Consider the following 115,343-nt stretch of genomic DNA (forward strand, 5'->3'; position numbering starts at 1 on the left):
AATTTATTTTCAACCCTTTCGTTCCCTCAACCTCTCTTTCCTTACTCTCTCAATCAATCGGGGTGCAAAATTCTGACTTTATTTTTACAATTCCAAATGAATGACAAACTTTATTTTCAACCTTTCCCCAATCTTCTGATTACCACCTTTTTACTATGCTCCTGCTATGTAACGCTCAGTCTGTTCATCATTTTTGGGACTGCAAAGGTACGGCGCTTTTTTACATTTGTCAACCCCCCAATCAAAAGTTTTTTAGAGCATAAACCTTATTTAACTTNATATCATATTCTGTATCTGGTATATACACTATCAGTATCTATTATATATTCATTGGGTGAAATTAAAAATATACTATCCCTATGGGATACTGCTCTCTTAACAGCTTATTTTTTCTACCGATATAACATCCCTACGGGATATACTTTAGTCCCAGAGTGACGATGTATTAAAATCTTCGAACTATTTCAGCCAGCGAGTTACCTAATTATATATGTAAGTATCACAATTTTACTAAGTGGTCTTAGTGGTTATAACACTTTTTTCAGCGTCAGTTAAATGTGCTTTTGTTTTCTCCAGCTATATTTTATACCATTTATATATAGTTACTCTCTCTTCTACCTCTTTCAAATAGTTCTAAAACCTCTGTACCGTAACATCAATGTGCTATTTACAGGCTTTTTTCTATGCCGTTACTTTGTCGGCATATTGCTTCAAAGGAGCAAATCCAATTAACTAAAATTATTCCTATTATTCTTAACACAATCTCGCCATGAAAAAAACACTACTGTCTCTTGTGGTCTGTCTCTTTTCTTTTAGCGCATTCCCGCAAAGTACTACTGTTGACCCTAACCAGGGAGTTTCGGTGCCGCAGTTTACAACTACCTTTATTAATGGGTTGACTAATCAGCCTAAAGGAACTATCGTTTTCGACAAAGACCTGAACGTAATAAAATACTGGAATGGTACAGCCTGGGTAAATCTCACGGCAGGTGGTGGCTCGGGTATTGGCTGGGCAGTTAATGGTAATCATATCAATACTACTAATACAGGTAATGTAGGTATTGGAGTAAACTCTCCAACTGCTAAATTGACTATTGCAGGTACTGCGCCTAATGGTTCATTAGCTATCTCCGGTACTTCACACGTTTCTCATTTTAATTATCCTGCCAGTGGTTTAGAAAATACTTTCATCAGAGGCGGTAATGCAGGCTCACATGTTTTGATTAATGATTCGCAAGGTTTGGGGAATGTCGGTATTGGCACGAATCTGCCTACTTCTAAATTAGATGTAACCGGACAAGGTCGTTTCACGAATCTTCCTGTTAGTTATAATAATACGACTCAAGAGTATACGAATGGTGCCCTTGTATTAAGTAATACGGCTTATCCTTTTGGATTTATGAGATTAGATGGCAACGTTGTGCAGGCATTTAGCATCAATAACCTTACTTATAAAAGTACTCCGGATAAATTGGTATTGAATCCATACGGCGGAAACGTTGGTATAGGCACCAGTTTACCTCTCTATAAGTTTCACCTGGTTTCTTCGGGTGAACAATTGATGAAAACAGAAGCTACTAACGGCCTAGTTCTTTTTAATGACCGTACTACCGATGGACAATATGGTTTTCTGAGAGCCTGGACAAATAATCCGTTTAATCCGGCAGGCTATTATGGTTTAGAAATAGGTGTACCTCCAGCCTTGAATAGTGAACCGCAAAAGAGATTGTTGTTTACTACCAACTACACTATCCGAATGGCCATTATGGAAAATGGCAATATAGGTATTGGCGTGCATGACCCAAGTGCTTATAAACTGGCAGTGAATGGAAGCATAAGAGCCAAGGAGGTAGTGGTAGAAACAAACTGGGCTGATTATGTATTTGATAAGCAATTCAGATTAAAGCCATTAAGTGAGGTTGAACGCTTTATTGAAGAAAATAAACATCTACCTGATATACCGAGCGCGGCAGAAATACAAAAAAACGGTGCGAAGCTGTCTGAGTTAAGTACCAAAATGATGCAGAAAATTGAGGAGCTTACCTTATATAGTATAGAGCAGAATAAACGAATAGAAAAACTTCAAGCAGAACTAACACAACTCAAAGCCATAAACCGATGAAAAATCTATTAACATTTGCCTTAATACTGATAACATTGGCATTGCAGGCACAAAAGAAACATTCAGATTGCGGCACGAAGACTCCTGCTACTCCCCGGCCTATTGCCGAAAAAGATATGCAACGGTTTTTACGTTCAATTAATGCCGTTTCTGTTCCTTACTGCGTAAAAGTTCAGTTTACAGTTTTTGCCGATAACGATGGCTCTAACCGGGCAACGACCGATGCACATATCTACAGGCAGTTTCAGAATATGGTTAATCAGTTTAACCCACATGGTATTTGTTTTACATTTATGGGAATCAGACAAATTAATAACTCTGATTGGAATGTTCAGGATGCAGATGATGAAGAAGCAGAAATGTATGACATTAGAGTATTAGGGAATCTGAATGTATTTATTCATCAAACGCTGACCTTGGGAGATAAAAACCTAGACGGAATTGCTTATGATATACCTAACAACGATGCTTTTATTAGTTTGAAAGGGGTGGCGGTGGCAGATACCATTAACCTTTACACAATGGCTCACGAATTAGGTCATGTGTTTGGGTTATATCATACTTTTACAACTACTTATGGAGCTGAAAGTGTAGACCGAACAGGGAGTTGTAAGGATTGTGAAGATGATGGCGATTATTTATGTGACACGCCTGCTGACCCAGATGACGGGGAAGGGTATCTTCAATCGAATACGAATGCTTCTTGTATGTATATAGGTGATAAGTTAGATGAATGTTCAACGCCATATACGCCTGCTATGAATAATATTATGAGTTATGGAAGAGGAGATTGTGTCAATGCATTTACAGCCGGACAGGGAAATAGAATGAGATACTTTATTGCCAATGAGACGGGCTTGTTGAATGTACTGGCGCAAAACGACGTTCTTATGAGTATCCAGACAACCATTTCGAGTGGCACGGCTGTAAATGCCGCAAGAGACACCTACACGGTTAATTCTATCACTTTTAATGGTACAAGCAATTATACCTTTCAATCGAAGAAAGTAATTATTGGCAATGGTGCCCGGTTATCACCGGGAAATGGAGGTAGGGTTGTACTCAAAACTAATCCTTATTGTAATTAGCTTGTTAGTCTCTATATTTCAGCATTTGGTCTAAACTTTAAAAATTAAATTGTTGTTATGACCCTACTACATCTTTTACAGAGGTTGTTTAGGGTCATTTCTTTTACACCTGAACCAAATGACTTTCAATCTGTCTATGCGGAGAATGACACAATAGTCTGATTTTACGAAAATCCCACCAAACACTTTGAAAACAGCGTGTTAAGTCGGAAATTTAGAGGGACGCTCAGTCGGGGACGCCTAGTCGGGACACCCAATCTGGGAAGGCTTGTCGGAATACACAGTCTTGAATAATTATTCATATACTAGCCGTCCGTGAACAATTATTGACATGAAGGAAGGAAAAAGAGTTGCAAGTGCAATTAAAGTGGAATCGAAAAAGGTTACCAATATGGGGGAACCTTTTTGAAAGGGAACAGTGATGGTACCAGGTATCAGCTAATAAATTGGAACCGAAAAAGGTTACCAATACGGTAGGAACCTTTTTGAAAGGGAGATTAGCTATACATATTAGTAGGTAGTTTTGGAGTGTGTCAGGGTTCCACCTATCAAGCCGGAAAAGGTGACCGATACGGTGGAAACCTTTTATATATAGCGCAGTATTAGTTTTTATTTAAACACCATTGCATGAAAATTCCTGTAAATCTGATTACCGGTTTTTTAGGAGTGGGCAAAACCACTGCTATCAAGCATTTGCTGGCAAACAAACCCGAGGCCGAGCGTTGGGCTATTATTATCAACGAGTTTGGCGCTGTTTCTATCGACCACACAGCCATTGAAGAAAAAGATGGATTGACGATTCGTGAAGTAGCCGGGGGGTGTATCTGTTGTACGGCCAATGTTCCCATGCAATATACCCTCACTACCGTTTTACGCCAACAGAAACCCGATCGTATTCTGATTGAACCTACAGGTATGGGGCACCCTGAAAATATTCTGGATTTGCTTCGTGGCAAATTTATGAAAGATATATTAGATGTAAGAGCCACGATTTGTCTGGTTGACCCTCGTCGTTGGGCGAATGCTGATTTCAGAGCCAATGAGACTTTTCAGGACCAGATTAATCTGGCTGATGTATTGATAGCTAATAAAACAGACCTGGCAGGCGAAGAATTAACGGAGGAATTTAAGGATTGGGCAGATTCTTTGTATCCACCTAAGTTGTTGATAGAATCTGTTAGCAATGGCGAGATTGATTTCAACTGGTTGAGTATTGAACCATTCGGAGAGAGAAAGGCACAATTTTCGCATGAAACTCATCATCACCATCATGGACATGAAGAAGAATTACCCACACCGACTGTTGGGAATCCGGTTAAAAAAGAAAGTCACGGTTTAGGTTTACATGGTTGTGGCTGGATTTTTTCGCCTGATGAAATTTTCAATCTGCCTAAACTCCGTCAGTTTTTCAGTTCCTTGAAAGATGTTTATCGGGCTAAAGGAGTTTTCAGAACGGGTAAAGACTGGATCTTGATTAATGCAGTTGGTGGAGAATTTACGGTTCAATATATTGCTTATCGCCGTGATAGCCGGGTTGAACTGATTGCACCGACCAAATTGGACTGGGCTTCTTATGAAGAGAAACTGAATGCATGTTTGTTGGAAATTCCAGTAGCTTAGACTCCTCTAATTCATTTGAATTTTTGCCACTATGTACACAAAAAGCACAAAGTTTTACAATTGTGTAACATCGTGTTTTTTTAATAGTGTACTTTGTGGCTATTCTATTAGCTTATCTATTTATATATAATACAGAAATTAGCTTTAAATTTGCATTGAGCTTAAAGAAGACTTATACTATAACCAACGTTATACGATAGAATTAAACATACGATATTGAACGACCTATATGCAGAACCTGAAAATTTATAATACACTTACACGCCAAAAAGAAGAATTTAAACCCCTTAGTCCACCATATGTAGGTATGTATGTATGCGGACCAACCGTTTACAACTATGTACACTTAGGGAATGTCCGTACTTTCCTGACTTTCGATGTGCTTTTCCGTTATTTAACGCATATTGGGTATAAAGTTCGTTATGTGAGAAATATTACGGATGTAGGTCACCTGGTAGGTGATGGTGACGAAGGAGAAGACAAAATCGGAAAGATGGCGAAACTGGAGAAACTGGAGCCAATGGAGATTGTACAACGCTATACCAACGATTTTCATAAGGTATTAGAGCAGTTCAATTTCCTGCCACCAAGTATTGAGCCTACTGCTACAGGGCATTTGGTTGAACAGATTGAAGCAGTAAAAACTTTGATTGATAAAGGCTTAGCCTACGAAGCAAACGGCTCGGTTTATTTTGATATTAATCAGTATAATAAAGAAGGTAATGATTACGGCAAACTATCAGGAAGAATTCTGGAAGATTTGCTGAATGAAACCCGTGAGTTGGACGGACAATCTGAGAAACGAAATCCACTTGATTTTGCTATCTGGAAAAATGCAAGTCCTGAACATATTATGCAATGGAAATCTCCGTGGGGCATGGGCTTTCCGGGATGGCATTTAGAATGTACTTGTATGAGTACTAAATATCTGGGCAAGCAGTTTGATATTCACGGCGGAGGTATGGATTTGAAATTCCCACACCATGAATGTGAGATTGCCCAAGGCGTTGGTATTACAGGAACAGAGCCAGTTCGTTATTGGATGCACTCAAATATGTTGACGGTAAACGGACAAAAGATGTCGAAATCATTGGGTAATTCATTTTTACCTTCTGAATTGTTTGCCGGGAGTCACCCATTACTTGATCAGGCTTATAGCCCGATGACAGTTCGTTTCTTCATGTTGCAATCGCAATACCGCAGTACACTTGATTTCTCGAACGATGCTTTAAGAGCTGCACAAAAAGGATACAGACGTTTGATTAATGGCTTGCGTATTGTGAAGACTTTGACATTAGATATTAATGACAAAGTAGCTGATAAAATACCAAGCGAACTCATTGACGATACCCAAGCAGGTAATGTAGCCACACAAACTGTAACGGCTCCGGTTGTTAAAATAGCCATCGACGAAAAGAAAAAACTTGATATTGAAAAAACAGTACAGGCTTTTTATGAGGCAATGAATGATGATTTGAATACCGCTGTGGCGATAGCTCAATTATTCAACTTGTTGAAGTATGTGAACATGATTTATATGAATCAGCTAGACCCAAGGGCTTTAGGTGAAAACACTTTCAACTTATTGCAAGAGAAGTTTGTGGTATTTATGGAGCAGATTCTGGGTATCAAAGAAGAACCATTGACACAAGGCGATGGTATTCTGAGCGGAATGCTGTCTTTATACAAAGAATATAAGTCAAGCCAGAGATATGATAAAGTAGATGAAATCAGAACTTATTTCAAATCAAATGGCATGACTATCAAAGACATGAAACACCGTATTGATTGGGCCTGGGAAGAATAGATTCTTTATTCGATTATATAGAAAAAGGCGGCGCTTCTGGGTGCCGCCTTTTATTGATGTCAGTTTACATTTCTTACTCCTCTCCCAAAAACGGATATTTGTAATCAGTCGGAGAAACGAAAGTTTCTTTAATTGTCCGAGGTTGTACCCAACGGAATAAGTTTAGGATTGAACCTGCCTTATCGTTTGTTCCTGACGCACGAGCCCCACCAAACGGTTGTTGGCCTACTACTGCACCTGTTGGCTTATCATTGATATAGAAGTTTCCGGCTGCATCAACCAGTTTTTTGGTTGCTAAATCGATGGCATAGCGATCTTTGGCGAAAATGGCCCCTGTTAAGGCATAAGGCGAGGTGGAATTCACTATTTCTAATGTTTTCTCGAAATCTGATGGTTCATAAACATAGATTGTCAATACCGGACCGAAGATTTCCTCACACATCGTTACATAAGTAGGGTCTGATGTGAGTAAGATAGTTGGCTCAATAAAGTAACCTTTTGATTTATCGTAATTACCTCCGGCTATGATGCTGACTTTATCGCTTTTCTTCGCATTATCTATATAGGTAGCGATTTTATCGAATGATTTTTCGTCAATCACCGCATTGATAAAGTTTGAAAAATCTTCTGTGCCACCCATTTTTATCTCTTTTAAGTCGGCAACTAAATAGCCTTTCACTTCGTCCCAGATATTAGATGGAATATACGCACGGGAAGCAGCTGAACATTTTTGTCCCTGATATTCAAAAGCACCACGAACTAAGCCTGTTGCCAAAGCTTTTGCATCAGCCGTTTCATGTGCCATTACGAAGTCTTTCCCACCAGTTTCACCCACAATGCGTGGATAAGATTTATATAGATGAATATTCTCGCCAATGGTTTTCCAGATAGTCTGGAATACTTTGGTACTACCTGTAAAGTGGATGCCTGCAAAATCAGGATGTTTAAAGATAATATCTCCTGCTACCGGACCATCTACATAAATCAGATTAATAACCCCATCCGGCAAACCTGCTTCACGGAACACTTCCATAATTACATTTGCCGAATAGATTTGCGTATAGGCCGGTTTCCAAACAGTTACGTTACCCATCATCGCTACGCATGACGGTAGATTGCCGGCAATAGCAGTGAAATTGAAAGGGGTTAAAGCAAATACAAAGCCCTCCAAAGGTCGATACTCCAGTCTGTTCCACATACCTTTAGAAGACTCCGGTTGTTGGGTATATATCTGCTCCATAAAAGCGACATTGAAGCGCAAAAAGTCTATCAATTCGCAAGCCGAATCTATCTCTGCCTGATAGGCATTTTTTGACTGCCCCAACATGGTAGCCGCATTTATTTTTGCCCGATAAGGGCCAGCCAATAAGTCGGCCGCTTTCAGGAAAATACTGGCTCTTTGCTCCCACGAAAGCGCTGCCCAGGCTGGCCGGGCCGCCAATGCTGCTTCAATAGCTTTTTCTACATGAGAAGCATCTCCTTCACTGGCATAGCCTAATACATGCTGATGGTCGTGCGGAGGAGAGAGTTTAATTTTATTGTTGGTATGTATTTGTTCACTGCCAATGTACATCGGTACCTCTATTTGTTTCGAGCGAGCCTCTGCAATGGCTTTTTTTAATGCGAGTTTTTCGGGAGAACCTTTGCCGTAATTCAGAACCGGTTCGTTAACCGGCGTGGGTACTTTAAAGATAGTATTATTCATGATTTGATGAAGGGGATTTTTTGCCAAAATTAGCCGAAATTTTAGATTTGTTAGAATAAATCTTTTTTCTGTTTCTATCTATTATAATTCTATAACATTTAAAAAGTAAATTCCGTTTAGTCAAGTCTCCTATTTTAGTTTTTACCTAAATCTTCAAATCTTGAATTTTTTAAGCTATAATCATAATGGAATATCCATTCGTCAATTTCCTTTTTCTTTATCAAGAACTCTTTCAAATCTATTTCTTTGTTTTCTTTTAATTTATTTAACTGCTCTTTTTCAATACGCTTCAATTGTCGTTTTTTAACAAGTTCATAAAGCTCTAAGTCGCTTTTTCTTTGTTGCAGAATATCTTCGCGATTTCTATTTGGATTTCACTGAGTTGTTGTTCTATCAAGATTAAATCCATATCTCTCTATATAAGGTATAGTTTGTCCTAATTGATAGAATGGCTCTTGTCTTACATATTGAGTAAAACCTTCACTTATAAACTCAATCTCACCTTGTTGTGTTAGAATTGTCCAAAGTATATGATCTTCATTTTCTGTTCGCTCAATGCCTTCAATTTCTACAGCATCATCAAAAGCAGTTTTTAATTCAAAAGTCAAATGCTTAATCTGTCTGAAAACCAATGTACAAGGTGCTACGCAAAAAGTAAAGGGCAGACCTTCTACTTCTGGTTTAATCCATTGAAAAATATAGTCAATATCTAATTCCAGGTCTTCTGCCACACGAATTTTATAGATATAGCAGTCATGCCATCCCATTCGTTCAAAATCAGCCTCTGTCCAGATAGCTTTCTCTAATTTGTAGGTCATTTTTAACTGTTTGAGGAAAGTGAATTCATCAGCAAAATACTAAGTTTTCATAATTCTTACAGACTTATTCTTATTTAATTCTGCATATGCTAAACATAAAAAAGCCTTGAGAGATAGCTATCTCTCAAGGCTTTTTTATGTTTTTCTTAATTCTACAGTTACACTTTTACAACTTCACGCCCGATAATCTGCTAATCTCCAGTTTTGACAATATTATCTGATAATCATATTGAAGCAAACTGAATTTGGCATCCTCTACGGCTGTTTCTGAAGTCTGGATTTCTAAAGGAGTACTTACCCCATTTGTCAGACGGATTTTAGCTAGTTTCAAACCGTATTCTGCCTGAAAGATATTGCGTTCAGCTAATGCTCTCTTTTGTGAAGCTACTTTTATATCATTGAATGCATTTTCAATGTCACGGTTAATCTGTGTTTTCTGTGCTGCCGTATTTTCTCTGGCAGCATCCAGATTAATTCTGGCAATCTGGGTATTGTACGCACTTCTCTTTCCGGTATAAATCGGAATGCTTAATTTTACACCTAACAAAGTATTAAAACGCCAGGCATCAATATTCGGCTGATAACCATTTTTGATACCAGCTGCTGCGTTGGCAGATAATTGCGGCAAATTACCCATAGATGAAATCTTAATTTCCTGCGCTAAAGCATTTTCACGAGCAGCGGCAGTTCTTAAATCCAGGTTATTAACGTTTGCCTCACTAATAGCTCCCCGTGAATCTGCATAAGGATAATTGTATTGCAATTCAGCATTAGCCGGAATCTGATTATGTGCATCAGTACCAATTAAAGCACTCAGGAAAATGTATTGCTTCTCCAGTTGCCCCTGTAAATCTACCACTCTTATTTCGGCATTTTTATAGCGTACCTGCGCTTGGACTACGTCATAATCAAGAGCATCACCGCTCTTTAATCTATCGCTGATAATCTTACTGTTTTCATCCACTAATTTTACCTGCTCCTGTTGTACAGCAATCGCTTTTTGTAAGTAGATAATACCATAGTACAACTGCGCTACCTGATAGGCCAAAGTCTGTTTCAGGCTTTCAATACCTTCGCGTTGTTGCTGCATTTCAAGCAAGGTTTTCTGTACTCCTGCTTTGAATCTGCCCCAATCGTAAATCACGTAGGAAGCTGCTACATTAGTATTATAATTATTATGCGGCTGAAACTGCAATTTCCCCTCAAACCCAGGAATCGGAATAACGGCTTCGGCAATAGGATCAAGTCTTGTATAACTTAGCTCACCATTTATCTGCGGCTTAGTTCCACTTTGCTGAACTTTTATGCGATAGTCGCCTACGTTTAATAGTTGTATTTGTTCTTTTATGCGCGCCGAACCTTCTAAAGTCATTTTAACTAACGAATTCAATGTTTCGTTGGTGTTTTGCGCAATGGCTACCTGACCAAAAAGTAGCAGGATAGCTATAGATATTTTTTGAAATTTCATTTTCGGAAACGTAAATATTTTTTGATAAAATCTATCATTAATGAGATTCTGCAGCGGCTTTGGCTGCGGCAGCCGATTCAGCGGCACTTTTCTTTTTGGTTCTGAGTAATACCACCAAAGGCAGCACACAGATAAAGAAAATCGAGATAATACGGAATGTATCAAGGTATGCCAGGTAATATGATTGCCTGTCGAGCAATAATTCTAATTGCCTGTAAGCCTGTGCAGTTGCCTGTACTGCATCACCTGTTCGCGAAAGGAACGACATCTTAATAGCATTGAATCGCTCAGTAAATAGTGGATTGTTCGGTACATAATTGGCTACTAAGTCTGAACGGTGTTGTGCATATTGCAAGGCTACATAGTTATTAGCTAAGGCAATACCAAAGGCACCACCCAACTGACGAATCATATTAGTCAGGGATATACCTGCGCCAAATTCATTGGGTTTTAAACCTGCTACCGAAGCATTAATCAAGGGTAATTGCAAGAGTACTGTTCCTAAACCACGCAATAACTGCATTGGATAAAAATCCCAGCGCCCCATGTCAGTACTAGCCGTTCCGCTATAAAAACCGAATGCCGCAAAAATGATAATCCCTGCTACCACAAACGGAATGGGAGAGGCCCCAGCCGACATACGACGCCCCAGAATCGGGAACATCGGTAAAATAGTAAGCGTAGGGAATAGCAAGGATAGTCCGGTTTCGTATGGTGTAAAGCCATTAATCCGCTGTACTAAAACCGGATAAACGAATACCGAAGTAAACAAACCAAAACCGGATACCATTACGAAAATGCTAGAAAAGGCAAAGTTTCTGTTACCAAATATCTTCAGGTTTACTACCGGATGATCAGTATTTAATTCTCTGCTGATAAATCCAACAATTCCTAACAGTGCTACTAATGATATAATCGAAATCTCTCTTGATTGGAACCAGTCTTTTGATTCACCCTTTTCTAAAACATATTGCAATGCTCCGATTCCTATCATTAATAGGGCAATACCCAGATAATCAATCTTAATTTTATCCTTGTGTTTCCCTTCATCGGCTTTTTTAGGAATGTAAAGAATGGTCAGGATAGTGGCTACGATACAGATAGGTACATTGATAAAGAAAATATCACCCCATGTATAATTATCTACTATGTATCCTCCTACTGTTGGACCTAGTGTTGGACCTAGTACAATGCCCATCCCGAAAAGCCCGGATGCCGTTCCTCTGTCTTTAGGCGGAAAAGCATCAAATAAAATTGCCTGAGAGGTTGATAACAAAGCTCCACCACCAATCCCTTGTATAAAGCGCCAGAATACTAATTCCCATAGACTATCCGAATTACCACATAGGTAAGAGGCAATTCCGAAGAGTATCATGGAACCGAGATAATAATTCTTTCTTCCAAAATACTCTCCTAAAAAACCTGTCATCGGGATGATAATCACATTAGCAATGGCATAAGAGGTAATAACCCAGGCTATATCTTCGATGGTCGCCCCAAGCGAGCCGGCCATCTGGTTGAGTGCTACGTTTACAATCGTAGTATCCAGTAACTCCATGATAGCGGCAGTTACAGTGGTAAGAACGATGATAAACCTTGAAGCACCCGACACGTTGTTTTCTATCTGATTTTCCATGAAAACGTGTTTATAGAGGTATCTTCATTACCTGTGTGGATTTATTTAATTTTTACCTCTACTTCAAGGCTCATGCCTGCACGAAGCTTATCACGGTATTTTTCTACACCCTCAATCGCAATTTTTACAGGAATCTTCTGTGTTACTTTCACAAAGTTTCCACTGGCATTGTCAGGAGGAAGAAGGGCATATTTTGAACCTGTGGCATCTGAGAAATCAGCTATTTTACCTTTCAATTCCAGATCCGGAAAAGCATCTAATTTAATTGTAGCTTCCTGTCCGATAGCCAGACGACCGATTTGTGTTTCTTTAAAATTGGCAATCACCCAATACAAAGAATCCTGCACGATGGTGGCTAAAGTTTGTCCAGGTTGGATGTATTGTCCGGGCTCAACACTCTTCCTTCCTATTTTCCCATTTTCGTTGGCATATACTTTCGAGTAAGTCAAACGAAGTTTTTGTTGCTCAATTTTTGCTTTTTGTACAGCCAAAGCTGCTTGTGCTTTATGCAAATTGCTATACAAAATATCCAAACGGGATTTAGAAGCTACAATGTCTTGCTTCTGCCCTTCGTATTGAGCATTCAATACATCCAGATTAGATTTGCTATCATCAGCCTGGCGTTTTGTAACGGCATTATCTGCGTACAAGCGAGCATCTCTTTCTGCATCTTTTTGTGCTTTTTCTTTACGCAAAACGGTTGCTGTAATATTGGTTTCAGCAGCGTTGATAGTCATACCCGTGTTTTTAATGTTGGCTTTGGCATTTTCTACATCTGTCAGCAATTGTTGATAGGTTGCTTCCATTTCAGTTAGAGCCAATTGTTGTTCACGGTCATCAATATCTACCAATAGCTGACCTTTCTTTACTTGCTCAAAGTCTTTCATACTTACGCTGCTTACGTAACCCCCTACACGTGGCACAACCGGAACCGTATAAGTTTCTATCTGTGCATTGTCTGTTGTTTCATACGCTTGATTATACTTGTAGCGTTGGTAAGCATAAATACCTGCCCCTACCAGGATTAGTATTAAAATGATTCGGGGAATGTAATTTTTAAAGGATTTTTTTTGTGGAGTTTCCATTCTTTTCTTTTAAGTAATATTAATGTTTGCGTTTCGTTTCTTAATTAGTCAACCATATTGACGATGCAAAGGTAAACCAAGTTTACTAAATTAGTCAAGTACATTGACTAATTTATTTTTTCTATTTAGTTTTGTATCGGAAAAGGAAATAGGCAGAATTTACTATTTTTGCAATGCATTGACTATCAATGTATTGAATCTTAACAACACAATGAACGAGGATATATTAAAAGAAGTGACCCTTTTTAAGGCCACTAAAGGAAGGCTTTTCGGCAAACTACTAAGTAAAAGTTATCGCTTCATGAACGAGATAGCAAGTGAATATTTAGAAGGCATTGGGTACAAAAACTTTAGGGTCGGCCATGCTGTCGCCCTGCTACATATAGATTTAGAAGGCACAAATATTAATAATCTTTCCAACAGGGCTTGTGTAACAAAACAGGCCATGAGTAAACTTATAAAGGAATTGCAGACAGAAGGTTATGTAACAGTAGAAAAAGACCATACTGATGCTCGTGCCTTAATTGTGCGCCACTCTGCTAAAGGAGTACAAGCAATGGTAGACTGGAAAAGATGTATGGAGTATGTAAATGAAAAATTCAAAGAAATATTGGGTACTACTAAACTTGAAATGCTGAGAGAGATTTTATATGAACTGATAGATCATTATGAAGCCTCTACACAATATAATAAAGCAAATGATCTGGGGCATGCCATTATGAGAAAAGATTCACTGGTACTTCCGCCAGAAGAAAGATTCAATAAAAAATAGCTGATTCTTAAATACTGAATTTCTGATAATTCACAAAAACTATGTATGTTAGTAGCTGAAAAACAATGCCTTATCTGGCATGGTTGTTTTGATGAAAATCAACTCTGACGTTGGACTCATGACAGTTACACAAATCATTATACTAGTTGTTGTTATTTATGTGGCAATCTGTATCGTTGCCTATAAGGTACAGGAGTATTTCATATTTAAACCCGAAAAACTCGCGCCTGATTTCAAATTCAGATACGATGACCATTTCGAAGAGCTATTCTTTGATATGCCTGATGGCGCACATATCAATGGTTTGCTGTTTTATGATGTAGGTGAAACTACTCGTGGTCTGGTCATTTATTTTCATGGAAATACCCGAAGTATAAAGGGTTGGGCGAAATATGCCAAAGATTTTTTTGCCCATGATTACGATGTTTTGATGATTGATTATCGGGGTTTTGGCAAGAGTACAGGCAAACGCCATGAAGATACGATGTATGAAGATTCGCAGGTGGTATATAACCAGATGTTGAAGAAAGGTTATTCCGAAAAGCATATTGTTATTTATGGGCGGTCTCTGGGTTCAGGCTTTGCCTGTAAGTTAGCTTCTCGAAATCATCCAAAAATGTTGATTCTGGATGCTCCTTATTATAGCTTTTCACAATTGACCAGTCGTTTTTTGCCATTTCTTCCCGTTTCTATGATTCTCCGGTTTTCTATACGTACTGACGAGTATATCAAATTTGTGAAATGCCCGATTTATATCATTCATGGCACAAAAGATTTTCTGATTCCTTTTCGCTCAAGTGTAGCACTGGCAAAACTGGCGCCTCAACATACTCGCCTGGTGCCTATCTATGGTGGTGGGCATAACAATCTGCCTTCGTTTCCTGAATACCATAAGCACCTGGAAGATATTTTATTAGATAGATTTGATTTAATTTTTGATAAACAATTCCGAATCGAATAGCTTTGTGCTCTTAAATACTTTTAAACCTGCCCTGGAGTAATTTCCGCAAATAACAAAAGATACAGTGGTTAAGAAAATTATTACAATTGCCCTTATTATTTACGCATCCGTTTTCGGGTTGGCCGTCCTCTTTCAACGTTTTATTTTACTTCACCCTGATACCTTAGAGAGAGGCTATGCATTTAATTTCCCAGATGCGCAAGAGTTTTATGTAGAGCCTGAACCGAAAATTAATCTTAATGCCCTGATGTTTTTAACGAAAGATACCATCAAGAAAGGCGTTGTAATGTATCTGCATGGCAATTCACGTAATATAAAAACCTGGGGCAAATATGCCAAAGAATTTACTTCCCGTGGGTATGATGTAATCATGTATGATTACCGGGGCTTTGGTAAAAGTAATGGCAGATTAGATGAAAAAAATCTTTTAAGCGATGCCCAAACAGTGCTTAAAGATATTCAGAGACGCTATCCGCCTAGAAATATGATTATTTATGGTCGCTCACTAGGCACAGGTGTAGCAACTAAATTAGCTATGGACAATGAGGCAAAGGCCTTAATATTAGAAGCTCCATACACCTGTATCCCTGACGTAGCCTGGAGCCACGCACCGCTTTTTCCTTATAGAAAGGTCTGTGAATTTCAGATACCTACATCTGAATGGATAACCAAAGTAAAATGCCCTATTTATCTGTTCCATGGTACCGACGACCAGATTATTCCTTACGAACATAGTTTGAAACTGGCACAGTTATTAAAGAAAAACCCCAAAGACATTCTCACTACACTAGAGGGAGGTCGTCATCGGGGTTTGGACAAATATAAAGAATATCAGGCCAAAATGGATGAGATTCTGAAGTAATCTATTATCTCAATTTCAAGGTTACTAGACAAGCTACGGCTAAAACAATACCGATAACCCAGAAACGTGTAACAATTTTTGCTTCGTGGTAGCCTTTTTTCTGAAAATGGTGATGCAACGGCGACATTAGAAATAGGCGGTTTTTCTGGGCAAATTCCAGCCCGTTCTTCCTTTTCTGATATTTAAAATAGCTTACCTGCATAATTACAGACAGATTTTCAACTAAAAATATACCACACATCACGGGTATTAATAACTCTTTACGTAGTGCCAAAGCCAATACAGCGATGATGCTCCCTAACATTAAACTGCCTGTATCACCCATAAATACCTGAGCAGGATAGGCATTATACCATAAAAACCCAATACAGGCTCCTACAAAGGCTGTACAGAAAATTACGACTTCACCAGAGTTAGGAATCATCATGATATTCAGGTATTGAGAGAATACCTTATTGCCCGACAGATAAGCAAAAATCGCCAGAGTAAGACCTATAATAGCCGAGGTGCCTGCAGCCAGTCCATCAATTCCATCGGTGATGTTTGCCCCGTTTGATACGGCTGTAATGATGAAAATAACGATGAGCACATACGGAATCCAGGCAAGGCTCTCAGGAAGGAAACTGCCTAACAACTGATAATCTATTTCGTTGTTTTTGAAGAATGGAAGCGTTGTAGTTAATGAGTGCGTATCCACATATTTTTGTACTTCTCCAACAGCCGTGCTAATTCTGGCTTTTTCGTAAACCCTGATTTTCACGTAGTCATTAAAATACAATGTTAAGCCCACTATTAAGCCCAAACCTACCTGACCTACTATCTTAAAGCGACCCTTTAAACCCTCTTTATCTTTCTTGAAAACCTTGATATAATCGTCAGCAAAACCGATGCCGCAAGTCCAGACAGTAGCAATAATCAGCAAAACTATATAGACATTATCTAATTTGGCAAATAACAAAACAGGAATCAGCAATGAAGCCAAAATAATAAAGCCTCCCATGGTTGGTGTACCCTTTTTTTGCATCTGACCTTGTAAGCCCAGGTCACGTATAGTCTCACCAATTTGTAATTTTCTCAGATAGTTGATAAGCTTACTACCGTAAATGGCTGCGATGAGAAGTGAGAGAACAATCGCCCCCATAGCGCGAAAAGTAATGTATTGAAAAACCCCGGCACCCGGGAAATTAAAGTTTTTATCAAGGTACGTAAAAAGATAATAAAGCATAGGACATTGAGTTTTAGGAAAGTGTAGCAAAGATAGTTTTTTTTGAAGTTTTCAGAAAAAAAACCATATTTTTTTGAGTATTTCCATGCCATTAAATCGAAACTCTTAAAAACCAGAATTTAATAATTCCTGCTCTTTTATTCAGATTATAAGAAATATGATACCGAATATAAAATTTTTAACATTTCTAATACTTTTTTGACCAATACTTAAAGCAATATTATCTATCTCAAAAAAAACCGCATAAATATTTGCCTATACAACGTTTTTTCTCTTTTTTTGTATGGTATTCTTTGGTAAGACTATAATTATATATAAATATATTTATTAAGCTTCGTTAAGAAGCATAAAGATTTTGAGTTCCCCGCCAGTCGGGGTATTCATCATAGGTTAAAGTATTTTCGTCTTGGAAAGGCATTCGGGAATCCTGAGTGCCTTTTTTGATAAATAGAAGAGCAGAATAGTGTGTATATCCAAAAGCCTGTTATTTTTGCATCTTTTACTCTCTCTAGCTCAAGGGTAATATTATGAAGATACCGCTTTATCGGCAAATCCAGGCTCATTTAAAGGAGAAAATTACCTCAGGGCAATATATAGAGGGTGGTTTGCTCCCCTCAGAAAACGACCTTTGCGCAGAATTCAGTGCCACACGCATGACTGTTCGTCAGGCATTGAATGAATTGGTAAAAGAGGGATACATTACTCGTCAACATGGTAAAGGGAGTATAGTAGCATCCATCCGTAAGTCTTTAGGCTTACTTTCATTAAAAGGGTGGACAGAGGTTGTTGGTGCCAGCGACCGACATGGTACAACTTCTATTTTGGAAGGGCCGGTATCGCAGACCATCACTGAGCCAATTTTTAAACATTTACTTCATCAGGAGTTTCATACAGAATTTGTATTTTTGAAGCGTCTCCGGTCGGTAGAAGAATTTCCGGTGATACTTGAGGAAACTTACATTCCAAACGAAAGCCTTTCAGCATTAACAGATGAACCTTTGATTGATGGCTCACTATTCCGTACGCTTTTTATGCGATACCAGATAGATGTCAATAGTATGCAACAGGAGGTCCGGGCTATTGCCGCCACCAAAGAAATTGCTACTTTGCTGAAAACCAAAGTAAAGTCGCCGATTTTGCAGATTCTGAGGCGTTACGGCACATCGAAAGAAGGTTTTTATTTATATAGTCTGATTTATTGCAATACTGAAAAATACGCTATAAGTAGTTTTAACTAACAACTCCCCCTACCCCTAAAGGGGGGTGATTATTTAACAAAAAAATTCCCCTTCAGGGGTTAGGGGTTTTTTATTCAACTATGAAAAAAATTAAAGTTGCCGTTGTCGGAACGGGTTTTATCGGGCCAGCTCATATCGAAGCCCTACGCCGCTTACCAAATGTAGAAGTAGCTGCTCTTTGCGAAGCTAATATTGATTTGGCGACCGAAAAGGCTGCCGGTTTGGGTATCGAACGAGCTTATATTTTTGACGATTTGTTAAAACAGGAAGACATTGAGTGTATCCACGTTTGTACACCTAACTTCTTGCACTATTCGCAATCAAAAGCAGCTTTATTAGCAGGTAAACACGTAGTTTGTGAAAAACCTTTAGCTACTAAAATTGAAGAAGCAGAAGAACTGGTTAAAATAGCAGCTGAAACAGGTTTAGTAAATGCCGTACATTTTAACCTGAGATATTATCCTTTAGTACGCCAGATGAAAACTATGCGTGAAAAAGGCGATTTAGGTGAAATCTATTCAATTTTGGGTTCATACTTACAAGACTGGTTATTTTACCAAACTGATTATAACTGGCGTTTAGAGCCGGATAAATCTGGTGATTCAAGAGCGATTGCTGATATCGGGTCGCACTTATTAGATGTAACTGAATATATCACAGGCTTGAAAATAACTGAGGTAATGGCTGATTTCTCGACAGTTCATAAAACCCGTTTGAAACCATTGAAAGCCATTGAAACGTATTCAGGCAAAATGTTGCAGGCTTCTGATTATCAGGAAGTTCCTATCAATACCGAAGACCACGCCAATGTATTATTGAGATTTGATAATGGTAATAAAGGTAGCGTAACGGTTAGTCAGGTTTCTGCCGGTCGTAAAAACCGTTTGAATATCGAAATCTCAGGCTCTAAAGCTAATTTCGAGTGGTGTTCTGAAAAACCAAACGAAATGTGGATTGGAAAACGTGATGGTGCGAATCAGGTATTAATGAAAGACCCATCATTGGTTTATCGCGAAGCAACCAGCTTAATCAGCTTCCCTGGTGGGCACAACGAAGGTTTCCCAGATACTTCGAAACAATTGTTTAAAGAAGTATACGCAGCTGTAGCAGAAGGCAAACAACCGGAAAATCCGACTTACCCAACATTTGCCGATGGTTTACGCGAATTATTAATTTGTGAAAGAATCATCGAAAGCCACCGCAAACAAGCTTGGGTGACTGTATAATTATTTAGTAATAAATACATCAAGCGGCAGTCATCCTCAAATTGAGTGACTGCCGTTTTTTATTTCCTTGTATATTTGTGCTTTTAAGAAAACAGGACGTGCAATGAAGATTGGTCTATTTTTTGGCTCGTTTAACCCTATTCATGTTGGGCATTTGATTATTGCCAACACGATGGCATATACTACCGATTTGGAACAGGTATGGTTTATTGTTTCACCGCAGAATCCTTTCAAAAAGAATAAAGGGCTTTTGCATGAGTTTGACCGCCTGACAATGGTGGAAAAAGCCATTTCAGATAATTATCGGTTGAAAGCCAATGATATAGAATTCTCTATGCCTAAACCGAGCTATACCATTGATACACTTGCCAAACTTACTGAACGCCACCCTACACACGAATTCAAACTGATAATGGGAGAAGACAATCTGGTGCAGTTTGAGAACTGGAAGAACTATGACAAGATTCTGGAGTATTATGAACTATATGTCTATCCAAGGCCAAATACACCTGACCATAACTTCAAGAATCATCCTAAAGTCAAATTTATAGAAGCGCCTCTATTAGACATATCGGCTACCTTTATCCGCAATAGTATCAAAGCAGGCAAGCCCATCCGCTATATGGTAAGCGATGTAGTAGAAGAATATATCCGTTGGAAAAAGTTCTATTTATAATCAGGCATTTACACTTATTTGCTCTGCCAGAATTCCTATGCCCTCAGTAAAACTAACCGGTTCATACCCTAATACTTCACGGGATTTCGTTAAATCAAAACCTGTTCTTGCCGGACGCTTGGCGGGTTGAGTAAACGTAGTAGAATCGGCTTGAGCGATAAGTGATTTATCTAAGCCAAAATAATCAGCTGTCATAATAGCCATTTCATAAGGAGTCAGGAAGTCTTTGCCTGAAATATTGAAGATGCCCTCTGCTTCCTGGTCTGCAATTAAGGCACAGCCTTTAGCTAAATCTTCGGCTAATGTAGGCGTGCGCCATTGGTCGGTAACTACTTTTATATTCTTACCATCTTCCAACGATTTCTTTACCCATAGGATAATATTTGTGCGGCTCATGTCATGCGCAATGCCATACACCAGAACCGTGCGGGCGATAGCCCAACGGATATTGCTATTGATTACTATCTTTTCTGCGGCATATTTACTCCAGCCGTAAAAACTCAATGGATTGGCCTCAGCCTCTTCTTTATAGGGGCCGCTTTTCCCATCAAAGATAAAATCAGTAGAAACGTGTAGTAGAAAGCTATGAGTTCTTTCGGCGGCTTCAACCAGATATTCTACGGCATTCACATTTTGTTTCCAGCAATCATCTTTGGCACTTTCGCATTGATCTACGTTTGTCATAGCTGCCGTATGAATAATTACAGTTGGTTGTATGCGGTCAACTACCTCCAGCACCTGTGCTTTATCGGTAATATCCATAGTCGTATAGGTGTACCCATCTTTGAATGGCAACCGGTTTTCACCGCGTGCAGTAGCTATTACTTCGTGGCCACTGGTCTTAATAAGTAACTCCATCAGTTTTTGCCCTAGCAAACCATTTGAGCCTGTAATTAATATCTTTTTCATACACAAAGTATTTATCGCTTAAAGTTGTTTACACTGAATTATTATAGAAAGCTGAATATCTATTATGGAATCCTTATTACTGATATTTATAACCGTATCGTTTAGTTATCTTCTTCTTCTTCATCTTCTTCACAGTCATAGCCATTTTTACATCTTTTAATGGACGGTCAGCCTCGTCTCTTGGTTGTTTGGCTATGGTGTCTATCACATCTAAATTATCAATAACCTCGCCAAAAACGGTATAATTATTATCTAATCTTGGCGCACCTCCTATCCCGATATAATCTGCCCGTTGTTCAGTGGTATAATTCATCTGATTACGATTGGCTATCATGCTTATTTCCTCGTCGCTCATTTTTTTCCCCTGCACAATATAAAACTGGCAGGCACTCGATTTTTTCTCAGGATTACCATCACGGGCTGCAGCCAAGGCGCCTTTTTTATGTACATGATTAGACTTAAACTCAAAAGGAATACGTTCTAAATCTCCACCGCCACTACCCAGCCTATCGCCTGGTTTAGCATTTTTTGAGGTCGGGTCTCCACCCTGAATCATAAACCCTTCAATGACACGATGGAACAACAAGCTATCGAAAAATTTCTTATCGACTAATTTTATAAAGTTAGCTTTATGTAAGGGAGTATCGTCAAACAAAACCATATGCATGGTTCCGTAGGTAGTTTTTAAGGTAATGAGGTAATCTTTCTTAGATTTTTTCTGAGCAAATGCTACTGACGTAATCAGCAAAAAACAAATAACTAATAGACTTTTTTTCATGCTTTTATTGATAATAGAAGCACAAAAATACAATAATTATCGAAAGGACAAGAATCCCCCTGAATTAATCTTAATTCTCTTTAAACCATCATTTTGAATAGGATCAACTGCCTTTTGGCGGCTCCCACAATTCTATTTTATTGCCTTCCGGATCAAGTATCCAGGCAAACTTGCCGAATTCTGACTCTTCAATATCACCTACAATGGTAACCCCCTCTTCTTTAAGTACTGGCATTAATTCAGCAAGGTTTTCAACCTGATAATTGACCATGAAGTCTTTCTTGCTGGGTTCAAGATAAGTCGTTTCTTTCTTAAACACACTCCAGGCCGTTGAAGTTAAATCATCCGGATTATCTTTTCTTCTCCATTCAAATACGGCACCCCATGATTCAGATTCAATCCCTAAATGTTTATTATACCAGTCTTTTAAGGCGGCGTTATCTTCCGGTTTAAAGAAGATACCTCCAATGCCGATTACTCGCTTTTCCATAGAGGATAATTTTTATATAGGTTATTATGATAAAACAGGCTTAGCCGCTACAAACTCCTGAAACTCTTCGCTTTTCAGAATTTTTTTAAACCAGAAAGTATAATCCTGCGGGTTGTTGGCTACCTCTTCCATAATATCTGCTACCGTAATCCATTTATAATCTAAAACCTCTGCCGGATTCACATCAAATGTATCGTTATAGACACCCGTAAATACATGGTCTATCTCGTTTTCGGTCAACTGGTTTTCAAAAGTAGTTTTATAATGAAATTTGTATAGAAAATCTAAATCACAGGTAAAACCCATTTCTTCTCCCAATCGACGTTCAGCCGCTGCTTTTATATCTTCACCTACATTAGGGTGTCCGCAACAGGTGTTAGTCCAAAGTCCTCCTGAATGGTATTTATCAAAAACCCTTTGATGTATCAATAACTCGTTATTATCGTTGAAAATCAACACCGAAAAAGCCCTGTGCAATAAGCCTTGCTGATGTACCGAAAGTTTCTCCCCGCTACCTACTTCCTCGTCCGCTTCATTCACTAATATTATTTTTGTTGTGTCAACACTCATATGCTATTTGCTTTTTATATCCAAAACACCCGCTCTTTATAAAATGTTTATTATGGATTCAATTTAAGATTTTTCTGCCAATAGCTTATCTATCAGGCGATTAAAATCGTTTACAAATTCATCGTAATAATGCCCCGTTCCCGGCCCGGAGAAACCTGTGTGAATTTCTCTTACCTGTCCTTTCTTATCAATAAAAATCGTAGTCGGGAAACCAATTACTCTATTTAACATTGGTAAGGTTTTAGAGGCCTCGTCTTTATTATTGGTTCCGGCCAATAGGACTTGATAATCTATTCCGAAGCGTTCTTTCATCTTTTTGATTTTCGGGAAAGCAAAAGAGGTATCCGCGCTTTTTTCATAAGATAACCCTATGATTTCAACCCCTCTATCTTTGTTTTTCTTGTACCAGGGAGCTAAAAACCTACTTTCGTCCATACAATTCGGGCACCATGAGCCCATAATCTGAATCACCACTACTTTGCCTTTATAAGCATCATCATTCAATGATATTTTCTTATTTTCAGTATTCACAAATGAAAAATCAACAGTTTTGTAACCCTCTTTCAGATACGTCAATTTCGTTGCGTCTGGTAATTTAGCACTATCATTCTTCATACCAGTCCATGATTCAAAACCTGATGGAGCCGACCAGAATCCACCCCCTGCGAGTTTATCGCCCTCAATTTTTGCCTTGAACAAGTATACGTGTGTACCATCAAAACAAGAGAGTTTCAGACTATCGCCGATAATATCTCCTGCCAGATATCGGTAATCACCCGTAGTAGTCAGGAAACTGCCTTTCACTTGTGACCCATTGGTTTCAAAAAGTCCAACAGATTCGGTTGAGTCTTGCTTATCGGGAGAAAGGAATAAAACCTCATAGGTAGAAGCTAACGATACTTTCGGTGTTTCACTTGTTTCAGTAAAGCGATAGGATTTGCCAAATTCTGCCTTAAAAGCACTTTGCACAAAAGTGAAGTTTGAGCGCATTTTTTTCCAGTAGCCAGTCATTTGCTCACTTTCTACCTTAGCCACTATTTCAGCATCGAAAATTTCCATCGGGATATGCAATGAATCGTCTTTTACGAATGCCCTATCCATTTTCAGTTTTTCATCACCATTCAATGCTTGCACTGCGTATCCATCACCCTCTTTCTGAATATCCAAACCAAAAGGTAATTCCCCTCCAGTGGTTTCAATAGTGGCACGCCAGGTACCGGTTTTCAATTCAGTGGAATTTTTACAAGAAGCTAAAGCAATCAGGGATAATAAGAGTATTTTTTTCATGTTTTCTTCAGATATTCAGAGCAAAGATAAAGATTCACTTCTATTAGTCAACCAACCAGATAGGGTTCAGATTGATATTTAATACTATTTACAAAATATATTTTCTTTTATTTGTTTATAATCAGTCAAAAAGGTTCCCACCATAATGGTCACCTTTTTCGATGCCACTTTCGTGGCTTATACTTGCAAACCATCTATATCCAGTTCAAAAGGTTCCCACCATATCGGTAACCTTTTTTCGAGTCAGTGGCTGGGACTCTAACACAAACCCAATCTATCTGCTCATAATATGCAGATATATAGTCCATTATTCCTATGCCACTTATCCTGATTTTCTTTTTTTCTCCCTCCATTGTAAAAATTGTTATATGAACGGCTAGTTGTGAATGGTTATCCAAGGTTGAGCGTCTCAACTAGGCGTCCCCCTTAATTTCCGATTTAAGATTGTATTTTCAAAGAGTTTGAGGGGGTTTTTGATAAAATCAGACTGTTAAATACTTTATCAGATTTTGACAGGCAATTGATATTAATGAAGAATTTTACAGTTTAGTATTTCCCATTGCTTTATTTAACCTCAAAATCAATTGAACATATCAATTCGTCAACTCAAATCGCTTTTTTGTACATTGGTAGAAAAAGAGTATTATGATAGAATATTAGCCGCTAATTTTGAATTGTTTCAGTAGGTTTTACGTTATCAATTACTGACAGTTATTTACTAAATCTACTTTTGTATTTTTCTTAGTTGAAAAATCCCGAAACAAATTTTGAAGTTTAGAACCTTTCTAAATTACAAAAACTGACGAAAATCATAACATTTCATAACAATCATATTGTTTTCTGACTGTAAATTTGCAGTGAATTACTGACGGACATGTACGGACACTTTAAAGCAATAACTATTTCTCATAAAAATGCCTCTCTGAATATCAGAGAGCAAATTGCACTTAATGAAGAGGAATGTAAGAATCTGATGCTCAAAATACGTGAAACATTTGAGGTTTCAGAGACACTTGTTCTTTCTACTTGCAATCGTACTGAGATTTATTATTATTCGGAAAATAACATCAGCGAAGAAATCATTCGCTTAGTAGCTAGTTTAAAAGTTCTCAATTCAAATGAGATTCTACCCTATTTTGATTTCATCAACGACCATAACGAAGCTGTAAATTACCTTTTTGAAGTAGCCATCGGTCTGCAATCACAAGTAGTTGGCGATTTGCAAATCCCGAATCAGGTGAAACATGCCTATCAATGGTCGGCAGATATGCAAATGGCAGGGCCATTCTTACACCGCTTATTGCACACTATTTTCTTTACCAATAAAAAAGTAGTTCAAGAAACAGGTTTCAGAGATGGAGCAGCGTCTACATCTTACGCTACAGTTGAAGTATTAGAGAGTTTCTTGCCATTGTTGACTAATCCTAAAATTTTAGTGATTGGTTCAGGTGAAATCGGTGAAGATGTATGCAGAACTTTAGCAGATAAAAATTATCAGAATATTACAGTTACCAACCGCACAGCAGCAAAAGCTGAGGCTTTGGCGCAGGAATTAGGTTTCAAAGTTTCTGATTTCCAGACTGTTCATGAGCAGATATTAGCTGCAGATATTGTGATTTCGTCGGTACGTGTAGAAGAACCTTTGATTACCAAAAACACACTAAAAAAGAAATCTTTAGCTGTTAAATACCTGATTGACCTTTCTGTGCCTCGTAGCATTAGCCCGGATGTAGAAGAACTGGCAGGTATTGTGGCATATGATTTAGATGAGATTCAACGCCGTGCGAACGAGGCTTTACAACGCCGTATGGATTCAGTACCACAAGTACGCAGCCTTATTGCTGATGCTTTGGTAGAGTTTAACAACTGGTCGCAGGAAATGATTGTGTCACCAACCATTCAGAAATTGAAAGGAGCTTTGGAGCAAATCAGAAAAGAAGAAATGGCTCGTTTTGTAAAAGAATTATCGGCAGAAGAAGCAGAGAAAATGGAGAGAATCACGGCAAGTATGATGCAAAAGGTAATTAAATTACCTGTATTACAGTTAAAAGCAGCTTGTAAGCGTGGTGAAGCCGAAACCCTGATTGATGTCTTAAATGACTTATTCAATCTTGAAAAACAAACGGTTTAATAATCCTGGTATATAAATTTGAGTTTAAGGAAGCCGACAGTTAAGTCGGCTTCCTTTTTTGTTCCTATTGTGGACAACCCTCTATCTCTGCTCTGAATACAGAACCCCCACTCACTAAAAACCCTGCTCCATTCTGAGGCATCAATATAATAGATTTAGCAGATTTGTAAATCACATTCGAATTATTCGAAATAATATTGGTGGCCGTAATAGGCTGATTACTTTGTTTCAGCAAATATTGTCCGTTGTAATCATCAGTCGAGCTAGCCAAAGTAAGGGTTTGATTACAGTCTGTCGTACAGGCATTTATCAGCAGGTAATCTGATTCAATCCCCTCAACCCCATTCGATGATTCAATTCTTACTTTGTAATACTCACCTTTGGCAATATAAGATGGAATCACTCCATTGATAGTAGCGGTTGTAGTACTACTTGTAAGATTTCCTAAAGCAATTTTCTCCGAAAACGAACCGCTCGCATTCGAAATAAAGGCAGTATACATAAACGAGCCTGTATTATTAGTTGTGAAATTGATAGCTATAGGAGCACCCAGACAAACCGGATTTGGTTTAGCATCAGCCATGATGTGTGGTGTAGCCTTGATAATTCTTTTGGTAGCCACCACACTCCACCTTCCTCGCTCATCTTTCGCTCGTATCCAAAGCGAATGATCTCCATTAGATAAGGTGCCATAATTCAGGTTGAAATTAACCCCGGCTAATGTGGTTTGACCTGCTATGATCGGAATATTAATACCAGAACCAAATCCCGGGTCAGTATCCACAAAATACTCAGCTTTCACAATAGCCGGAGTTAAGCTTGATATATTATCTAATTGCTTCATCAACGGCTCACTCCATTTACCTTGCTCATCTTTCGTACGGATATACAGATAATCTGTTGCACCTGTCAGACTCGCTGTCGGGATATTGAAACTTATATTTGATAAAGTCGTCTGTCCTGCCGGAATTATTATGTTAGTACCCAATCCAAATCCAGGGTCAGTATTGATAAAATATTCAGCTTTCACAATGGCAGAGGCGGGAGGAGTCACAATATTATCTAATTGCTTCATCAATGGCTCACTCCATTTTCCTTTCTCATCTTTAGTTCTGATATACAGATAATCTGTCCCACCTGTCAGGCTGCCTGAGGGAATCGTGAAGTTGACATTAGTGAGAGTTGTTTGTCCAACTGTGATAGGAATATTTACACCTAATCCAAAGCCCGGATCAGTATTGATAAAATATTCCGCCTTGACAATCGCCGATGCAGGAGGATTGACGATATTATCTAATTGCTTCACTACTGGCTCACTCCATCTACCACTTTCATCTTTCGTCCGCACATACAGATAATCTGTCGCACCCGTGAGGCTGCCTGAAGGGATCGCAAAATTCACATTCGTTAACGTCGTTTGTCCGGCTGTTACAGGAATGTTTATACCTAGTCCAAAGCCAGGATCGGTATTAATAAAGTATTCCGCTTTAACTATGGCAGGCGCAGGAGGAATCACAAGATTATCCAGTTGCTTTATGAAGACTTCGCTCCATTTACCACTTTCATCTTTAGACCTCACATACAAATAATCTGTCCCACCTGTCAGACTTCCTGAGGGAATCGTAAAATTTACATTCGTTAATGTCGTTTGTCCGGCTGTTACAGGAATATTCACTCCTAATCCAAAGCCGGGGTCAGTATTGATGAAATATTCTGCTTTGACAATGGCCGATTGAGGGGGATTGACGAGATTATCCAATTGCTTCATTACTGGTTCACTCCATTTTCCTTTCTCATCCTTAGTTCGCACATACAGATAATCTGTTCCACCAGTCAGGCTGCTTGAAGGAATCGTGAAGTTGATATTCGTGAGAGTGGTTTGTCCGGTTGTTACAGGAATATTTATACCCAGTCCAAAGCCAGGATCCGTATTAATAAAGTATTCCGCTTTAACTATGGCAGGTGTGGGAGGATTGACGATGTTATCCAATTGCTTTATTAATGGTTCACTCCATTTACCTTTCTCATCCTTTGTTCTGATATACAGATAATCAGTTCCACCTGCCAGGCTCCCTGATGGAATCGTGAAATTTACATTCGTCAGCGTCGTTTGTCCGGTTGTAATCGGAATGTTTACACCCAAGCCAAACCCAGGGTCAGTATTAATAAAGTATTCCGCTCTAACTATCGCAGGAGTCGAAGCAGTTACAATATTATCTAATTGTTTCATCAAAACCCCACTCCATTTGCCACTTTCATCCTTAGTTCTCACATATAGATAATCAGTACCTCCAGTTAGGCTCCCTGATGGAATCGTAAAGTTGACATTCGTCAAAGTTGTTTGTCCGGTTGTTACAGGAATATTTATACCCAGTCCAAAGCCGGGATCCGTATTAATAAAGTATTCCGCTTTAACTATGGCAGGAGTTGGAGGGGTTAAAATATTATCCAGTTGCTTCATCACCGGCTCACTCCATTTACCACTTTCATCTTTGGTTCTGATATACAAATAATCAGTACTGCCAGTCAGACTACCTGATGGAATTATGAAATTAACATTTGGTAAGCTTGTTTGTCCGGCTGTAATAGGAATATTTACACCCAAGCCAAAACCCGGGTCAGTATTGATAAAATACTCTGCTTTGACAATAGCCGGAATCGGAAGCGTTGTAGCACCTGAAATTGTTTTCTCAAAAACCGTACTCCATTTCCCATCATCAGCGCGAGCCCTTATATAAAGTTTATGTACCCCAGGTGATAAACTGCCAACAGGCACATTAAATTTAAGATTGCTTATCTGTTTTTGCAAAATTGGGCTAATCGGCACATTTGTCGCTAAACCTATGCCTGGGTCAGTATCCACAAAAAACTCTATTTTGTTAATATTCTGACCATAAGAATGGATTGTGATTAAAATGCCCATCATTAGCCACCAAAGGCTAATTTTCTGATTCATTTTATGAAAGTTTAGTTACGCTTGATACTGATAGTAATAGGTATATTGCCCCCGGATGGCGCTCCTTGAGTAAATGCAGTAATCATTGGAAATGGTGGGATACCTGATAAGACATAAGGTTTAGTTCCGGCAAAAACGCCGCAGTCTATGCCGCCCACCCCTTTACCTTTTGCCGGAGAGCTGGCGTTTAGCACAAAATTATCATCTTCTAAATCATCAAATGTACGAGGTTCTGCTACCACAAAAATTGTATTGGGTGTAGTGGTAAAGAAATTGTTATTAGCAGGAGTGCCATTACATCCTACACATACATTATTATAAACATTAACATTCAAATTAAACGATAATTCAGGCGTACCATTCTGATAGATAATATTATTAAAGTAAATCGATGCATAATCGGCTCCGCCGAAAATAATATTATTCTTGATTATATTGTCATTGCCTACTGTTTGAACCGACCCTAAAATAATATTATTATTAATTAATGAATTGTTAATTGATAATCCACTTTTTGAAATATTACCTACAAGAAAACAATTCGATACAACAGAATTATTAAAGATACTATTACCTATCAATTCATTAAACATACAGAATTCTATATTTATCTCAGTAACAGCTGCTGATGTAGAGATATTAAAAAAATTCCCATTATTGGTTCTAACCTCTATTCCAATTAATTTTGAGCCGCTTGAATTTGTGCCAAATGATACATTACTAACTCTGGCAGTCCGCTTATCGAAAGGAGTATTAGGATTTTTATTCAGTAGATAACCGGGCCCTACAACCACTAATCTTCTACTAAAAAACATACTTCCATAATTAATATCAGATGGTTCAATATAAATAGTATCCCCGTCAACCGCGGCTGTCTGAGCAGCAGTGAAATTAGAAAAAACCAAATTAGTAACCAGCGTTACTCCAGGGTTATTATTTACCCGGCGAATAGTAGCGAATAGCTGTGAAACTGTTAACAGTAAGAACAGAAGTAAAAGGTTTTTTTTCATAGCATTAAATGATTAAATAAGATTTAGAAATGAGTTTTAGCTTCTAAAGAGCAGTCTTAATTACCGGATTTGAATATGGATGAATTCGGTTGCCATTTAGAAGACTTTAAGTCTAATCTAATTGAACATTCAAAAGTAGAGAGAGAATAGATTTGAAAAAACTACTAAATGTAGTAGGGTGAAGGGTATAGATTTATGTTAAAAATCCCTTGTAAATTAGCTTTTATTGCTGCTTTACAAGGGATTTCTAATTTATGAGTATAGATTGGGAGTTATAATCTTCTTCTCAATCGGGGCCTTCGACTCCGCTCAGGGACCGATTTGCTAGTTCAATTGGTTACTAATTATATACAAGTATCATTTTAATTAGTTACTTCCTAATTATGCGCCAAGTCCGGCGGCTGAGCGGAGTCGAAGCCCGTGCGCCAGGAAATTCTTCTTACTTCAACTTCTCCAACTCCCCTTCAACAAATGCCATCAACTCAGCAATGTATTCTTTTGAAAAGTCGAATTTGATATTAGCGGCTTCGTAAATTTTGCCTATTGGCGCAGTATAACCCAATTTCAATGCATTCAGGTATCCTGCCAGGCCTTCTTTAGTATCTTGTTTATAGTTTCTCCAGACACTGATAGCTCCTAACTGTGCCATACCGTATTCGATATAATAGAATGGTAATTCAAAAACGTGTAGCTGGCGTTGCCATACATATTTTTTGAAACGCTCAAAACCTTTCCAGCTTGTCACTGAATCAGAGAATAGCTCAAAAATTTTCAACCATGCTTCCTGACGCTCTTCAATACTATGTGTAGGGTTCTCATAAATCCAGTGTTGGAATTTATCAATGGTGGCGATCCACGGAAGCACTTCTAAAATATCTTCCAGATGGTCTACTTTAGCACGTTTCAGGTCTTCTTCATTATCAAAATAAGCATTCCAGTGTTCCATAGATATCAATTCCATCGACATAGAGGCCAATTCTGCCACCTCTGATGGCGTATTACGGAAAGCATTGATTGGTAAGTCTCTTGTTTCAAAAGAATGGATAGCGTGCCCGCCCTCATGTACCATTGTAACAACGTCTCTTAGATTTGAGGTCGCATTCATAAAAATAAATGGCACTCCAATTTCTTCTAAAGGATAATTATATCCCCCCGGCGCTTTACCCACGCGTGATTCTACATCAAAGTGTCCCATTGTGCGCATAATCCGCATATAATTAGCTAATCGGGCATCTATGCTTGTAAAGCATTGAACTGTTTTATCCAATAGGTCTTCTCCACTGGCAAAAGGTTTTAAAGCAGGTTTACCATCTGTATCAACTTTTAAATCCCAGGGGCGTAACTCGTCTACTTTCAGTTTCTCTTTTCTTTCTTTAGCCATTTTATTGACCAATGGCACTACGGTTTCAGCAACAGCCTCATGGAAATTGAAGCAATCCTGAGGTGTATAATCAAAGCGGCCCATGGCGGCAAACATATAGTCACGGTAATTGGCAAAGCCTGCATTGATCCCCATCTGATGTCGCATGTCTCTCAATTCATTGAACAGATTATCCAGTTTTTCATGCTCCTGATAACGGCGTTCTGAAATCTTTGTCCAGGCTTCTTCTCTGACTGCTCTATCCGGCGATAGCAAATAATCACCTGCTTTTTGCAAGGTTATTTCTTCTCCATTAATATTGACAGTCATGCCCCCTGTTATCACCTGATACTCGGTTTGTTTAGTTTGTACCTGAGTAGCCAACGGAATATTCTCTTCGCGAAAAATCTCCACTGCCTTTTTCATGCCACGAACCGAAATATCAAAGCCTTTATCCTGCAACTCACTTAAATAAGGGCTTTCTAAGGCCTTTTTATTCAATTGGTCATCAAAAGCTGATGAGTTGGGTAAAATCTGTTCTACAAAAAAATGATAGTTTTTCTGTTTTTCTTCGCTGGCAGTATCGCAAGTCATTTTGATATAACGCCAGGCCATATTTTCTGAGAGATAGGACTCCAATTCGCTACGGTCGATAAACCATTGGCGCAAATCCTGCACATTATTGATGGGGCGATTTACCAGGTTTTCATATAAGGGTTGTACTTCTTCCCATGAAGTCAACAAAAACTCTTCTCCTATAAATTGACGGGGCTTTCTCTGAGGGATTACTATTTCTTCCATAATTCTGTTTTTCTAAGCTTAAAAATGTAGCACAAAGATATATTTTTCTACAAACGTATAGCGAGTAAACTATTATAAATAACAATCGCCTGCTAATAAAGATTCGATTGTCTATGCTATTAAGCATTTTGCCTAATTTTTTATTTTTTTCTGCATAGTTTTTCCATTTTTCAATACTTTCGTAAAAATATCTATTAAACTATGAACAAAAAACCCTTACTACTTATTGTCAGCCTTATTGCGCTGATTATTGCCTGTCATAAAACTTTAACCCACACACCCATTGCCGAAAAATACACCCTCAATTATGAGGTAAATCGTTCTGAAAAAGAAATAGAAGCCTATGAAAAAGCTGATGCTGCCATTGGTTTAGATAACCTACAAGGGCAAACAATTTTCTACGGTAGTTCAAGCATTCGCCTCTGGAAAAGCCTGAAAGAAGATTTTGCGCCAATGTCTGTGATTAATCATGGTTTTGGAGGTTCTACATTTCCGGAAATGACTCATTATGCTGAACGCATGCTTGTACCTTATAAGCCTGAAAAGATTGTACTTTATTGTGAAAATGACCTTTTTGTAGGGAATAATAAAACGCCTGAACAAGTATTTGACGCCTTTGCAGAATTGGCAACCCTAATTCAGAATCGCCTGCCTAAAACTAAAGTTTATTATATTTCGATGAAACCATCTATTTCAAGAAAAGATAAATGGCAGCAGGTCGCTAAAGCAGATGCTTTAATTAAAGCCTATATAGATAAGCATAAAAACTTCACCTATATAGACATTGTACCTGTAATGTATCGCCCTAATGGTACTGTGAACGGAGAGTACTTTATTAAAGACAGCTTACACATGACTCCAAAAGGTTACGCGCAATGGACTTCGGTTGTAAGACCTATTCTTCTTAAAAATCATAAATAACCTATATTCAACCTCTATTTAACATGAAAAAAAGTTTGCTCATTTTGTGTTTGAGCCTACTGGTGACCTGCACCTTTGCTCAACCGGCCGAAAGACTTATTAAAGTAATTGTTGCCCCTGAACATGACGACTGGACGTATAAAATAGGAGAACCCGTAAAGTTTTCAGTGATGGTATTGAAATATGGCAATCCGGTTAAAAATGCCAAAATCGTCTATCAGATTGGGCCTGAGAAATTTGAAACCAAAAAAGACAGCATAGTTTTAAAAGATGGCACTGTTAAATTAGATGGAGGTACCATGAACACCGCCGGATTTTTAAGATGCACCATAATAGCTAAAGTAGATGGCAAAGAATATAGAAACCTGGCAACAGCTGCCTTTGAACCTGAGAAAATCCAACCTGCGGTAGAATTACCAACCGATTTTACCCAATTCTGGGATAAAGCCAAAGCAGATTTAGCCAAAGTACCGATGGATGCCCAAATGACTTTGCTGCCGGAGCGTTGTACAGAAACAGTGAATGTGTATCATGTAAGCCTGCAAAACTACCGCGAATATGGTACTGTACGTCTTTATGGTATTTTATGCGTGCCTAAAAAAGAAGGAAAATATCCTGCATTATTAAGAGTACCTGGAGCAGGTGTAAGACCTTATGGCGGAGACATCAGAACTGCCGAAAAAGGCATTATCACTCTTGAAATAGGTATTCATGGCATTCCGGTTACAATGGATCCTTACGTATATACCAATTTAGGGGCAGGGCCTTTAAATGCTTACTGGACTTATAACCTTGATAACAGAGACCTATATTATTTCAAGCGTGTGTATTTAGGCTGCGTGAGAGCAAATGATTTTTTGGTAAGCCTGCCCCAATATGATGGAAAGAACTTAGCCGTTACAGGCGGTAGCCAGGGTGGCGCATTATCAATCGTTACAGCCGGACTTGACCCACGCGTGAAATGGACAGCACCAATTTATCCAGCGCTTTCTGATATGGTGGGCTATCTGAAAGGTCGTGCAGGTGGCTGGCCACATATTTTCGACAAAAACAATCCGCATAATAATACTGAAGCTAAAATCAAAACAGCTTCTTATTACGATGTAGTGAATTTTGCCAAGCAGGTAAAAATACCATGTTTCTACTCAATGGGCTTTAATGACGAAACCTGTCCACCAACATCAATGTGGGCTGTGTATAATGTGATTAATTCAAATAAGACTTTGAAACTATATCAGGAAACCGGACACTGGACCTTCCCTGAAGAAAACGAGATGGTAATGAACTGGTTATATGATAAATTATTAACAAATAAATGAAATTCAACGCCTTTCCTATTGTCAGACATCTACTATGCATGATTGCAGGAATATTGGCGTATTTGCAGACTCACTATTTCCATACAACTTTCTATTATTTAGGTGCTGGTTTGCTGTTAATTCTGCTAATCAGCATTTTTTTTCATAATGCCGTTCTTAGAGGCATTTCTGCTTGTTTACTCTTATTTGTATCTGGTTGGGTGTTAACTTATCATAAAACCATTATTAACCATTCGGCGCATTTTACTAATCAAGCGACTTTCACCCATTATCAGGCAATCATTATATCTAATGCCGAAATAAAATCTAAAACCTACAAGGTTGAAGCCGAAATACAACAGGTGAGAGCTGTGGAAAAATGGCAGGAGACAAGCGGAAAAATATTGCTGTATTTCAATAAAACAGAAGCACAAAGACCACAATACGGCGATGTTTTTCTGATACAGCACATGCCATCAGAAATTGACCCGCCTAAGAATCCTGGGGAATTTGATTACAGACAGTTTTTGCATAATAAAGGCATTTATGCCCAGCATTTTTTAAGGCAAAAAGAATATTTGCAGATAGGCCACAAAGCGCCCTCACAAATATTTGATTTATCTTACAAAGCCAATATTTACGCTGATAGTGTTTTTAAAGCGTATTTAGCTGATAAAAATGAATATGGGGTAGCAAAGGCAATGATTGTGGGCATGAGAGATGATATCGACAGTGAATTACTCGAATCTTATTCAGCTTCGGGTGCTATTCATGTCTTATCAGTTTCGGGTATGCATGTCGGGATTTTGTTCATCGTCCTGTCTGTCCTGCTCAAATGGATAAAGACAAGAATTAAATATGGTAATTGGATTTTTACCATTATTGTTTTGATTCTTTTGTGGACTTATGCCGTTTTCACAGGTTTGTCTTCAACCGTACTTCGGGCTACCGTAATGTTTTCTTTTATTCAGATGGGTACTACCCTCAACCGCCGACATAATATTTATAATATTCTGGCAGTATCAGCTTTAGCATTACTTTGTTATAATCCATATTGGCTGGTTGATGTGGGTTTTCAGTTATCCTATCTGGCTATTATTGGAATCGTTTATTTGCATCCCTATCTGAATCAACTGATTAATCCTACCAATTCCATTATCCGGACACTTTGGGAGGGAACCATTGTTTGCTTTGCTGCGCAATTATTTACGGCACCTTTGAGCATTTATTATTTTCATCAGTTCCCGTCCTATTTTCTGATTGCCAATCCTTTTGTGGCTTTCTTTTCGTTTTTTATTTTGCCAGCAGGCTTATTACTACTTATTTTTTCATGGGTGCCTTTGGTCTCCACTTTCCTGGCAATTATCTTAAAGTGGTCGTGTTTTTTGCTAAATCAAACTACCTTTATCATCGAAAAAATGCCCTTATCAACCCTGAAAGGATTCTCCATTTCTATACCTGAATTACTGGCATGGTATGCGATTATCTTTTTAGGTATTGCTTTTTTTCGTCACTCAGAATTAAAATATTTGAGGCTTTCGGTATTGCTCCTTATTTGCCTGGCTTTGTTTAATATGTATGAAGATTATCAACAAAGTCGGCAAAAACAACTGACATTTCATTTTATACCAAGACAAACGGGTATCAGCCTAATTGATGGAAAATCGGTCGCCTTTATTGCTGATTCGGGTGTAATTGCTAATCAAAAGATTTATAATTTTCATCTCAAAAACTATTATGACAAGCATGGTGTTTCGAATCATAATCTATTGAATATCGCTGCCTACGCGAATAAACAAGGCATAACATTTCTGGATTTTGAGGGAAAGAAAATCATATGGCTTCAAAAGCCTTTTAAAGGCAATTTACAAGGCAAAGCAAATTATGTTTTGCTTTCAAACAATGCTATCAGGAATCTGGCACATTCTTTTGCGGATTTTCAAACTGAATTGATTATTGTAGACGATTCGAACAAAAGCTATCTGATAGAAAAACTTAAACATGAGGCCGATAGTTTGCGTTTAAATATTATAGCGTTGCGTGATATGGGTGCTTATTCTGTTACAGGTAATTAAGCGTCTTTATAAGTTAAAACAAAATCCAGTAGCTTCTAACTCTAACATATAATGAAATTTAAATTTTTTACTATTCCTTTATTTACTCTTACCATTTCATCCGCTGCTTTAGCCCAGGAAACAGATACTACCACGGCTACTAAACAGCTAAGCGAAGTAATTGTAAGAGGATTTGAAACCGAAAGAAAACTGACCGAAACTGCGGCTTCAGTAGGTGTGCTGACTATTAAAGACATTGAGCGCTTTCAGAATACCACCTTAGTTCCTGTTTTTAATACTTTACCGGGTGTTCGTATGGAAGAACGTTCTCCGGGAAGCTACCGCCTCTCTATCAGAGGTAGTTCTATTCGCTCACCATTTGGTGTACGGAATGTAAAGATTTACTGGAACGATATTCCGCTTACTGATGGCAACGGTAATACTTTTTTGAATGCCATTGACATGAATACCGTAGGTAATATTGAAATAATAAAAGGGCCAGCAGGGAGTATCTATGGCGCAGGAACAGGAGGTGTATTACTTTTAGGGGGTAATAAAGCTGATGCCTCACAGAACACCAAAGAAAAATCCAGAGGCTATATCAATACCTCATTAGGTTGGGGCAGTTTTGGTTTACAGAACCGGGCTATCTCATGGAATCTGGCTACCGAGAAAATTAATTCTGTAGTAAGCTATGCGCATGTGCAATCTGATGGGTATCGTGAAAATAGTGCTTTAGTAAGAGATGTATTAAGCTGGCGTTCTAATTTCTTTGCTTCATCGCAACGAACATTCAACGTGTCAGCCTTGTATTCTGATATGAAATATCAGACACCTGGGGGACTTACACAGGCACAAATGGACGCAAATCCCCGTTCAGCCCGACCGTCTACACCTGTTATTCCCGGACCAGTTGCACAAAAAGCAGGAATCTATCAGAAAATATTCAATTTAGGGCTTTCGCAGGAATACCGATTTAATGAACATTGGACGAATGTAACAGCCATTTATGGAATGGTTTCAGAGTTACAAAACCCATTCATCACCAATTACGAAATCCGTAACGAACAGACTTTTGGTGGACGTACCCGTACTACCTATGCTTTTCGTGCAGGTAATTTACCCACACGCCTGACGGTTGGAGGCGAGTTTCAGAAATCTGATTGGGTAATCCGTAACTTTGGCAACAGAGGGGGTAAAATAGACACTCTACAAACCAATGATAATGTAGGTGCCTTTAATTACTTCTTATTCACCCAATTAGAAACAGACCTGCCACAAGATTTTATTTTGACTATTGGTGCAAGCTATAACCGTGTGAAATATGATTTCTTAAGGGTTTCTGATGCCCCTAATATCAAGCCTATTGATAATTTCTTACCATCGGCCTTTTTGCCAAGAGTGGCTTTACTGAAGAAGATAAAAGATAAGGTAGCCATTTTTGCAAGTGTAAGCAGTGGTTTCTCACCCCCATTGGTGAGCGAGTTTATAGCAGGTTACCAAAGTACCAGCTTTTTACCTTCGCTTGCTTCGGAAAAGGGTATCAATTATGAAGTCGGTACCCGTGGGTATTTATTTAATCGTCGATTATCTTTTGATGCTACTGCCTATGCCTTCCGCTTACAAAACACTATTGTGCGACGCGTAGACGAGGCAGGCAGAGAAATCTTTACCAATGCCGGAGGCACTACACAAAATGGTCTGGAAATCCTTTTAAATGGCTGGTTGGTCAGAAATATAGAAGCGAGTCCGATTCAGGAGGTGCGCCTTTTCACGAGCTATACTTTGGCTGATTATCAGTTTAAAAATTATAAACAACTACAAACTGATTTATCAGGCAAAAGTCTGACGGGTGTCCCTCGTAATGTTTGGGTATCAGGATTCGATATGACTACCAAGCCCGGTTTTTATCTGAATTCAACCATTAATTTCACTGACCGGTTACCTGTAAATGATGCCAATACCGTTTATGCCAATAGTTACTGGTTACTCAATGCAAGAGTAGGCTACCAGAAAACATTCAAGCCTCTGGCAATTAATCTCTATGTAGGGGGCGATAATCTATTAAATCAATTATATAGTCTGGGCAATGACTTAAATCCTGTGGGAAACAGATTCTTTAACCCTGCCCCTACCCGAAACTGGTTGTTTGGGGGGAATGTGAGGGTATATTTATAAAATGATAATGGTTAATGAACCTAATGGGAAAAATCCCGTAGGGATGATATATCGGTAGAAAGTATTTATCTAATACAAGCGAAGTCCCGTAGGGACGATATATTATTTTAATATACCGTCCCTACGGGACTTCTTTTACTTTTACGTTTTTCCCTACCGATATATCATCCCTACGAGATTTAACTTAATGGTTGAACTATGATTATTCTTTTATTTACTTGCCTTTATCATCTTCAAACAAACCGGCATCGATACCTTTATCTCTTTCCCAGTAGGCGTTAAAGTCCCTTTTTCTTTATCTCTTTTAAAGAGTACAATATTATCGCTATCCTGATTGGCTACTAATACCCATTCGCCGCTTGGGTCTATCATGAAATTACGAGGCGTTTTGCCCAAAACCGATTCATTGGTAATATAAGTCAATTTACCTGTTTTCTGATCGATGCTGTAAATCACAACATGGTCATAAAAACGATTAGAGCCATATAAGAACTTACCGTCGGCAGAAATATGAATATCTGCACACGAATTGTTGCCCTTATAATCAGCCGGTAATGTAGAAATGGTTTGCTTTTCTTTTAATGCTCCATTAGCATAATCATAAGCTGTTACGGTATAGTTTAATTCTTGAATCACATAAGCCCATTTGCCATTCGGGTGAATCGTAAAGTGGCGAGGGCCTGCACCATCGGCAGTTTTAGTAGCTGCAGGTGTTCCAGCAGTTAGATGCCCAGTTTTGGCATCCAGTTTATAGCTTACTATTTTATCAATTCCCAAGTCAGGTACAAATACATCCACATTATTAGGAGCAATATTTACTGAGTGCACATGTGGTTTCTCCTGACGGCTCGCATTTACGCTTTGCCCCTCATGCTTGATTGTTTGGGTTGGTGCCCCTATTGACCCATCCTTTACAATAGGCAGTACGCTTAGACTCCCTCCTCCATAATTACCTACTAAAACCCATTTACCAGTTTTATCAACTGATACATGACAAGGACCATCCCCACCTGCCGACTGTGTATTCATTTTTATTAGTTTGCCCGTTTTATTATCAAAACTAAAAGCATGTACGGAACCTCCTTGCGTTTCACCTACGGAATAAACAAATTTCTGGTTAGGGGCAACCGCTAAGAAGGTAGGGTTTTTGAGTCCTGATGTTTTCTCAATGACCTCCGAAAAATCTCCGGTTTGCGTATTGAATTTATACACATACATACCATCGCTTCCTTTGTTGGTATAAGTACCGACTAAAAGGTAGTAATCGCCCGTTTGAGAATAGCTTTTAAAAGATAATATTAACAGAAAAGATAAGCAGGACAAACAAATATTTTTGAATGACATGATTGAGGATGGGTTGAATAGTTTTGAATATAAAATCTGTCAAATATAAGAAACGGTTTGAGTTAAATTTTTAGAATCAAAATGAATTATTTTTTGTAAAGACAAGACAGCAAAACCGCAGTTTAGCAGAGCTAAATGAGGATTTTGGTGAAGCAGTATTTGCAGAAAATAATCATTTTGAATTAAATAAGATTAACTCAAACTGTTTCTAAATACTTTTTCGTTTTTTTGCGTATTCGCAGCCTTCAAATACAAATATGCAAAACCTGATAATTACGACTGTACAAAGCGAAGCCGATGTAAGAGGGATTCTGGCACTTCAACAAAAAAATCTCAAAAAAAACCTTACGCCTGAGCAAATTGAAAGTCAGGGTTTCGTGACTGTAGAGCATGAGTTTTCGGTTCTAAAAGCTATGAATGATGCCCAACCAAGTGTGATTGCTAAAGATGGAGATACAGTAGTGGGCTATTGCTTAGCTATGTTGCCTCAGTTCAGAAATGATGTGCCCGAAATCAGAAGTTTGTTTGATACGATTGATTTAATTGAATTTGAAGGCCGCCCGCTAAAAGAGTTCAATTATGTAGTAATGGGCCAGGTTTGCGTAGGTGATGGCTATCGAAGCATGGGGCTTTTTGATGGTATGTATCAGAAATTACGTGAGGAATTATCAGATAAGTATGAGATGTGTATTACCGATATTTCATCAAGAAATCTGCGTTCGCAAAAAGCACATGCACGTATCGGATTTCAGAATATCAAAGATTTTCATGATACTGAATTAAATGAAATATGGCGGGTAGTATTATGGGATTGGCGTTCGTAATGTCAGCAATAATCAGATTGTAAAGGTGTTCAAACCATCGTAATTTTGATATAACAAAACAATCAGAAAAGATGGAAACTATCGAAATTCAAGATGTAATAGATTATAACAGAATAGAAAAAGCCATTCATTTTATTGAAGAAAACTTTCAGAACCAACCAAGTCTGAAAGAAGTCGCCGACCATGTGGCGCTCTCAGAATTTCATTTTAACAGGCTATTCAGCAAATGGGCAGGTACCAGCCCGCAACGTTTTATGCGTTTTCTGACAAAAGAATTTGCCAAAGAAAAACTTGCCCAAAGCGATAATTTACTGGATGCTACTTTTGAGTCAGGATTATCGAGTACCAGTCGCCTACATGACTTATTTGTGAACTATGAAGCCATGACTCCTGCCGAATTCAAATCCAAAGGAGAGGGTCTTACCATTCACTATGGCATCCACGAAACCCCTTTCGGCGAATGTTTAATTGCAGTAACCGGACGAGGAATCACAGATTTACGCTTTTTAGAAAATGAAGACAAAGATGAGGTGATTCAGGAACTCAAAGCCGATTTTGCCAAAGCTGAAATCATTTTCGATAATGATTTTACCAGACCATTTATCGACCAGATATTCTATGAAACTGAGAATACAGATTCACCTGTTACGCTCTTGTTACGAGGCACTAATTTCCAGATAAAAGTGTGGGAGGCTTTACTAAAAATTCCTTTTGGTCAAATGGTAAGCTATGATACCATTGCTCAAACAATTGGTCAACCAACTGCACAAAGAGCTGTAGGAACGGCCATTGGTAGTAACCGATTAGGGTATATTATTCCATGCCACAGAGTATTGCAAAAAATTGGAGGTATTGGCGGCTATCGTTGGGGTACAACCCGTAAAAAGGCAATCTTAGGTTGGGAAATGGCAAGGGCTTGAATGATTTTACTGTTGATTCTTCCAAAGCAAATATTCTTTTCTCATACAAACAGCACAGGGGCGATAACCAGCTTTAATCGTCTCTGTTTCGTTTTCAAAGAATACCCTGTTTTCTACTTTCATTCTTTTACCTGCCCTGCAATCTAATCTTCCATAGATTTTCAGATTTTTATTCCCACCAAAAGCTATTTCTCCATTTTGTATTTTTAGCAATAATGCTTTCGAGCGTACAAAAGTTTTATCACCTAAATCTTTGTGTCTTATCATTGTGCATCATGAAAAATAATTCCCAGATTAATTCTTTCACCATTTTTTACCTCACTTACCCCATGTCGCATGGTGGTACGATAATACCCTTTTGTACCCAACACCGGACGAAAATTAGTAGTAAAAATAACCGCCTCACCCCTATCAGGCTGTAACACTATCGGTTTAGATTGCATCCGCGGACGATTTTCTACCATCACAAACTCCCCTCCTGTATAATCAACCTGAGTTTGGGTTAGAAAGAACACAATCTGAAATGGGAAATATACTTCTCCATATAAATCCTGATGCAAGGCATTCCAGTCACCTACATGATATTTCAGAATTAAGGGGGTTGGGCGATTTTGTCCTGCCTGATGGCATTTTTCTAAAAGTTCATCTAATTGACCTGAAAAAACTTCATTCATCCCCAATTTAAACATCCAGTCGTTAGCCACCTTAGCCAAATATGGGTAAATAGATTGCCGCAATTCTGTAATAATATCCGGCAAAGGGTACTTAAAATACTTGTATTCACCGCTCCCAAATTGATAGCGTTTCATATTGATAGTATTTCGATAAAGCATGTTATCATCGTATGATGCTGCTAATTGCGTACATTCTTCCTCTGTAAGAATTTTGGGTAAAACTGCGTATCCTTTCTCATGCAGGCTTTCAGTATGCAGTGACCAATTTAAGTTTTCTATACGTTGAGCGATATTTTCTGTCATGTTATTCGTATTTGTTTCAGCAAAAATGGACAATGGATTTTTCAGAGTCGAGCCGAATCTTGCTCTATTATAAGAAAAAGCAAAAAACAGACTGATAGATTAGGCTTAGTATGCGTATTTTTGAATTCTAATCGACAAACGCATGCACCTACCAAGCAAAGAAACACTTGACCCAAGTAATTGGAATGAAATAAGAGCCTTAGGCCACCGGATGATTGACGACATGATTGATTATCTGCAAGGCTTACGTGATAAACCTGTATGGCAGCAACCGACAGCCAAAGTAAAAAAAGTATTGAATCGCTCTCTTCCGCAAGAAGGTCAGCCTGCAGAAGAAATCTATCAGGAGTTTCTTTCTTATATATTACCCTATAATAAAGGTAATATTCACCCTCGTTTTTTTGCATGGGTACAAGGTAATGGCACTCCTTTGGGTATGTTGGCAGATATGCTTGCATCAGGTATGAATCCTAATACCACCATTGGCGATCATGTAGCTATGTATGTGGAGCAACAGGTAATAGATTGGTCGAAAGAAATGTTTGGCTTTCCTGAAACCGCTAGTGGCTTGTTAGTGAGCGGCGCTACAATGGCAAATCTTACAGCACTCACAACCGCCCGTAACTCACTAAAAGATTTACAAATCAGAGTAAAAGGAACAGATGATAAGCTAACGGTTTATTGTTCATCAGAAACGCATATCTGTGTCATAAAAGCTACCGAAGTATTAGGCATAGGTAGCGAACGAACAAGAATAATCCCTGTAACAGATACTTTCCAGATAAGCGTACCTGCACTAGTAGCCAAGATTAAAGAAGACATTAAAGCAGGCTTCAGACCTTTCTGCGTAGTAGGCAATGCAGGAACGGTTAATACCGGAGCCATTGACCCATTGGAGGAAATCTACCAGATATGCAAAGAATTTGGCTTATGGTTTCATATTGATGGGGCCTTTGGTTCATTGGCGAAACTAACTCCCAAATTTGCAGACAAGCTGAAAACCATTGAAAAAGCCGATAGTCTGGCTTTTGATTTCCATAAATGGTTACACGTTCCTTATGAGTCTGCTTGTGTTTTAATCAGAGATAAAAAACTACATCAGGCCGCTTTTTCATCAGTACCGAATTATTTATCAGCACATGAAAGAGGTCTGGCAGCAGGCCCAGAGCCATTAACCAATTATGGCATTGAATTATCCAGAAGTTTCAAGGCTTTGAAAGTCTGGATGTCGTTGAAAGAACATGGGATTCAGAAATATGGCCGATTAGTGCAGCAGAATATTGACCAGGCGCAATATTTAGGAGAGAAAATATTACAAACCCCTCATTTAGAATTGTTGGTTCCCGTAAGCATGAATATTGTCTGCTTCCGTTTCAATAATAGCCAACATTCAGAAGAAGAGCTGAATCAATTAAATAAAGAGATTCTGATGCGCTTGCATGAGTCGGGTATTGCCGCACCTTCTTATACCATCATTCAGGGTAAATATGCCATTCGTACTAATATTACCAACCACCGCACCCGTCTGGAAGATTTAGATTTATTAGTCAATACCATTCTGGAGATTGCTACTAACCTTTTGATAAAGGTAGTTGAATTTGACCCTAACAATCCGACTCATTATCAGGCTTTCAAAGAAATCAATTATGCCTGGATTAATAAGTATTTTAAAGTAGAACAAGGCGACCTGGACTCATTGGAAAATCCTGTAAAATATTTTATAGCCACAGGCGGAGCTGTTTTATTGGCTTGTAGAGGTGACGAGATTTTAGGAACTACTGCGCTAAAACCCATCGGAGATAATAGTCTGGAACTCTGCAAAATGGGTGTAAGCCAAGCCGCTCGCGGCTTGGGCATTGGTCATGCCATTGGTGACGCTGCTATTAAAAAAGCAAGAGAATTAGGTGCTAAAAGATTGTATTTAGAAACGAATTCCAGCCTTAGTCCGGCGTTGAATTTATATAAAAAGCTGGGGTTTTCGAGGGTGGAAAATTTTATTTCACCTTATGTAAGAGCCGATGTCGCGATGGAAATGTACTTATAGTTTTTCATGAAAAACTATTATCTTCGCACTTTCAAATAACCAAAGTAATCAAAGCTCTAAAGTAATGAGAAAAAAAATCGCCGCTGGCAACTGGAAAATGAATAAAACTTTTGAAGAAGGTCAAATCCTTTTGTCAGAAGTAGTTAATATGGTGAAAGACGAAATCGTTAACCCAAATGTACAGGTTGTACTTTGTGTTCCGTTTCCTTACCTAAGCACTTTCGGAAAATTGATTGATACCCCTAAAGTATCTCTGGGTGCACAAAACTGTTATCCAAAAGCTTCTGGTGCTTATACCGGCGAAGTTTCTGTACCAATGCTACTGTCAGTAGGTGTTGGACATATCATTATCGGTCATAGCGAGCGTCGTCAGTATTTCAATGAGTCTGATGCTTTCTTAGCTGAAAAAACAAATGCAATTTTAGAAGCAGGATTAACACCTATCTTCTGCTGCGGTGAGACCCTTGACCAACGCAACGAAGGTATTCATTTCGATTTCGTGAAAGGTCAGTTAACGAACAGTCTTTTCCATTTATCAGCCGACGATTTGAAAAAAGTAGTAATTGCTTACGAACCCATCTGGGCTATTGGTACAGGTGTAACGGCATCAAACGATCAAGCACAGGAAATGCACAAAATCTTAAGAGACCATTTAGCCTCTCAATACGGTGCAGAAGTAGCTGAAGAAATCAGTATTCTATATGGTGGTAGCGTAAATGGTGCCAATGCACAAGAACTTTTCGCTTGTCCTGACGTAGATGGTGGTTTAGTAGGTGGTGCTTCTCTTAAATCAAGAGAATTTGTAAATATTGCCAAATCATTCTAAGATATATAAAAGCGTGCTATGGTTTCCATGGCACGCTAACCTAATTTCTTCTTTCTCGGTTGCAGAAAATACAGAATTCCTCCCACCGAAGCTATTAACAGCACTATCAATAATATCTTCTGCAAATTTCCCTCATTCGGATTCTCTAATAGTCTTCTGATTTCATTTGCCTGATAGCCCGTCCAGACGGCTAAAACCGTGCGTGGAATCATGCCTAAAAAGCCCCCTAGTAGTATGTTTTTCAGCTTTGCGCCTGACAAGGCAAATACGAAGTTGGTTAAGGCAAAAGGCAAAACAGGCGATAGTTTAGCAAAGAAAATAATCTTTAGTTCCTGCTCTTTGATATTATCTAATATCCCCTTAACTCTTTTATTTTCTGATAGATATGTTTTGAAACGGTCTTTATCTAACCAGCGGGTTACCATATTTACAAGAAAGATAGCTATCATGTTTAAGGTAAATACAGGTAGGATGGCGTGCCATCCCAAAAAGTAGCCCAAAACCAATGCCAAATAGGTAGGCGGAGTGATGGCCAATGCAGATGTAAAACAGCAAATAAGCGTAATAATTGTCCAGGCTTGCTCATTATACTCTCCAATTTCTGCTTCATGAGCGATTACCCATATAGTGATAAGGGAGGTAAAAATAAGCGGAACAATGGTTAAGAAAACCGATGAAATAAGTGCAAAGGAGTATTTTCTGATTTGTTTCAAGCGTAGCCAGGTGGTTAAGCCGCAAAATTACAAATTAGAAAATACTTGAACTATAACTTTATAGAAGAATTCCGAAACGTATGACTATTGGTGAGTTATTACCACCTAAACCTTGTGGACTTATAAATCCACGGTTCGGATAACCAAGATTATACATTAATGCCAGATAGCTTCCTCGCTGCCCTTGTCGGCCCTGGTAGAAGCCAGCGCCTATCAGCGGCGAGCCTTCCCATTTCTTTTTTATATCGGTTACAGGCGTATTGGCATTAAAAGAATAGAACTGGTTAGAGTAAGCATTCATCATCTCATATTCGGCCTGTGCAAAAATCGATCGGAATACTGGTTGACGAACAAAAAGTTTTGGACCATAGATAAAATCTCCACCACCATTAAATACACCCTGATAGATGATGTTTGCACCGAGTCCGACTACCGTTCCTTTGTTGGTCACTTCGTAACCCACCATTGGAGAAACATCTATGTAGAATGCACCCCAGAAGCCCAACCAGAAGTTGCCGCCGTAGCGAAGCTTGTCTTTCCAGGCGGGTTTGGGTTGCTCAAAAAATGCAGGTTTTTCTTTTTCTTGTGGTTCTTCTTCTTGTGAAAATGCAGCAAATGCACAAGTGATGAGGGTAATGGTTAAAAAAATTTTACGCATGTGTTAATGCAGTGGTTTCTTGTAAAAAATCAGGCAGTTTAATGGTCTCTAACAAATGTTCTTCAAGCATATTTGCCCACTCTTGTAAATAAACGATTACATCTTCGCGAACATTGTGGCGCAAATGACGTTTTTCTACAGGCAAACGCATTAAGATTTCTTTATCAGAAAGTTTCTCAAGATTCTGCAAATCTTCTATCGAAAAGCCTGATGTCAATAAATCAAAGATTATCAAATCAATAGGCATCGTACTGGTTTCACAATAGTCGTTTAATTGCTCGTTCCAGTCTCCGTTGCCTTGCATGGCATAGGCATGAATCTCGGCTTTGGTTCTGTGCGTAACTTCCTGTGCCAGGTTCCCGCAATTGCAACTGCCCATATGTCCCCACATATATTGGCTGCCATTCTGCATTTTTTCAGCCGTGCGACGAATTGCCTCTATAATTTCTGTTCTTACTTGTGCCATGATTATATCTATTTAACGCCCTTATCTGCCTCCCATGAACCTTGTAGTTTACGGATATAAATAATTTGTCCGGTATGGTAGGCATTGTGTGTACCTATATGGGCTATGGTCGAATACATTTCTTTCAATTTGGCTTCATCGGTTGCCTCTACGAACTTCTCTAAATCTGCCAGAACCCCATCTAATCTTTTAACAATATCTTCCCAACTTTTTTTATCAAAATTAGTAAATGTTTTATCGTTATCACCATCAAATTTAGCTACATCTTGTCCTTTGAAATTGGCTAACACACGCCCATTCCAGAACAGCAAATGATGAGCCAGTTGCCCGATTGAGTGATTGCCTTTACCATCAGTCCAATTGGCTTGCTCGGCTGTTAAACCTGCTAAAGCAATATTCACAGGCACAAACCAGTCTTTATCGGTATGTGTCGTTTTCAATTGCTCTAACAAAACAGATTTAAGTGTCGGTTCAGGTTTTGTTTGTCCCATTGCTAAATGAGCGATAAGGAGTAGGAGAAGTATCTTTTTCATAATAATAAGGTTTTTGATTATGAAAGTACGATTTCTGTGGGGTTTTGGCAAGGGTAGAGGAAGAAATTTATATAAACATCACTAAATTGTTGTTCATCCATTCTTGCAGAGACGCCACGCTGTCGTCTTCAAGGGCCTATGAAAATGAGACAATTATCTATTATTTTATTATTTAAAATAGCATTTCAGGGAAGGCAAAGACCAATGAAGATGCCAGCATGGCGTCTCTACAAACTGCAAAAAATCATATCAACACAATATCATTAGCATTTGCCACTTCAAAATTCTGAGTTTTCAGATTATCCAGTAATTCATTCGATGGTACTTTAGTACGCGCAACCCCTACCATTATTCCGTGACTATCGGTTATTTCTACCACCTCACCTGCTTCGAAATCACCTTTTACTTTTTTGATACCTACGGCTAGCAGACTGCTACGTTTTTGTAAGGCTTTTACTGCCCCAGCATCTACCTGCAAAGTACCTACCGCAACACTCCCACTAGCCAGCCATTTATTACGGGATGAAAGATTGGCTGCCTGAGCTGAAAACTCGCTTCCTGCTTCTCCTTTCATAGCTTTCAGGATACCATCCTCAGTCTTCATACCAAAAATAATTACCCTGATACCCATACGGGTTGCCAATTTGGTAAAGGTAAGTTTGGATGCCATACCACCAGACCCCAGGGCTGATTTGCTATTATCAACCAGGCCCAATATCTGGTTATCGATGGTTTCTATTTTTCTGATGATATTTTTCTTCTGGTCTAGTAGGCCGCCAACTGAGGTACAAATCATCAGGGTTTCTGCACCAAAGCCTGTGGCGATAAGGGTTGCCAATTCATCATTATCCGAAAATCTTAACTCACGGTTACTTACTACGTCGTTCTCATTAGCAATCGGAATAATGCCATTCGCCCATAATTCCTGATAGGTTTCTTTCAATTGTAAGAATTGTTCACGATTACCAAAATGCTGGCGTTCGCATAAACTCTGGGCAATCTGGATATTGTATTGAGAGAAATATTTGGAATAGATATTTAGTAAAAGCGGGTTACCAATAGCTGCAGCGGCTTTCCGCTCAGCGATTTCTCCTGAATAGTTTTTAATGAAATGCTTTCCTGCTCCCACCGCTCCTGAAGATACGAGTACGATATGATAATGGGCATGGAGTTCAGACACCTGGCGGGCTATATCGGCAATAATTGTTTCGTCAGGCTCGCCATTGCTTTGGGTAATTGAGGCTGTTCCGAATTTAATGACAAGGGTAGGTAACTGACGCATGTAATAGGGTGCTTAACGCAAATTTTATACTTTAATAACTGTTGTCTTTCTATAAAGCAAAAAGACGCAGAGTATTGCGTCTTTTTGCTTTATGAAGTGTTAAATTTAAATCTTTCAATTTCTAATCTTCCTATAAGTAACTGATTAACTATCTGTCTTACTTATTATCCGATTTTATCTCTAAACTTTCGCAGGCTCTGCGAGCGGCTTCCTGTTCGGCTTTTTTCTTATTCCAACCACCACCAGTGCTGATGGCCTCGCCGTTTACCTTTACCTGAGCCACAAATTCTTTATGGTGGTGTTTACCGTTTTCCTGCACAATTTCAAAAACAATCTTCTTTCCTTCTTGCTGTGCCCAACTTAATAGAATACTCTTATAGTTGGTATTAGTCTGGATAACCGTATCAAGGTCGAAATAATTGGCAATCAGTTTTTTCAGAATAAACGACCGTGTAAAACGGAAACCTTTATCTAAATAAATCGCTCCAATCAGGGCTTCCATGGCATCGCCGTACATCGATGTACGATTGTGAGCGATACGCTGGCCGTCGAACTGAATCAATTTTTCCAAGCCGATTTTACGGGCTACCTGATTCAACGATTCTCTGTTGACAATTCTTGAACGAATCTCTGTTAAAAAACCCTCATCTTTGAATGGATATTTTTTGAATAGATATTCGGCCACTATCATACCCAATACCGAATCGCCTAAGTATTCTAATCTCTCGTTAGATTCACGAAAACCACCAATATTTGTCTCTTTTGAGGCTGAGGTATGTCGAAAGGCTAACTGGTAAAGCAACGGATTACTCGGCTTTTCACCTATAATTTGCTCTACTGCTTTTCTAAACTCACGTTCCTTTGAACCTGATTTGAATAGTCCCCAAAAATTACTAGCCTCCGACAACACGATTCGAAATTAGATTTTCTTAAATATTAGCGTAGCATTATGTCCGCCAAAGCCAAAACAATTACTCAAAACTACATCTATTTTTTTAGATTTCGCTACATTAGGAGTTAAATCTATTCTCGGATCGATTACTTCATCGATATTGAACAGATTTATAGTCGGTGGCACCATCTGATGTTGTATGGCTAACACCGCTGCAACAGATTCAACTGCTCCTGCTGCCCCCAGTAAATGGCCTGTCATTGACTTGGTCGAACTAATACTCATTTTGTAAGCATGATCGCCAAATAATTGCTCTATGGCTTTTATTTCCTGTGGATCACCCAAAGGTGTTGATGTACCATGGGTGTTAATGTAGTCAATTTCTTCAGGTTTCATATTAGCATCTTCCAACGCATCCTGCATTGATAAGAACGCACCATATCCCTCTGGGTGTGGTGCAGTAATATGATAGGCGTCTGAAGACATACCTCCACCTACAATTTCACAATATATTTTGGCTCCACGGGCTACGGCATGCTCATATTCTTCAAGAATCAATGCTGCACCGCCATCGCCTAATACGAAACCATCACGGTCTTTATCGTACGGGCGAGAACCTGTGGCAGGGTCATCGTTTCTTTCAGACATAGCACGCAGGCCATTAAAACCACCTATACCCGCTTGAGTAATGGCAGCTTCTGAACCTCCTGAAATACAAATATTGATTCTACCTAAGCGGATGTAGTTAAACGCATCTATAATCGCATTGTTGGTAGAAGCACATGCTGAAACAGTAATGTAGTTTGGTCCGCGGAATCCGTATCTGATAGAGATTTGCCCAGATGCACTGTCGGCAATCATTTTAGGAATAAAGAACGGGTTAAATTTCGGAGTACCATCGCCACCGGCAAAGTTAATTACTTCTTCTTCAAAAGTTTTTAACCCGCCAATACCTGAACCCCAGATAACGCCGGCTTTGTTTTTATTGATTTGTTCTAAATCCAGCCCGGAGTCTTTAATAGCTTCATCGGAAGCTACTATTGCATATTGGGCGAATAAGTCCATTTTACGGGCATCCTGCCTTGGAATAAACTGTGTTACGTCAAAATTTTTGACTTCACAAGCAAATTTTGTACGGAATTTACTGGCATCAAATTTTGTGATAATGGCAGCACCACTAACACCGTTTGATAATCCGTGCCAGAATTCTTCTACCGTATTCCCGATAGGCGTTATAGCCCCCAATCCTGTTACAACTACTCGTTTGAAAGCCATAAAATGAGATTTGAAGTTTCAGAGTTATAAAGTTTCAAGTTTCAGGCAAATATCATGAAACTTGAAACTCGCAACCCGAAAATTATTTAGAATTTTCTTCCAGGTAAGTAATAGCCTGACCAACGGTCTGGATATTTTCTGCCTGGTCGTCTGGGATAGATACGTTGAATTCTTTTTCAAATTCCATTATCAATTCCACAGTGTCTAATGAATCTGCTCCTAAATCATTTGTGAATGATGCTTCTGGAGTTACTTCTGACTCATCAACGCCGAGTTTTTCTACGATAATTTTCGTTACTTTAGATGCAATTGCTGACATTTTGAACTGTAGTTTGGTGAAAAACGACTGCAAAGAAAATGGTTTTAACTGAAAACAACAAAATACACGAAAGTTTTTTAGTATCAGAAAACTTCCGACCTTTGTGATTGTTTTATATTAAAACAAATAAATACGAAAGAAGTTTTGGGAAAAAGCATGAGAATAAAAATATTTAATTACTTAATTCCGAAAAACCAATTGAATAATAGGTTTAAAAAATAAATAAAGTGCTGAAAGTCAATCAATTAAAAAATCAGAATTCGGGGAATTTTTTCCTTATTGCAGGGCCTTGTGTGGTAGAAGGAAGAGAGATGGCTTTGGAGATTGCCAAAAAAGTAAAAGCAATTACCGACCGTCTGGAAATTCCTTATATTTTTAAGGCGTCTTACCGAAAGGCCAACAGAACCAAATTAAATTCGTTTACAGGTATTGGCGATGAACTCGCTTTAGGTATTTTAAAAGAGGTAGGCGAGACTTTCTCGCTACCAACTATCACAGACATTCATGAGTCTGATGAAGCGGCTCTGGCAGCCAAATACGTTGATGTTTTACAAATTCCTGCGTTCTTGTGCCGACAAACCGAATTGTTGGTTGCAGCTGCCCAAACAGGTAAAGCTGTAAACGTAAAGAAGGGGCAGTTTATGCACGGCTCAGGCATGGGCTTTGCCGTAGAGAAAATCAATGCAGTTAATCCTGATGTGCAGGTAATGCTTACCGATCGAGGTAATTCGTTTGGTTATTCTGATATTGTAGTTGATTACCGGAACATCGTTGAAATGCAGACTTTTGATGTACCTGTCGTAATGGACTGTACACATTCATTGCAGCAGCCAAATCAATCATCGGGCGTTACAGGTGGTAACCCTGCCATGATAGAAACCATAGCCAAAGCGGCTATTGCAGTTGGAGCAGATGGCATCTTTATTGAAACGCATATGAATCCATTAGTAGCTAAATCTGATGGAGCGAATATGTTGGCTTTAGCTCATTTGGAGGAGCTTCTGGAGAAGCTCGTGAGAATACGGGAAGTAGTGCGTAAAAATTAATGCATCCCTACATAAAGCGCTTAAAACAACGATTTTATTCATTTAGGGTCTATAATTCGCCATTAAATAACAAATGAGAATTGTATTTCTTTTTTTCAGAAAAGATTCTTTATTTTTGTTATATTAATGTCATGTATGACTCCCAATCACTTAATATTTCTAATGCAAATGGCCAAAAAGAAAGATGCTCAGGAAGAGCCGGAACAACAAATTAATATCGAACTGTCGGAAGAGATGGCTGAGGGGGTATATGCAAATCTGGCAATGATTGCACACTCAAACACTGAGTTTGTGATTGATTTTATTCGTCTGATGCCCGGAGTACCTAAAGCAAAAGTAAAATCACGCGTGATTCTTACGCCTGAACATGCGCAACGTTTACTCACTGCTCTACAAGATAATATTTCGAAATACGAAGATAATTTTGGTACAATCCGTCAAACCAACGAACCAATGCCATTCCCGATGAATTTTGGCGGCCCAATGGGTGAAGCCTGATTCTGAATTTGTATATTAAAAAGCAAGAGCCTGAGAAGTGATTCTCAGGCTCTTGCTTTTTAATATTGACTCATGGTAATTCTACAGATAACAAAAGTTCGTACAAACCATTTTCTGCAAACATTAAATAGACCTCTTCTATATAGTATTGCTTTTCTTCAAAATAAAAATCCTGTTCTGCTGCAAGCATTTCGCTTTTAAAGAAACTTCTCATTTCTAATGGGTCAGTAATAGTTCCTATTATAGATTGATCCCAAGCATTTATAATTGTAAGTTTTTCAATTTCCATATAGTTTTATTTATCAAAAAATGAATTCAATTTTAGAATCACTAAAGATTAATAAATATCCGAAAATTTTTTACAACAAAAAACTGTACTTTTATTATATCATATACTCGTTAGGTGAAATTAATTTTAAGGATTTAATATATCGTCCCTACGGGACTTCACTTTTAAAAAATGACTACTTTTTCTACCGATATGTCGTCCCTCTGGGACTTAAAAATATCCCGTAGGGATGCTATATCGGTAGAAAAAATAGACTTTTCAGAGATTAGTATCCCGTAGGGATAATATATTTTTAATTTCACCCAACGAGTTATATCCTATATTAAAACTCAACTCCCAATCTTAACACCATCCGCTTATATTTTCTCACCTCGTTCGTCTCCGACCAATATACCTCATTCCCATTTCTATCCATCTTATATTCAGCCCGTTGGAAACGATAACCTATATTAATTAACCAGGCAGAGCCATTCCGCATCGGCAGCCTGTAGCCTACTGTCGGGCTTACTAACAATCCTCCCTTTGTATGGAACCCTGTATTGTCTTCATTTAACCAGGTAGTTGAATACCCTGCGTCTATTCCTGCCTGTAAGCCGCTTCCGCCCTCTTTTTTCTGTAATATACTTCTGCGTACACCTAAAGCTATGGGCATTAGCACCGTTTCTCCGTAACCATCAACCCCTATAGTTATACCGGCCGCTGTTTTACGGTCGATATAAATACCGTTAAACGTCTGCATCGACAGATTCACTTTATTTTTTATCTGATATTGATCAGGATAATTACCGGGATAAGGGTAAGGATACCACCCTCCATAATAATTAGCCTGATATTTAATTCTTCCGAACAATCCTCCGAATTCAGTCATGTTCACAAACTTATGCTTGCGAAAGAAGCCGCCTTTTTCATCTTGTGCTTTTATGGCAGTATTGCCTAGTAACAACACCACGAAAATCAGGCTGATTTTACTGATATATATATGTATGTTTTTCATTTTGATGCAGATTTAGGAGTTAGGATACTGGTTTCACCGGAATTTTACTTATCAACTTCATATCTTTCGGGTTTGAAGTGTCATATTGGTATAATCCGTCTTTACCAACCATTAATAAATGTTTCCCTCCTAGCGGAATCACATCAAAGGCATTCATATCTTTCATATGCTGTTGCAATTTTATATCGGTTGCACTACTTGCATCAAAAGACTTCAAGCCAAATTCTCCCTCACAAATAAACAGGCTTGGAAAATCTACCCCTAATCCGGCCGGATGCTGCATTTCATAGCTTTTAAGTAACCTCGGAGAGTATATATTAGACACATCTATTACATCCAGACGATTAGGCGCTACACCGCATAAACCAGTGCGCAGAGTAACATAGGCAATATCATTAGCCACTACTACAGGGTCACAGGCACGGGCGTGTTCAAACATGGTTACACGCTCAGGTTTGGCAGGATTCTTATTATCGAAGATATACATACCTGTAGTTGAGCCGATGAACAATTTATCTTTATAAGGGAAAATGGTCTCGATACCCCAGCCTAAATTGATTTTACCTTCCTGAACGGGCTGGCTCAATGTTTTAATATTGAAAAGAAGTAAGTCATTTTGTGAAACCGTGTAAAGGAAATCATCATAAATGGTAAATCTAGCCATTGAGCCCCCTTGCCCTGTACCACTGGCCGAAGGACCGGTAGGACCTTTTGAGCCAGAATAAAAAGACATATCATTGGCATAATAAATAGGATTAGGATTTACTATCTGAAACCCACAATTGGTACGTATTTTATCAGTGACAATCTTCGTATCATAATCGGTTACAGTCTGATACCCTACATTGTACGACCAGGTAATACCATCGGCTGTTCCATAATTAAAGACATCTTTTACTCTACCCATTTGCTTGATATTCTTTGGGTCGGTAATATCAAAAGTCACGACATCCATATAGCTATCCACATAAAGAATATTATCCTTTACTGCCATATCTATCACACCCGGTATTTTCAGAAAAGCGATATTCTGCGGTTGCTGCGGATTAGCGTTATCAATGATATGCAGCCCTTTCTTTAGCTCATTAATAAAGATATAATTATCTTTTACATAGATTTTACCCAGATTCACCAATTCCTGCGGCCCTTGTGAGGCAATATCTTTACGAATCTGGTCAGCTGAAAGCACAAAAGGTACGGATGTGCGGTAGGTGCGGGTTGTCTCGCAGTCGTCAGTACATGAGGTAGTGCCTAAAGCCACTCCCAGGCTTAGCAACACTGCAAGTTGTTTGAAGTAGTTGTTTCTCATAGTTTTTAGCAGGTATAAGGAATAGAAAAGTGCCATGCGTAGAGATAAGCATCTGTATACGACATGGCACCTGATAGAATTTATTTCAATTTAATTTTGGTCAGCTTGAGTGGTATTCCGGCATATAAAACAAGGTCACCTGTTTGTATATTTTGTTTCACTTCGCCACTGAATACTATTTTGGTTTCGTGTTTACCTTTTAATTCGGCTGGCAGATTAGCTACTGCAAATCGATGCGAAGGTAGTGCCGCACAAGACAATGGGTCCATCACCCCTTCTACTACAATCACAGTCAGGTCTGCATTTACCTTCATCAGATACCCCTCTTTATTGTTGATGGTCTGAATAGTTGGTAAATTATCTATATCACTTGTTGGTGATACATCGAAGCTTTCTTTCTGGCAGGCCACAAAAAATATCGTGCAGAAACTAAGCACCCAGAGTTTTTTCATACGTTTAGCCTATTAAAGGTTTGAGATTTTTCCGGTAAATAGAATGGTATTCGATTGTTTTTCACTGATAACAAACAAAAACGGACGATTACAAACCACTGTCGGATACACAGGAACCGAAGTAAGCACTACGCCTATGGTAGTTACGGCTGCTGCCTCTGTACCTTTCTCATCAATGCCCACATAGGTGTTTTGTTTCACCATGCCTACTTTTAATTTACCTGCAGGGCTCGCAATTTTCGATAAATCGGCTCCATCAGTGAAGGCTGCTTTGATTCCCATCTCGGTCAATACCTTTTTCAGATCTGCCTCATACTCAAGGGTGAATTTCGGTAAACCGACTATTGTTTTCTGCTCTTTCAAGGCACCATTTAATGCCTGCCACTCACCTGTTGATAAACTGGCTAAAGTAGCATCTGTTGATTTATCCGGTAGAATCACGGTCATAACATAGTTGCCATCACCATAAGGTAGTTCTACGGCCTGATAGTTGTCACGTTTGGCGTACTTTACATTTTCGGTCATGTTCATCATTTTCACGCTCTTCACACCCTTTGTACCAGTAAAGTTTTCGTCCCTGGTATTTTCTGCTTTGAACTGGGTTTTCCAGTCACCTTTGAAATACAGCGCATTCATCAGGAATAAAATCTGATCTTCTCTGATTTCTTCTAATACTTTCTTGATTTTACCATTCGTATTATCACTTGCCCAATTGTTAATTTTATTGACAGTCGCTTTATCATCAAAATTTTCTCCGAACACCCCTGCGTTAAAATAGGTTTTCAGGTTATCCAGATAAGACGGCTCTACTTTGAAAGTATTCCGATACCAAACTGAGTTAGCGATAGTATTTTTCACTTTCGGGTCACTCAATGGCAGGTTATCTATCAAATCTTTATATATACCATTAGTAGTAGCCATATCGCCAGAAACGCGCAAAGCTTTCTGAATTTCTTCTTTTGTCTGGGTATCTGCTCCATTCAATAGCATGCCTAAGGCAATGTGCAGACTTAGTGGTGAGACAAAATAACTTTTGTCAGCCTCTTCGATGGCATTATGTTTTTTCCAGAAATCAAATGCAAACTCACTTGTCTGGTCTGAGAATGCAGCCGGAATCGCTTTTAATTCGTTATTAGCTTTTATGGTGTTGGGGTCTACTGTATTACCCTTATTATCACAACTGGCCGCAGCTAAAGAGCACACAGCAGCGAGTATGGCAATCTTAAGCGTTTTCATAAGTTAGTTGGTTGGTTTAACAAATCAGGTTACAAAATTTTACTATTTCTTCTCAAAATACATTACTCCGTTAGCAGGTTTAGCCAGATAAAATACCAGTATATTTTTATCTTTGAAATCGTATCTTTCAACATTTCTCAGGCTCTCATAATAAGTCATTTCAAAAGCATTGGCTTCATTAGTGCCTGCTATTTTAGTAGAACCTAGTACAGGAAACTTAATTGTCTTTTTTGCTTCATCTACTTCTGCCTCAGCAAAATAAAAGTTTACTGAACTTCTGCCATTGATAGTCAGTTTGCTTTCTTCATTTTTAAACTCCAGAGATACATCGTACTTAGGTGTTATACCATCAGCATAACTTTTGAATTTCCATTGTCCTAACAGACTGGAAGTTCTTAAAGCATCAAATGACGCACCATTACTTGGCACATCTATTTTTTCGCTTTCGCATGATACCAGAAATAAGCTACTGGCCATTAACGCAATTATTAACTTTTTCATTTTACCGATTTTCTTAATTTTCTATGTGAATTCCTGACAAATTTTAATGCCATAAGATATATGTTACTCAGTCGGTCAAGGGAATAAACAAACGAGAATGTTTTTCCCCTGACGTAAACAATCGTTTTGACTGAGGCTCAGTACCCTTTTCAATACTATAGATACTTATTACTTAAAAATGGTTGGAATGGGGGTGAATTTTCTGGTAGAAAAGATAGAAATAAAAATGGTTATAGATAAAGAATCATCTATAACCATTTTTAATAGATATAAGATTTGATAAAATTGTACTTAATTCAGCAGTACGCCATACAGAAGATTTACAAAACTGCTATATATAATATCAAAACCTCTTCAAAACCAACTCACTAACCGTCTGCCCGATAGATAGTGAAGAAGTTGCTGCAGGTGATGGTGCATTACATACATTCACAGCGCGTTCGTTTTCGAAGATGGCGAAATCGTCTAATAGACCACCATCATAATCGCAGGCCTGGGCTCTTACACCTGCTCCACCAGGAACCAGGTCATCTTCTTTTATTTCAGGGATTAATTCTTGTAATGCTTTGGTAAAAGCGCTTTTAGAGAAAGAGCGATACATTTCGCCAAAGCCCGTGCGCCAGTATTTAGCTGCTACTTTCTGGAAACCTCTCCAGGTAAGGGTCTCAAATAACTCTCCGAAATGAATATCCAGTTTCTTATAACCCTCGCGACGGAAAGCTAAAACGGCATTTGGCCCTGCTTCTACGCCCCCATTTATCATACGGGTAAAGTGCACGCCCAGGAATGGAAAATTAGGGTCAGGAACCGGATAGATAAGATTTTTAACCAGGTATTGTCTTTCAGGTTTTATTTCAAAATATTCACCTCTGAAAGGGGTTATTCTTAATTTATTCGCTCTTTCGTCAGTCATTTGCCCCACTTTATCTGAATAAAGTCCGGCACAGTTTACTACCAACTTGGTTTCGTAAGCACCTTTATTAGTATTGACTATTGAGGTATTGCCTTTATCAGTAATGCTTTCTACTTTTTCATTAAAGACTATTTCACCACCTAATTGCTGAGTTTTTTCCAGATATTTTTCGCAAACTTCTACATAGTCTATAATTCCGGTTTGAGGGACAAAAAAGCCCTTTAGTCCGTTTACGTGTGGTTCATATTCTTTTATCTGCTCTGCATTCAACATCTTAAAGCCCTCTAAACCATTTTGCGCACCTCTTTCAAAAAGTCCATCAAGAATAGAGATTTGTTCCGGGCGGGTGGCTACTACTACTTTTCCACATAAATCATATTTGATACCCTCTTCGTTACAGAAATCCAATAACATTTCGTAGCCTCTGATACAATTGGTTGCTTTTAAACTACCCGGTTTGTAGTACAAACCAGAATGAATAACCCCACTATTATGCCCTGTCTGGTGTTGCGCAACTTTATTTTCTTTTTCAATAATCAATAGTTTCAATGCCGGATTTCCCTGTTTGATTTTCAAAGCAGTAGCTAAGCCGACAATTCCTCCACCAATAACAATTATATCGTAGGTCATATTCAATTATATAGAGTAGTTTTTCTGCAAATATACGCCAAACGTCTCTTTTTATTACTGAACTTGTTCAAGACTTTATTTTTCTATTCGTTTTTCCAATAATAAGCTGTCAGAAAAGTTTAATAAATAAACTACAGACACATATGAGATACTTACTATTTATATACATTAGTTTTTATGCCGTTAGCTGCACTCAAACCCTAGCCAAAGAGAAAATATCACGAGATACATTGACTGATAAATCAATTGTAGCAATTATCCCTTATAATCCGACTGAAGTTTGGGTATTTGAAAATGGGAAGCCCACTGAATTAACAACTATTGAGATGGACAAAATTGAAAGATTATTAGAGGCTTATATACGTGAATATAATGTCCCACAACTAAAACGATATAATCAGTGGAATGAAGCATTTCCTAAGGAGCATTATAAAAAAGAAAAATTTATTATTGATTTAAAGCGCTATAAACGACAGTATGTGGCTATTATTAATGCTAAAGGAGAAAAAGAAGTATGGATTAATTGCTTTTGTAGTAATCCCAAATACTGGGAAAAATATATCGTAGAAGTCCTGGATGGAGGAAATTGTTATTTCAATCTTAAAATTAATCTAACAAAAGATACCTATTATGACTTAATGGTCAATTGAGAGGCTTAAATATCTAACAAAAAACGCCATCCATAAATATAGATGACGTTTCATTAGACTATAAGGTAAACAGAATTTTAAGGATCGAGTGGATCATAAGGATCCATATGCAAACACTCAATCACAGGATAAAACTCAATTTTATGATTGGTCAGCTGTTTTTTACGCGTATAAGGTGTATAGCCCAATTCACGCATATTTCTTGCATCGAAACTATCGGCCGCCGAATATTTTGTTTGCGACATTGAGGTGACAAATAAAGATGGCATATCTACAGGAATACCATAATGAATCATCAAACGAACAGAATTTCGGATATTGGTTGTCGTATGTCTGGCCTGCGGCTCAGCAATAATGGCAGAAGCCGGAATATTATATTTTTCCATCAGGTATTTTTTCATTTCTACCGCCTCATTATAAGTGGTCTTAAACGGATAGCAGTAACCACCTGTAGGAATAATAAAAGGAGCATCTCCCGCTAAATAGCTGCGAGCGGCCGCATCACAGTGGAGTTTCCCTTCATGACCAATAGGTATTTTTAATTCAGGGCCCGCTCCAGGAAGCACAATAGCTGCATATTTATATTTCTTCCAATCTGTTTTCTGAATTTGTAGGTAGGCCGCTTTGTTGATGCCTTTCTCCAAAGGTTCCAGACGCGCTGGTTCATCACGATCGTTTGCCTGCATCAATTGCATGGCTACAGCCAATGAAGGTTTATAAAAAACGTCAAAGCTTTTGCTGCTTTCATCCAATGATGCCATCATATCTTTCAACATGATGCAATAGGTACGGGAGGTTACGACATAACTGGCAGAATCAATATGTGGATACCTCATTTTTTTACCAAGGCCAAACTGATTAATAATATAATCCATCCCGTAAAAGCACTGATTCCATGCTTTAGCCAATAAAACCTCATTTGATAACCCGACAAAACGCTGATAATACCCCGAGGGACGCAAATGCCCGTTGATAATTTTATCGAAAGCTTTTTTATTGGCAGCATAAACCGAGCTTAATTCTTTAGCTAATGCAGCAGTATCCGGTTTCCAGAAAAAATCACTCAGCAACGATACCGGATGCGAGCAGGTATCTGTTACATGCGTTTTCAATACCTCTACTTTGTTTTGCAGAAAGTTTTTGAATGCTGCATTACCCGTCAATATAGTTTTTACTTCAGGAGTTTTCTCAATAACCGTAAGCAGGTAAAAGTTTTTATCAACCGTTAAATCGCTGGAAGAAAGCGGACGGTAATTTTTATCGTATCCTTGCCCAGCCACATTCATGATGAACAGGAAGCAAAGGAAGAGCGTGTATAGGAGTTTTGTTTTCATTGTGTTTCAGTATTAAAAAGTAAAGAGGGGAATGCTGAATCAACATTCCCCTCTCATATTAAAATCAATAGCCTGGATTCTGATACATTTTTACAGGATCCAATTTCTGCTCGTCAAACGGAATCGGGAAATAAATATCTTTGGTTGATACGTTTTTCAAATCAGAAATACCATAGTCAGCCTGATTTTTACTTTTGAAATAATCCACAAATCCCTGAGCATTATCACCAAAGGCACGGAGCAAATCAAATAGACGGTGGTTTTCAAAAGCCAGCTCCGATCTGCGTTCGTGAAGAATAGCTAGTTTCAAAGTAGGGTATTTGGCGTGATAGGCTGGGTCAGCATCAGATACTGCATAGTCAGGCAAACCTGCACGCTTACGTGCCTGATTCAAATAGCCGATTGCTTCTGTCGTATTTCCTAATTTTTCATTTACTTCAGCAAGCATTAACACGATATCTGCATATCTCATCAGAATAAAATCATTACCACCCCAACCATTGGCAGCAGCAGCCTCGCTTACATCACGGTATTTAGTAATAAACCATGCTTTTGCACTGGCATGATCTGCATATTTCACCGAGAAATCTTTTCTGATGTCTCCTGCTTCATATTCGTTCACTACATCAGGATTAATAAAAAATCCACGACCTGTTGATGGTCTCTTAGAGTTAATCGTCTCACCAATCGACTGATTACGATACGCCAAACCTGAGGCATAGTTCTGGTCTCCTTGTCTGTATACAATCTGGAAAATAATTTCAGGATTCGTACTCTTTTTCGCTACATCAAATACATCAGCGTAAGGAATCTCTGATAATTGGCCAAAAGTTCTCATGCCATAACAAGCTTCTAAATATTGTTTAGCTTTCGCAAAGTTCGCTGGTTTTTCAGTAGGTAAAATCGATCCCATAGTCAAATAAACCTGTCCCAATAAACCATTGATAGCAGCTTTACAGGTACGACCTTTATTTCCTGCATTCTGAATATTCGGCAAGTCTGAATTTAATGCAGCCGTTAAATCTTCAGTGATTTGTTTGTAAACCAATCCTTTTTCTACTCTGAATGTGCTGGCTACGATTTCGTCATACGAAGTCACGAATTTAGTTACCATCGGTACATCTCCCCATTTACGCACTAAATGGAAATAAGCTAATGCACGAAGGAAAAGCGCCTCCGATTTATAGATAGCACGATTCTTCTCATCTGTGAATTTAACTGCCGGATTGTCGATATTTGACAATACATAGTTGGCACGCGATACTATAGTGTATAGGGCATTCCAGTGGCCTGTCATTTCAGGATTGGTAGGCACCAAAGTAAAGTTGGTGAACTGGAAAGGAGTACCTGCCGACGACTGGTTGTCTGTACGGCCTGCGTTATCAGAACGTTCTTCGCTGTACAAATCGCTGCCTTCTCCTAGTGCACTATTGCTACGGATAGCATTATATACACCCGCTACCGCTTTTTGAACATCTGTTTCTGAAGAGAAAAACTTATCACTGGTAATGGCGTTTGGGTTCTCTATCTGCAGGTAATCTTCACATGAAGATGACACTAGCGCAATGAATATAAATATCAAACTAATTTTTTTCATGATTCAGGTTTGTTTTAGAATTGTACTTTTAATCCGGCATTAAACGATCTCATCAATGGATATTTACCATAATCTACACCCGGAGTTAAGTTTGACCCGTTGTTATAATCTACCTCAGGATTATATCCTCTGTATTTCTGGAATGTAAACACGTTATCAGATGAAACGTAGATACGTACATTTGAAATTTTGTTGTTTGTAACCGCCGCTGTATTCCAGTTGTAGCCAAGAGTGATGTTGGTAATTCTCAAGAACGAACCATCATTCAGATAGAATGTCGACAGACGTGTACTGTTACTTTGTGTACCCCCACGTGCCGCACGGTAAATTAAGCCACTTCCTGGATTTTCTGGGGTACGGAAACGTTCGTCAACAATAGCATATTGGTTACCCGAGCCTTCCATATTTAGGTTGTAGTAGTTCTGACCGTCAAGCACCATATTGCCCTGTGTACCATTGGCAGATACTGAAAGATCAAGGTTTTTATAGCGCCCAGAAAGGTTGAACGCATAAATGAAATCTGGATAAGGATTGCCAATGATTGTTTTATCAAGGTCATTCACAATACCATCTTTGTTTGTATCCTGAAACAACAAGTCACCCGGCTGGATTTTGGTACTTTGTGCTGCCGAACGTGCCGGGATATCATCATTTGCATCAGGGGCATTATTAATAGCGTTAGCCTCTTCCTGCGTTTTCACCATACCTATCACTTTAAATCCGTAGAACATACCCACCGGTTGGCCTTCCATCGTAATATGGGTATCATAACCACGCTCAGCACCTCTGGTAAGAATGGTAGAAGCACCACCTAAGTCAAGTACTTTGTTACGGTTTACTGAGATATTTCCACTGGCACGCAATTCATAATCTTTAGATGATAATATAATTCCGTCTAACTGTAAATCGAAACCACGGTTATTGATTTTTGAATCAGGTAAGTTGGTCAACATCGTAGTAGAACCTGACACCGCCGTAATAGATTTTGAGAACAATAGGCTATAAGTATAACTATCGTAGTAGTTAGCAATTACCTGTAGACGATTGTTGAATAAGGCTAAATCAAGACCAATATTAGTTTGCGAAGTTGATTCCCAACCCAATTTATCATCACGGAAAGCACCCGGATACATGGCTGTTTGCACAGTATTTCCAATAACGACACCCGACTTACCTACCACTTGCTGGAAATTGTAAGCACCAATACTATTGTTTCCGCTCACGCCCCAGCTGGCACGGAATTTCAATGAAGACCTTTCTCCTAACATATTTTTGTAGAATGACTCATCAGAAATTGTCCATCCACCGGAAATAGACGGGAAATACGCCCAACGGTTTTTAGGACCAAATAATGAAGAGCCATCACCACGGAATGAAGCGGTAATATGATAACGATTCAGATAATTGGCATTAAAACGCCCGAAGCCTGACGCCATCGCATATTGTGTAATACCTGTACCACCACCTCTGGTAAAGTTGGCAGGGTCTGAACCACCACCAGTTATAAATGGCACTTTATCATCCGTAAATCCATTGGCTGTTACATTAATTACATCAGTCAAATGCGATTGAGAAGAAGCCCCCAATACACCACTCAGATTGAAATCTTTTAATCTTTTATTATAGTTCAATGTAAATTCAGTCAGATAATCTCTTTCATCTGTACGGGTATTCTGCGCATTAGCTGCCGTAATTGCCTGAGGCGAGAAAGGAGCATTCACGCCTGAGGTAATACTTGTCGGACGATAATATTCCCAGTTGTTGGTGAAGTTATAAGTACCAAATGACAATTTAGCTGTCAAAGCATCCATGATTTTGTACTGTCCGTAAACATTATAAGTCGATCTTGTGGTTTTACGGAAGTTCTTCACTAATTGTGTATAGGCCATCGGGTTTTCGATGTCACTCTGAAAAGCATAATCACTTGATTGTGAAGACATTTCGTATTGCGACAACGTACCATCAGTGTTATAGGGTTTCATAAAAGGCAAATAAATCAAAGCTGCCATTACCGGGCTTTGGTGGAAACGTCCCTCGGTTACTTCATTGCTTTTGGTATCTGTATAAGCCAGATTAGCGCCAATAGTTATTCTTTTTGAAACATCTAAATCAATATTCGAACGCAAATTGTATTTCGTCATGTCGGTATTCAACATAATACCATCCTGATTCTGATAACCTCCCGAAACAGCATATCGCACACCTGTACGTCCACCTGCAATTGATAAGTTATGTCTGTGGTTTCCTGCATTACGATACAGTTCATCCTGCCAATCGGTGTCATACTCAGGTTTTTTGATAGTTCCTGTGGCAAAATCATACATATACTCAGGAATTCTGATGGTATTCGCATTTACGTTGTTAGTACGGGTTGTACGAACCGTATTGTTATCCTTTACATATTCGTCTGACCATACTTTACCTTGCGAAATCATCAGGTCTTTGTAAGTCTTGTTGTGCGCATCTACAAACAAATCAAAGAATTGTTGTGCATTCAATACATCAACTTTACGAGCCAACTGGTTGATACCAAACTGGTAATCGTAGGTTATCATGGTTTTTCCTTCTTTTCCTCTTTTGGTTGTAATCAAAACCACACCACCAGAGGCTCTTGAACCATAAATAGCTGCCGAAGCAGCATCTTTCAAAATTTCAACCGATTCGATATCTTCCATATTCAGGAACAAATCACCATTAGCCGGATACCCATCAATTACGTATAATGGATCTGAACTCGCATTGATAGAACTTGTACCGCGCACGCGGATTTTTGTAGTGCCATATGGTGCACCACTTACCTGCGAAATTTGTACACCTGCTACTTTACCTACTAAAGCCTGCCCAACAGTTGGGGTACTAAGGTTCAACTCACTCGCTTTTACACTGGCAATAGCGCCTGTGATATCACTTTTACGCATGGTTTGATAACCAACTACTACTACTTCTTGTAGTGAACGGGCATCAGCTTCCAATGCTACGTTTATATTGGCACTAACAGGCACCTCTGCTACTTTGAAACCAATAAATGATATAACAAGCGCAGTTGCATCTGCTGAAACAGACAATACAAACTCTCCCTTTGCATCGGTCAGCGCTGCTGCCGATGTTCCTTTTACCTGAACCGAAGCTCCCGGCAACGGCTCGCCTGTCTCCTTCTCCGTGACTTTCCCTCTGACCTGACGGCTTTGCGCAGCCGCAGGTAACGTATAGCATCCAAGCAGTAAAAAGCATGCTAACGTTTTAAAAATTGATGTGAATACTTGTTTGCTCATGTGATTAGTTTTAGAAATTTTCCGCAAAAGAAGTCAGCGAATATTAACACTAAATCACCACCATGTAATGTAATTGTTAACAAGCAGATATGAAATGAGAAAGTAGAAACGTACCTAGATTTGTTATAAATAAAAAAAGAGGCTGCCTTTACAGGTAGCCTCTTGCTCTATATTTAGTGTTATGGAGTACTGTATTTATTAAGATGGAACTGACTTAATTTTTAACCGCCATCCCTTTTTGCTGAATCATATCATCCATTACGTTTATAGATTCATTCAGGTATACGTCTTTTTTAAGATACTTCACCCAGAAATCATTGCGGTCTTTTTTCAAAGTATCTGAATTAATAACCGTTAAATCTACTGGCAGATTCGATACTGATAAATCGTCTTTCAGTTTCGTCAGGTCACGTACTTTATTCGAAACATCTTTCATTTCTTTCAATTGTACTTTGTATTTTGCCAGTTCTAAAGAGCGTGAAGTTTTACGGTTATCGGCCAGAATATTTGTATTGTCTTCAATAGCTTTGAAAACATTATCAGAAGCCAGACGGTTTTTGCTTTTTTGTTGTAATAAAGCTACATCCGGAGCCGCCTGCCAGGTCTGATAGCTGGCTTTAGGCATTTCGTCCCAGATCAAGGCTGTCGGAGAATCTTTCTCACGCATTTTGTAGGCTTCATACAAACCTGTCAATACGATGTCAGACTCTACTCCTTTCAATTGGGTAGCACCACCATTGATACGATAGTATTTTTGTAAAGTTAAATGCACTGCACCTAAATCTCCGGCGCCACTGCCATTACCTTGTCCGCCAACCGGGAAAGCTCTTTGTACAGTACCTTTACCAAAGGTCGATGAAGATCCGATTACTATACCACGTCTATAATCCTGAATAGCCGAAGCAAAAATTTCAGAAGCAGAGGCACTACGTTCGTTTACCAATACTGCTAATGGACCATCATACAAAACAGATGGGTCATTGTCTCCCATTTGCGACGGACGACCAGAACGGTCACGGATTTGAACCACAGGACCGGTTTTGATAAACAAACCTACCATGTTTACTACCTCCTGCAAGCTTCCACCTCCATTATCACGAATATCCAGAATGATACCCTCTACTCCCTCTGCTTTTAGTTTCTCCACTTCTTTCGCTACGTCTTTTGAACAACGAGCGGCTTGCGGACGATTGAAATCTGCATAGAATGCTGGCAAATCAATCAAACCAATTTTATGTTTGCCTGAATTAATAACAACGCTTCTGGCAAAGGTTTCATCCAGTTTCAATTCCGCACGGATGATTGGTACTACTTTTTGTGTACCATCAGGTTTCTGAATAGTCAATCTCACTTCTGAGCCTTCTGCTCCACGAATCACTTTCACGGCATCATCAGTCGTGAAACCTGTAATATCTTCCGGCTCACCCGAACCCTGTGCTACTTTTAAGATAATATCATTGGCTTGAATCTCACCAGATTTCCAGGCTGGCCCTCCGGCAGATACGCTTCTGATTTTTATTTTATCGTCTTCCTGCATCAACAAAGCACCAATTCCGAAGAAACGACCGCTTAGTTTTTCATCAAAAGAGCGTTTTTCTACCGGCGGGAAGAAATCAGTATGCGGGTCCATCTGATTCGTAATGGTATTTACCAATACGGCAAATCTTTCGTTCTCATCAAATTTGTTTTTCAGACGGTCGAAATACTTGTCCATCGCCTTTTTCACTTTCGCACGGGCTTCCTGCTCTAAGGTTTCGTTGCTTTTAGCTACAAAATCTTTTTTATCTTTATTCTTTACTTGTTGTTCAAGCAAATCATTATAGCCTTGCAATACCTGCCATTTCAGATATTTTCTCCATCGGTCTTTTCTGTCATTCTCGCTGGTAGCAAAATCGATTTTGTCCCAATCTAACTCAATGTTTTCGTCTTTATCGAACGTAAACGGTTTGTTAATCAGTTCTTTATAGATTTCATCGGCTTCTACCAAACGTACTTTGTAAATTTCGTCTAAGGCTTTGAAGAAATCCAAAGATGCGCCATGTACCTCATCGTCAATCTTGGTTTCGTATTTACGAAGCTTGCTGATATCTTTTTCCAATAGCACCCTTTTGCTTGGGTCTACTCGTTTCAGATATTCTGTAAATATTTCCTTAGAGAATTGGTCGTCAATTTTTTTCGGACTATAGTGCCCTTGTTCAAGCATGGCACCTACATATCGTATGATGGTTTCGTTTTTGGTTGGTGGGTCATCGTTCAATGGCATGGCTGCAACAAATACAGCACCAACGATACCCCCTAAGAGAGCTAAAGATAATATATGCGGCTTTCTCATAGATTTAATCTTCTTCGGTTAAGTTAAAGTTTTATTAAGTTTTCCTGACTCAAAAATCAATCCAACTTATAACGAAAATTTAACGAATAAATTTCCATTTGTTAACGAAAAATGATAAAAGGAAATTTTTAAGTATAAACGCTTATGGGAAACATTGTAAGGTACTCTCAAGTCCCATGCCACGCGAGCCCTTTATCAATATAAAAGAATTTTGTATCTGCTTGTCTAATAACCAGTTATGCAACGAAAATTTATCAGGGAAATAATAGGCTTGAGGAAGCGGTTCAAGGGCTGACGCCATCAGTTTTCCGGCTAAAACTACAAGGGCAAAATCGCCTTTAGCTACCAGTTCGCCAATGGCTTTATGCTCGGCAGGAGCTTCGTCTCCCAACTCTAACATATCGCCTAAAATCACGACTTTTTCTTTATCAGTTTTCAGGTTAATAAAGTTCTGAATCGCTGCCGACATCGAAGATGGATTAGCATTATAGGCATCTAGCAAAATACTGTTAGTCCCTTTTTGAATAATCTGCGAGCGGTTATTGTCTGGATTATATGCACTAACCGCTTCCGAAGCATCTGTAATCGAAACACCAAAGAAATTACCGATAGCCAGAGCAGCCGCAATATTTTCAAAATTATACCAACCGGGCAAATTAGTTGTATAAGTTTGTGGGTCACGATGCGGCTCTTGTGTAGAAAAAATAACTACGGGCGAATCTTTAACTAATACAATTTTATTGTCTTTCAGATAGTCTATAGTTTGATTGAATTTCCGACTTTGCGCCATCCCAACCAGTGCTTCGTTCCTAGCGTTTAAGAAAACCGTCCCACCCGATTTCACTAAAAAATCATATAATTCCCCTTTACCTTTTTTCACGCCTTCTACACCTCCAAAGCCCTCCAGATGTGCTTTACCTACATTGGTAATAAAGCCATGTGTAGGTTCGCAAATATTACATAAATCTCTGATTTCTCCCTGATGATTAGCGCCCATTTCTACTACGGCTATCTTATAACTTTCATCAAGACCCAGCAAAGTAAGCGGCACCCCAATATGATTATTCAGATTACCCTTAGTATAATAAGTATTATATTTTTTTGATAAAACAGCTGCTACCAGTTCCTTAGAAGTAGTCTTGCCATTAGAGCCTGTAAGACCAATAAAAGGGATATTAAATTGCTGACGATGATAGTTTGCCAGTTTCTGCAAAGTATAAAGCACATCATTCACCAGAATACAGGCAGGGTCGGTAGCATATTCTTTTTCATCAATTACTACATATTTTGCTCCTTTTTCGAGTGCTTCTTTGGCAAACTCGTTGGCATTGAATTTATCGCCTTTGAGTGCAAAAAACATCACTCCTTCATCTATTTTACGTGTATCTGTAGAAACACCTGTACAGGTCTTAAACTTCTCGTATATTTCAGCTATTGACATTGTTTTCTATCTGGTATAATTTCAGGATTGTTTTTTGCGGTAAATTTAATGGGAAACTTGAAGAAACTGCTTAAAGAATTACCCTTTTATTCAACCTCGTAGCGCTATAAAAACAAAAAGCCTCCGAAAATTCGGAGACTCTTGTTCTATTAACAAAAAAACATGATGTTACTTATTAGTTACTATGCCATCAGGGTCTATTACCCTATCAAATATCTTTGAACCATTAGAAAGTAAGATATGAAGGTCATGCGTATCATAAATCTCTCCGAATTTTTCTTTTAAATCTATTTCGAGCACATATTCCCGTATAGCATCACATTCATTTCCGGTTCCTTTCTCCAAACTAATTATCAGAAAAACCGTGACTGGATAAGATTTACGCATAATACCATCCCACACTACTTTATATCTGTTTTTGTCACAGCTTCCACCAACAACCCATATTTTTAAAATATCATTTTCACGTTTGATGTCTTTTATTTCAAAATGGCGCGGAGCGCTGTTACGTGCGCTCAATAATCTATTATACTCTGCTTCACTTACCTGAAAAGCCACTTCATTGGGTGATGGGTCAGTTGCTTTTGATTTGCAAGCCGCCATGCCTATTATAAGTGTTAAACAGGCCAACAGGTGGATTTTCTGTCTGATGTTCTTCATAATTGCATGTGTAAATAATAGTAAATGTGTATTTTAAATAAAGATTCTTTTTTGGGTGAAGTAGTTGGAAATGTGTATAACGATTTTTCAAATCGTCTCTTCATATAATTTTAGAAATGAACCAATCGCAAGCTTTTGGAGCGAACTCATAAAATTCTGCCGAATTTTAACGATTTGAAAATTATTATACAATTTTAAAATGCCTATTTTTGTTCTTCGTTTCCTAGTTGCCGTCACTATATGTATTATAAAGTATTCTTTCTCCTGTTTTTTATTTATTCCCATTCATTTTCCCAGCGTATCCCAACCGATTCAATTCAGGCAGATATTGAAGCAGGTTTACGATACCTGAATGCCAGACAATGCACACAAACCATTAATGGGAAACAATATGCAGGAGAATGGGAGGCGCATATGCGCATGGAAGGCTCCATCTTATTATTAGGTTCAAAAAGCAATTTTCGGGATTCCAACTGCTTTACAATGGCAGGTATTCATAATATTCTAGCTGAAATGTACCTGGCAGATACTTCTAAGAAAATGATTCTGCCTATGCTGCAAAAAGTTTTCCCCGAAGTTTTAAGCTATTCTAGCGGAGTCAGATTTAATTTCTGGAAACAATTGCCACCCAATCGGGATTTGCTGTTAGGTTTAGAGCCAGACCCTGTACCATTGGTAAGACGCCCCACTACCTTTACGCTTAAAAACAGATTTATCAACAAAGCCGCCAACGTAGAAAACGATGCCGACGATACCTCGATGGGAAATCTGGCGATTTGGTATCATAAAAAGATATTTGGCGTTGATTCTCTGAAAACTGCCAAGCCTGCCTTATTTGACAGGTATCTTGATAAAGACCGTAAAAACAGACATTGGTATAATTATCTTTTTCATGGCTTCAAAAACTCAGGGGCTTATCTGACATGGTTAGGTGAGGAAGATGCATTTGACAACTGGAACATTACCAAAGCCGTATGGCATAACCTTACTTTCTATATTCCTTACAGCGTTTGTTTTCCACATGCCTATACACCTTATATTCCTTGGGGCACAAATGATGTTGATGTGGTAGTAAATGCCAATGTACTCACTTACCTTGCCAAAAGCGGATTGACTCAAAAGAGTAAGGGCAGCGATGCCGCACATCAATTGATTGAAAAACATGCCAAAAGAGGCCGGTGGGCACGTATGGGCATTTATTACCCAAATCGCTTTCATTTTCATTATGCTGTAAGCAGGGCATTTGCAGCTGGTGATACTGCTTTAGCAAAAACAGGACAATATCTCTTAGATAACCTGACTAAAACCCAGCAATCAGACGGAAGTTATAAAAGCGATAAAAAAGTAAACAATCACGATAGAATACAATCGACGGCTTATGCATTGTTAAGTTTACTTTACCTGAAAGAAGCAGGGATGAATGTTCCATCAGCTTTAATTACTCAATCAATGGCTTATTTACGTTCTCAAAAGAATTTTGAAAATCAGGAGGCCTACTGGCAGGGCGGTGTATTTTTTTCAGGGGGAACAGTGGTGCGGAAAACCCTTTTCTTTACTTCTGATGCTTATACAACTGCGTTAGTCGCCTTAGCTTTTCAGAAGTATATACAATTGATTTAATTAAAGATGGTTCATTACCAACTTCACTTTGTCGGCAATAGTAATCATTAATACAGTCCGGGCGCTACCAATAGCAATGGCTGTATTATCAGAAGTAAAAACTGTTTCGTAGATATTAAAGGCTTTGTTTAGTTTTACGCCATGCACCTGATAATTGCCTGATTTATCATCCACTACTATCTGTCCATTACCAGCCGAATAAATATCATATTTATTACCTTCTACTCTTCCCCAGATAAGCCCTGATGTTGGCAGGATTTTTTTCTTGTTGTTGCTATAAATTCTTCCTGTCTTACCCATCCAGCCACCTGTAACTACATAATTGTCAGCATCCAGGAACTGGATTTCGTGGAAGATACTATTGCCTAGCATGTTTTTACGTTGCCATTTCTCTCCATCCAATTCGTATAAATGGGTTTTATTTGGCGTGTACATCAAGGCATATACCTTTTTATTAAAAGGATTGTACTTGACACACCAAACCATTTTGAAAGGATTGGAATAGATTTTTTTCCAGGTAATTCCTCCATCAACTGATTTCAGTATAAATCCATTCGGAACAGTCTTTTTCGAATGAGCAATGGCCGAGCGACCTCCACAAATATAAATCTCAGATTCACTTACCACCACCATATTGTAGAAACAGGCATTTTCGTAGCCTTTTACTTTAATTGTCTGCCAGACTTTTGTTTCTAAATTATGTTTGTAGATTATTCCTTTATCGCCGCAGGCAATAATAGTTTTCTCATCAAATCTATCAAGCTTGTAAATATCTAATTGTTGGCTTGGGTAAGAGACATTGGTAAGATTACCCTCGGCATCAATAGATTTCAGCGTACCATACTTGCCTCCAATCCAGAATTTGTCTTCTACAGGGATAATATCATAGTAAGAAGAATCCGCATAGGTGATTCCTTGTTGAAGAACTTTAATAGACACATCTTGTGCTTTAGCGTGCAAGCATAAGAATAGCATTAAAAAGCGTAACGCTATTTGAACGGCAAATTTCAAAAAAGGTAGAGGTCTGTTATATAGGGTATATTTAAGTGTTAATTGCAAAAATAGAAATATGCCGCGACTCTTCAAAGTGACAAATTGATTTTAATAACGCTATTTATTTTAGGGTGGGTTTATTTCTGAAATAAAGCTATTTTTGTCTTTGTACTCAATAAAATTCCAATTATATGGTTCTTCTTCGCAAACGCCTTACCTTTGCCGTAATAGCTTATTTTATATCAATCAGTATGTCAAGTTTTGCCCAAACGAAGGATTTTTCTAAAGATTTATTTGCTCAATACGCTCAATACAAAGAATCAGCCATTACACATCGTCGTTTCAAACACAAAGACCTCGTGCCTTTGATTAAGCAATTGCCGTTTGAAAAACAGGTAGTAGGGAAGTCATTTGAAGAAAGAGATTTATACCAGATAAAATTAGGTAACGGAAAAACCAAGATATTGTTATGGTCGCAAATGCACGGCGATGAACCAACGGCTACCATGGCTTTATTAGATATTTTCCGCTTCTTTCAGGCAAAAAATGATGGTTTTGACGCATTAAGAGAAAGTATATTGACCAATACTACTCTCTATTTTGTACCCATGCTCAACCCTGATGGAGCAGAGCGCTACCAAAGGCGCACGGCTACTGAAATAGACATGAACCGTGATGCCCTACGGTTCCAAACACCGGAGGGGGCTTTATTGAAAAAATTGCAGGATGAATTGAGTCCGGAGTTTTCTTTTAATCTGCATGATAAAAATACAAGGTATAGTGCCGGGAGGAGTGACAAGCAGGCAACGGTTTCGTTCTTAGCTACGTCGTTTGATTTTGAGAGAAGCTGGAATCCTGCCCGTACAAGTGCCATGCAGGTAATCTGCCGGATGAGTGAGTCTTTGCAAAACTTTATTCCAGGTCATTTAGGACGTTGGAATGATGAGCATGAACCTCGTGCATTTGGCGATAATGTGGCCAAATGGGGCAGCAGTCTGATATTGATTGAATCAGGCGGATATAAAGAAGATACGGAAAAACAGTTTATCAGAAAACTGAATTTTGTGGCTATTCTTACGGGTTTGCAGGCTATAGCCGAGAAGTCTTATACCCATTATACATTAGCCACTTACGAAGCATTGCCTAATAATGAGCGTTATTTATACGACCTATTGATTCGTAATGCTGAGTTTGATTATAAAGGTAAAATAGTGATTAAAGATATTGCAATTGACCTGATTGAAAAAAATACCAGAAATGCCACGGGTTTTACCATCAAGAGCGTTATTGAAGATATGGGCGACCTTTCGACCTTCTGGGGTATCAAAGAAATTGATGCAACCGGACTACGGGTAAGACCTCTGGCCTATTTTCCTGAATTAATAAAGACCTACACTTTGTCAAAAGAAGACATTCAGGATAAAGAATTAAACCTGGACGAAAAAGCAAACTTTGTATTAACAAAGGGCAACGAAGTTAAATACGTAATTGTGAATGGACAAATTAAATAGCATGCGCGGTAAAAGCCGTGTGAGAAAGTATTATTTCCTTTTCTTGTTTCTACTATTAGCAAACTCTGGTGTTTTTGCTCAACAGTCTTATGTATTAGGCCGGGCGATTGATAAAACCACAAAACAGCCTATTCCATCGGCGACAGTTGTCAATAAAAACACGAAACAGATAACCAAAACAAGCGAAAACGGGAATTTCCTGGTAAAAGCTGTAAAAGGCGATTCTATCAAAATTTCGTCTGTAGGTTATAAAAATGCGGGTATCGCCTGGGATGGTGTCAATAAAGAGCCTGTTATTGAGCTTCCACAAGATGCGATTGTATTGCCGGAGGTAACCATAAAAGACCGACGTATAGAAATCATCAGACAACAGATTGATGATTTGTTAGCTGCCCCTGAAGCCTCTACTAAATTGAAATGGAAAGACATCTCTAATCTGATTAATACCAACACTTCTTCGCCCGGTGGCGGAATTGGTATTTCAATTGATGGGTTGTATCAGCTTTTCAGCAAAGAGGGCAAAACCCGACGCAAACTGGAGGCCATGAAACAGGAAGACCTTCGTAAACTTTTAGTAGAATACCGCTATAGTGCCGAATATGTCTCATACGTAACCAAATTGAAAGGACAACAACTAAAAGATTTCATGAAATTCTGTAATTTGCCTAACAATTTTGTTCTCACCGCCAACGATTACGACTTAACATTTGAGGTGTTCAGATGTCTAGAAGAATTTAAAGGCAAATTCCGTTTTTAAACTTTACAAAATCCTATTATTACAATATCAATGAAAAAACTCGTTTTTTCCCTTTTCTCTATTCTATTATTTAACTTCACTTATGCCCAGACCATCGAAAAACTTCGGTGCGAATATTTTGATAACCCTTTGGGTCTTGATACCCAGAAACCTCGTTTATCGTGGCAAATTAATTCAACAACCCGTGGTACTAAACAAATAGCTTATCAGATATTGGTGGCAGATACCGAAGAAAACCTGAAAAAAGATAACGGAAACCTGTGGAACTCAGGCATGGTAAAATCAGACCAGTCTTTATGGGTGAATTATGCGGGAAAAGCGCTGGAATCACGCAAAAGATATTTCTGGAAAGTGAAAATCTGGAATGAAAAAAACAAAGCTACTACGTATAGCGAACCTGCTTTCTGGGAAATGGGTCTCTTGCAAATAAGTGATTGGTCGGCACATTGGATTGGGAAAAAAGGAACAGAAGGCAAGCCACCTAAAGCTGTTGAATTACAAAAAGAATTTCAGCTAGCCAAAAGAGCTATTAGAGCCAGAATCTATGTAACAGGCTTAGGGGCATATCATCTAATATTTAATGGTAAAAAAGTTGGGAAAGATATATTAACACCCGGTTGGACAAACTATCTGAAAACGATTCACTACCAGACCTACGAAATTGATGGAGAAGACCTGACTATCGGTACAAACTTTATCACAGCTACTTTGGGCAATGGCTGGTGGAGCAGTGGCTTAGGTTGGGGCGGAGGTAAATTTTCTTATAGCGAAGGCCCTTGCCGCTTGCTATTTCAGATGGAATTGGAGTTTTACGATGGTTCTCGCCAAACCGTTATATCTGATGGCACTTGGAAAACCCGACTCTCTCCTATCGTATCTAATTCATTATATAATGGTGAGGTCTATGATGGACGTTTAGAATACAGCAAAGAATGGGTGAATGCGAGTATCCTTGATAATGCTGAAAACAAAACTACTTTATTCGGCCCAAAACCAGAGGATAATAGAAATGATGAAGCTGAGACTTTCAGCACAAAAAATACCAAGCTAATTGCCTCTGTTGCACCTCAGATTCAGGCAATGCAGGAAATAAAGGCTGTTAAAATAACTGAACCTCGTAAAGGACATTATGTATTTGATTTCGGACAAAACCTTGTCGGTTTTGCGCATCTGAAGGTAGAAGGCAAAGCAGGGAAAGAAGTTGAAATGAAATTTGCCGAACTATTAACAGATAAAGGCTTAGTAGACCAGGCCAATTTAAGAAGCATCCGACCTATTGATAAGTATATTCTGAAAGGTTATGGCGTAGAAGAGTGGGAGCCTAAATTTACCTATCATGGTTTTCGTTATGTAGAGGTTGAGGGTCTACCTAAAAAACCGGATGAAAACACATTGGTAGCAAAGGTGATTCATAACAATGTGCCGTTTTCAGGAAGTTTCACCACCTCAAACGACTTACTCAATAGTATCTATAAAAATATCACCTGGGGACAACGGGGCAATATGCACAGCGTGCCAACTGATTGTCCACAAAGAGATGAGCGCTTAGGTTGGATGGGTGATGCACAGATATTTGCGCCTACTGCCAGTTATATTATGCAGATGAACGGCTTTTTTGCTAAATGGGTAAGAGATATTGCTGATTCTCAGCACTCATCAGGTTATGTCTATGATGTAAATCCTAAGATTGTCGTAGGTGGTCCATCAAAACCTGCCTGGGGAGATGCCATAGTGATAGTACCTTACCGTATGTATCAGTTTTATGGCGATAAACGTATCATTGAAGAAAATTATGAGGCGATGAAAAACTGGGTGGAATACATGAATAATCACCCGAACACGAAGAAGGATGGCATCTATTATTTTGAGGCGGGAGACTTCTATGGCTATGGCGACTGGGTACCTGTAGAGACATCTCCTACCAAACCTATTGGCGGAAGCTATCAATTTTATTCAAATAAATTATTAGCCGAAATGGCAAAAGTAATTGGCAAAACCGCCGATGCGCAGAAATATGCTGATGTAGCCCAAAAAGTTGCAGATAAATACAATCAAATATATTTTGACCCACAAGGCAAAAACTATGAGGGCAGCACACAAGGCGCAAACCTAATACCTTTGAGTTTAGGCATTACTAAACCTGCCGACCGACTGGCAGTAGCACAGAATATAGCAGCCAATGTACGAGCAAAAAATGACCACCTGACTACCGGATTCCTATCTACAGAGATGCTTTTGCCAAGTCTGAGCGTTGCCGGAGAGCATGAATTGGCATACAAAGTAGCTACCCAAAAGACCTATCCAAGTTGGGGATACATGATTGAAAAGGGAGCTACTACCATGTGGGAATTGTGGAACTCTGATACCGAAAAACCGGAGGGTATGAATTCTCGTAATCATTTTGCTTATGGTTCAATTGGCGAATGGTTTTATGCTTATCTGGCAGGTATCAAACTCGACCCAACGAGCGCTGCATTTAAGCATTTTATCATTGCCCCTATGCCTGTGGGCGATTTGAAATGGGTGGAGAGTAAATATGAATCAAGCTACGGCCCGATTGCCTCAGGTTGGAATTTGCAAGGGTCAAAATTGGTTTTGAAAGTATCTATTCCTGCTAATACATCAGCCCAGATTCAATTGCCACTATCTGGTAAAACCAATGCCATCATTAAAGAATCTGATAAAGTAATTTTAACAGGCAATAAAGCGCCAAAAGCTAAAATACAGGGCATTACCTTTGTGAAAGTAGATAAAGATAAAGCCATTTTTGAGGTTTTAAGTGGAAATTATTCGTTTTCGGTGGAATAGAGATGCCTTACAATCCAGAAATACATCATCGTCGCTCGGTTCGATTGCAAGGCTATGATTATTCAAGAGAGGGCTTGTATTTTATTACTATTTGCACCCTCGATAAATTATGTCTTTTTGGAGAAATCGTCGAAACGCAAATGGTGTTAAATGAATTAGGAGAAACGGTCAATAAATATTGGCTAGAGATACCTGAGCATTTTCCAAATGCTATTTTACATGAATTTGTTATCATGCCGAATCATTTACATGGTATTATTGAATTAAAATCGACAAATGTAGGGGTTCAAAATTTTGAACCCCTACGGGAATTACAAATACCGAAAATTAACCAATATCAAAAAATTATCCCTCGTTCAATAGGTTCTATTGTGAGAGGTTTTAAAATTGGGGTAACTAAATGGTATCGGGATAAAATAAAGTTCGTGCTCGAAAATAAAATGCCCAAAGAAGGATATCTTCAAATTTCTATTTACGGAAACAAAATCTGGCAAAGAAATTACCATGAACACATAATCAGAAATGAACAATCTTATCTGACTATTTCCAATTATATCATTAATAATCCTCTTAATTGGAAGGAAGATAGATTTTATATCTAATATCTTTGCAAATACATTTCAACGGTAGGGGTTCAAAATTTTGAACCCCTACCAAAGGCATAACCAAATAATTACATCCTATGATCCTAAGCGACATCCTATATAAAGTTCCTTTACAGGCAGTATCAGGCAAAACCGATATTGAAATCCAAAATATTGTCTTCGATTCTCGTCAGGTTAAAGCAGGAAGCCTGTTCGTTGCCATTGGAGGCACACAGGTTGACGGACATAATTTTATAGAAAAAGCCATTGACTTAGGCGCCTCAACTATTCTGTGCGAACGCTTACCAGAGGTATTGGGTGAAAATATCACCTATCTGCAAGTGGAAAATTCTGCCCGCACAATGGGTTTGATAGCTGCCAATTTTTATGGAAATCCATCAAAGAAATTAAAGCTGGTCGGGGTAACAGGTACTAATGGAAAAACATCTTCAGTTACCTTACTTTTCCGTTTATTCAGAAAACTGGGTTACCGTTGCGGTTTGCTTTCTACAGTCCAAAATCAGATTGATGATGATATTATTCCTTCTACGCATACTACCCCTGATTCTGTAAAAATCAATGAACTATTACATGAGATGGTTCAAAAAGGAGTTAGTTATTGCTTTATGGAGGTGAGTTCACACTCAGTAGTGCAGGAACGTATCTCAGGACTTCATTTTGCCGGGGGAATATTTACTAATATCACCCACGACCATCTTGATTTCCATGAGACCTTTGATAATTATATCAGAGCTAAAAAAGGATTTTTCGACCAGTTGCCTGCTTCAGCTTTTGCCTTGGTTAATACCGATGATAAGAATGGCAAAATCATGATTCAGAATACTGCAGCGCGTAAAGAATCATATTCTTTACGAAATATCGGCAGCTTCAAAGGTAAAATCCTGGCTTGCGGCTTATTAGGTTTGCAAATGGATATTGATAACCGCGAGGTATGGTTTAAACTGATTGGAGCTTTCAATGCTTATAATCTTCTTGGCGTATATGGGGCCGCCGTTTTATTAGGCGAGAATCCGGATGAAGTACTGATGCAGTTATCGGATATTCAACCCCCAGCAGGTAGATTTGAACAGGTAGTTTCACAAAACCATATTGTGGGTATTGTAGACTACGCCCATACGCCTGACGCCCTGAAAAATGTTCTGGAAACGATAGTAGATTTACAACAGGACGGCAATCAACAGATTATAACCGTAGTAGGTTGTGGCGGTAATAGAGATGCCACCAAGCGCCCGATTATGGCTGAGATTGCCTGTAAATTAAGCAACCGTGTGATTCTGACCTCTGATAATCCAAGAAACGAAGACCCATTCGCTATTCTTGGACAAATGGAAAGCGGTGTACCTATGATTTATGTAAATAAAGTACAGACCATTGAAGACCGACATCAGGCGATATTTGAGGCAGTAAAAATAGCTCGCCCGCAAGATATTATTCTGGTAGCAGGCAAAGGACATGAGACTTATCAGGAAATTAAGGGTGTGAAACACCATTTTGATGATAAGGAAGTGCTACAGGAAGCATTTGATACAATCTGGAAAAAGTAGTTCAAAATATAAAGAGCTTTGAACGGGGTTTGATTTATATCAAATCCCGTTTTTTATTTTACAATTTGCTGTAACCTTTTGATAAAAATAAAGTTTCCGAAGCAAATTATGAAATAGAATCATCAACGCTCATTCTTTATGAAACTTTGCCTATCAATTGTTAAAGTATGTTTTTATCTCTCAGCTATATTTATTCTTAATACATCCCATGCACAAGATAAATCCAATGAAATTGACCAATATATTGAGAAATATGTAAATAATGATTTGTTCAATGGTAGTGTATTAGTAGTGCAAAATGATAAAACTGTCTTTCAGAAATCTTATGGCTTTGCCAATAAAGAGTGGGGTATCGCCAACAATGCTGATACAAAATTCCGGATTGGCTCCATTACCAAGCAATTTACAGCTATGCTCATTATGCAATTGGAGCAGGAGGGAAAATTAAGCCTTCAGGAGAAAATCACTACTTATCTTCCCTGGTATCCTAAAGAAAACGGGGATAAAATAACAATTCATCATTTATTGACACATGAATCTGGTTTACCTAATTACACCGAAAGCGCTGATGCAATGAATGATATTAATACGCATGATTATTCGCCGGAAGAAATTGCTAAAAAATACTGCATTGGGCACCTAAGATTTGAACCTGGAACCAAGTTTGAATATTGTAATACAGGTTACTTCTTGTTGGGATTAATCATAGAAACCTTAACCAAAAAGCCCTATGCAGAAGTAATACAGGAGAAAATACTGAATCCGGCAGGAATGAAAAATACGGGTATGGACAATCCAAAACAATTAGTACTTAATCGTGCTTCGGGATATGCTTATGGTTTTGATGGGTATACGAATGCTGACTATATTAATCCTGCAACAGCAACTTATGCGGCAGGAGGTTTATATGCTACGCCACAAGACTTATATTTATGGCAAAAGGCTTTGTATGGTGATAAATTACTTGCAAAAGAAAATCGGGAATTGATGTTTACACCTAATCTGGGTAATTATGGCTATGGGCTTTATATCGTAAAAACCAAAGCAGATACTATTATTGGTCATAATGGCGGGCTTCAGGGCTTTTCATCAAGCATGTTGCACTTTTCTAAAGATAAAATTACAGTAATCATCTTTGATAATACCCGAGTGGATAAGCGAGGGAATCTGGAAAATATTACTGCAGGTATAGTAAATATTTTACAAAACAAGCAGCCCGCACCATTCATAAAGTCGATGCAGATAGCCATGATTAAGCAGATAGAAAAGAGTAGCGGAGAAGGATTAGTAGCCCTTTATAAACAGCTAAAAGTTGAAAAAGCCTCCTACGAGTTTTCAAGACCAGAGTCTTTTCTGAATAACCTGGGCTATCACCTACTGCAACACAATCGGTTGAAAGATGCAGTAGCTTTTCTGAAATTTACCACAGAAGAATATCCTGAATCTGCCAATGCTTTTGATAGCTACGCAGAAGCTCTGGTGAAATATGGACAAAAAGAAACGGCTATACAAATGTACAGACGTTCCCTTGAGTTAAATCCAAAGAATAGTAATGCTGAAGCTCAACTCAAACTCCTTGAACAACAGACGAAATAGCTATTATTTTATTGTTTCTTAGGTGCAGGCTTCTTGGCTGCTGGTGTAGGCTTATTAGTTGTTGAGGCTGCAGGAGCAGCTACCTGTTTTGGCGGAGGTGTGCTACCAAGTTTTATCAGAATAGCATCAGAAAGATTGTCTCTGTCATTATCATTGGCGTATAACAATACAGGCGTTGATTCTCTATTGTTTGGATCTGCATTTCTTCTGAAAACAAATTTATAACCCTTTTCAGCAGCGACTTTTTTAATAGCATCTTCCATTTTATCTCGAATAGCTTTGTATTTCGTTTGGATAAGCGTCTCCAATGCTGCTTCAGCAGTCCTTTGGTATTCTTCTGTCGCTTTTTTCAGGTCTTGCACTTCTTTTAGTGAAGCATTTAATGATTCAGTAGTAAGGCCTGTTATATCTTTCAATGACTGTTGATAAGCAGCGAATTTTTCCTGATAAGCCAGGTTTCGTGTTTGCAATTCTTTCGCAAATTCTTCTCTTTTACTGCCTACTTCATTCTGTAAATCCTTTACTTCTTTCAGATTTATCGTAACGTAATCATCATACACATAACCGATTTTTGGGAGCTGAGCAAATGAGACCTGACTAATTAACGCTGCAACAAGAACAAAAAATATCTTTTTCATTGGGAGGGTTTAAGTAATTTTTTATCAAAATTAACTAATAAATCTGATGAAAAAAAGAACACGCCACATAAGGCTTATGCGACGTGTCTAATAAATAAGAAAACTATTATAATGCTTAAATGCGTTTCAAAATCTCTTCGCCAATGGCATCTGTACCTAAAATCATGTCTTTAGGTGTAGAAGCATCTGCAATATCTCCGGTACGAAAACCTGCCTTCAATGTTTGTTCAACTGCTGAAATGATGGCTTCGCTTTCTGCTTTCAAGCCAAATGAAATATCTAACATTAAGGCGGCTGACAGAATCGATGCCATTGGGTTAGCTAAACCCTTGCCGGTAATATCATGCGCAGAACCATGGATTGGCTCATAAACGCCCGTGCTATCACCAACTGATGCCGAAGCTAACATACCCATTGAACCGGCAATCTGAGAAGCTTCGTCAGTAAGGATATCACCAAAAAGGTTAGCTGTAACCACTACATCGAATTGCTTTGGATTTTTGATTAGTAACATCGCTGCAGAATCAACAAATTGATGCTCTACTGTTACTTCCGGATATTCTTTTGCTACTTTTTGTACGGTCTCTCTCCACAAACGGCTGGTCTCCAATACGTTTGCTTTATCTACCGACATTACTTTTTTACCACGTGTCATAGCAGCATCAAAAGCTTTGCGGGCGATGCGCTCTACTTCATAACGACTGTATTCAGCAATATCATAAGCAGTGTCGCCATCGTTTTTGCGACCTTTTTCTCCGAAATAAATATCTCCTGTTAGTTCACGGAAAAATAGGATATCAGAACCTTTCAGGATTTCAGGTTTGATGCTTGACGCGCCTAATAGTTCATCAAATAATTTGATAGGGCGTAGGTTGGCATACAATCCTAATTCTTTACGCATTTTTAACAAACCTTGCTCCGGACGAACTTTGGCAGTTGGGTCATTGTCGTATTTCGGATGACCAACAGCGCCGAAAAGCACGGCGTCAGAAGCACGCATTTTTTCTAATGTCTCTGCTGGTAGTGGGTCTCCGGTTGCTTCAATAGCTACGTGGCCTATCAGGGCCTCGTCATACGTAAATTCATGACCGAATTTCGCTGCAATTTTTTCTACTACTTTTTTTCCAACGGCTGTTACTTCCTGCCCGATACCGTCTCCGGGAACAACTAAGATATGTTTTTTCATTTATTTTGGTTATTGAATTTAACCACGGAGTGACACCGAGTTTTGCACGGAGTTTCACGGGGTTTATAATGCGAATCTTTTTATACCTTCTTTTAAACTTACTACATTAAAATTCATTAGATAGCCTAACTTATATTTACCTAATCTCATGTAGGTTAATACCTGAGCACGATGAACATCATTAATGGCTTCTACTGATTTAATTTCTAATACAATTTGATTTTCAACTAAAATATCAATTCTATACCCACAATCCAATTTAACTTCTTCAAATATTAATGGCATTGGCTTCTCTTTCTCAGCGTTGATACCAGCCTTGAATAATTTATAGAATAAACATTCTTTATAAGCACTCTCCAAAAGTCCCGGCCCTAAAGCAGTATGAACTTCATACGCAGCTTTCAATACATTACCTGTTAAGTTGTTTAACTCCGTGTAACTCAGTGCCATACTTAGTGAAACTCCGTGGTTAAAAAAGGTGACTAAAATTGAATCAAATTAAGCATTTTTTGGGTGGCTTTGATGGCTGATACAGTCTGGTCAGAATCAAGGCCGTGAGTTTTGAATTCTTTATTATTCAATTCCCAGGTAATGATAGTCTCACAAAGCGCATCTGTTTTACCCCCAGGCGGAATCCGTACGGCATAGTCAGTCAGCATTGGGAGAAGTATCTTCTTTGTATCATAAATCTTCTTCAAGGCATTCATAAACGCATCGTACTGTCCATCACCCTGTGCACTTTCTTCATAAGTATGTCCATCAATTTTAACCAATAAAGTGGCTGACGGGCGAAGATTTTTTGAATGAGTTAACACATAATTGAGCACTACCACTTTTTCTTCAATAGCACTCGTATCAATTACATCGGAAATAATATAGGGTAAGTCTTCTCTGGTAACCACCTCTTTTTTATCCCCTAATTCAATGATACGTTGGGTAACTTTCTTTAAGTCCTCCTGAGAGAGTTTAATCCCTAATTCTTGCAGGTTTTTCTCTATATTAGCCTTACCCGAAGTTTTACCTAAAGCATACTTACGCGTACGCCCGAAGCGTTCAGGCATCAGGTCATTGAAGTAGAGGTTATTTTTATTGTCTCCATCAGCATGGATACCTGCCGTTTGGGTGAATACGTTCTCCCCTACTACAGGCTTATTAACAGGCACACGGAAACCCGAAAACGTTTCAACCAATCTGCTTACCGAATACAGAGAATTTTCAACAACAGAAGTTTTTACTTCAGGGAAGAAATCATTTAATACCGCAATAACACTCGCTAAAGGAGCATTTCCGGCTCTTTCACCCATCCCATTAACTGTTAGGTGTAAGCCTTGAGCTCCGGCACGAATGGCTTCCATCACATTGGCTACGCCTAAATCGTAGTCATTATGGGCATGAAAATCAAAATGTGTGTCCGGATAACGCTGAATGATGGCATGTACAAATTCGAAAGATTCTGCAGGAGTCAATACCCCCAGTGTATCAGGTAAAAGTACTCGTTCAATCGGCTGTTTTGTGAGAAAGTCCAGATATTGGAAGACGTATTCGCGAGAATTTCTCATGCCGTTGCTCCAATCTTCCAGATATACATTACACTTGATATCTTCTGATTGTGCTAAGGCAATTACCTGTACTATTTCATCAAAATGCTGTTCAGGCGTTTTCTTCAGCTGATGGGTCAAATGGTTCAATGAGCCTTTAGTAAGCAGGTTCATGACTTTCGCCCCTGCCTCTAGCATCCATTTGACAGAAGTATCTCCATCAACAAAGGTTAACACCTCTATTTTATCTAACAATCCGTTTTCCGCTGCCCATGAAGTAATTTTTTTCACCGCCTGAAACTCACCGTCAGATACCCTTGCAGAAGCTACCTCCAGGCGGTCAACTTTTACTTCTGTTAGCAGTATCTGTGCAATGGCCAGTTTCTCGGTAGAAGAAAAAGACACTCCGCTGGTCTGTTCGCCATCGCGGAGTGTTGTATCCATTATTTCTATATATTTCATTTTGCTGTTGCTTAAAGCAGTGGTTTTGTTGTCTCCTTTATCGATACTGATTAATAGAGACTTGCCTCAGCAAATGTTTTTATCTCGCTTTTCATAGCTTGCAGATAATCAATATCATCGTAGCCATTAATCATATTATGTTTTTTATAACCATTGATAGCAAAACTTTCCTGTTCGCCTGTCGATACAATAGTGATCGTCTGTTCAGGTAAGTTTACTTCTAATTCTGCTTTAGGGTCGGCTTCGATAGCTTTGAAGATTTTGTCCAGAAATTCAGGACTAACCTGTACAGGTAATAGACCAATGTTGATAGAGTTTCCTTTGAAAATATCAGCAAAGAAGCTAGATACCACACAACGGAAACCGTAATCGTAGATAGCCCAGGCAGCGTGCTCACGGCTTGAACCACTGCCGAAGTTACGGCCACCAACTAAGATTTTACCTGAATAAATCGGGTTATTCAATACGAAATCCTGTTTTGGGGTATCATCGCCATTATAGCGCCAATCTCTGAATAAGTTATCGCCGAAGCCTTCACGTTTGGTTGCTTTCAAGAAACGCGCAGGGATAATCTGGTCAGTATCTACGTTTTCGATAGGCATAGGTACTGCGGTGCTTTTAAGCACTGTAAATTTATCGTAAGCCATTTGTCGTAATATTTTTTATGCCAGATATATATAAGCATTTTTATATATCTGACAATCGGTGTTTAGTGTATTAGATTAATTCTCTTGGGTCAGTTACTTTACCAGTAACAGCAGCAGCGGCAGCTACTAATGGACTAGCCAATAGTGTACGTGCACCCGGTCCCTGGCGACCTTCGAAGTTACGGTTGGAGGTAGAAACCGCATATTTACCTGCAGGAATCTTGTCGTCGTTCATGGCCAAACAAGCTGAACAACCTGGTTGACGCAATTCGAACCCGGCTTCATTCAGAATATCCAGAATACCTTCTTCTTTGATTTGAGATTCAACGATATGAGAACCCGGTACTAACCAAGCCGTTACGTTGTCTGCTTTCTTCCGTCCTTTTACGATAGAAGCAAAAGCACGGAAGTCTTCGATACGACCATTGGTGCAACTTCCTAAGAAAACGTAGTCGATTGATTTACCAACTATCTGCTCGTTTTCCGCAAAGCCCATATAGCCCAACGATTTTTTGTAGCTGGCTTCACCGTCTTTTACCTGATTGGCTAATGGAATATTTTGCGAGATACCTGTACCTAAACCCGGGTTTGTACCATAGGTAATTTGCGGTTCAATATCAGCAGCATCGAAATTATATTCTATATCAAAGGTTGCTCCTTCTTCGGTTGGTAGGGTTTTCCAGTAAGCTACTGCTTTATCCCATGCTTCACCTTTTGGTGCTAATTCTCTACCTTTTAAATAAGCAAAAGTAGTTTCATCTGGAGCAATCATGCCACCTCTGGCACCCATTTCGATAGACATATTACAAACCGTCATACGGCCTTCCATCGACATATTTCTGAACACATCTCCGGCATATTCTACAAAGTATCCTGTGGCACCTGCGGCAGATAATTGTGAGATAATATATAAGGTTACGTCTTTAGGCATCACTGCCGCACCTAATTTGCCATTGATGGTCACACGCATTTTCTTAGGTTTAGGCTGCATGATACATTGCGATGAAAGTACCATCTCCACCTCTGATGTACCGATACCAAAGGCAATGGCACCAAAAGCACCATGTGTAGAAGTATGAGAGTCACCACATACAATCGTCATACCCGGTTGAGTAATACCATTTTCTGGCCCTACTACGTGTACGATACCATTTTTTGCATGTCCTAAGCCCCAGTGAGAAATACCGTATTTAGCAGTATTTGTCTCTAATGCTTTCAATTGGTTAGCTGAAAGCGGGTCTGCCACCGGAAGGTGTTGGTTGATTGTTGGCGTATTGTGGTCGGCAGTAGCAAATGTACGTTCAGGGAACAATACATCGATTCCTCTGGTTTCGAGGCCAAGGAATGCTACCGGACTGGTTACTTCATGAATAAAGTGACGGTCGATGAAGAATACATCCGGACCATCTTCGATTTTACGCACAACGTGAGCGTCCCATACTTTGTCGAATAGTGATTTTGGTGTTGACATTTTATATTTAAGCGTTTTTTTCTGTTAGTGTATAGGCCAATTCCCTTTGCAGAAATTGAACAATACAAAATTGCGTAGAATATCTCAATAAGGATTAACGAAATACGCCCAAAAAATAGTGTTTTTAGCTCAATGGTTTTTCTTGGGCGTAAAACCGTATTTTTCTTTAAATGCTTTGATGAAGTGCGAAACGCTCTCATACCCTATTTCAAGGCTGATTTCAGAAACGTTTTTGGAAGTGTTTTGTAGAAGAAAGGAAGCATACTCCAGCCGTTTGTTCTTTATCCAGGCGGCCGGAGAGGTATGAAATTGTTGCTCGAAATCCCGTTTGAAGACAGAAAGACTTCTGCCTGAGATACGGGCTAATTCGTCAATGGATAATGGTTTCAGGTAATAGGTTTCCAGTAGGTATCCTAAATCTATTTTTTGTCCCTGATAGATTTTGAAAAGTGTTCTTTTGAATTGATTGCTCCGGTCAAGTTCAAGCAAATGCAGCATCAATTCTGTGAATTTCAGTTTTAGAAACTGATTCATCAGATTAGTTCTGGCACTAAAGAAAGGAATCAATGAATCGACGAACTTATCAAAGTTTTCAGTGCTTTCTAAACTTAATATCTGTTCAAAAGGTCCTTCGGTTGAATCTTCAAATAAAGAAAGGTTTTGCGCAACAAATTCTTTTAAAAGGTTTTCAGGAAAGAAAAAAACAAGGCTTCGGTAGTTGCTGTCAATCGATTCATTCATCGAATAACAACCTCGCTGAAAAAAGAGAATCTGGCCTTTTTGTACGTGAATATCCTGGGTTGGAGAGATAAATTTCTTTTCGCCTTCTAATACATAAATAATGGCATGCTCTTCAAAAAAAATTTCGTTGCGGGATGGATAGACATTGTTCCGATAGGCTACGAATGTCATATCCTGAATCTTTAATGATTCAAATTCATTGGCACTTATAGAAGAGGGGACCCGAAGCATGATATTATTTACGTTTTTCGGCTCTCATTTTCGTCAAGGCTTTATTAGAGAATACGAATTCTTCTAATTCAGGTATAGTGGTATCAAGTATGGTCTGGCTGTTACCCTCCCATAGTTTTTTTCCTTTATACAGAAACATAATATAATCACCGATAGAAAGTACAGAGTTCATATCGTGGGTGATAATTACGGTAGTAGTTTTATATTCTTCTGTAATTTCCTTAATTAATTCATCAATTTTGATAGAGGTCAATGGGTCAAGACCCGAGTTTGGTTCATCACAAAACAAATATTTAGGATTCATCACGATAGCTCGTGCAATACCTACGCGTTTTTTCATCCCACCAGATATTTCAGAGGGCATCCGGTTGCCTGTTCCCTCTAATCCTACCCGTTGCAAACAAAACTCTACACGGTCTCTTTTTTCGGCTTCCGGCATTTCGGTAAGCATATCCAAAGGGAATTGCACATTGTTATGAACAGTCTGCGAATCAAACAAGGCGCCTCCCTGAAAAAGCACACCCATTTCCCGACGGATATTTTTCTTGTCTTCTTCTTCGCCTATATAGAAATCCCGGCCATCGTAAAGCGTAGCACCCTTTTCAGGTCGTACCAAATCAAGCATACATTTCAACAATACGCTTTTTCCAGTACCACTTGCGCCAATAACTAAGCTCGTCTGACCTTTTTTAAATGTACCACTAACATTATCTAATACCTGGCGGTCATTGAAAGACTTCGAAATGTGTTTGATTTCTATCATATAATCTCAATCCTGAATTGCAGTATAAATAGGAATGTGCTTCTTTTCCTTTAATCAATTTCTATGTTAATAACTCTGCTAATAAATAATCAGCTATCAAAACCGCAATACAGCTATTAGTTACAGCAGCGGTACTCGCCTGCCCTACTTCTAATGCTCCACCACTAGTATAATAACCTTTAAAAGCAGAGATAGTAGAAATAAGAAAACCGAATACAAAGGCTTTAATAATAGCAATAAAAACGTTGAAAGGAATAAAAGAGTATCGGATGCCGTAGATATAATCTTCCGGGGTGATAATACCTGTTAAAGTACCTGCCAGGTAACCACCCATAATACCTAAGAAACCAGAGAGAATAGCTAATAAAGGAAAAGTAAAAATTGAAGCTAAGAGTTTAGGCAATACCAGATAAGAAGCTGAATTGATACCCATTACTTCTAAAGCATCAATTTGTTCAGTAATTTTCATGGTTCCCAACTCACCAGCGATATTAGAACCTACTTTTCCGGCCAATACCACACACATAAATGTGGAAGAAAGCTCAAGGAGGGTCATATCCCGCACAATATTACTCACGATGTATACAGGTATTAACGGACTCACTAAGTTTGCCCGGGTTTGTACGCAGGTTACCGCACCAATAAAGACTGCTACAATGGCAACGATAAATATAGAACTAATACCAATGTTTAAACACTCGTCTAAAAACCTATTCCAATATACTTTGAACGTCTCTCGTCTGGTAAATAGTTTTCCCAGAAATATTAAATACCTTCCTACAATAGAAAACATAATTTTAAGCTAAGTTTTTAACGATATTTGCAAAGATAAGCAATTGTTTAATAACGCATTTTAGTTATGGTATTTATATTCAAAAACCAATCCAATTGCAAAAAACACTTTAATTAACAGATAATGAGCCACAAACTAATAGTTGTTACTGGAGGTACCAGAGGAATCGGCCGAGCAATCGTTGAAATATTTGCTAAAAACGGATTCGATATAGTAGTATCAGCCCGAAAAAGAAAAGATTTACAGGAATTACAGAGTTTTATTAATACTGAATATAAAGTTAACTGCTTTACTTATGCCGCCAATTTAGCAAAAAAAGAACAAGTAAGGGGTTTAGTAGATTTTATTCAATTACTTAGCCGACCTGTTGATATTTTAGTGAATAATGCTGGCAACTTTATTCCAGGGAATATTTATGAGGAAGAAGATGGAATATTAGAAAATCTTATAGAAACTAATTTGTATAGCGCATACCACCTGACAAGAGGTTTAGTAAAAGGCATGATAGCGCAGAAAAGCGGGCACATTTTTAATATGTGTTCGGTTGCCAGCCTGATGGCATATCCGAATGGTGGGTCTTATAGCATTTCTAAATTTGCTTTATTGGGTTTTAGCAAAGGATTAAGAGAAGAATTGAAGCCTTATAACATAAAGGTCACTTCTATTATGCCTGGAGCCGTATTAACCGATAGCTGGGCAGGTGTAGATATTCCAGCAGAAAGATTTATGAGCGCTGATGATGTAGCAAAAACTATCTGGACTGCCTATAATTTATCTGATAGTGCTGTAATTGAGGAGATTGTGATGCGACCGCAAAAAGGGGATATTTAAAATATTCAAATCTAAAAACGAAGAAAGCCGACTCTCCAAGCCGGCTTTCTTCGTTTTTGCGAAAACACTAAGAAAACAAAGGAATAATTTCGTATATGTGTGCGGATTTAAGTCCGCACTTGTAAGATGACAGTTCCTTTGTTATTTTAGCCACCGAATTCATTCGGTGAAACTCGGGGTATATGCTTCAACTACTCTCTCAAAAAAGGATAATCAGACTGCACATAAATATCATCGAATGCCGTTTCTGCTTTAGGGAATGGAGATTCTTCAGCAAATTTCACTGATTCTTCTACTTTCGCTTTCACACGGTTATCGATTTCTTCTAATTCTGCTTCTGTAGCAATACCATTCTTTAAAATACGATCTTTGACAAGTTCCAATGGGTCCCGGCTTTTCCACTCTTCTACTTCGTCTTTGGTTCGATATTTTTGTGGGTCAGACATTGAGTGACCACGGAAACGGTACGTTTTAAATTCTAAGAAAGTCGGGCCTTCACCAGCTCTAGCACGGTCAGCGGCACGTTTTACAGCTTCGTGTACCATTTCAACATCCATCGCATCAACTGGCTCTGCTGGCATGTCATAAGATTCACCGATAGTATATAATTCTCTTACATTTGATGTACGAGCTACAGATGTACCCATGGCATAACCGTTGTTTTCAACGATGAAAATAACTGGCAATTTCCAGGTCATAGCCATGTTGAAAGCTTCGTGCAATGCACCCTGACGTACCGCACCATCACCAAAATAACACATACAAAGGTTTTGTGTACCTTTATATTTTTCAGCGAAAGCGATACCTGCACCTAAAGGAATCTGTGCACCTACGATACCATGACCACCGATAAAGTTTACCTCTTTATCAAAAATGTGCATCGAACCGCCTTTACCTTTAGTTGTACCTGTTTCTTTACCATATAGTTCGGCCATTATTTTATTAGGGTCTGTGCCTAATGCTAGTGGGTGACCATGGTCTCTATAGGCTGTAATCCACTTATCGTCTTTAGTTAAGGCTGAAACCGCTCCTGAAGAACAAGCTTCCTGCCCGATATATAAGTGACAAAATCCACGAATCTTTTGCTGTCCATACAACTGTCCGGCTTTTTCTTCAAATTTTCTTTGAAGATACATAGACTCGTACCAATACATATATGTTTCCTTGCTGTATTTTACCTTTGGTGCTTTTTCTTTCGTAGCTGCCATCTGAATCTATTTTGCTTAAAATTTATAAATGCATTTTTGCTTAGAGGGTAGCAAATTTAGGAATTAAATCATTATGGAAGAAAAATATTGAGATATTCTATTGATTTATGTAGGCAATTAAGCGGAATTATTACATTAATTTTTTCTAAATATATTGGTCAGATGAAATATGCTCGTCTTAATTAATATATTATCCCTACGGGATATTAAGAAAAGGTGGCGATTTTTTATCTACTGATATACCGTCCCTACGGGACTGATACCTTGAAAATTCATTATTCAATATCCCGTAGGGATGTGATATCGGTAGATAAATCAAAGAAAAAAACTTCTAAGTCCCGTAGGGACGATATATTAAAATCTTCCAATCTTCTATTTATTGAATGAAATATGAATAACCGAAACCCACAAAAAAAGCCTCTGAACAAATCCAGAGGCCTCTCACATCAGTATTAAGAGATAACTATACTTTAATCTCTACGTCAACACCACTTGGTAATTCCAATTTCATCAACGCGTCAACAGTTTTCGGACTAGCCGAGTAAATGTCGATCAGACGTTTGTAAGTACATAACTGGAACTGCTCACGTGATTTTTTATTAACGTGCGGAGAACGTAATACAGTGAAGATTTCTTTGCGAGTAGGCAACGGAATTGGTCCGCTTACAACGGCTCCGGTAGATTTTACAGCCTTCACGATTCTCTCAGCCGATTTGTCCACTAGGTTGTGGTCAAATGACTTTAATTTGATTCTGATTTTTTGTGACATTGGTTCAAAATTTTTTAGATGAACCCCTCCGAAAGAACCATTTGCTTCAGAAAAGGGGCAAAAAAATGCGTCGATTTTTTCAACGCGGGTGCAAAGGTACGGAAAAGTTTTAGAAAAAGAAGAATGGAGAACGGAAAAAGTGAAATAAAAAGCTGAAAAATAAGCAGTTACACTTTATGAGTTTATAGTCTTATGTTCAGGCGTAATAGTAAAATACTTGACCTCTGCTGTCACCTCCTCCAGAATCTTCTGCGTCCGTTCAGGGCGGGCATCAGTAATAAACACTTGTCCGAAAGTATGATTATTGATACTTTCAACCAGACTATGTATTCTTCTGTCATCCAGTTTATCGAAAATATCATCTAGTAGCAGAATCGGCTTTGTTTCTCGTAGGGTTTCAATCATTTCAAACTGTGCCAGACGAAGCGCCATCACAAATGATTTCTGTTGACCTTGTGAGCCAAATTTTTTGATAGGGTAAGTATCAATCTCAAATATATAATCGTCTTTATGTATCCCTTTCGTCGTGCGTTGAGCCCTTACATCAGTTTGTCTATTTAATCTGAACTCCTGTAGAAATTCCCCACTGGCTACTTCGGATTCATAAATTATTTCAACTTCCTCTCGACCATCGCTGATAATTGCATAATGCTTTTTGAATATCGGCAAAAAAGTATCTACAAAGTTTCTTCTTTGTTTATAGATACGCAAAGCCAACTTCACCAGAGGGTCCGAATACGTATCCAATAAATCCTGGTCGATGAAGTTTCTATCGGCAAATATTTTTAGAAGACTGTTTCTTTGCTCTAAAATGCGGTTGTATTGTTGGTAATCATTCAGATACTCATTATCCATTTGCGAGAGCACTCCATCAAAAAACCGTCGTCTTTCGTCGCTTCCTTCTTTAATCAGTTCTGTATCATCTGGCGCAATTAATACTACCGGAAATTGACCGATATGGTCAGAAATCCGCTCATAGGGTTTCTTTTCGTGCATTAATATTTTACGCTGACCACGCTGAATAGAACAGGTAATCTGATGGGTACGGTTATTTTTTTTGAAAACCCCATCAATCAGCATAAACTCGGCATAGTGATTGATATTGTGGGCATCCTGATGATGGATAGAACTTTTGCTTAAGGCAAGAAAATAGATGGAATCAAGCAGATTAGTTTTCCCACTTCCATTTTCACCAACAATACAGTTTACCTGTGGAGAGAAATTGTAAGAGGCTTCTTCGTAATTTTTAAAGTTAGAGAGATAGATTTTTTCTAAAAACATTCTGCTAGTTTCAATGACCAATATTTAACGCTACATTCAAATAATACGTACTACGAAATTACGAAATTTTTCGCAAATTTTTACTTTATTTGTATGCTCACTTTACCTTAACCTATGGATTTATGAACAAAAACACCCTCCTTTATTTCATTGCCGCCGTAGCTGCTACCGGTGGACTCTTATTTGGTTTTGATACCGGCGTTATCAATGTAGCCCTCCCCTCACTAAGAGCACGTTTTAACCCAAGTCCTGAAACAGAGGGTTGGATTGTAGGTGCGGTATTGGCAGGCGGTATGCTCGGGCCATTTATCAGCGGGCCATTAACCGACGTTCTGGGCAGAAAGAAAATAAACATTGTAGCTTCACTGGTTTTCGTAGTAGGCTCAATCATTACTGCCGTTGCACCAAGTATTACTTTTTTGATTATCGGGCGTTTATTTCTGGGATTAGCTATTGGTATTGTAGCCTCTACTGTACCTTTATATTTAGCTGAAATTGCCCCAACCAATATGCGCGGACAATTGGTAACTTTCTTCCAATTAGCTATTACACTAGGTATTCTTCTTTCTTACGTAGTTGGGTATTTCTTTGCCGAGCATGAAGATGGTTGGAGAAGTATGTTCTGGGCAGGCTTCGTCCCGGCGGCTATCCTGTTTTTAGGAATGTTATTTGTACCTGAAAGCCCACGATGGTTAATAAGTAAAGGGCGAGAAACAGAGGCGTTAGAAGTATTGAATCGCCTGCGTGACCCAGAGCAAGCCAAACAAGAACTGGCCAATACCAAAAGAGTTATAGACAATGAGAAACATAATAAAGCGAGTTGGAAAATGCTATTCAGCAAACGCCTCCGTATTCCTTTATTTATTGCCATCGGTATTTTCTTTATTCAGCAGTTTTCGGGTATCAATGCCATTATCTATTTCTCTACTGATATTTTCAAAAATGTATTTCCGGAGGGTAATACTGCTGCTTTAGCTACAGTTGGGGTAGGAGTAACCAATTCATTAGCTACGATTTTTGCCATTATGTTCCTGGATAAATGGGGGCGTAAACCATTATTATATACAGGTTTGATTGGTACCGCTATCTGTTTATCAAGTGTAGGTTTAGCATTTTTCCTGAAAGATTCTTTAAATCCTGGCTTACAACAATTCATGTTGGTAGGTGGGGTATATACCTATATTATTTTCTTTGCCATTAGCCTAGGACCCTTAGGTTGGCTATTGATTTCGGAGATTTACCCATTAAAAATCAGAGGATTTGCTTCCAGTATGGGTAGTTTCAATCACTGGGTATTTGATTTTTGTGTGGCTTATACCTTCCCGATTATGGCCGCTACTTCTTTGGGTACCAATGGTGGTATCTTTGGAATTTATACCGTTGTGGTATTATTAGGGCTACTTTTTGCCAAATTTATCGTTTTTGAAACCAAAGGCATGAGTTTGGAAGATATTGAGGAGAAATGGAAGTATAGTTAATCGGAGAGGATTTTTGGAACTATTTATTGTTGTTTTCTTAGAGACGTAATGCATTACGTCTCCAAGGGACTGTCCAATCAGATATATTATGATTAAGGAGATATTTTTTCCAAAAAAGATAGACTAAACCTATTTATAGACCCCTGGAGACGTAATGCATTATGTCTCTACAAAATTTTCCTTTTGGTAACTTTTAGTTTATACACTTCTCTAATTAAACCCGTAACTTTTTTACGTCATATTTTAATTCGGCTTTAATTCTTTTTTATTCAATGGTTGCAAAGACGTTTATCAAGCATTCATCGATGGTTTATACGGGAATTTCTCGATTTTTTACCAAAATCATATTTTGGTTTTATTAATAATAATGTCCTGAAAGAGGGGGGCTATCTAAAAAAAATACAAAATCCTTGCATAAGATTTTGCTTTTGCAAATCAGAAGTATTAATTTTGCGTCCCAAAACGGGATGGTATTGTTTTACGTCTCATTTCGTTTTAATCTATCTAAATTTTAAAATACTCCATAAATGGCTAATATTGGTAAAATCTCACAGATTATCGGACCCGTGGTTGACGTGAGTTTTGAGGGCAAAGGTTCGTTTATCCCCCCTATTCTTGATGCGTTGTCAGTAGAAAAGGCAAATGGTCAGAAAGTTATCCTTGAAGTACAACAACACCTTGGCGAAGACCGCGTACGTACCATTGCGATGGACGGTACTGAAGGTTTACAACGTGGTATGAGCGTTGCACACTTGGGAACACCGATTACTATGCCAACAGGCGATGCTATTAAAGGTCGTTTGTTCAACGTAGTTGGTGAAGCTATTGACGGTTTGGAGCAGGTAACTACTCCGGGTATGTCTATTCACCGCGCAGCACCGAAATTTGAAGAATTAGCAACTTCAACCGAAGTTCTTTTTACTGGTATCAAAGTAATTGACCTCCTTGCTCCTTACGTAAAAGGGGGTAAAATCGGTTTGTTTGGTGGTGCGGGTGTAGGTAAAACCGTATTAATTCAGGAGTTGATTAACAATATTGCCAAAGCTTACGCAGGTCTTTCAGTATTTGCCGGTGTAGGTGAGCGTACACGTGAAGGTAATGACCTACTTCGTGAGATGATTGAATCTGGTATCGTGAAATACGGTGACGCATTCAAACATTCAATGGAAGAAGGCGGCTGGGATTTGAGCGTGGTAGATAAAGAAGCTTTGAAAGATTCACAAGCAACCTTTATCTTCGGTCAGATGAACGAGCCTCCGGGAGCACGTGCGCGTGTAGCTTTATCGGGTCTTACAGTTGCTGAGCACTTCCGTGACGGTGATGGCGAAGGCAAAGGTCGTGATATTCTTTTCTTTATCGATAATATCTTCCGCTTTACTCAAGCTGGTTCAGAGGTATCCGCTCTACTAGGTCGTATGCCATCTGCGGTAGGTTACCAACCAACATTGGCAACCGAAATGGGTAATATGCAAGAGCGTATCGCATCAACCAAACGTGGTTCAATTACATCAGTACAAGCGGTATATGTACCTGCCGATGACTTGACTGACCCTGCTCCTGCAACAACCTTTACCCACTTAGATGCTACTACGGTATTAAGCCGTAAAATCTCTGAGCTTGGTATCTATCCTGCGGTGGATCCACTTGATTCATCTTCACGTATTCTTTCTGCTGCTGTATTGGGTGATGCTCACTACAACACAGCACAACGTGTAAAAAATATCTTACAACGTTACAAAGAGTTACAAGATATCATTGCTATCCTTGGTTTGGAAGAGTTATCAGAAGAAGATAAACTGGTTGTAGCACGTGCTCGTCGTGTACAACGTTTCTTATCTCAACCATTCTTCGTAGCTGAGCAGTTTACAGGTTTGAAAGGTGTATTGGTTGATATTAACGATACAATCAAAGGCTTTAACGCAATTATGGACGGCCACCACGACAATCTTCCTGAATCAGCTTTCAACTTGGTTGGAACAATCGAAGATGCCGTTGTGAAAGGTGAAAAATTGATTGCTGAAGCGAACAAACAATAATCATGAATTTAGAAATAATTACCCCCGATAAAAAAGTCTATACTGGCGAAGTAAACGCTGTTTCTTTCCCTGGTAGCGAAGGTCGTTTTCAGGTTCTGAAAGACCATGCTCCTATTGTCAGTACACTTGCCAAAGGTGATTTGGTGATCGAAGCAAATGGCAAAAAACAAACATTTGTAGTAGATGGTGGCGTAGTAGAAGTAGTAAAAAATAAAATTCTGGTACTTGCCGAGGCAGTAGCTTAATTTTGAATATAATATTCAAAGAGGCGTGGATATCCATGCCTCTTTTGTTTTTTATAGGAATATAGTACTTTTACTATTGATTAAGAATTGAGTGATTTAATCTTGAACTTTGATTTACCTGATTGAATTGATTATTATGACTTTACGTTATAACCATAAAAGTGCTTTTATCAGTGAAATCATTAAATCAGATAAATCAAAGTTCAAGACTAATCACCGCGAAGCGGCTTAATCACTAAATCGCTCATTCACTCAACCACTAAATAGCCAAATATGCTCATAGACAATCATGGCAGGCCCATCAATTATTTGAGGTTGGCAGTTACAGACCGCTGTAATTTGCGATGCTTTTATTGTATGCCCGAAGAAGGCATTCAGTATTTGCCAAAACCTCATTTGTTGAGCTATGAAGAAATGATTCGACTGGTGAGTATTCTGGCAGAAATGGGTATCAGTAAAGTACGCATTACCGGAGGTGAGCCCTTTTTAAGAAGAGATATCATGCCTTTTCTCTGGAAATTATCAGAGATTGAAGGTATTAATAAAATCAACATTACTACTAATGGTGTCCTTACTGCTCCTTTAGTACCTGAATTGAAAAAATTGGGTGTTAGTTCGGTGAATCTGAGTTTAGACTCTCTCGACCGCCAACGCTTCTATGAAATAACCCGGCGTGATGAATTTCCGAAAGTTTGGGAGACATTAGAGACACTTTTGACGCATGATATTCCTGTAAAAATTAATACGGTAGTGATGTCGGGTAAGAATGACGAAGATATTCTATCAATGGTAGAACTGGCAAGAGACCAGAATGTATCAGTAAGATTTATTGAAGAAATGCCTTTTAACGGCGCAGGGCTTCGACCTGACCAGATTCAGAATTTCTGGAGCTATGGCCGGATAATGGATTTAATCCGTTCGGTTTATCCTGAAATTTATCGTTTGCAAGACGAGCCTAACTCTACTTCATATAATTATCAGATTCCGAACTTTAAGGGGAGCATCGGCGTGATTGCCGCTTTCAGCCGTACCTTTTGCGGTACTTGTAACCGTGTAAGGGTAACTCCTACAGGCGTTTTTAAAACCTGTTTATATGATGATGGTGTTTTTAATATCCGTGATATGATGCGTCAGAAACTTTCTGATGAGCAAATTAAGTTATTAATCAGCGAAGCGCTCCAAAGTCGTGCACTGAATGGCTTTGAGGCAGAGAAAAATCGCAAAAATCTGGTTTCAGAGTCTATGACCACTATTGGTGGTTGAATATATTATCCCTACGGGATACAGATATTCGGAAAACATATTCTTGCTACCGCGCGGCGGCCGCCGATATATCGTCCCTACGGGACTAAAGATATCCCGTTAGGGATGCTATATCGGTGGAAAAATAGCCAAAGTATTTTTAAAGTCCCGTAGGGACGGTATATTCAAATTTTTGAATAATTTGATTCGACAAATATGTTTTAAAATTTATTCCATATAATTCTTAAATTTCAAACGGGTCGCCGTAACGAAAACAAACACATGTTAAAAGCTGAAATGATTACCGATAAGGGGACGATGCTTATCGAATTTTACGAACAAGATGCTCCTATTGCAGTTAATAATTTTGTAACACTTGCTAAAAAAGGATTTTACGATGGTTTGAAATTCCACCGCGTAATTCCTGATTTCATGATTCAGGGTGGAGACCCAACCGGAACAGGTGCAGGTGGCCCGGGCTATACAATTGAATGTGAATTAACCGGAAATAACCAATATCATGATAAAGGTGTGCTTTCAATGGCACATAGAGGTCGTAATACAGGCGGTTCGCAGTTCTTTATCTGCCATAACCGTACTAACACCGCTCACCTTGACCGCAACCATACTTGTTTCGGAAAAGTAGTTGAAGGTCTTGAGGTAGTTGATGCGATCCGTCAGGGAGATAAAATTCAAAAAATTAACATTACTGAAACAGAGGCATAATATTTGTAAAAGTTTTGTTAAAAGCTGCCTGGAATGAAATTTTTCAGGCAGTTTTTTGTTTAATTAGAACAACAGGGTTATTTATTCCTAACAACAAACTACTCTATGCAAGAAAGTAATACATTAATTGGATTTCTACTAACTGCGTTTTTAGCAGGTTTTGCGTCTATTTTCATGCCGTGTATTTATCCGATTATGCCGATGACGGTTAGTTTCTTCACGAAGCAGTCGCAAGGTACCAGCAAAGCTACATTCTATGGTTTCTCTATTATGTTTGTTTTTGCTATTATAGGCTTGGTTGCTACGCTTTTTGGGGCACCATTCCTTAATTTCATCAGTACGCACTGGATTCCCAATCTTATATTCTTCGTTATTTTCATCATCTTCGGTATTTCACTTTTAGGGGCATTTGAAATTGTGTTACCGCATAATGTGGTGAATAATATCGATAAAATGTCAGAAAAAGGTGGTCTGCTAGGCATCTTCTTCATGGCACTTACTTTAGTAGTCGTATCGTTCTCATGTACAGCGCCATTTGTAGGGTCTTTGTTGATTCTGGCGGCTAAAGGTGAAGTCTGGAGACCGCTTTGGGGTATGTTGGCTTTTGGATTACCATTTGCCGCAGTTTTTACCTCTTTGGCTATGTTCCCGCAATGGTTAAAAAGCCTGCCTAAATCAGGTGGTTGGATGAATGAAATGAAAGCCGTTTTTGGCATCCTCGAGTTTGCTTTAGCTTTGAAGTTTTTGAGTAATATAGATTTAACTTATCACTTCAATCTTATTTCCCGTAATCTTTTCTTAGGTATCTGGATTGTTATTTTTGCGGCGATTGGCTTATATATTTTAGGAGTTATTCGCTTACCGAAAGATAATAAGGTTACGAAATTCAGTATTCAGAGAGTAGTTTTTGCGCTTATCTTCTTTGCATTTACGGCTTATATGGCTTCAGGTTTTATTAGAGGTCGTGAACTTAGCCTTTTATCTGGTCTATTACCACCTAAAGCGCTTAATATGGCTGTGGCTGATGGTTCTAAGCTTCGTGCCCTTCCGCACGATTTACAAGGCTTTTATGATTATGACGATGCCCTGGCTTATGCCAAAGAAGTAAATAAGCCAATTTTCATTGATTTCACGGGCTATGCCTGCGCCAATTGCCGTAAGATGGAAGAGAATGTATGGCCAAAACCAGAAGTCCTAGAAAGGCTTAAAAACGAGTTTGTGATTGCCTCGTTGTATGTTGATGATAAAAAGGCCTTGCCTAAAGAGAAACAATATATATCGAAGTATGATGATGAACTGAAAGAGACTATCGGCGATAAAAACATGGATCTGGAAATTACCAAGTATAATAACAATGCACAGCCATATTATGTGATTGAAGATACGAATGGTAAACTCATTGTAAAACAAGCGATTGGTTATAGCTCAAAAGAAGACTTTATTAAGTTTTTAGACGAAGGAATTAATAATTTCAAGAAGTAATGGGCGTAAACAAATGTTCAACTTCTGATTCTGTAAATCTGGCCTTACGGCTAATGGCTTTTTTAAGCTTTCGCATATAATCTGCTTTGCCGATTTCTATGGCTCCGAAACGACGCACGTTATCGTTGATAAATTGGGTATCCAAGAGCTCAAACTTTTGTTTTTTAAGCAATTCCATCAGGTAATTGAACGCTACTTTTGAGGCGTTGGGCTCTGTGTAAAACATTGACTCACCAAAAAAGGCTGCTCCGATAGATACGCCATATAAGCCACCTACCAGTTGGTTATTCAGATAAGCTTCTACGCTATGAGCAAAACCAATCTGATGTAGATTTGTATAAGCATCTATAATTTCGTCTGAAATCCAGGTATCTTCTGAGTCTCTGCGTGGTTTCGAACATGCTGACATCACCGCCCTGAAATCGTGGTCAATCCGTATCTCAAATTGATTTTTATTAATAACCGGTCTGAGAGATTTGGGAGGTTTATAAGTATCTATGGGTATAATAGCTCGAGGGTCAGGAGAGTACCAGTAGAGTGTACCATCAGAATCGGCCATCGGGAAAATACCATTTATATACCCATAAATTAAGTCGTCAGCTGAGAGTGTAGTCATTTATTTGTTAGCAAGAACTCTAACAAAGATAAGAAAAAAATGGAGAAAAACTATAGAAATCCGGCTTTTATTCTGCCAAAATCTTTAGTTTTTCTTTACTTTCGGTGACTCAAAAATCATCTTTCCACGCTCGTCGTATTCGCGTATTGTATAGGATTCAAAAGCAGTATCAAAGCAGTCTTTTCCGTATTGAACCTCCTTCTTACGTCTGTTTCCGGTAGGATAATATTCTACCCATTGGCCTACTTTTACGCTATCATCCATCATTCCCTGCTCAGCCAATGTACCACTTTCGTTAAATAAGAAATACTCACCCGTTACCTTATCATAATTCCTTGGAAGCACTTCTTTGATTTTCTTCTGCGATTCGTCGTAATAAGTAATGCTGGCGTCACGGGCAAAGCCTTTTTCGTAATATTCTTTATTCAGTAGATTATAGTTTTTATCGTACACTTCCCAGCGGCCATGTTTCGTGCCCATATAATACCATCCCTCTTCCACTAATAAGTCACCCAGATACTTTTTATAAGGGCCATGCATTAAATCGTTTCTTTCTTTGTCCCGGCCTATCCCCTCAACAATTCTATTGGCTTTATGGTCGAACCAATACAGACGGCGACTATATAAATCAGGTTGTTTGTATTCTCTGAGCGTATAAAACTCACTATAAGTCAATCTACTCCCACTGCCCTGACGAAGAACTTGTTTTTCTACCTTTAGGCCCTCATAATCACGACCATTAAATTCCTTTTTCAGGCTTTTCAGTTCTTTCTTTATCTTCTTGAAATTCTTTGAGATTTTCAGGCCTAAATCAGGCAAGGTTTCAGTGGCAAATTTTTTAGCATCTTCCGGACTTGATATATTCAAATTAGGTGTAGCCAAAGAGCCCTCTTTAGAGCCTAAAGCAGAAGAAGAAACGCCACCCGAAGCAGAAGCACCAGCTGAGAGCTTAGGGCCACCGCTTACACCAACCGGGCCATTTTCTATGGCATCTTTTATAATATCTTTAGCTTTTCTTTTCTTGGCAGTAGGAACTGAACTCGGAACAGTATTGGGAGTCGTAGTTTGTGCCACCGCATGTAAGCCCTCTAAAAGGCTAGCACTTAATATGATGATGGGTAGAAATCTCATTTTCTGATAAACGCCATTTTACTTCTATATACAAACGATTAGAGTCGAAAAAAATTTTAATCTTATCCCTTTTTTGGGATATCCATGTAAAAATAACATCTTTCATGCCAGATTCTTGCATAAAGACACAAAAAAAGCAGAAGCACATGCCTCTGCTTTTTATCACTACACTTACCTAAACCCTAAAACTCCATGGGAACACTCACGCTAGTGGTATCCCAGGCGATGGTTAAAACCTTATCATCAGTAGTGATTGTTAGCTTTTCAACCGGAGTTGACAATGTTTTTGTAGGGACTGTAACCTCTGCTACGTTTTTATCTTTAATTTTGTCGTAACCATACGCACCCCATTGTTTCAACTCACTGTTTAATATGATTGTCCACTCCTTCTCTCCTAATTTAGAGAAAAGTGTATAAGTACCTGCTTTAACTGGTTTCCCACCAAATTTAACGTCTTTGGCAAACGTAATTTCTGTTGCTTCATCTGCACCTGTTCTCCAAACTGTTCCGTATTTCTCTAAGCCTCCAAAAATTACACGTCCTTTCTTTGATGGTTGTCCATAACTTACTTTCACGTTTTTACTTTCAGCTGTCACATGTGGACTTGCCTTTTGCGCAAAAACTAACGAAGTAATTGAAAATAAGAATGAGAGTAGTAATACTGTTTTTTTCATAGTAATGATAAAATTAGTTATGGTATATGTGTATAAACGAAAAAACTTTATGTTTAGTTTAAGCAGCCCTTTAAAATTGTTCTTTAGTTTTTTCTGCAAACAATTTTGCCATTTCTCTTGGGTTGGTAGGCGAGGCATTAATTTTATCAGATTCAACCAAACCATCTCTTAAACGAACAATTCTGTGCGAATATTTTGCTATGTCTTCTTCGTGCGTTACCATCACAATTGTATTTCCTTTCGAATACAACTGGTCGAATAACTCCATGATTTCGTAAGAAGTTCTGGTATCAAGGTTACCAGTCGGCTCATCGGCCAATAGTATACTAGGGTCGTTTACCAGAGCTCTGGCAATGGCCACACGTTGGCGCTGCCCACCCGATAATTCATTAGGTTTATGGTGAGCTCTGTTCTCCAAACCTACATTTTTAAGCGTTTGCATGGCTTTTTCAGTACGCTGCGATTTAGTATAGCCGGCATATATCAAAGGCAATGCAACATTCTCTAAAGCAGATTGACGAGGCAAAAGATTGAATGTCTGAAAGACGAAACCAATTTCTTTGTTTCTCACTTCGGCAAGCTCGTTCTCACTCATACGGCTCACATCCTGATTATTTAATACATAACGACCACCTGTCGGAGAATCAAGACAACCAATGATATTCATCAGCGTAGATTTCCCGGAACCCGAAGGGCCCATAAACGCTACATATTCTCCTTTATCAACCGAAATGGTAACTGACTTTAGGGCATCAATTATTTCGCTACCCATAATGTAGCGTTTAGAAATATTGGTAGTCTCAATTATTTTCATTAGTAATATGAATGAGTGAGTGACATGGGGTATTTAGGTACTACCCCACTATTTCATTTCAAATATATTTCATCATTCAAAACCAACCTTGTTTTTTTCCATCAATGCTTTTTGGGCTTGATAGGTGGAAAGAAACGCTTGATAATCGGTAGCGCTTATCAGTAAACGGAGTTTTTCGAGCCCTTCTTCGGCATAGTTTTCTACTCCCATTTTTAGCGATTGCAACACATATAGTTTCCACAATTCTCCACTGTTATCATTCACCTGCAAAGCATTGAAAACGAGATTATAAGCATCGTTTGGCTTGTTGAGTTTTGTATTATAAAAATCAACCGTTTTACTTATAATAATAGGATTTAGTGGACTTACAGAAAGTGCTTTATCAAAATCAACTTTGGTTTTAGCATTTTTTAACAACTCTTCTGCCTGTGCTTGTTGGTATTCCGGGATACTAACAACGTAATCCTGCTTTTGTAAAACTTCTACTGATGCTTTATCTCCTGACCTTTCAAGATGTACTATGGCTTTATCAAATATGCCTTGTTGCAGATACCACATGCCCACTACCTGATTATATAGTTTTTTCTTCCTGGTAGAATCATTGGCTAGAATTGTCAATTGTTTTAAGCCCTCTATTTTATTTTCTCTGTAATAATTCTGCGAGGCAATGGCAAACTCTAAGTCTTCATAAAATCCCTGATTTGCCACTTTTTGTTGAATCTTCTGCAAATCTTTACCCGAAAATGGCGCTTTTACACTTGCTATCGTAGTAAGATTATAGATTAATGCAAACTGGCTGACATTCAATGCCGAATCGCTGGCAAGTTTAATTTCTGAAGCATTTATAGCTTTTTTGTCATTTGGTAATGCAGATTGATTGGCTAATAAACTGGTGGAAGCATTGGCGTTTTCATTTTTCAGACTATCTCCTTTGCCATATTTTAAATGGAATGCCAATAAATTAGCGTCCGCCAAATCGCAATTGGTACAATTTTCCTTAGCACGATTCAGATAATATAAGGTTGAATCAGTTACTTTGGTTTTTTCATATATCCAGGCAAGATTGGTTAAGAGTTGTTGATTGTCGGGAAAACTCTTTACCCCTGCCTGCATCGTAAACAGTGCATCGAAAAACATTTCTTTTTCCTGTAATACTTTACTTAAGCCTGCATACGCATACGGACTAGGGTTCTTCTCTAAAGCATTTTTCAGAAATGCGCCTGTATTATCCTTATCGTTAACTTCCATTGCCAGTGTAGCCAAAGCATAGTTTGACTTATGGTTTCTTACATCGTTATGGGTTGCCTCTTTGTAGAATGCTTCCGCATAAGGTAAATCGCCGCTTGCTTTATAGTAATCTGCTATGGTATTATAATAACCTGCGCTTGCCTCATAATAGGCGTAAAAATTTTTTAGCGAAAGAAGTGTAACGATTCCAACTAATGCTCCTAAACGAAATAAGGAAAGCTCTAAAAATTGCGGTCTGTAGAGAATCCTGTGGATAGGTAAGCCTTTCTGCATAGCTTGTATAAAATTGAGCACTACATACAAGAAAAAGGCAAAGCCCATGATTAAATGCGCAGTAATGATAAAGCTTTGAAAGGCGTCGATCAATGGGTCATTTCCGGTAGCATAAGCCAGGCTGATCGTTGCTGTAGCTATAAGAGCCAGACCCAAATACAACCACACCCCAATAGTCCGGAAATTGAAATTGTTTGATTCTTCCGTAACATCCCTGAAACCCCAGACGCCTAAAGCAGTTGAAATAACGAATAGTAAAATCGGACTAATGGCAAGAATATTCCAGTCGATGTACTTATGTCTTTCTAAATATATCAGCAGGATATTAAGCAGATAAATACTAGAAACGATGAGAAACTGATTCAAAGAGTTTTTACCCCGGATACCTGCATTGGAAACAATTGATACTAATGATGCTACGATTTCGTGTGAAATTAACAGCACAAACAGAACTGTAAAAGCAATTGCAGACAATAAGCCATAAGAAGCTATTGCTAAAAATGGATGACTAATTTTTGAGAAATATTGGATGATACCAATAGCAATGATTGTCAATAATAGGAAGCCCGCAAACCTTTCAATAAAGCTTGCTTTGACAGTATAATTATTAAAATAAAAAGCCAGTCCGGCAAAAACTGCAAATGCCCCTAGAAAAGCTGCCTGATTAGTAATATTAAAAACATTCTCTAATCTGAAAGTGACGAATACACCTGCCAAAGCTACCATACCGCCTAAAAACCAATAGCGTGGCAAAGCCGAAAAGGCCGCTAGTAAAAGGTTTAATCCAATAGCAAAAAAACCTAAGAAGAGATACGTTGCAAGAGTATTGGTTTGCATGATTGAAGCCAGGAAATGCTCCTTTACAATATAGGCATTACCATTGATGGTATATTCCAGTTGCCCATCTGAAAAGCTATTAGTAACGGTAGGTATTTCATCTAACTCACTGAGTACATCCCAATGGATAACATTCTCTAACCCACGATACCAATAAATACCGAATAAGGCTAGTGATAGCATCAAGACTGTTAAAATACAAAGACATATAATTTTTTCTGTTTTAGACCAATTTTGCCAAAAAACCAAACGAGACATAGACGATTAGAAAGTTTTCCACGTGAAACACCCACTTATCCACAGGTTATTCACACATCATGATAAATATTTGAGCCGTGAAGATAACGCAAAATCTTTGCGTTGATTATATTTGTGCTTCTAAAAAACCAGCAGACTGACAATGACACTACATAAGGAGGGTACAGGAACCATTTCTCTAACAATTATCGGATTAGTAGTCCTAAACGGATTAATAAGATATTTCGTACCAGACAATTCACTTGTACATGCTATACTTATTGGCGCAAGTATTGTTTTCCTTATTATTATTCTCCAGTTTTTCCGCAAGCCTACACGCAGAACAACCATCCATAATAAACATGTAATTGCTCCTGCCGATGGCAAAGTCGTAGTAATTGAAGAAGTAGTAGAGACCGAATATTTCAAAGGCCCGCGTAGGCAAGTATCTATTTTCATGTCGCCTATTAATGTACATATCAATTTCAATCCTATTTCGGGTGTTGTTTCTTACTTCAAATATCATGCTGGAAAATATCTGGTAGCCTGGCACCCAAAATCAAGTACAGATAATGAGCGTACCACTATTGTTGTGAAGCATGACAATGGAACAGAGGTCCTTTTCCGTCAGATAGCCGGAGCTTTGGCTCGTCGTTTATGTTGGTATGTAAAAGAGGGACAAAAAGTAGAACAGGGTACTGAATTTGGTTTTATCAAATTTGGGTCAAGAATTGATATTTTCTTACCACTTGATGCTAAAATATTGGTTAATATTGATGATAGACCTGTGGGTGGAGAGACTGTGATTGCTGAGTTGGCTTAATTATATCAAAAAACTGCTGACCGATGGCACAACATAATGAGACCGGAAATAAAGCAGAAGAAATAGCCGCTGACTTTCTGATTAAGAAAGGATATACTATACTCACCAGAAACTACGTATTTGGCAAAGGAGAAATAGATATTATTGCAAAGAAAGATAATTGGCTGATTTTTGTAGAAGTAAGAGCCCGAACCGAAGTGATCTACGGCTTCCCGGAGCAAACTATCTCAAAAGCCAAAGCCAGCCTTATCATGAAAACCGCAGAGAATTACGTGTATCAGAAAGACTGGCGCGGCAAAATACGTTTTGATATTATAGCAATCATTGTCGGAAAAAACTTCGAAATCCGGCACTTTGAAGATGTTTTCTTTTAAAACAATTCGCCCATTTTATATTTAGGCAGAATATTCAGATGCCTGTAAGCTTTCTCTGTTGCCTCTCGCCCGCGTGATGTACGTTTCAGATAGCCTTCCTGAATCAGGAATGGTTCGTAAACTTCTTCAATAGTTTCAGCTTCCTCTCCTACTGCCGTAGCAATAGTTGATAAACCGACAGGCCCGCCTTTAAACTTCTCAATAATGGTTTGCAAGATACGATTGTCCATATCATCTAGCCCATCATGGTCAACATCTAAGGCAGTTAAAGCCATTTCTGCAATTTCTATAGTAATCTTTCCATTCCCCTTTACTTGCGCAAAATCACGGGTACGTCTAAGCAGATTGTTAGCAATACGAGGTGTACCCCGGCTACGACGCGCTATTTCAAATGCCCCATCATCAGTGATAGGTGTATTGAGGATATATGATGAACGCTTGACGATTTTAGAAAGTAATTCGGCATCATAATACTCCAGACGAGAATTAATACCAAATCTAGCTCGAAGTGGAGATGTTAGCAGACCTGCACGGGTTGTAGCACCAATCAGGGTAAATGGATTCAGGCTAATCTGTACACTGCGAGCATTCGGGCCCGAATCGAGCATAATATCTATCTTATAATCTTCCATAGCCGAGTAGAGATACTCTTCTACGATCGGATTCAGCCGATGGATTTCATCAATGAACAGCACATCGAATGGCTCAAGATTAGTAAGCAAACCTGCCAGATCGCTGGGTTTATCTAAAACCGGGCCGGAAGTTATTTTGATGCTTGTACCTAGCTCGTTGGAAATAATCAAAGAGAGCGTAGTTTTTCCTAAACCCGGAGGGCCATGCAATAATACATGGTCGAGAGCTTCTTTTCTTTGTTTAGCAGCTAAAACAAAGATTTTCAAATTTTCAAGAATTTTATCCTGTCCTGTAAAGTCGTCGAAAGAAAGAGGTCGCAGGGCTTTTTCTATTTCTTTTTCTACAGGCGAAAGCGTTTCCTTATCTCCTTTTATATAGTCTTGTCGCATGAAATCTATGAGAAACCTCTCTGTTTATTTATCAAATATACAATGTTTTCGGTGGTTTCTATAAAAAAACCTATTAAACTATCATTTAAAAAGGTAATTAGCTAAATCTGCTAATTACCTTTTTAAAGATATAATACCCGATGTATTTTAAGGAAATCTTATTTCACCAGTAGGATGCCGCCTGTCTTGGTTATTTTCGGTCGGTAAGGGAAATACTTGCTCTTATAGCTTACTGTAAAGGCATATAGCATGGGTGCCATCATTTTGCCTTTGTAGGTCCCATCCCAGAGTGTATCAGGCTCAAAAGACTCAAAAATTATTTCACCCCAACGGTTAAAAATCTTCAGGTCGAAGTCTGTGATAAATTCATTAGGCAATTCGAACCTATCATTAATTCCATCGCCATTTGGTGTAAAAATCTCCGGCACAAACACTTGTGGCTCACACCCCTCTTTTACTAATACTTCATCTTTCGCCGGACAGAAAACATTACCACTTCTTGAGACAAATTTATTATTCACCTCAACACTATACGTTGCCAGAGCACTGATAGTAATCGTTGGTGTGGTTTCAGAGGTTGGTTTCCAAAGATACTGAGGGTCATAGGTTCTTTGTGCTTTAGGATCTAACACTAGTGTACCACCTTTAAGCACACATACAAAGGCCGAGTCAGGAAGATTAATAACCGGAGTAGGTTTAATATAAACGGTATCTATTACCGTAAATGTATTACATTTTTCTTTGAGGGCATTCCCTAAAAGATTATTTACAATAGGGATATTAACATTTTTGCTGATAAAGGTTTCTGAAAAGACATCTATTATCATTTTAATAATATATCTACCCTCTTTTTCATAAGTATGCGAGACCTCTGTACCGCTTCCGGTGGTTCCATCACCAAAATCCCAGGCCACCTGGTTTTTCATTGGGCTACATATTCCCTGTGTTTTAAATATGGTAGGTAGTCCTTCACACGTCCCTTCAAAGGTTGCGCTTGGCTGTTCTCCATCCTGTTTTTGTTTGGCGTGCACTACGTTTGGAAATCCGAAATGGCTGGTTCCTTTTACTTGTGCGCCAAAGCCATTATTAATAGGTACGTACCCAACCAGACTTGCTCCACCCGGTACTTCAGGTTGGGAGATATATGGAAGTAAATCACTACCATCTATAGCCATGTATATAGCTCCACCACCTCCGGCATTGGTTGGTCCCATTTGCAAGGCACCGAAAGCATAAGTTGTCGATTCATCTATTTTAATTTTCGCAGTATTTATAGCATCTGCATCTTTCAAATTCAGATTCAGCTGATATAAATATGATTTTACATTGCTGGCCGGATTGCCTCTCAGTGTTGTGTATAGTAAACTCCCATCCCGCGAGAACTCCAGACCATAAACCATGGGAGGTGCATCAGTTTTTAAGTCAATAGTCAAACTCAGTGACAACTCTCCGGTTTCTTCAGCTATATCATATACCTCAACATAGTTTTTCCCATTCTTTACTATAGCCATTGCCAGCTTATCACCACCGGGAGATATACGCATATAACCTGTAGTATCTGATGGAACCATACCTAGGGCTTGTATCTTTTCTGTCGTGCCTGTAGAGTCAACTTTCAGAATCTTGAATTCATTGGTTTTACTATCATGTGAATAAATGTAGAAACCTGTTTCATCGGGAGTTTTCTTAGTGGCAATCTGCTGGCTGGTAGTAAAACTTACTGGGATATTCCTTTCTACAACCGCCCCTTTACCATTCTCTCTCCTCAAATCAACTACGCTATAAGATAACATACCCGTAGTCTTATTTAAGGTATATACATAGTATAAATGATGAGGACATTCGTTACAGGAACTTTTAGGGATAATGAGCGAAGATTGAGTTGAAGTATTTGTACCACCCAGATCGTTTGGTGTAGCTGGGATAAACGCCAGTGGTTTATCATCATTGCCATAGATTGTTACACCATCGGTATAAAAAAGCAAAGTACCTTTAGGGCCATATACCATAGCAGTGCCTTCTGGTGCATCAAGCGAGTTGCCTGAGCTTGGATCTACCGGGATAAAAACAGGGTCTTCATCTTCTTCAGGGTCTCCAAACAGGTCTCCTGAATTTGCTAATGTATCTGGTGGAAGTACCGATGATGGGTTTATTCCAAATTCGAGTGTGGCACCTTTACCGAAATACCATTTTTCGCCACCGCCGTTATTTGTCTGCTGCAGACAGAATTTCACATTGATTTTTGCAATTCGTGAGCATTGACCCGATGGGTCAAAAACTTCTACTGAATAACAACCGGCAGAATCAACATCTATCGTTGGTGTTGTTTGTCCTTTCGGAAACCAGAGATAGGTTACACCCGCAGGCGCAGACGTACCTTTATAAGGGTCTAATGTAACAGTCTTGCCATCACACACTGTAGTATCAGCACTGATTTTCTTGAAGAACATGGGCTGAGTAGGTGGCTGACTGATAGTTACTGTTTGAGTAACCGGAGCCTGCACAACATTATTTACTGTGCGGGTTAATGTAACGGTATAATCACCGATTGCGGCATAAGTATGTTGCGGATTACGCGTAGTAGCAGTAGCACTACCGTCGCCGAAATCCCATATCCAGGCGGTTGCATCTTTGTTTGTATCAAAAAAAACAGTCGGCTCATTACAATCTGCACTCTGCGCTTGTCCACCACCAGTACCGCCGCCACCGGTAGCAGGGACGCTAATACATTTTTTACCACCTATAAAAAACTCCTGACAAAAGGAAGAATAAGAAGTAAAGGAGAATGTGGCCGCAATAAAAAAAATCCTTAGATTAGTACCAATACCACCCCACATAGTTCGTTAAATATTATAAATACTAACTTATTAAAAATAAATCAAATTTCATGATTTTGCTTCTGAAATTTTAACGAGATACAGAACAGAATTATTTGAAATGCCCGCTTAAACATTTCATGTTGAATAAACCCTTTACATTTTTGGGTGTATTCACACCAAAAACTATATATATGACGTTAATTCCTAGACAAATGTTATAAATAATAGTATATTCGTATAAAAACCTTTTCGCAAAAAATTAAAATGTGCTTTGGAATGAAATTTGCTATAGAAAAACATCATTATCTCCTATAAAAATAGGCAATGGAAAAACTTTATTTACGAATTGTCCTTTTGTGTACTGTTTGCTTTAGTAGCCTGGCACAAGATCCCCAGTTTTCGCAGTTTTATGCGGCCCCCCTTTACCAGAACCCTGCCTTTGCAGGTGGAGCCTACGCGCCCCGATTGATTGCAAACTATCGCAACCAGTGGCCTTCTATTAATGCTAACTTTGTTACTGCATCGTTTTCTGTAGATCATTATATCGAAAAACTCAATAGCGGAATAGGCGTTTTGATTACGAATGACTCTCAAGGCCCCGGCAGAATAAAAAGTACCGATTTTAGCGCTATTTATTCGTATCAGCTGAGAATCAATGAAGAAAACTTTCTGCGCCTGGGTGTGCAGGGAACTTATGCCAATAAGAGCCTTAATTATTTAGGTCTTACTTTTGGCGATCAATATACCAATTCGGGATATACTGGTAACCCATCTAATGATCCCTTTGCCGATAAAAACAATATTCAGCCAATCCAGTATATAGATTTTAGCGGAGGCGCGTTGTTTTACAATAGCAGATCATGGTTAGGTGTGGCAGCACACCATATTAATCAACCGGGATATACTTTTCTTACTTCAACGGGCGGTATACCCTCTTATTTACCTATGAAATTAAGTGTAAGTGGTGGCTTGAAAATACCATTAGCAAATCCTTATTCGAATGCGGCTAATGTTGATAGAGAATTTTCGGTATCACCTGCCTTTCTATATAAAAGACAAGGAAAATTCGACCAGTTGGATTTAGGCTTTTATGCGACCTACTCTCCTCTTACCTTAGGATTGTGGTATAGAGGTATCCCAATTAAGAAGAAAGATATTACCCGCACAAATCATGATGCCTTGATTTTTCTGGTTGGGGTACGTCAGGACAATTTCTCGATTGGTTATAGTTATGATGTTACTGTTTCCAGCCTGGGGGTTTCAACCGGTGGTTCACATGAAATTTCGATAGCGTATCAATTTGAGCCTATTGAAACCAAACGATCAAGAAACAGAAGAAACAAGAAAGAATTATCTTGTCCTAAATTCTGATACTATAATTATAGAAATATAGAAGACAGCCTGATAAATAATTTGTCAGGCTTTTATTTTTTAAGTCGGCTCACCAAAGTATCTGCCAGCATCTGATGCCCTTTTGGGGTAATATGAAAATCAAGACCGTAGTAACAATCTTCACAATTGATAAATGTTGATGTATCCACGAGCTCAACATTCTTTAACTGATTATCATCAATTAACTTTTTTAATTTCTGATAAAAATCCCCGGAGGTGTTAAATAATCCCAGTTCAAAAACGATAATTTTCTTGTCGGGGTATTCGCCTTGTATTTTTTGCAAAATTTTAAAAAAGTCAACTACAGGATTATTTACTGGTTTTATAGTTTGAGCTTTATTAGCCTCCTTTTTAGCCATCAGGTCAGCTATTGAGTACAATATTTTTTTGGCAAATAGCGAATAAGTGTATCTAAACGGATAATAATGCAAAACCAGCTGGTTATAAATCTGTGCTTGTTTATAATCTTCCTCACCTCTTTTAGTCAGCTTGAAATTGTTATCTACAAAAGCCCGGTTTTCATTATCATCGTTATTACAATATTGCAATACTATATATTTACAGGAATCTAAATTGAATCTTTTCAATAATAATGACTCCCT

At 38.6% G+C, this 115,343-nt stretch carries 99 protein-coding genes (1 of these 99 running past the window's edge); 39 read left to right on the forward strand and 60 right to left on the reverse strand.

What is annotated here, in order from left to right; genetic code table 11:
* Positions 1 to 769 precede the first annotated feature (769 nt).
* From D0T08_RS12735 to cysS, 4 genes are all read left to right on the forward strand, one after another.
* Complete coding sequence (locus D0T08_RS12735; RefSeq protein WP_116983038.1) at positions 770 to 2,122, forward strand: hypothetical protein; 1,353 nt, start codon at positions 770 to 772, stop codon at positions 2,120 to 2,122.
* Positions 2,119 to 3,210, forward strand: coding sequence for a M43 family zinc metalloprotease (locus tag D0T08_RS12740; protein WP_116983039.1), 1,092 nt, complete (start codon positions 2,119 to 2,121; stop codon positions 3,208 to 3,210). Before D0T08_RS12735 ends, D0T08_RS12740 begins: the two co-directional genes overlap by 4 nt.
* Before the next feature lie 627 nt (positions 3,211 to 3,837).
* Positions 3,838 to 4,830 carry a GTP-binding protein gene (locus tag D0T08_RS12745; protein WP_116983040.1) on the forward strand — a complete coding sequence of 331 codons (993 nt, stop codon included), beginning with the start codon at positions 3,838 to 3,840 and terminating at the stop codon, positions 4,828 to 4,830.
* Between the two features lie 229 nt (positions 4,831 to 5,059).
* Positions 5,060 to 6,637, forward strand: a complete 1,578-nt coding sequence (gene cysS / locus D0T08_RS12750) for a cysteine--tRNA ligase (RefSeq protein WP_116983041.1) — start codon at positions 5,060 to 5,062, stop codon at positions 6,635 to 6,637.
* A gap of 73 nt (positions 6,638 to 6,710) precedes the next feature.
* On the opposite strand, the gene pruA is transcribed toward cysS, so the two are convergent.
* The 6 genes from pruA to D0T08_RS12775 form a co-directional block, all read right to left on the reverse strand.
* Complete coding sequence (gene pruA, locus D0T08_RS12755; RefSeq protein WP_116983042.1) at positions 6,711 to 8,342, reverse strand: L-glutamate gamma-semialdehyde dehydrogenase; 1,632 nt, start codon at positions 8,340 to 8,342, stop codon at positions 6,711 to 6,713.
* Between the two features lie 134 nt (positions 8,343 to 8,476).
* Positions 8,477 to 8,635 (reverse strand): hypothetical protein, encoded by a 159-nt coding sequence (locus D0T08_RS27950; protein ID WP_229238957.1) that lies wholly within the window; start codon positions 8,633 to 8,635, stop codon positions 8,477 to 8,479.
* A gap of 81 nt (positions 8,636 to 8,716) precedes the next feature.
* Positions 8,717 to 9,160 (reverse strand): hypothetical protein, encoded by a 444-nt coding sequence (locus D0T08_RS27955; protein WP_229238958.1) that lies wholly within the window; start codon positions 9,158 to 9,160, stop codon positions 8,717 to 8,719.
* 166 nt (positions 9,161 to 9,326) lie between these two features.
* Entirely contained in the window at positions 9,327 to 10,628 is a 1,302-nt protein-coding gene (locus D0T08_RS12765) for a TolC family protein (RefSeq protein WP_116983043.1), read from the reverse strand.
* 37 nt (positions 10,629 to 10,665) lie between these two features.
* Positions 10,666 to 12,264 carry a DHA2 family efflux MFS transporter permease subunit gene (locus tag D0T08_RS12770; protein ID WP_116983044.1) on the reverse strand — a complete coding sequence of 533 codons (1,599 nt, stop codon included), beginning with the start codon at positions 12,262 to 12,264 and terminating at the stop codon, positions 10,666 to 10,668.
* Between the two features lie 41 nt (positions 12,265 to 12,305).
* Positions 12,306 to 13,349, reverse strand: a complete 1,044-nt coding sequence (locus D0T08_RS12775; RefSeq protein ID WP_116983045.1) for an HlyD family secretion protein — start codon at positions 13,347 to 13,349, stop codon at positions 12,306 to 12,308.
* A gap of 211 nt (positions 13,350 to 13,560) precedes the next feature.
* Here D0T08_RS12775 and D0T08_RS12780 point away from each other — a divergent pair, with 211 nt between their 5' ends.
* The 3 genes from D0T08_RS12780 to D0T08_RS12790 all read left to right on the forward strand — a co-directional run bounded on the left by D0T08_RS12780 (position 13,561) and on the right by D0T08_RS12790 (position 15,944).
* The gene (locus D0T08_RS12780) at positions 13,561 to 14,121 is read left to right on the forward strand and encodes a MarR family winged helix-turn-helix transcriptional regulator (RefSeq protein WP_147322770.1); all 561 of its coding nucleotides are present in this window, start codon (positions 13,561 to 13,563) and stop codon (positions 14,119 to 14,121) included.
* Between the two features lie 118 nt (positions 14,122 to 14,239).
* Positions 14,240 to 15,082 (forward strand): alpha/beta hydrolase, encoded by an 843-nt coding sequence (locus tag D0T08_RS12785; RefSeq protein WP_116983047.1) that lies wholly within the window; start codon positions 14,240 to 14,242, stop codon positions 15,080 to 15,082.
* A 64-nt stretch (positions 15,083 to 15,146) separates the two neighbouring features.
* A complete protein-coding gene (locus D0T08_RS12790; RefSeq protein ID WP_116983048.1) occupies positions 15,147 to 15,944 on the forward strand; it encodes an alpha/beta hydrolase in 798 nt (265 codons plus the stop codon).
* Positions 15,945 to 15,948: 4 nt separating this feature from the next.
* On the opposite strand, the gene mraY is transcribed toward D0T08_RS12790, so the two are convergent.
* Positions 15,949 to 17,169: a phospho-N-acetylmuramoyl-pentapeptide-transferase gene (gene mraY / locus D0T08_RS12795; protein ID WP_116983049.1), complete on the reverse strand. Its 1,221-nt coding sequence runs from the start codon at positions 17,167 to 17,169 to the stop codon at positions 15,949 to 15,951.
* Between the two features lie 527 nt (positions 17,170 to 17,696).
* On the opposite strand from mraY, the gene D0T08_RS12800 reads away from it, so the two are divergent.
* From D0T08_RS12800 to nadD, 3 genes are all read left to right on the forward strand, one after another.
* Entirely contained in the window at positions 17,697 to 18,407 is a 711-nt protein-coding gene (locus D0T08_RS12800) for a GntR family transcriptional regulator (RefSeq protein ID WP_116983050.1), read from the forward strand.
* An 80-nt stretch (positions 18,408 to 18,487) separates the two neighbouring features.
* Positions 18,488 to 19,633: a Gfo/Idh/MocA family protein gene (locus D0T08_RS12805; protein WP_116983051.1), complete on the forward strand. Its 1,146-nt coding sequence runs from the start codon at positions 18,488 to 18,490 to the stop codon at positions 19,631 to 19,633.
* A gap of 103 nt (positions 19,634 to 19,736) precedes the next feature.
* A complete protein-coding gene (gene nadD / locus D0T08_RS12810) occupies positions 19,737 to 20,309 on the forward strand; it encodes a nicotinate (nicotinamide) nucleotide adenylyltransferase (protein WP_116983052.1) in 573 nt (190 codons plus the stop codon).
* On the opposite strand, the gene D0T08_RS12815 is transcribed toward nadD, so the two are convergent.
* The 5 genes from D0T08_RS12815 to D0T08_RS12835 form a co-directional block, all read right to left on the reverse strand.
* Positions 20,310 to 21,218 carry an NAD(P)-dependent oxidoreductase gene (locus D0T08_RS12815; RefSeq protein ID WP_116983053.1) on the reverse strand — a complete coding sequence of 303 codons (909 nt, stop codon included), beginning with the start codon at positions 21,216 to 21,218 and terminating at the stop codon, positions 20,310 to 20,312. It abuts the gene before it with no gap.
* Positions 21,219 to 21,294: 76 nt separating this feature from the next.
* The gene (locus tag D0T08_RS12820; RefSeq protein ID WP_116983054.1) at positions 21,295 to 21,996 is read right to left on the reverse strand and encodes a peptidylprolyl isomerase; all 702 of its coding nucleotides are present in this window, start codon (positions 21,994 to 21,996) and stop codon (positions 21,295 to 21,297) included.
* Between the two features lie 103 nt (positions 21,997 to 22,099).
* Positions 22,100 to 22,486, reverse strand: coding sequence for a VOC family protein (locus D0T08_RS12825; RefSeq protein WP_116983055.1), 387 nt, complete (start codon positions 22,484 to 22,486; stop codon positions 22,100 to 22,102).
* Positions 22,487 to 22,510: 24 nt separating this feature from the next.
* A complete protein-coding gene (gene idi, locus D0T08_RS12830) occupies positions 22,511 to 23,056 on the reverse strand; it encodes an isopentenyl-diphosphate Delta-isomerase (RefSeq protein WP_116983056.1) in 546 nt (181 codons plus the stop codon).
* A gap of 63 nt (positions 23,057 to 23,119) precedes the next feature.
* Positions 23,120 to 24,343, reverse strand: coding sequence for a peroxiredoxin (locus D0T08_RS12835; RefSeq protein WP_116983057.1), 1,224 nt, complete (start codon positions 24,341 to 24,343; stop codon positions 23,120 to 23,122).
* A gap of 874 nt (positions 24,344 to 25,217) precedes the next feature.
* On the opposite strand from D0T08_RS12835, the gene hemA reads away from it, so the two are divergent.
* Positions 25,218 to 26,474: a glutamyl-tRNA reductase gene (gene hemA, locus D0T08_RS12840; RefSeq protein ID WP_116983058.1), complete on the forward strand. Its 1,257-nt coding sequence runs from the start codon at positions 25,218 to 25,220 to the stop codon at positions 26,472 to 26,474.
* Between the two features lie 64 nt (positions 26,475 to 26,538).
* Here the strand turns inward: hemA and D0T08_RS12845 are convergent, their stop codons facing one another.
* The 3 genes from D0T08_RS12845 to D0T08_RS12855 form a co-directional block, all read right to left on the reverse strand.
* Complete coding sequence (locus tag D0T08_RS12845; RefSeq protein WP_116983059.1) at positions 26,539 to 29,430, reverse strand: 3-coathanger stack domain-containing protein; 2,892 nt, start codon at positions 29,428 to 29,430, stop codon at positions 26,539 to 26,541.
* An 11-nt stretch (positions 29,431 to 29,441) separates the two neighbouring features.
* Complete coding sequence (locus tag D0T08_RS12850) at positions 29,442 to 30,440, reverse strand: hypothetical protein (RefSeq protein WP_116983060.1); 999 nt, start codon at positions 30,438 to 30,440, stop codon at positions 29,442 to 29,444.
* 439 nt (positions 30,441 to 30,879) lie between these two features.
* Positions 30,880 to 32,601 carry a M3 family oligoendopeptidase gene (locus D0T08_RS12855; protein ID WP_116983061.1) on the reverse strand — a complete coding sequence of 574 codons (1,722 nt, stop codon included), beginning with the start codon at positions 32,599 to 32,601 and terminating at the stop codon, positions 30,880 to 30,882.
* 201 nt (positions 32,602 to 32,802) lie between these two features.
* Between D0T08_RS12855 and D0T08_RS12860 the strand changes: the two genes are divergently transcribed.
* Genes D0T08_RS12860 through D0T08_RS12875 form a run of 4 tightly spaced genes read left to right on the forward strand, consistent with a single transcriptional unit; the run spans position 32,803 to position 39,052 of the window.
* Complete coding sequence (locus D0T08_RS12860; RefSeq protein ID WP_116983062.1) at positions 32,803 to 33,522, forward strand: GDSL-type esterase/lipase family protein; 720 nt, start codon at positions 32,803 to 32,805, stop codon at positions 33,520 to 33,522.
* A gap of 23 nt (positions 33,523 to 33,545) precedes the next feature.
* Positions 33,546 to 34,841, forward strand: coding sequence for an acetylxylan esterase (locus D0T08_RS12865; RefSeq protein WP_116983063.1), 1,296 nt, complete (start codon positions 33,546 to 33,548; stop codon positions 34,839 to 34,841).
* Entirely contained in the window at positions 34,838 to 36,895 is a 2,058-nt protein-coding gene (locus D0T08_RS12870) for a ComEC/Rec2 family competence protein (RefSeq protein WP_116983064.1), read from the forward strand. Before D0T08_RS12865 ends, D0T08_RS12870 begins: the two co-directional genes overlap by 4 nt.
* A 51-nt stretch (positions 36,896 to 36,946) precedes the next feature.
* Positions 36,947 to 39,052, forward strand: coding sequence for a TonB-dependent receptor (locus D0T08_RS12875; protein WP_116983065.1), 2,106 nt, complete (start codon positions 36,947 to 36,949; stop codon positions 39,050 to 39,052).
* 210 nt (positions 39,053 to 39,262) lie between these two features.
* Here D0T08_RS12875 and D0T08_RS12880 read toward each other — a convergent pair whose 3' ends face one another.
* Positions 39,263 to 40,396: a lactonase family protein gene (locus D0T08_RS12880; protein ID WP_116983066.1), complete on the reverse strand. Its 1,134-nt coding sequence runs from the start codon at positions 40,394 to 40,396 to the stop codon at positions 39,263 to 39,265.
* A 257-nt stretch (positions 40,397 to 40,653) separates the two neighbouring features.
* On the opposite strand from D0T08_RS12880, the gene D0T08_RS12885 reads away from it, so the two are divergent.
* Positions 40,654 to 41,220, forward strand: a complete 567-nt coding sequence (locus tag D0T08_RS12885; RefSeq protein WP_116983067.1) for a GNAT family N-acetyltransferase — start codon at positions 40,654 to 40,656, stop codon at positions 41,218 to 41,220.
* A 71-nt stretch (positions 41,221 to 41,291) separates the two neighbouring features.
* Positions 41,292 to 42,140, forward strand: a complete 849-nt coding sequence (locus D0T08_RS12890) for a methylated-DNA--[protein]-cysteine S-methyltransferase (RefSeq protein WP_116983068.1) — start codon at positions 41,292 to 41,294, stop codon at positions 42,138 to 42,140.
* 6 nt (positions 42,141 to 42,146) lie between these two features.
* On the opposite strand, the gene D0T08_RS12895 is transcribed toward D0T08_RS12890, so the two are convergent.
* Both D0T08_RS12895 and D0T08_RS12900 read right to left on the reverse strand, forming a co-directional pair.
* Positions 42,147 to 42,407 carry an Ada metal-binding domain-containing protein gene (locus D0T08_RS12895; RefSeq protein WP_116983069.1) on the reverse strand — a complete coding sequence of 87 codons (261 nt, stop codon included), beginning with the start codon at positions 42,405 to 42,407 and terminating at the stop codon, positions 42,147 to 42,149.
* Positions 42,404 to 43,117 (reverse strand): 2OG-Fe(II) oxygenase, encoded by a 714-nt coding sequence (locus tag D0T08_RS12900; protein ID WP_116983070.1) that lies wholly within the window; start codon positions 43,115 to 43,117, stop codon positions 42,404 to 42,406. The genes D0T08_RS12895 and D0T08_RS12900 overlap by 4 nt, the downstream gene beginning before the upstream one ends.
* A gap of 142 nt (positions 43,118 to 43,259) precedes the next feature.
* Between D0T08_RS12900 and D0T08_RS12905 the strand changes: the two genes are divergently transcribed.
* Together D0T08_RS12905 and tpiA are read left to right on the forward strand one after the other, a co-directional pair.
* A complete protein-coding gene (locus D0T08_RS12905; RefSeq protein ID WP_158561261.1) occupies positions 43,260 to 45,161 on the forward strand; it encodes a bifunctional aminotransferase class I/II-fold pyridoxal phosphate-dependent enzyme/GNAT family N-acetyltransferase in 1,902 nt (633 codons plus the stop codon).
* 64 nt (positions 45,162 to 45,225) lie between these two features.
* Positions 45,226 to 45,987 (forward strand): triose-phosphate isomerase, encoded by a 762-nt coding sequence (gene tpiA, locus D0T08_RS12910; protein WP_116983071.1) that lies wholly within the window; start codon positions 45,226 to 45,228, stop codon positions 45,985 to 45,987.
* 35 nt (positions 45,988 to 46,022) lie between these two features.
* Here the strand turns inward: tpiA and D0T08_RS12915 are convergent, their stop codons facing one another.
* The 8 genes from D0T08_RS12915 to D0T08_RS12950 form a co-directional block, all read right to left on the reverse strand.
* Positions 46,023 to 46,700 (reverse strand): TVP38/TMEM64 family protein, encoded by a 678-nt coding sequence (locus D0T08_RS12915; protein WP_116983072.1) that lies wholly within the window; start codon positions 46,698 to 46,700, stop codon positions 46,023 to 46,025.
* A gap of 58 nt (positions 46,701 to 46,758) precedes the next feature.
* Positions 46,759 to 47,358, reverse strand: coding sequence for a hypothetical protein (locus D0T08_RS12920; protein ID WP_116983073.1), 600 nt, complete (start codon positions 47,356 to 47,358; stop codon positions 46,759 to 46,761).
* Entirely contained in the window at positions 47,351 to 47,824 is a 474-nt protein-coding gene (locus tag D0T08_RS12925) for a hypothetical protein (protein ID WP_116983074.1), read from the reverse strand. The genes D0T08_RS12920 and D0T08_RS12925 overlap by 8 nt, the downstream gene beginning before the upstream one ends.
* An 8-nt stretch (positions 47,825 to 47,832) precedes the next feature.
* The gene (locus D0T08_RS12930; protein WP_116983075.1) at positions 47,833 to 48,357 is read right to left on the reverse strand and encodes a DinB family protein; all 525 of its coding nucleotides are present in this window, start codon (positions 48,355 to 48,357) and stop codon (positions 47,833 to 47,835) included.
* 244 nt (positions 48,358 to 48,601) lie between these two features.
* Complete coding sequence (gene proB / locus D0T08_RS12935) at positions 48,602 to 49,639, reverse strand: glutamate 5-kinase (RefSeq protein ID WP_116983076.1); 1,038 nt, start codon at positions 49,637 to 49,639, stop codon at positions 48,602 to 48,604.
* A 157-nt stretch (positions 49,640 to 49,796) separates the two neighbouring features.
* A complete protein-coding gene (gene rnc / locus D0T08_RS12940; RefSeq protein WP_116983077.1) occupies positions 49,797 to 50,549 on the reverse strand; it encodes a ribonuclease III in 753 nt (250 codons plus the stop codon).
* A 9-nt stretch (positions 50,550 to 50,558) separates the two neighbouring features.
* On the reverse strand, positions 50,559 to 51,806 hold the full coding sequence (gene fabF / locus D0T08_RS12945) for a beta-ketoacyl-ACP synthase II (protein WP_116983078.1): 1,248 nt from the start codon (positions 51,804 to 51,806) through the stop codon (positions 50,559 to 50,561).
* A gap of 82 nt (positions 51,807 to 51,888) precedes the next feature.
* Positions 51,889 to 52,125, reverse strand: a complete 237-nt coding sequence (locus D0T08_RS12950) for an acyl carrier protein (RefSeq protein ID WP_116983079.1) — start codon at positions 52,123 to 52,125, stop codon at positions 51,889 to 51,891.
* 230 nt (positions 52,126 to 52,355) lie between these two features.
* On the opposite strand from D0T08_RS12950, the gene kdsA reads away from it, so the two are divergent.
* Complete coding sequence (kdsA, locus tag D0T08_RS12955; protein ID WP_409012927.1) at positions 52,356 to 53,171, forward strand: 3-deoxy-8-phosphooctulonate synthase; 816 nt, start codon at positions 52,356 to 52,358, stop codon at positions 53,169 to 53,171.
* Between the two features lie 168 nt (positions 53,172 to 53,339).
* On the forward strand, positions 53,340 to 53,669 hold the full coding sequence (locus D0T08_RS12960) for a DUF3467 domain-containing protein (RefSeq protein ID WP_116983386.1): 330 nt from the start codon (positions 53,340 to 53,342) through the stop codon (positions 53,667 to 53,669).
* Between the two features lie 70 nt (positions 53,670 to 53,739).
* Here D0T08_RS12960 and D0T08_RS12965 read toward each other — a convergent pair whose 3' ends face one another.
* The 7 genes from D0T08_RS12965 to lhgO all read right to left on the reverse strand — a co-directional run bounded on the left by D0T08_RS12965 (position 53,740) and on the right by lhgO (position 59,993).
* On the reverse strand, positions 53,740 to 53,958 hold the full coding sequence (locus D0T08_RS12965; RefSeq protein WP_116983081.1) for a hypothetical protein: 219 nt from the start codon (positions 53,956 to 53,958) through the stop codon (positions 53,740 to 53,742).
* 322 nt (positions 53,959 to 54,280) lie between these two features.
* Positions 54,281 to 54,952, reverse strand: coding sequence for a hypothetical protein (locus D0T08_RS12970; protein ID WP_116983082.1), 672 nt, complete (start codon positions 54,950 to 54,952; stop codon positions 54,281 to 54,283).
* 19 nt (positions 54,953 to 54,971) lie between these two features.
* A complete protein-coding gene (locus D0T08_RS12975; RefSeq protein ID WP_116983083.1) occupies positions 54,972 to 56,261 on the reverse strand; it encodes an LVIVD repeat-containing protein in 1,290 nt (429 codons plus the stop codon).
* Between the two features lie 80 nt (positions 56,262 to 56,341).
* On the reverse strand, positions 56,342 to 56,713 hold the full coding sequence (locus D0T08_RS12980; protein WP_116983084.1) for a hypothetical protein: 372 nt from the start codon (positions 56,711 to 56,713) through the stop codon (positions 56,342 to 56,344).
* 12 nt (positions 56,714 to 56,725) lie between these two features.
* Entirely contained in the window at positions 56,726 to 57,949 is a 1,224-nt protein-coding gene (locus D0T08_RS12985) for a serpin family protein (protein WP_116983085.1), read from the reverse strand.
* A 42-nt stretch (positions 57,950 to 57,991) separates the two neighbouring features.
* Positions 57,992 to 58,450, reverse strand: a complete 459-nt coding sequence (locus D0T08_RS12990) for an META domain-containing protein (protein WP_116983086.1) — start codon at positions 58,448 to 58,450, stop codon at positions 57,992 to 57,994.
* Between the two features lie 343 nt (positions 58,451 to 58,793).
* Positions 58,794 to 59,993, reverse strand: coding sequence for an L-2-hydroxyglutarate oxidase (gene lhgO, locus D0T08_RS12995; protein WP_116983087.1), 1,200 nt, complete (start codon positions 59,991 to 59,993; stop codon positions 58,794 to 58,796).
* Positions 59,994 to 60,136: 143 nt separating this feature from the next.
* On the opposite strand from lhgO, the gene D0T08_RS13000 reads away from it, so the two are divergent.
* A complete protein-coding gene (locus D0T08_RS13000; RefSeq protein ID WP_116983088.1) occupies positions 60,137 to 60,643 on the forward strand; it encodes a hypothetical protein in 507 nt (168 codons plus the stop codon).
* A 77-nt stretch (positions 60,644 to 60,720) separates the two neighbouring features.
* Here D0T08_RS13000 and D0T08_RS13005 read toward each other — a convergent pair whose 3' ends face one another.
* From D0T08_RS13005 to D0T08_RS13030, 6 genes are all read right to left on the reverse strand, one after another.
* A complete protein-coding gene (locus tag D0T08_RS13005) occupies positions 60,721 to 61,977 on the reverse strand; it encodes a YdcF family protein (RefSeq protein WP_199538156.1) in 1,257 nt (418 codons plus the stop codon).
* A gap of 64 nt (positions 61,978 to 62,041) precedes the next feature.
* Complete coding sequence (locus D0T08_RS13010) at positions 62,042 to 63,574, reverse strand: RagB/SusD family nutrient uptake outer membrane protein (protein ID WP_116983090.1); 1,533 nt, start codon at positions 63,572 to 63,574, stop codon at positions 62,042 to 62,044.
* A 14-nt stretch (positions 63,575 to 63,588) separates the two neighbouring features.
* Positions 63,589 to 66,846 carry a TonB-dependent receptor gene (locus D0T08_RS13015; protein WP_116983091.1) on the reverse strand — a complete coding sequence of 1,086 codons (3,258 nt, stop codon included), beginning with the start codon at positions 66,844 to 66,846 and terminating at the stop codon, positions 63,589 to 63,591.
* Between the two features lie 214 nt (positions 66,847 to 67,060).
* Positions 67,061 to 69,178: a carboxy terminal-processing peptidase gene (locus tag D0T08_RS13020; RefSeq protein WP_116983092.1), complete on the reverse strand. Its 2,118-nt coding sequence runs from the start codon at positions 69,176 to 69,178 to the stop codon at positions 67,061 to 67,063.
* Between the two features lie 142 nt (positions 69,179 to 69,320).
* On the reverse strand, positions 69,321 to 70,619 hold the full coding sequence (murF, locus tag D0T08_RS13025; RefSeq protein WP_116983093.1) for a UDP-N-acetylmuramoyl-tripeptide--D-alanyl-D-alanine ligase: 1,299 nt from the start codon (positions 70,617 to 70,619) through the stop codon (positions 69,321 to 69,323).
* Between the two features lie 168 nt (positions 70,620 to 70,787).
* Complete coding sequence (locus tag D0T08_RS13030; RefSeq protein WP_116983094.1) at positions 70,788 to 71,279, reverse strand: hypothetical protein; 492 nt, start codon at positions 71,277 to 71,279, stop codon at positions 70,788 to 70,790.
* A 240-nt stretch (positions 71,280 to 71,519) separates the two neighbouring features.
* Between D0T08_RS13030 and D0T08_RS13035 the strand changes: the two genes are divergently transcribed.
* Entirely contained in the window at positions 71,520 to 72,899 is a 1,380-nt protein-coding gene (locus D0T08_RS13035; protein ID WP_116983095.1) for a hypothetical protein, read from the forward strand.
* Here D0T08_RS13035 and D0T08_RS13040 read toward each other — a convergent pair whose 3' ends face one another.
* A complete protein-coding gene (locus tag D0T08_RS13040; RefSeq protein WP_147322771.1) occupies positions 72,900 to 73,910 on the reverse strand; it encodes a hypothetical protein in 1,011 nt (336 codons plus the stop codon). It lies immediately after the preceding gene.
* A gap of 173 nt (positions 73,911 to 74,083) precedes the next feature.
* On the opposite strand from D0T08_RS13040, the gene D0T08_RS13045 reads away from it, so the two are divergent.
* From D0T08_RS13045 to D0T08_RS13070, 6 genes are all read left to right on the forward strand, one after another.
* A complete protein-coding gene (locus D0T08_RS13045; protein WP_116983097.1) occupies positions 74,084 to 75,403 on the forward strand; it encodes a M14 family zinc carboxypeptidase in 1,320 nt (439 codons plus the stop codon).
* Positions 75,387 to 76,160, forward strand: coding sequence for a carboxypeptidase-like regulatory domain-containing protein (locus D0T08_RS13050; RefSeq protein WP_116983098.1), 774 nt, complete (start codon positions 75,387 to 75,389; stop codon positions 76,158 to 76,160). The genes D0T08_RS13045 and D0T08_RS13050 overlap by 17 nt, the downstream gene beginning before the upstream one ends.
* 30 nt (positions 76,161 to 76,190) lie before the next feature.
* Positions 76,191 to 78,968, forward strand: a complete 2,778-nt coding sequence (locus D0T08_RS13055) for a family 78 glycoside hydrolase catalytic domain (protein ID WP_116983099.1) — start codon at positions 76,191 to 76,193, stop codon at positions 78,966 to 78,968.
* A 2-nt stretch (positions 78,969 to 78,970) separates the two neighbouring features.
* Positions 78,971 to 79,570 (forward strand): transposase, encoded by a 600-nt coding sequence (locus tag D0T08_RS13060; RefSeq protein ID WP_116983100.1) that lies wholly within the window; start codon positions 78,971 to 78,973, stop codon positions 79,568 to 79,570.
* 80 nt (positions 79,571 to 79,650) lie between these two features.
* Positions 79,651 to 81,117 carry a UDP-N-acetylmuramoyl-L-alanyl-D-glutamate--2,6-diaminopimelate ligase gene (locus tag D0T08_RS13065; RefSeq protein ID WP_116983101.1) on the forward strand — a complete coding sequence of 489 codons (1,467 nt, stop codon included), beginning with the start codon at positions 79,651 to 79,653 and terminating at the stop codon, positions 81,115 to 81,117.
* Positions 81,118 to 81,255: 138 nt separating this feature from the next.
* Positions 81,256 to 82,713 (forward strand): serine hydrolase domain-containing protein, encoded by a 1,458-nt coding sequence (locus D0T08_RS13070; protein ID WP_116983102.1) that lies wholly within the window; start codon positions 81,256 to 81,258, stop codon positions 82,711 to 82,713.
* Between the two features lie 8 nt (positions 82,714 to 82,721).
* On the opposite strand, the gene D0T08_RS13075 is transcribed toward D0T08_RS13070, so the two are convergent.
* The 9 genes from D0T08_RS13075 to D0T08_RS13115 form a co-directional block, all read right to left on the reverse strand.
* On the reverse strand, positions 82,722 to 83,351 hold the full coding sequence (locus D0T08_RS13075) for an OmpH family outer membrane protein (RefSeq protein WP_116983103.1): 630 nt from the start codon (positions 83,349 to 83,351) through the stop codon (positions 82,722 to 82,724).
* 115 nt (positions 83,352 to 83,466) lie between these two features.
* Complete coding sequence (gene leuB / locus D0T08_RS13080; protein WP_116983104.1) at positions 83,467 to 84,537, reverse strand: 3-isopropylmalate dehydrogenase; 1,071 nt, start codon at positions 84,535 to 84,537, stop codon at positions 83,467 to 83,469.
* A 63-nt stretch (positions 84,538 to 84,600) separates the two neighbouring features.
* Entirely contained in the window at positions 84,601 to 84,987 is a 387-nt protein-coding gene (locus D0T08_RS13085; protein ID WP_116983105.1) for a GxxExxY protein, read from the reverse strand.
* A 32-nt stretch (positions 84,988 to 85,019) separates the two neighbouring features.
* Positions 85,020 to 86,537: an alpha-isopropylmalate synthase regulatory domain-containing protein gene (locus D0T08_RS13090; protein ID WP_199538157.1), complete on the reverse strand. Its 1,518-nt coding sequence runs from the start codon at positions 86,535 to 86,537 to the stop codon at positions 85,020 to 85,022.
* Positions 86,538 to 86,587: 50 nt separating this feature from the next.
* The gene (leuD, locus tag D0T08_RS13095; protein WP_116983107.1) at positions 86,588 to 87,184 is read right to left on the reverse strand and encodes a 3-isopropylmalate dehydratase small subunit; all 597 of its coding nucleotides are present in this window, start codon (positions 87,182 to 87,184) and stop codon (positions 86,588 to 86,590) included.
* 70 nt (positions 87,185 to 87,254) lie between these two features.
* Entirely contained in the window at positions 87,255 to 88,655 is a 1,401-nt protein-coding gene (gene leuC, locus D0T08_RS13100; protein WP_116983108.1) for a 3-isopropylmalate dehydratase large subunit, read from the reverse strand.
* A gap of 129 nt (positions 88,656 to 88,784) precedes the next feature.
* Positions 88,785 to 89,627, reverse strand: coding sequence for a helix-turn-helix transcriptional regulator (locus D0T08_RS13105; RefSeq protein WP_116983109.1), 843 nt, complete (start codon positions 89,625 to 89,627; stop codon positions 88,785 to 88,787).
* A gap of 4 nt (positions 89,628 to 89,631) precedes the next feature.
* Positions 89,632 to 90,390 (reverse strand): ABC transporter ATP-binding protein, encoded by a 759-nt coding sequence (locus tag D0T08_RS13110; protein WP_116983110.1) that lies wholly within the window; start codon positions 90,388 to 90,390, stop codon positions 89,632 to 89,634.
* A gap of 61 nt (positions 90,391 to 90,451) precedes the next feature.
* Positions 90,452 to 91,183: an ABC transporter permease gene (locus tag D0T08_RS13115; RefSeq protein WP_116983111.1), complete on the reverse strand. Its 732-nt coding sequence runs from the start codon at positions 91,181 to 91,183 to the stop codon at positions 90,452 to 90,454.
* Between the two features lie 123 nt (positions 91,184 to 91,306).
* Between D0T08_RS13115 and D0T08_RS13120 the strand changes: the two genes are divergently transcribed.
* Positions 91,307 to 92,014: an SDR family oxidoreductase gene (locus D0T08_RS13120; RefSeq protein WP_116983112.1), complete on the forward strand. Its 708-nt coding sequence runs from the start codon at positions 91,307 to 91,309 to the stop codon at positions 92,012 to 92,014.
* A gap of 191 nt (positions 92,015 to 92,205) precedes the next feature.
* Here the strand turns inward: D0T08_RS13120 and pdhA are convergent, their stop codons facing one another.
* The 3 genes from pdhA to recF all read right to left on the reverse strand — a co-directional run bounded on the left by pdhA (position 92,206) and on the right by recF (position 95,272).
* A complete protein-coding gene (pdhA, locus tag D0T08_RS13125; protein WP_116983113.1) occupies positions 92,206 to 93,222 on the reverse strand; it encodes a pyruvate dehydrogenase (acetyl-transferring) E1 component subunit alpha in 1,017 nt (338 codons plus the stop codon).
* A gap of 463 nt (positions 93,223 to 93,685) precedes the next feature.
* Entirely contained in the window at positions 93,686 to 93,991 is a 306-nt protein-coding gene (rpsJ, locus tag D0T08_RS13130) for a 30S ribosomal protein S10 (RefSeq protein WP_101724935.1), read from the reverse strand.
* A 174-nt stretch (positions 93,992 to 94,165) separates the two neighbouring features.
* Positions 94,166 to 95,272 carry a DNA replication/repair protein RecF gene (gene recF, locus D0T08_RS13135; protein WP_116983114.1) on the reverse strand — a complete coding sequence of 369 codons (1,107 nt, stop codon included), beginning with the start codon at positions 95,270 to 95,272 and terminating at the stop codon, positions 94,166 to 94,168.
* A 122-nt stretch (positions 95,273 to 95,394) separates the two neighbouring features.
* Here recF and D0T08_RS13140 point away from each other — a divergent pair, with 122 nt between their 5' ends.
* The 6 genes from D0T08_RS13140 (at position 95,395) to D0T08_RS13165 (ending at position 102,481) form a co-directional block, all read left to right on the forward strand.
* Positions 95,395 to 96,750, forward strand: coding sequence for a sugar porter family MFS transporter (locus D0T08_RS13140; protein WP_116983115.1), 1,356 nt, complete (start codon positions 95,395 to 95,397; stop codon positions 96,748 to 96,750).
* A 527-nt stretch (positions 96,751 to 97,277) separates the two neighbouring features.
* Entirely contained in the window at positions 97,278 to 98,786 is a 1,509-nt protein-coding gene (atpD, locus tag D0T08_RS13145; RefSeq protein ID WP_116983116.1) for a F0F1 ATP synthase subunit beta, read from the forward strand.
* Between the two features lie 2 nt (positions 98,787 to 98,788).
* Positions 98,789 to 99,031 (forward strand): ATP synthase F1 subunit epsilon, encoded by a 243-nt coding sequence (atpC, locus tag D0T08_RS13150; RefSeq protein WP_116983117.1) that lies wholly within the window; start codon positions 98,789 to 98,791, stop codon positions 99,029 to 99,031.
* A 273-nt stretch (positions 99,032 to 99,304) separates the two neighbouring features.
* Complete coding sequence (gene moaA, locus D0T08_RS13155) at positions 99,305 to 100,294, forward strand: GTP 3',8-cyclase MoaA (protein WP_116983118.1); 990 nt, start codon at positions 99,305 to 99,307, stop codon at positions 100,292 to 100,294.
* 261 nt (positions 100,295 to 100,555) lie between these two features.
* Positions 100,556 to 100,999: a peptidylprolyl isomerase gene (locus tag D0T08_RS13160; RefSeq protein ID WP_116983119.1), complete on the forward strand. Its 444-nt coding sequence runs from the start codon at positions 100,556 to 100,558 to the stop codon at positions 100,997 to 100,999.
* 105 nt (positions 101,000 to 101,104) lie between these two features.
* Positions 101,105 to 102,481 (forward strand): protein-disulfide reductase DsbD, encoded by a 1,377-nt coding sequence (locus D0T08_RS13165; RefSeq protein WP_116983120.1) that lies wholly within the window; start codon positions 101,105 to 101,107, stop codon positions 102,479 to 102,481.
* On the opposite strand, the gene aat is transcribed toward D0T08_RS13165, so the two are convergent.
* The 5 genes from aat to D0T08_RS13190 form a co-directional block, all read right to left on the reverse strand.
* Positions 102,471 to 103,097: a leucyl/phenylalanyl-tRNA--protein transferase gene (gene aat, locus D0T08_RS13170; protein WP_116983121.1), complete on the reverse strand. Its 627-nt coding sequence runs from the start codon at positions 103,095 to 103,097 to the stop codon at positions 102,471 to 102,473. The genes D0T08_RS13165 and aat overlap by 11 nt on opposite strands.
* Positions 103,098 to 103,181: 84 nt before the next feature.
* The gene (locus tag D0T08_RS13175; RefSeq protein ID WP_116983122.1) at positions 103,182 to 104,228 is read right to left on the reverse strand and encodes a toxin-antitoxin system YwqK family antitoxin; all 1,047 of its coding nucleotides are present in this window, start codon (positions 104,226 to 104,228) and stop codon (positions 103,182 to 103,184) included.
* A 182-nt stretch (positions 104,229 to 104,410) separates the two neighbouring features.
* Entirely contained in the window at positions 104,411 to 104,902 is a 492-nt protein-coding gene (locus D0T08_RS13180; RefSeq protein WP_116983123.1) for a DUF2911 domain-containing protein, read from the reverse strand.
* A gap of 70 nt (positions 104,903 to 104,972) precedes the next feature.
* A complete protein-coding gene (locus tag D0T08_RS13185) occupies positions 104,973 to 105,716 on the reverse strand; it encodes an ABC transporter ATP-binding protein (protein WP_116983124.1) in 744 nt (247 codons plus the stop codon).
* 72 nt (positions 105,717 to 105,788) lie between these two features.
* Positions 105,789 to 108,257, reverse strand: coding sequence for a M48 family metallopeptidase (locus D0T08_RS13190; RefSeq protein ID WP_116983125.1), 2,469 nt, complete (start codon positions 108,255 to 108,257; stop codon positions 105,789 to 105,791).
* 217 nt (positions 108,258 to 108,474) lie between these two features.
* On the opposite strand from D0T08_RS13190, the gene D0T08_RS13195 reads away from it, so the two are divergent.
* Together D0T08_RS13195 and D0T08_RS13200 are read left to right on the forward strand one after the other, a co-directional pair.
* Positions 108,475 to 109,134, forward strand: a complete 660-nt coding sequence (locus D0T08_RS13195; protein WP_116983126.1) for a phosphatidylserine decarboxylase family protein — start codon at positions 108,475 to 108,477, stop codon at positions 109,132 to 109,134.
* Between the two features lie 23 nt (positions 109,135 to 109,157).
* Positions 109,158 to 109,508 carry a YraN family protein gene (locus D0T08_RS13200; RefSeq protein WP_116983127.1) on the forward strand — a complete coding sequence of 117 codons (351 nt, stop codon included), beginning with the start codon at positions 109,158 to 109,160 and terminating at the stop codon, positions 109,506 to 109,508.
* On the opposite strand, the gene ruvB is transcribed toward D0T08_RS13200, so the two are convergent.
* Both ruvB and D0T08_RS13210 read right to left on the reverse strand, forming a co-directional pair.
* On the reverse strand, positions 109,505 to 110,530 hold the full coding sequence (gene ruvB, locus D0T08_RS13205; RefSeq protein WP_116983128.1) for a Holliday junction branch migration DNA helicase RuvB: 1,026 nt from the start codon (positions 110,528 to 110,530) through the stop codon (positions 109,505 to 109,507). The genes D0T08_RS13200 and ruvB overlap by 4 nt on opposite strands.
* A 158-nt stretch (positions 110,531 to 110,688) precedes the next feature.
* A complete protein-coding gene (locus D0T08_RS13210; RefSeq protein ID WP_116983129.1) occupies positions 110,689 to 113,367 on the reverse strand; it encodes a PKD domain-containing protein in 2,679 nt (892 codons plus the stop codon).
* Positions 113,368 to 113,673: 306 nt separating this feature from the next.
* On the opposite strand from D0T08_RS13210, the gene D0T08_RS13215 reads away from it, so the two are divergent.
* On the forward strand, positions 113,674 to 114,720 hold the full coding sequence (locus tag D0T08_RS13215) for a type IX secretion system membrane protein PorP/SprF (protein ID WP_116983130.1): 1,047 nt from the start codon (positions 113,674 to 113,676) through the stop codon (positions 114,718 to 114,720).
* 53 nt (positions 114,721 to 114,773) lie between these two features.
* Here D0T08_RS13215 and D0T08_RS13220 read toward each other — a convergent pair whose 3' ends face one another.
* On the reverse strand, positions 114,774 to 115,343 hold the 3' portion of the coding sequence (locus D0T08_RS13220) for an SGNH/GDSL hydrolase family protein (RefSeq protein WP_116983131.1). The gene runs 651 nt beyond the window's last position; the window shows 570 of its 1,221 coding nt (coding positions 652–1,221); the start codon falls outside the window, past its right edge; the stop codon is at positions 114,774 to 114,776.

Origin of the sequence: Emticicia sp. C21 (assembly GCF_003418935.1) — a bacterium.
Taxonomy (GTDB): domain Bacteria; phylum Bacteroidota; class Bacteroidia; order Cytophagales; family Spirosomataceae; genus Emticicia.

Bases quoted from the DNA above. Each gene is read 5' to 3' on its own strand.
- D0T08_RS12735 (WP_116983038.1), top strand. From the start codon at position 770: ATGAAAAAAACACTACTGTCTCTTGTGGTCTGTCTCTTTTCTTTTAGC.
- D0T08_RS12740 (WP_116983039.1), top strand. From the start codon at position 2,119: ATGAAAAATCTATTAACATTTGCCTTAATACTGATAACATTGGCATTG.
- D0T08_RS12745 (WP_116983040.1), top strand. From the start codon at position 3,838: ATGAAAATTCCTGTAAATCTGATTACCGGTTTTTTAGGAGTGGGCAAA.
- cysS (WP_116983041.1), top strand. From the start codon at position 5,060: ATGCAGAACCTGAAAATTTATAATACACTTACACGCCAAAAAGAAGAA.
- pruA (WP_116983042.1), bottom strand. From the start codon at position 8,342: ATGAATAATACTATCTTTAAAGTACCCACGCCGGTTAACGAACCGGTT.
- D0T08_RS27955 (WP_229238958.1), bottom strand. From the start codon at position 9,160: ATGACCTACAAATTAGAGAAAGCTATCTGGACAGAGGCTGATTTTGAA.
- D0T08_RS12765 (WP_116983043.1), bottom strand. From the start codon at position 10,628: ATGAAATTTCAAAAAATATCTATAGCTATCCTGCTACTTTTTGGTCAG.
- D0T08_RS12770 (WP_116983044.1), bottom strand. From the start codon at position 12,264: ATGGAAAATCAGATAGAAAACAACGTGTCGGGTGCTTCAAGGTTTATC.
- D0T08_RS12775 (WP_116983045.1), bottom strand. From the start codon at position 13,349: ATGGAAACTCCACAAAAAAAATCCTTTAAAAATTACATTCCCCGAATC.
- D0T08_RS12780 (WP_147322770.1), top strand. From the start codon at position 13,561: ATGAACGAGGATATATTAAAAGAAGTGACCCTTTTTAAGGCCACTAAA.
- D0T08_RS12785 (WP_116983047.1), top strand. From the start codon at position 14,240: ATGACAGTTACACAAATCATTATACTAGTTGTTGTTATTTATGTGGCA.
- mraY (WP_116983049.1), bottom strand. From the start codon at position 17,169: ATGCTTTATTATCTTTTTACGTACCTTGATAAAAACTTTAATTTCCCG.
- D0T08_RS12800 (WP_116983050.1), top strand. From the start codon at position 17,697: ATGAAGATACCGCTTTATCGGCAAATCCAGGCTCATTTAAAGGAGAAA.
- D0T08_RS12805 (WP_116983051.1), top strand. From the start codon at position 18,488: ATGAAAAAAATTAAAGTTGCCGTTGTCGGAACGGGTTTTATCGGGCCA.
- nadD (WP_116983052.1), top strand. From the start codon at position 19,737: ATGAAGATTGGTCTATTTTTTGGCTCGTTTAACCCTATTCATGTTGGG.
- D0T08_RS12815 (WP_116983053.1), bottom strand. From the start codon at position 21,218: ATGAAAAAGATATTAATTACAGGCTCAAATGGTTTGCTAGGGCAAAAA.
- D0T08_RS12820 (WP_116983054.1), bottom strand. From the start codon at position 21,996: ATGAAAAAAAGTCTATTAGTTATTTGTTTTTTGCTGATTACGTCAGTA.
- D0T08_RS12825 (WP_116983055.1), bottom strand. From the start codon at position 22,486: ATGGAAAAGCGAGTAATCGGCATTGGAGGTATCTTCTTTAAACCGGAA.
- idi (WP_116983056.1), bottom strand. From the start codon at position 23,056: ATGAGTGTTGACACAACAAAAATAATATTAGTGAATGAAGCGGACGAG.
- D0T08_RS12835 (WP_116983057.1), bottom strand. From the start codon at position 24,343: ATGAAAAAAATACTCTTATTATCCCTGATTGCTTTAGCTTCTTGTAAA.
- hemA (WP_116983058.1), top strand. From the start codon at position 25,218: ATGTACGGACACTTTAAAGCAATAACTATTTCTCATAAAAATGCCTCT.
- D0T08_RS12845 (WP_116983059.1), bottom strand. From the start codon at position 29,430: ATGAATCAGAAAATTAGCCTTTGGTGGCTAATGATGGGCATTTTAATC.
- D0T08_RS12850 (WP_116983060.1), bottom strand. From the start codon at position 30,440: ATGAAAAAAAACCTTTTACTTCTGTTCTTACTGTTAACAGTTTCACAG.
- D0T08_RS12855 (WP_116983061.1), bottom strand. From the start codon at position 32,601: ATGGAAGAAATAGTAATCCCTCAGAGAAAGCCCCGTCAATTTATAGGA.
- D0T08_RS12860 (WP_116983062.1), top strand. From the start codon at position 32,803: ATGAACAAAAAACCCTTACTACTTATTGTCAGCCTTATTGCGCTGATT.
- D0T08_RS12865 (WP_116983063.1), top strand. From the start codon at position 33,546: ATGAAAAAAAGTTTGCTCATTTTGTGTTTGAGCCTACTGGTGACCTGC.
- D0T08_RS12870 (WP_116983064.1), top strand. From the start codon at position 34,838: ATGAAATTCAACGCCTTTCCTATTGTCAGACATCTACTATGCATGATT.
- D0T08_RS12875 (WP_116983065.1), top strand. From the start codon at position 36,947: ATGAAATTTAAATTTTTTACTATTCCTTTATTTACTCTTACCATTTCA.
- D0T08_RS12880 (WP_116983066.1), bottom strand. From the start codon at position 40,396: ATGTCATTCAAAAATATTTGTTTGTCCTGCTTATCTTTTCTGTTAATA.
- D0T08_RS12885 (WP_116983067.1), top strand. From the start codon at position 40,654: ATGCAAAACCTGATAATTACGACTGTACAAAGCGAAGCCGATGTAAGA.
- D0T08_RS12890 (WP_116983068.1), top strand. From the start codon at position 41,292: ATGGAAACTATCGAAATTCAAGATGTAATAGATTATAACAGAATAGAA.
- D0T08_RS12895 (WP_116983069.1), bottom strand. From the start codon at position 42,407: ATGATAAGACACAAAGATTTAGGTGATAAAACTTTTGTACGCTCGAAA.
- D0T08_RS12900 (WP_116983070.1), bottom strand. From the start codon at position 43,117: ATGACAGAAAATATCGCTCAACGTATAGAAAACTTAAATTGGTCACTG.
- D0T08_RS12905 (WP_158561261.1), top strand. From the start codon at position 43,260: ATGCACCTACCAAGCAAAGAAACACTTGACCCAAGTAATTGGAATGAA.
- tpiA (WP_116983071.1), top strand. From the start codon at position 45,226: ATGAGAAAAAAAATCGCCGCTGGCAACTGGAAAATGAATAAAACTTTT.
- D0T08_RS12920 (WP_116983073.1), bottom strand. From the start codon at position 47,358: ATGCGTAAAATTTTTTTAACCATTACCCTCATCACTTGTGCATTTGCT.
- D0T08_RS12925 (WP_116983074.1), bottom strand. From the start codon at position 47,824: ATGGCACAAGTAAGAACAGAAATTATAGAGGCAATTCGTCGCACGGCT.
- D0T08_RS12930 (WP_116983075.1), bottom strand. From the start codon at position 48,357: ATGAAAAAGATACTTCTCCTACTCCTTATCGCTCATTTAGCAATGGGA.
- proB (WP_116983076.1), bottom strand. From the start codon at position 49,639: ATGCGTCAGTTACCTACCCTTGTCATTAAATTCGGAACAGCCTCAATT.
- fabF (WP_116983078.1), bottom strand. From the start codon at position 51,806: ATGGCTTTCAAACGAGTAGTTGTAACAGGATTGGGGGCTATAACGCCT.
- D0T08_RS12950 (WP_116983079.1), bottom strand. From the start codon at position 52,125: ATGTCAGCAATTGCATCTAAAGTAACGAAAATTATCGTAGAAAAACTC.
- D0T08_RS12960 (WP_116983386.1), top strand. From the start codon at position 53,340: ATGGCCAAAAAGAAAGATGCTCAGGAAGAGCCGGAACAACAAATTAAT.
- D0T08_RS12965 (WP_116983081.1), bottom strand. From the start codon at position 53,958: ATGGAAATTGAAAAACTTACAATTATAAATGCTTGGGATCAATCTATA.
- D0T08_RS12970 (WP_116983082.1), bottom strand. From the start codon at position 54,952: ATGAAAAACATACATATATATATCAGTAAAATCAGCCTGATTTTCGTG.
- D0T08_RS12975 (WP_116983083.1), bottom strand. From the start codon at position 56,261: ATGAGAAACAACTACTTCAAACAACTTGCAGTGTTGCTAAGCCTGGGA.
- D0T08_RS12980 (WP_116983084.1), bottom strand. From the start codon at position 56,713: ATGAAAAAACTCTGGGTGCTTAGTTTCTGCACGATATTTTTTGTGGCC.
- D0T08_RS12985 (WP_116983085.1), bottom strand. From the start codon at position 57,949: ATGAAAACGCTTAAGATTGCCATACTCGCTGCTGTGTGCTCTTTAGCT.
- D0T08_RS12990 (WP_116983086.1), bottom strand. From the start codon at position 58,450: ATGAAAAAGTTAATAATTGCGTTAATGGCCAGTAGCTTATTTCTGGTA.
- lhgO (WP_116983087.1), bottom strand. From the start codon at position 59,993: ATGACCTACGATATAATTGTTATTGGTGGAGGAATTGTCGGCTTAGCT.
- D0T08_RS13000 (WP_116983088.1), top strand. From the start codon at position 60,137: ATGAGATACTTACTATTTATATACATTAGTTTTTATGCCGTTAGCTGC.
- D0T08_RS13005 (WP_199538156.1), bottom strand. From the start codon at position 61,977: ATGAAAACAAAACTCCTATACACGCTCTTCCTTTGCTTCCTGTTCATC.
- D0T08_RS13010 (WP_116983090.1), bottom strand. From the start codon at position 63,574: ATGAAAAAAATTAGTTTGATATTTATATTCATTGCGCTAGTGTCATCT.
- D0T08_RS13015 (WP_116983091.1), bottom strand. From the start codon at position 66,846: ATGAGCAAACAAGTATTCACATCAATTTTTAAAACGTTAGCATGCTTT.
- D0T08_RS13020 (WP_116983092.1), bottom strand. From the start codon at position 69,178: ATGAGAAAGCCGCATATATTATCTTTAGCTCTCTTAGGGGGTATCGTT.
- murF (WP_116983093.1), bottom strand. From the start codon at position 70,619: ATGTCAATAGCTGAAATATACGAGAAGTTTAAGACCTGTACAGGTGTT.
- D0T08_RS13030 (WP_116983094.1), bottom strand. From the start codon at position 71,279: ATGAAGAACATCAGACAGAAAATCCACCTGTTGGCCTGTTTAACACTT.
- D0T08_RS13035 (WP_116983095.1), top strand. From the start codon at position 71,520: ATGTATTATAAAGTATTCTTTCTCCTGTTTTTTATTTATTCCCATTCA.
- D0T08_RS13045 (WP_116983097.1), top strand. From the start codon at position 74,084: ATGGTTCTTCTTCGCAAACGCCTTACCTTTGCCGTAATAGCTTATTTT.
- D0T08_RS13050 (WP_116983098.1), top strand. From the start codon at position 75,387: ATGGACAAATTAAATAGCATGCGCGGTAAAAGCCGTGTGAGAAAGTAT.
- D0T08_RS13055 (WP_116983099.1), top strand. From the start codon at position 76,191: ATGAAAAAACTCGTTTTTTCCCTTTTCTCTATTCTATTATTTAACTTC.
- D0T08_RS13060 (WP_116983100.1), top strand. From the start codon at position 78,971: ATGCCTTACAATCCAGAAATACATCATCGTCGCTCGGTTCGATTGCAA.
- D0T08_RS13065 (WP_116983101.1), top strand. From the start codon at position 79,651: ATGATCCTAAGCGACATCCTATATAAAGTTCCTTTACAGGCAGTATCA.
- D0T08_RS13070 (WP_116983102.1), top strand. From the start codon at position 81,256: ATGAAACTTTGCCTATCAATTGTTAAAGTATGTTTTTATCTCTCAGCT.
- D0T08_RS13075 (WP_116983103.1), bottom strand. From the start codon at position 83,351: ATGAAAAAGATATTTTTTGTTCTTGTTGCAGCGTTAATTAGTCAGGTC.
- leuB (WP_116983104.1), bottom strand. From the start codon at position 84,537: ATGAAAAAACATATCTTAGTTGTTCCCGGAGACGGTATCGGGCAGGAA.
- D0T08_RS13085 (WP_116983105.1), bottom strand. From the start codon at position 84,987: ATGGCACTGAGTTACACGGAGTTAAACAACTTAACAGGTAATGTATTG.
- D0T08_RS13090 (WP_199538157.1), bottom strand. From the start codon at position 86,537: ATGAAATATATAGAAATAATGGATACAACACTCCGCGATGGCGAACAG.
- leuD (WP_116983107.1), bottom strand. From the start codon at position 87,184: ATGGCTTACGATAAATTTACAGTGCTTAAAAGCACCGCAGTACCTATG.
- leuC (WP_116983108.1), bottom strand. From the start codon at position 88,655: ATGTCAACACCAAAATCACTATTCGACAAAGTATGGGACGCTCACGTT.
- D0T08_RS13105 (WP_116983109.1), bottom strand. From the start codon at position 89,627: ATGCTTCGGGTCCCCTCTTCTATAAGTGCCAATGAATTTGAATCATTA.
- D0T08_RS13110 (WP_116983110.1), bottom strand. From the start codon at position 90,390: ATGATAGAAATCAAACACATTTCGAAGTCTTTCAATGACCGCCAGGTA.
- D0T08_RS13115 (WP_116983111.1), bottom strand. From the start codon at position 91,183: ATGTTTTCTATTGTAGGAAGGTATTTAATATTTCTGGGAAAACTATTT.
- D0T08_RS13120 (WP_116983112.1), top strand. From the start codon at position 91,307: ATGAGCCACAAACTAATAGTTGTTACTGGAGGTACCAGAGGAATCGGC.
- pdhA (WP_116983113.1), bottom strand. From the start codon at position 93,222: ATGGCAGCTACGAAAGAAAAAGCACCAAAGGTAAAATACAGCAAGGAA.
- rpsJ (WP_101724935.1), bottom strand. From the start codon at position 93,991: ATGTCACAAAAAATCAGAATCAAATTAAAGTCATTTGACCACAACCTA.
- recF (WP_116983114.1), bottom strand. From the start codon at position 95,272: ATGTTTTTAGAAAAAATCTATCTCTCTAACTTTAAAAATTACGAAGAA.
- D0T08_RS13140 (WP_116983115.1), top strand. From the start codon at position 95,395: ATGAACAAAAACACCCTCCTTTATTTCATTGCCGCCGTAGCTGCTACC.
- atpD (WP_116983116.1), top strand. From the start codon at position 97,278: ATGGCTAATATTGGTAAAATCTCACAGATTATCGGACCCGTGGTTGAC.
- atpC (WP_116983117.1), top strand. From the start codon at position 98,789: ATGAATTTAGAAATAATTACCCCCGATAAAAAAGTCTATACTGGCGAA.
- moaA (WP_116983118.1), top strand. From the start codon at position 99,305: ATGCTCATAGACAATCATGGCAGGCCCATCAATTATTTGAGGTTGGCA.
- D0T08_RS13160 (WP_116983119.1), top strand. From the start codon at position 100,556: ATGTTAAAAGCTGAAATGATTACCGATAAGGGGACGATGCTTATCGAA.
- D0T08_RS13165 (WP_116983120.1), top strand. From the start codon at position 101,105: ATGCAAGAAAGTAATACATTAATTGGATTTCTACTAACTGCGTTTTTA.
- aat (WP_116983121.1), bottom strand. From the start codon at position 103,097: ATGACTACACTCTCAGCTGACGACTTAATTTATGGGTATATAAATGGT.
- D0T08_RS13175 (WP_116983122.1), bottom strand. From the start codon at position 104,228: ATGAGATTTCTACCCATCATCATATTAAGTGCTAGCCTTTTAGAGGGC.
- D0T08_RS13180 (WP_116983123.1), bottom strand. From the start codon at position 104,902: ATGAAAAAAACAGTATTACTACTCTCATTCTTATTTTCAATTACTTCG.
- D0T08_RS13185 (WP_116983124.1), bottom strand. From the start codon at position 105,716: ATGAAAATAATTGAGACTACCAATATTTCTAAACGCTACATTATGGGT.
- D0T08_RS13190 (WP_116983125.1), bottom strand. From the start codon at position 108,257: ATGCTATCACTAGCCTTATTCGGTATTTATTGGTATCGTGGGTTAGAG.
- D0T08_RS13195 (WP_116983126.1), top strand. From the start codon at position 108,475: ATGACACTACATAAGGAGGGTACAGGAACCATTTCTCTAACAATTATC.
- D0T08_RS13200 (WP_116983127.1), top strand. From the start codon at position 109,158: ATGGCACAACATAATGAGACCGGAAATAAAGCAGAAGAAATAGCCGCT.
- ruvB (WP_116983128.1), bottom strand. From the start codon at position 110,530: ATGCGACAAGACTATATAAAAGGAGATAAGGAAACGCTTTCGCCTGTA.
- D0T08_RS13210 (WP_116983129.1), bottom strand. From the start codon at position 113,367: ATGTGGGGTGGTATTGGTACTAATCTAAGGATTTTTTTTATTGCGGCC.
- D0T08_RS13215 (WP_116983130.1), top strand. From the start codon at position 113,674: ATGGAAAAACTTTATTTACGAATTGTCCTTTTGTGTACTGTTTGCTTT.